Annotated in this window: 87 protein-coding genes and 3 pseudogenes (1 of these 90 only partly in view); 31 read left to right on the top strand and 59 right to left on the bottom strand. The window is 64.5% G+C overall.

Annotated elements, in window-relative coordinates:
• Positions 1-735, bottom strand: partial view of a restriction endonuclease subunit S gene (locus WKW82_RS23570; RefSeq protein ID WP_340344768.1) — the 5' portion only. Its footprint begins 558 nt before the window's first position; only the first 735 of its 1293 coding nucleotides appear in the window; its start codon is at positions 733-735; the stop codon falls past the left edge of the window.
• A gap of 64 nt (positions 736-799) precedes the next feature.
• Entirely contained in the window at positions 800-2353 is a 1554-nt protein-coding gene (locus WKW82_RS23575; RefSeq protein ID WP_340344769.1) for a class I SAM-dependent DNA methyltransferase, read from the bottom strand.
• 354 nt (positions 2354-2707) lie between these two features.
• Between WKW82_RS23575 and WKW82_RS23580 the strand changes: the two genes are divergently transcribed.
• Entirely contained in the window at positions 2708-3781 is a 1074-nt protein-coding gene (locus WKW82_RS23580; RefSeq protein WP_340344770.1) for a J domain-containing protein, read from the top strand.
• A 139-nt stretch (positions 3782-3920) separates the two neighbouring features.
• Here WKW82_RS23580 and WKW82_RS23585 read toward each other — a convergent pair whose 3' ends face one another.
• Positions 3921-5228: an ADP-ribosylglycohydrolase family protein gene (locus WKW82_RS23585; protein ID WP_340344771.1), complete on the bottom strand. Its 1308-nt coding sequence runs from the start codon at positions 5226-5228 to the stop codon at positions 3921-3923.
• Between the two features lie 175 nt (positions 5229-5403).
• Between WKW82_RS23585 and WKW82_RS23590 the strand changes: the two genes are divergently transcribed.
• Both WKW82_RS23590 and WKW82_RS23595 read left to right on the top strand, forming a co-directional pair.
• Positions 5404-6414, top strand: a complete 1011-nt coding sequence (locus tag WKW82_RS23590) for a DGQHR domain-containing protein (protein WP_340344772.1) — start codon at positions 5404-5406, stop codon at positions 6412-6414.
• Positions 6415-6551: 137 nt separating this feature from the next.
• Complete coding sequence (locus tag WKW82_RS23595) at positions 6552-7352, top strand: hypothetical protein (RefSeq protein WP_340344773.1); 801 nt, start codon at positions 6552-6554, stop codon at positions 7350-7352.
• A gap of 15 nt (positions 7353-7367) precedes the next feature.
• Here the strand turns inward: WKW82_RS23595 and WKW82_RS23600 are convergent, their stop codons facing one another.
• Positions 7368-7859, bottom strand: a complete 492-nt coding sequence (locus WKW82_RS23600; RefSeq protein ID WP_340344774.1) for a hypothetical protein — start codon at positions 7857-7859, stop codon at positions 7368-7370.
• 219 nt (positions 7860-8078) lie between these two features.
• On the opposite strand from WKW82_RS23600, the gene WKW82_RS23605 reads away from it, so the two are divergent.
• Positions 8079-8861: a hypothetical protein gene (locus WKW82_RS23605; protein WP_340344775.1), complete on the top strand. Its 783-nt coding sequence runs from the start codon at positions 8079-8081 to the stop codon at positions 8859-8861.
• A gap of 106 nt (positions 8862-8967) precedes the next feature.
• Here WKW82_RS23605 and WKW82_RS23610 read toward each other — a convergent pair whose 3' ends face one another.
• The 3 genes from WKW82_RS23610 to WKW82_RS23620 all read right to left on the bottom strand — a co-directional run bounded on the left by WKW82_RS23610 (position 8968) and on the right by WKW82_RS23620 (position 14090).
• A complete protein-coding gene (locus tag WKW82_RS23610) occupies positions 8968-11697 on the bottom strand; it encodes a hypothetical protein (RefSeq protein WP_340344776.1) in 2730 nt (909 codons plus the stop codon).
• A gap of 353 nt (positions 11698-12050) precedes the next feature.
• The gene (locus WKW82_RS23615) at positions 12051-12470 is read right to left on the bottom strand and encodes a helix-turn-helix transcriptional regulator (RefSeq protein WP_340344777.1); all 420 of its coding nucleotides are present in this window, start codon (positions 12468-12470) and stop codon (positions 12051-12053) included.
• 216 nt (positions 12471-12686) lie between these two features.
• Positions 12687-14090: a site-specific integrase gene (locus tag WKW82_RS23620; RefSeq protein ID WP_340344778.1), complete on the bottom strand. Its 1404-nt coding sequence runs from the start codon at positions 14088-14090 to the stop codon at positions 12687-12689.
• Between the two features lie 495 nt (positions 14091-14585).
• Between WKW82_RS23620 and WKW82_RS23625 the strand changes: the two genes are divergently transcribed.
• The 3 genes from WKW82_RS23625 to WKW82_RS23635 all read left to right on the top strand — a co-directional run bounded on the left by WKW82_RS23625 (position 14586) and on the right by WKW82_RS23635 (position 17509).
• Positions 14586-14738, top strand: coding sequence for an HHHH-motif protein (locus WKW82_RS23625; RefSeq protein ID WP_340344779.1), 153 nt, complete (start codon positions 14586-14588; stop codon positions 14736-14738).
• 139 nt (positions 14739-14877) lie between these two features.
• Positions 14878-15846, top strand: coding sequence for a cation diffusion facilitator family transporter (locus tag WKW82_RS23630; protein ID WP_340344780.1), 969 nt, complete (start codon positions 14878-14880; stop codon positions 15844-15846).
• A 148-nt stretch (positions 15847-15994) separates the two neighbouring features.
• Positions 15995-17509, top strand: coding sequence for a wax ester/triacylglycerol synthase domain-containing protein (locus WKW82_RS23635; protein ID WP_340344781.1), 1515 nt, complete (start codon positions 15995-15997; stop codon positions 17507-17509).
• Positions 17510-17642: 133 nt separating this feature from the next.
• On the opposite strand, the gene WKW82_RS23640 is transcribed toward WKW82_RS23635, so the two are convergent.
• The 5 genes from WKW82_RS23640 to WKW82_RS23660 all read right to left on the bottom strand — a co-directional run bounded on the left by WKW82_RS23640 (position 17643) and on the right by WKW82_RS23660 (position 22784).
• A complete protein-coding gene (locus WKW82_RS23640) occupies positions 17643-18764 on the bottom strand; it encodes an NAD(P)/FAD-dependent oxidoreductase (protein ID WP_340344782.1) in 1122 nt (373 codons plus the stop codon).
• 4 nt (positions 18765-18768) lie between these two features.
• Positions 18769-19755: a Bug family tripartite tricarboxylate transporter substrate binding protein gene (locus tag WKW82_RS23645; RefSeq protein ID WP_340344783.1), complete on the bottom strand. Its 987-nt coding sequence runs from the start codon at positions 19753-19755 to the stop codon at positions 18769-18771.
• 133 nt (positions 19756-19888) lie between these two features.
• Positions 19889-20599: an RraA family protein gene (locus tag WKW82_RS23650; protein WP_340344784.1), complete on the bottom strand. Its 711-nt coding sequence runs from the start codon at positions 20597-20599 to the stop codon at positions 19889-19891.
• The gene (locus WKW82_RS23655; protein ID WP_340344785.1) at positions 20596-21603 is read right to left on the bottom strand and encodes a hydroxyacid dehydrogenase; all 1008 of its coding nucleotides are present in this window, start codon (positions 21601-21603) and stop codon (positions 20596-20598) included. Before WKW82_RS23655 ends, WKW82_RS23650 begins: the two co-directional genes overlap by 4 nt.
• Before the next feature lie 11 nt (positions 21604-21614).
• Positions 21615-22784: an SMP-30/gluconolactonase/LRE family protein gene (locus WKW82_RS23660; RefSeq protein WP_340344786.1), complete on the bottom strand. Its 1170-nt coding sequence runs from the start codon at positions 22782-22784 to the stop codon at positions 21615-21617.
• Positions 22785-22880: 96 nt separating this feature from the next.
• Here WKW82_RS23660 and WKW82_RS23665 point away from each other — a divergent pair, with 96 nt between their 5' ends.
• Positions 22881-23801, top strand: coding sequence for a LysR family transcriptional regulator (locus WKW82_RS23665; RefSeq protein ID WP_340344787.1), 921 nt, complete (start codon positions 22881-22883; stop codon positions 23799-23801).
• On the opposite strand, the gene WKW82_RS23670 is transcribed toward WKW82_RS23665, so the two are convergent.
• Positions 23795-27352 (bottom strand): patatin-like phospholipase family protein, encoded by a 3558-nt coding sequence (locus tag WKW82_RS23670; RefSeq protein ID WP_340344788.1) that lies wholly within the window; start codon positions 27350-27352, stop codon positions 23795-23797. The genes WKW82_RS23665 and WKW82_RS23670 overlap by 7 nt on opposite strands.
• 178 nt (positions 27353-27530) lie before the next feature.
• Between WKW82_RS23670 and WKW82_RS23675 the strand changes: the two genes are divergently transcribed.
• Positions 27531-30209, top strand: coding sequence for a glycoside hydrolase family 19 protein (locus WKW82_RS23675; RefSeq protein WP_340344789.1), 2679 nt, complete (start codon positions 27531-27533; stop codon positions 30207-30209).
• Positions 30210-30224: 15 nt separating this feature from the next.
• Here the strand turns inward: WKW82_RS23675 and WKW82_RS23680 are convergent, their stop codons facing one another.
• The 21 genes and pseudogenes from WKW82_RS23680 to WKW82_RS23775 form a co-directional block, all read right to left on the bottom strand.
• On the bottom strand, positions 30225-31007 hold the full coding sequence (locus tag WKW82_RS23680) for a hypothetical protein (RefSeq protein ID WP_340344790.1): 783 nt from the start codon (positions 31005-31007) through the stop codon (positions 30225-30227).
• A gap of 1 nt (position 31008) precedes the next feature.
• Positions 31009-31974 carry an alpha/beta hydrolase family protein gene (locus WKW82_RS23685; protein WP_340344791.1) on the bottom strand — a complete coding sequence of 322 codons (966 nt, stop codon included), beginning with the start codon at positions 31972-31974 and terminating at the stop codon, positions 31009-31011.
• Positions 31975-32321: 347 nt separating this feature from the next.
• Positions 32322-34694 carry a calcium-binding protein gene (locus WKW82_RS23690; protein WP_340344792.1) on the bottom strand — a complete coding sequence of 791 codons (2373 nt, stop codon included), beginning with the start codon at positions 34692-34694 and terminating at the stop codon, positions 32322-32324.
• Positions 34695-34884: 190 nt separating this feature from the next.
• Entirely contained in the window at positions 34885-35169 is a 285-nt protein-coding gene (locus WKW82_RS23695) for a cysteine peptidase family C39 domain-containing protein (RefSeq protein ID WP_340344793.1), read from the bottom strand.
• Positions 35170-35430: 261 nt separating this feature from the next.
• Positions 35431-47460: a calcium-binding protein gene (locus tag WKW82_RS23700; protein ID WP_340344794.1), complete on the bottom strand. Its 12030-nt coding sequence runs from the start codon at positions 47458-47460 to the stop codon at positions 35431-35433.
• 553 nt (positions 47461-48013) lie between these two features.
• Positions 48014-50365, bottom strand: coding sequence for a calcium-binding protein (locus tag WKW82_RS23705; RefSeq protein ID WP_422823561.1), 2352 nt, complete (start codon positions 50363-50365; stop codon positions 48014-48016).
• A 15-nt stretch (positions 50366-50380) separates the two neighbouring features.
• Positions 50381-50425: pseudogene (locus WKW82_RS40655) on the bottom strand (hypothetical protein); the annotation flags it as partial.
• 725 nt (positions 50426-51150) lie between these two features.
• Entirely contained in the window at positions 51151-52317 is a 1167-nt protein-coding gene (locus WKW82_RS23715; protein WP_340344796.1) for a hypothetical protein, read from the bottom strand.
• 9 nt (positions 52318-52326) lie between these two features.
• Positions 52327-52680: a hypothetical protein gene (locus WKW82_RS23720; protein WP_340344797.1), complete on the bottom strand. Its 354-nt coding sequence runs from the start codon at positions 52678-52680 to the stop codon at positions 52327-52329.
• Positions 52681-52767: 87 nt separating this feature from the next.
• Positions 52768-53190 (bottom strand): hypothetical protein, encoded by a 423-nt coding sequence (locus WKW82_RS23725; RefSeq protein WP_340344798.1) that lies wholly within the window; start codon positions 53188-53190, stop codon positions 52768-52770.
• Entirely contained in the window at positions 53190-53633 is a 444-nt protein-coding gene (locus WKW82_RS23730) for a hypothetical protein (RefSeq protein ID WP_340344799.1), read from the bottom strand. Before WKW82_RS23730 ends, WKW82_RS23725 begins: the two co-directional genes overlap by 1 nt.
• Before the next feature lie 148 nt (positions 53634-53781).
• The gene (locus tag WKW82_RS23735) at positions 53782-54456 is read right to left on the bottom strand and encodes a calcium-binding protein (protein ID WP_340344800.1); all 675 of its coding nucleotides are present in this window, start codon (positions 54454-54456) and stop codon (positions 53782-53784) included.
• 96 nt (positions 54457-54552) lie between these two features.
• Positions 54553-54612: pseudogene (locus WKW82_RS40660) on the bottom strand (hypothetical protein); the annotation flags it as partial.
• 35 nt (positions 54613-54647) lie between these two features.
• Positions 54648-57452: pseudogene (locus tag WKW82_RS23740) on the bottom strand (calcium-binding protein); the annotation flags it as partial.
• Between the two features lie 26 nt (positions 57453-57478).
• Entirely contained in the window at positions 57479-59323 is a 1845-nt protein-coding gene (locus WKW82_RS23745) for a hypothetical protein (RefSeq protein ID WP_340344802.1), read from the bottom strand.
• A gap of 143 nt (positions 59324-59466) precedes the next feature.
• Positions 59467-59904: a hypothetical protein gene (locus tag WKW82_RS23750; RefSeq protein WP_340344803.1), complete on the bottom strand. Its 438-nt coding sequence runs from the start codon at positions 59902-59904 to the stop codon at positions 59467-59469.
• A 304-nt stretch (positions 59905-60208) separates the two neighbouring features.
• The gene (locus WKW82_RS23755; RefSeq protein WP_340344804.1) at positions 60209-61075 is read right to left on the bottom strand and encodes a hypothetical protein; all 867 of its coding nucleotides are present in this window, start codon (positions 61073-61075) and stop codon (positions 60209-60211) included.
• A 93-nt stretch (positions 61076-61168) separates the two neighbouring features.
• Positions 61169-62692 carry an HlyD family type I secretion periplasmic adaptor subunit gene (locus WKW82_RS23760; protein ID WP_340344805.1) on the bottom strand — a complete coding sequence of 508 codons (1524 nt, stop codon included), beginning with the start codon at positions 62690-62692 and terminating at the stop codon, positions 61169-61171.
• Positions 62689-64941 carry a type I secretion system permease/ATPase gene (locus tag WKW82_RS23765; protein WP_422823563.1) on the bottom strand — a complete coding sequence of 751 codons (2253 nt, stop codon included), beginning with the start codon at positions 64939-64941 and terminating at the stop codon, positions 62689-62691. The genes WKW82_RS23760 and WKW82_RS23765 overlap by 4 nt, the downstream gene beginning before the upstream one ends.
• 215 nt (positions 64942-65156) lie before the next feature.
• On the bottom strand, positions 65157-66713 hold the full coding sequence (locus WKW82_RS23770) for an AMP-binding protein (RefSeq protein WP_340344806.1): 1557 nt from the start codon (positions 66711-66713) through the stop codon (positions 65157-65159).
• A 93-nt stretch (positions 66714-66806) separates the two neighbouring features.
• The gene (locus WKW82_RS23775; protein ID WP_340344807.1) at positions 66807-67235 is read right to left on the bottom strand and encodes a DUF2541 family protein; all 429 of its coding nucleotides are present in this window, start codon (positions 67233-67235) and stop codon (positions 66807-66809) included.
• A 133-nt stretch (positions 67236-67368) separates the two neighbouring features.
• Here WKW82_RS23775 and WKW82_RS23780 point away from each other — a divergent pair, with 133 nt between their 5' ends.
• Positions 67369-68181 carry a transporter gene (locus tag WKW82_RS23780; protein ID WP_340344808.1) on the top strand — a complete coding sequence of 271 codons (813 nt, stop codon included), beginning with the start codon at positions 67369-67371 and terminating at the stop codon, positions 68179-68181.
• Positions 68182-68243: 62 nt separating this feature from the next.
• Here WKW82_RS23780 and WKW82_RS23785 read toward each other — a convergent pair whose 3' ends face one another.
• From WKW82_RS23785 to WKW82_RS23800, 4 genes are all read right to left on the bottom strand, one after another.
• A complete protein-coding gene (locus WKW82_RS23785) occupies positions 68244-69641 on the bottom strand; it encodes a class II fumarate hydratase (protein WP_340344809.1) in 1398 nt (465 codons plus the stop codon).
• Between the two features lie 186 nt (positions 69642-69827).
• Complete coding sequence (locus WKW82_RS23790; protein WP_340344810.1) at positions 69828-70802, bottom strand: tripartite tricarboxylate transporter substrate binding protein BugD; 975 nt, start codon at positions 70800-70802, stop codon at positions 69828-69830.
• Positions 70803-70848: 46 nt separating this feature from the next.
• Positions 70849-72264 carry a cation:dicarboxylate symporter family transporter gene (locus tag WKW82_RS23795; RefSeq protein ID WP_340344811.1) on the bottom strand — a complete coding sequence of 472 codons (1416 nt, stop codon included), beginning with the start codon at positions 72262-72264 and terminating at the stop codon, positions 70849-70851.
• A gap of 21 nt (positions 72265-72285) precedes the next feature.
• On the bottom strand, positions 72286-73665 hold the full coding sequence (locus tag WKW82_RS23800; RefSeq protein ID WP_340344812.1) for a class-II fumarase/aspartase family protein: 1380 nt from the start codon (positions 73663-73665) through the stop codon (positions 72286-72288).
• Positions 73666-73770: 105 nt separating this feature from the next.
• On the opposite strand from WKW82_RS23800, the gene WKW82_RS23805 reads away from it, so the two are divergent.
• Both WKW82_RS23805 and WKW82_RS23810 read left to right on the top strand, forming a co-directional pair.
• Positions 73771-74529: a GntR family transcriptional regulator gene (locus WKW82_RS23805; RefSeq protein WP_340344813.1), complete on the top strand. Its 759-nt coding sequence runs from the start codon at positions 73771-73773 to the stop codon at positions 74527-74529.
• A gap of 192 nt (positions 74530-74721) precedes the next feature.
• Complete coding sequence (locus WKW82_RS23810) at positions 74722-75516, top strand: transporter (RefSeq protein WP_340344814.1); 795 nt, start codon at positions 74722-74724, stop codon at positions 75514-75516.
• 66 nt (positions 75517-75582) lie between these two features.
• Here the strand turns inward: WKW82_RS23810 and WKW82_RS23815 are convergent, their stop codons facing one another.
• Positions 75583-77607 carry an acyltransferase family protein gene (locus WKW82_RS23815; RefSeq protein WP_340344815.1) on the bottom strand — a complete coding sequence of 675 codons (2025 nt, stop codon included), beginning with the start codon at positions 77605-77607 and terminating at the stop codon, positions 75583-75585.
• Positions 77608-78138: 531 nt separating this feature from the next.
• On the opposite strand from WKW82_RS23815, the gene WKW82_RS23820 reads away from it, so the two are divergent.
• Positions 78139-79215 (top strand): MBL fold metallo-hydrolase, encoded by a 1077-nt coding sequence (locus tag WKW82_RS23820; RefSeq protein ID WP_340344816.1) that lies wholly within the window; start codon positions 78139-78141, stop codon positions 79213-79215.
• Positions 79216-79439: 224 nt separating this feature from the next.
• On the opposite strand, the gene WKW82_RS23825 is transcribed toward WKW82_RS23820, so the two are convergent.
• The 5 genes from WKW82_RS23825 to WKW82_RS23845 form a co-directional block, all read right to left on the bottom strand.
• Positions 79440-79619: a hypothetical protein gene (locus WKW82_RS23825; RefSeq protein ID WP_340344817.1), complete on the bottom strand. Its 180-nt coding sequence runs from the start codon at positions 79617-79619 to the stop codon at positions 79440-79442.
• 38 nt (positions 79620-79657) lie between these two features.
• Positions 79658-82051: a DNA topoisomerase IV subunit A gene (gene parC / locus WKW82_RS23830; protein ID WP_340344818.1), complete on the bottom strand. Its 2394-nt coding sequence runs from the start codon at positions 82049-82051 to the stop codon at positions 79658-79660.
• 52 nt (positions 82052-82103) lie between these two features.
• Complete coding sequence (locus WKW82_RS23835) at positions 82104-83210, bottom strand: Kelch repeat-containing protein (protein ID WP_340344819.1); 1107 nt, start codon at positions 83208-83210, stop codon at positions 82104-82106.
• 200 nt (positions 83211-83410) lie between these two features.
• Positions 83411-84289, bottom strand: coding sequence for a lytic transglycosylase domain-containing protein (locus tag WKW82_RS23840; RefSeq protein ID WP_340344820.1), 879 nt, complete (start codon positions 84287-84289; stop codon positions 83411-83413).
• A gap of 54 nt (positions 84290-84343) precedes the next feature.
• The gene (locus tag WKW82_RS23845; protein WP_340344821.1) at positions 84344-86329 is read right to left on the bottom strand and encodes a DNA topoisomerase IV subunit B; all 1986 of its coding nucleotides are present in this window, start codon (positions 86327-86329) and stop codon (positions 84344-84346) included.
• A gap of 344 nt (positions 86330-86673) precedes the next feature.
• Between WKW82_RS23845 and WKW82_RS23850 the strand changes: the two genes are divergently transcribed.
• The 6 genes from WKW82_RS23850 (at position 86674) to WKW82_RS23875 (ending at position 91725) form a co-directional block, all read left to right on the top strand.
• Positions 86674-87891 carry an MFS transporter gene (locus WKW82_RS23850; protein WP_340344822.1) on the top strand — a complete coding sequence of 406 codons (1218 nt, stop codon included), beginning with the start codon at positions 86674-86676 and terminating at the stop codon, positions 87889-87891.
• A gap of 4 nt (positions 87892-87895) precedes the next feature.
• Positions 87896-88036, top strand: a complete 141-nt coding sequence (locus WKW82_RS23855) for a hypothetical protein (protein WP_340344823.1) — start codon at positions 87896-87898, stop codon at positions 88034-88036.
• A 5-nt stretch (positions 88037-88041) separates the two neighbouring features.
• A complete protein-coding gene (locus WKW82_RS23860) occupies positions 88042-88590 on the top strand; it encodes a class I SAM-dependent methyltransferase (protein ID WP_340344861.1) in 549 nt (182 codons plus the stop codon).
• Between the two features lie 142 nt (positions 88591-88732).
• The gene (dapA, locus tag WKW82_RS23865; protein WP_422823564.1) at positions 88733-89620 is read left to right on the top strand and encodes a 4-hydroxy-tetrahydrodipicolinate synthase; all 888 of its coding nucleotides are present in this window, start codon (positions 88733-88735) and stop codon (positions 89618-89620) included.
• A gap of 109 nt (positions 89621-89729) precedes the next feature.
• The gene (bamC, locus tag WKW82_RS23870; protein ID WP_340344824.1) at positions 89730-90812 is read left to right on the top strand and encodes an outer membrane protein assembly factor BamC; all 1083 of its coding nucleotides are present in this window, start codon (positions 89730-89732) and stop codon (positions 90810-90812) included.
• Between the two features lie 136 nt (positions 90813-90948).
• Positions 90949-91725 carry an MBL fold metallo-hydrolase gene (locus WKW82_RS23875; RefSeq protein ID WP_340344825.1) on the top strand — a complete coding sequence of 259 codons (777 nt, stop codon included), beginning with the start codon at positions 90949-90951 and terminating at the stop codon, positions 91723-91725.
• A 70-nt stretch (positions 91726-91795) separates the two neighbouring features.
• Here WKW82_RS23875 and WKW82_RS23880 read toward each other — a convergent pair whose 3' ends face one another.
• From WKW82_RS23880 to WKW82_RS23890, 3 genes are all read right to left on the bottom strand, one after another.
• Entirely contained in the window at positions 91796-92089 is a 294-nt protein-coding gene (locus tag WKW82_RS23880; RefSeq protein ID WP_340344826.1) for a hypothetical protein, read from the bottom strand.
• A 132-nt stretch (positions 92090-92221) separates the two neighbouring features.
• A complete protein-coding gene (locus WKW82_RS23885) occupies positions 92222-92734 on the bottom strand; it encodes a hypothetical protein (protein WP_340344827.1) in 513 nt (170 codons plus the stop codon).
• Between the two features lie 67 nt (positions 92735-92801).
• Positions 92802-93947: a JmjC domain-containing protein gene (locus WKW82_RS23890; RefSeq protein ID WP_340344828.1), complete on the bottom strand. Its 1146-nt coding sequence runs from the start codon at positions 93945-93947 to the stop codon at positions 92802-92804.
• Between the two features lie 15 nt (positions 93948-93962).
• Between WKW82_RS23890 and WKW82_RS23895 the strand changes: the two genes are divergently transcribed.
• The gene (locus WKW82_RS23895) at positions 93963-94487 is read left to right on the top strand and encodes an FKBP-type peptidyl-prolyl cis-trans isomerase (RefSeq protein WP_340344829.1); all 525 of its coding nucleotides are present in this window, start codon (positions 93963-93965) and stop codon (positions 94485-94487) included.
• 17 nt (positions 94488-94504) lie between these two features.
• Here WKW82_RS23895 and WKW82_RS23900 read toward each other — a convergent pair whose 3' ends face one another.
• From WKW82_RS23900 to coaBC, 4 genes are all read right to left on the bottom strand, one after another.
• Entirely contained in the window at positions 94505-94999 is a 495-nt protein-coding gene (locus tag WKW82_RS23900) for a hypothetical protein (RefSeq protein WP_340344830.1), read from the bottom strand.
• 188 nt (positions 95000-95187) lie between these two features.
• Positions 95188-95634, bottom strand: coding sequence for a dUTP diphosphatase (dut, locus tag WKW82_RS23905; protein ID WP_340344831.1), 447 nt, complete (start codon positions 95632-95634; stop codon positions 95188-95190).
• Positions 95631-96071: a hypothetical protein gene (locus WKW82_RS23910; RefSeq protein ID WP_340344832.1), complete on the bottom strand. Its 441-nt coding sequence runs from the start codon at positions 96069-96071 to the stop codon at positions 95631-95633. The genes dut and WKW82_RS23910 overlap by 4 nt, the downstream gene beginning before the upstream one ends.
• Positions 96068-97294: a bifunctional phosphopantothenoylcysteine decarboxylase/phosphopantothenate--cysteine ligase CoaBC gene (gene coaBC, locus WKW82_RS23915; protein ID WP_340344833.1), complete on the bottom strand. Its 1227-nt coding sequence runs from the start codon at positions 97292-97294 to the stop codon at positions 96068-96070. Before coaBC ends, WKW82_RS23910 begins: the two co-directional genes overlap by 4 nt.
• Before the next feature lie 219 nt (positions 97295-97513).
• Here coaBC and WKW82_RS23920 point away from each other — a divergent pair, with 219 nt between their 5' ends.
• From WKW82_RS23920 to WKW82_RS23945, 6 genes are read left to right on the top strand one after another with little or no spacing between them, the layout of a single operon-like run.
• On the top strand, positions 97514-99196 hold the full coding sequence (locus WKW82_RS23920) for a CTP synthase (RefSeq protein ID WP_340344834.1): 1683 nt from the start codon (positions 97514-97516) through the stop codon (positions 99194-99196).
• 40 nt (positions 99197-99236) lie between these two features.
• A complete protein-coding gene (kdsA, locus tag WKW82_RS23925; protein ID WP_340344835.1) occupies positions 99237-100094 on the top strand; it encodes a 3-deoxy-8-phosphooctulonate synthase in 858 nt (285 codons plus the stop codon).
• 13 nt (positions 100095-100107) lie between these two features.
• On the top strand, positions 100108-100398 hold the full coding sequence (locus WKW82_RS23930; protein WP_340344836.1) for a DUF1330 domain-containing protein: 291 nt from the start codon (positions 100108-100110) through the stop codon (positions 100396-100398).
• A gap of 29 nt (positions 100399-100427) precedes the next feature.
• Positions 100428-101711, top strand: coding sequence for a phosphopyruvate hydratase (eno, locus tag WKW82_RS23935; RefSeq protein WP_340344837.1), 1284 nt, complete (start codon positions 100428-100430; stop codon positions 101709-101711).
• A 9-nt stretch (positions 101712-101720) separates the two neighbouring features.
• Complete coding sequence (gene ftsB, locus WKW82_RS23940; RefSeq protein ID WP_340344838.1) at positions 101721-101999, top strand: cell division protein FtsB; 279 nt, start codon at positions 101721-101723, stop codon at positions 101997-101999.
• A gap of 1 nt (position 102000) precedes the next feature.
• On the top strand, positions 102001-102672 hold the full coding sequence (locus tag WKW82_RS23945; protein ID WP_340344839.1) for an AAA family ATPase: 672 nt from the start codon (positions 102001-102003) through the stop codon (positions 102670-102672).
• A 78-nt stretch (positions 102673-102750) separates the two neighbouring features.
• Here WKW82_RS23945 and hslO read toward each other — a convergent pair whose 3' ends face one another.
• A complete protein-coding gene (gene hslO / locus WKW82_RS23950) occupies positions 102751-103740 on the bottom strand; it encodes an Hsp33 family molecular chaperone HslO (protein ID WP_340344840.1) in 990 nt (329 codons plus the stop codon).
• 24 nt (positions 103741-103764) lie between these two features.
• Positions 103765-104289 carry a gamma carbonic anhydrase family protein gene (locus tag WKW82_RS23955; RefSeq protein ID WP_340344863.1) on the bottom strand — a complete coding sequence of 175 codons (525 nt, stop codon included), beginning with the start codon at positions 104287-104289 and terminating at the stop codon, positions 103765-103767.
• Positions 104290-104328: 39 nt separating this feature from the next.
• Here WKW82_RS23955 and WKW82_RS23960 point away from each other — a divergent pair, with 39 nt between their 5' ends.
• Positions 104329-105135 carry a ferritin-like domain-containing protein gene (locus WKW82_RS23960; protein ID WP_340344841.1) on the top strand — a complete coding sequence of 269 codons (807 nt, stop codon included), beginning with the start codon at positions 104329-104331 and terminating at the stop codon, positions 105133-105135.
• A 177-nt stretch (positions 105136-105312) separates the two neighbouring features.
• On the opposite strand, the gene WKW82_RS23965 is transcribed toward WKW82_RS23960, so the two are convergent.
• From WKW82_RS23965 to WKW82_RS23980, 4 genes are all read right to left on the bottom strand, one after another.
• Positions 105313-105783 carry a MaoC family dehydratase gene (locus WKW82_RS23965; protein WP_340344842.1) on the bottom strand — a complete coding sequence of 157 codons (471 nt, stop codon included), beginning with the start codon at positions 105781-105783 and terminating at the stop codon, positions 105313-105315.
• A 42-nt stretch (positions 105784-105825) separates the two neighbouring features.
• Positions 105826-106806, bottom strand: a complete 981-nt coding sequence (locus WKW82_RS23970) for a Bug family tripartite tricarboxylate transporter substrate binding protein (RefSeq protein WP_340344864.1) — start codon at positions 106804-106806, stop codon at positions 105826-105828.
• Between the two features lie 325 nt (positions 106807-107131).
• Positions 107132-108064 carry a site-specific tyrosine recombinase XerD gene (xerD, locus tag WKW82_RS23975; protein ID WP_340344843.1) on the bottom strand — a complete coding sequence of 311 codons (933 nt, stop codon included), beginning with the start codon at positions 108062-108064 and terminating at the stop codon, positions 107132-107134.
• Positions 108065-108128: 64 nt separating this feature from the next.
• The gene (locus WKW82_RS23980; RefSeq protein WP_422823569.1) at positions 108129-109097 is read right to left on the bottom strand and encodes a tripartite tricarboxylate transporter substrate binding protein BugE; all 969 of its coding nucleotides are present in this window, start codon (positions 109095-109097) and stop codon (positions 108129-108131) included.
• Positions 109098-109196: 99 nt separating this feature from the next.
• Here WKW82_RS23980 and WKW82_RS23985 point away from each other — a divergent pair, with 99 nt between their 5' ends.
• Positions 109197-110153 carry an AEC family transporter gene (locus WKW82_RS23985; RefSeq protein WP_340344865.1) on the top strand — a complete coding sequence of 319 codons (957 nt, stop codon included), beginning with the start codon at positions 109197-109199 and terminating at the stop codon, positions 110151-110153.
• On the opposite strand, the gene queG is transcribed toward WKW82_RS23985, so the two are convergent.
• The gene (gene queG, locus WKW82_RS23990) at positions 110063-111223 is read right to left on the bottom strand and encodes a tRNA epoxyqueuosine(34) reductase QueG (RefSeq protein ID WP_340344845.1); all 1161 of its coding nucleotides are present in this window, start codon (positions 111221-111223) and stop codon (positions 110063-110065) included. The two genes, WKW82_RS23985 and queG, sit on opposite strands and share 91 nt — an antisense overlap.
• Between queG and tsaE the strand changes: the two genes are divergently transcribed.
• The 3 genes from tsaE (at position 111209) to WKW82_RS24005 (ending at position 113829) form a co-directional block, all read left to right on the top strand.
• The gene (gene tsaE, locus WKW82_RS23995; protein ID WP_340344846.1) at positions 111209-111709 is read left to right on the top strand and encodes a tRNA (adenosine(37)-N6)-threonylcarbamoyltransferase complex ATPase subunit type 1 TsaE; all 501 of its coding nucleotides are present in this window, start codon (positions 111209-111211) and stop codon (positions 111707-111709) included. The genes queG and tsaE overlap by 15 nt on opposite strands.
• A gap of 207 nt (positions 111710-111916) precedes the next feature.
• Complete coding sequence (locus tag WKW82_RS24000; protein ID WP_340344847.1) at positions 111917-113404, top strand: N-acetylmuramoyl-L-alanine amidase; 1488 nt, start codon at positions 111917-111919, stop codon at positions 113402-113404.
• A 146-nt stretch (positions 113405-113550) separates the two neighbouring features.
• A complete protein-coding gene (locus tag WKW82_RS24005; protein WP_340344848.1) occupies positions 113551-113829 on the top strand; it encodes a glycine zipper domain-containing protein in 279 nt (92 codons plus the stop codon).
• A gap of 407 nt (positions 113830-114236) precedes the next feature.
• On the opposite strand, the gene WKW82_RS24010 is transcribed toward WKW82_RS24005, so the two are convergent.
• Positions 114237-114899, bottom strand: coding sequence for a DedA family protein (locus WKW82_RS24010; RefSeq protein ID WP_340344849.1), 663 nt, complete (start codon positions 114897-114899; stop codon positions 114237-114239).
• Positions 114900-115343: the final 444 nt, after the last annotated feature.

The following is a 115343-nucleotide window of genomic DNA, read 5'->3' on the forward strand; positions in this document are numbered from 1 at the left end:
AGCCCAGCCCTTAGGCACCATTCCCAACTCCGATTGCTCAAAGTCATCAGGAAACAGCGCCGCAGTGACCTCGTCCATGCCGGTAGGAGCGATGCCTTGCTGCTTCGCGCGGACTGGATCAAAATCGACGAACCACGATTTGAACATCGCCTGCGCGATGGCTTCTAAAGTGGAATTGGATTCGTGAAGCAGCGCGATGCGGTCGTCGAGTGCTTGCAGTGCATCCGAGATGGCGAACTGTTGCTTGACCTCTGGAATGCAGACGTGAAAAGCTTTGGCTTCGGGAAAGTAGATAGTCTGGTGAGTGGTCCCGCTGGCGAACCGCAGCATGCTTTTGTGCTCGCTCAACAAGATGTACTTGAGGAACCTGTGATCCAGCGCGGGGGTACAAACCCAATTCACAAAATCTTGACTTGTCGCCATTGGCCGCCCCATCACAACAACGTAGCCAACCGATGCTGTTCGAGACAGGCATACCGTGTGGGCTGGAAGCACCCGGGCTGATGAGTTCGCTATGCCAAGTTCATTGGTGTGCTGTTCGGTGTCAAGAAGCGTCGCGCCATGATTTCGCGTTGCATCGCGAATTCCGATCCACGGGATATCACCACCCCACCACTCGGGGTGCCGCCGACTTGGTGTATGGCCACTTTCTAATCGGGCGACCTTTGAAAGTGAAACCCAGCGCCATCCCTGCGGCGGTATCGATGTCGGCATGCCGACGGACAGGGAAAACATGCCGCGTATGACGCCCTTCGATGCGGGCCGCCCCCCAGTTCGGGTCTGTAACTCGTCAGTGAGCTCAGAACTCATACCCGAGTGCTCCCAGCTTCTGCCTTATGAGTTGATCAAGCTCAGCGCCACGGGCCATCTGCTCCCCTAACTTCTCGGTGAGCTTCTGCATTTTGTCGGCGAACTCCTCGTCGTTGTCCTCTACTTCTTCGGCGCCGACATACCGGCCCGGCGTCAACACATGCCCGTGCTCGCTAATTTCGGCCAGCGGCACCGTGCGACAGTAGCCGGCCACATCCTGATACGCACCCGCTCCTGTCTCACCACGCCATGCTGCCACCGTGGCGCCGATGCGCTCGACAACCTCGTTTGTTAGCTCGCATTGCACTCGGCTGATCATGGTTGCGATCTTGCGGGCGTCGATAAAAAGCACTTCACCTTGGCGTGCGCGCTTCTCCTTGACCAGGAACCACAGGCAAGCCGGTATCTGGGTGTTGAAAAAGAGCTGGCCGGGCAGTGCGACCATGACCTCAACTACATCGGCCTCTACCATCGCCCGGCGGATTTCGCCCTCACCGTTCTGCGGTGAACTCATTGAGCCATTGGCAAGCACGATGCCCGCACGGCCCGTTGGCTTGAGGTGGTGCAGCATGTGCTGGAGCCACGCATAGTTGGCATTGCCCTGCGGCGGATCGCCGTAGTGCCAGCGCGCATCGCCCATCAAGCTCGCGTGCCACCAGTCGCTGATGTTGAATGGCGGGTTGGCGAGAATGAAATCAGCTCGCAGATCGGGATGCTGGTCGCGCACGAAGGTGTCCGCGGGTTCGCGGCCAAGGTTGAACTCGATGCCTCGAATCGCGAGGTTCATGGCAGCCAAGCGCCACGTGGTCGGGTTGGCCTCCTGCCCGTAAATCGATACATCGCCGAGCTTGCCCCCATGCGCTTCGATGAACTCCTCGCTCTGCACGAACATGCCTCCGGACCCGCAGCAAGGGTCGTAGACCTTGCCGTGGTGCGGCGCAAGCACAGCGACCAGCGTCTTGACAATGCTGCGGGGCGTGTAGAACTGGCCGCCGCGCTTGCCCTCGGCGCTGGCGAACATGCCGAGGAAGTATTCGTACACCTCGCCGAGCACGTCGCGGGCCTGCGCGGCGTCTTGGCCAAAGCCGATGGTGGACACCAGATCGACCAGTTCGCCGAGCTTGCCGTCCGGCAGTTGCGCACGTGCAAACCGCTTGTCCAGGATGCCCTTGAGTTTGGGGTTCTCGACCTCGACCAACGATAGCGCCTCGTCGATGCGCTTGCCGATTTCGGGCTGTTTGGCGGCAGCGCGGATGCTTTCCCAGCGCGCCGCCTCCGGCACCCAGAAGACGTTGACCTCCTTGTAGTAGTCGCGGTCTTCGAGTTCGGACTCGATCAAATCATCGGTGGCGTCGGACAGGTGGTAGGGGTCGGTGCTGTCCCCAAAGCGGCGCATGAGTTCGGCACGGCGTGCGGCGAAGGTATCCGAGGTGTACTTGACGAAGATCAGGCCGAGCACGAGGTGCTTGTACTCCGCGGCATCCATGTTGGCGCGCAGCTTGTCGGCGGTGGCCCAGAGGGTCTTTTTGGTTGTTTCGAGCATGTGAGGAGAGGCTTCAGTGCAACCGATCTTAGCTTTGGCCAGTGAAACAGCAGGTTCCCAAAGGAGGTGCCGCTGGGCTCAGGACCGAGGGACGAGGACTGGGTGGAACTAGTTCACGCATGCATTCCATATCCTCCGGTCTCCTCTCGTGGACGAGACCCGCGCAACTAAAATTGTGCTGAGCCGCAGCGCCTCGCTGCGCACGCCCGATCCACACCTCAGCTTGAGGTGGGCTCGTATCGGCCCGAGCTTCACGCAGCTCCTCGCGCCGACACTCTTCCTGTCTGAGCTGCGTTCTTCGAGCGCATTCTGTCCAGCGAATGATGGAACCGTGCGCTTCCACGCTCGCGAAAATTGATTCTCAAAGTTCATACCCACTATGACAACCTGAAAGTGGCGCGGAACGCGCCCGCGGAAGTCATTCGCGCCGCCTACCGCGCGCTGAGCCAAAAGCACCACCCCGACAAGAATCCGGGCAGCGCCGAAGCGGCCCGCGTGATGGCCATCTTCAATGCCGCCTACGCTGAGCTATCTGATCCGAACAAACGGGCAGCACATGACGCTTGGATTACTTCACAGGAAAAATTGACTGGTCAAGCATCTGAGCAGGTGCTTGCCGCGAACGCCGCACGCGCTGCGCGTGGAACCCCGCATTCCAGCGACTTCAATCCCTCTCCTTCACACGCCGCCGGGAAATCAAGCCTCAAACCGTCGCAACCCAATGACCTCACCGCCCTCTACATGCTCGGCGGCTTGGCGTCGTTCATTTTTGTCATGGTGTTGCTGGCGTCGTCATTCCCTACGCAGCCCGAGCAGCACGTAGTGCGTGCGGTCGTAGCAACGCAAGAGCCCGCCACCCCAGTGACACGTCAGTCACCCCAGACGCCACGAGAGGCGTCCCTATCCGCAAGTCCGAAGGTCGCGACCCAGACATTGCCCGTCTCGACACGCTCGCGAGATCGTGGGCTCGGTGACGGTGAGATTTTCTCAGCCACCGCCAAAGCGGCAGGCGATCCTCGAACGCCGAATGGTCAACGTTGGCCGACATCGGCGGGGTACTTGCCTGGCTTCAGGCAGTTGAACAACAACGGGCTTTCAACGCTGACGATTGACAACAGCCAGATGAACTCGAACGCATATGTCAAGGTTGTCGATTTGCGCGCGGACAGCAGGAGCAAAGGCAGTGGGAGAGTGCGTCATATCTTTATCCCGGCCCACGGAAAATTCACCGCGCGCAGCGTCTCTGCCGGCAACTACGACGTTCGCTACCAAGACTTGAGTACGGGGTCAATCTCCAAAACCGAGCCGTTCGTGCTGAAGCAATTTGCCGACGATCGCGGCACTACATCAAGCAGCGTGACCCTGACCCTCTACAAGGTGCAATTCGGCAACATGACCTCGCAGTCCATACCCGAGAGCGAGTTCTGAGCAGCGTGGGCCGGGCGGATGCGAAGTGCATCTTGCAGCTGGCGTTGCGCTACATGAAGTGATGCGAAGCATCGAAATCCCGCGCCGAGCGAAATTTGCCGTCTACACCAGCCCGACCATCGCCCAAGCTGCCACGTCTTCAGGGCCGCACCTGGCCCTTGAGTCGTCGGGGCCATGCAGTGACCACGTCGGCGGGGACCAGTAGCTCCCAAACTGGCATGCCATCTTCCACGACGAAGTATTCGCGCAAATTCACTTCGCGAGGGACTTCGATCTCGATGATCGCGTCCCCTTCCACTTCATGTAGTATGCCCACGGCCTCCAGCGCGAGCGAGACACCCCGCCCGACGGCCTCCTCGACGCCCGAGAGCCTGCCGTTGCGGAAGCCTTCCGCCAGGATCGACTGCGCACGCTCGCGAGTGGTCGTATGGAAAAGCATCACGCGCCCTGCGTCGTTGTACTCGGCACGCTTCAGGGCATCGTCGCATGCGTCGCCCACGTCCAATGCGATTGCAGCCAGCGCCGCGTCTACCAGGCCACGGCCACGCAGCGCCTGCCGCCACCGCTCGGGGATGCCCTGCGGGCCGTACAGCGCGCCGGCCAGGCCACCGGCAATGCAAGCCGTGGTGTCAGTGTCATGGCCCAAGGCAATGGCGCTGCGCACGGCGTCTTCAAACGAACTGGTTGCCGCGAGGCAATCGAACGCCGACCACAGCGAGTCGAGAACGAAACCGCTGCCGCGACCTGGCGTGCGGCCTGCGAGCAGCGTGCTGAAGACCTGAGCCTCATCAGGCTTGAGGAACGCGGGCAACGCCGCGCACGCCCGCTCATACGCGGCATCGAAGGGCTGCCCGGCGAGCAACTCGCGCGCGACGAGCACATACAGCGCGCAGGCGAGCTGCGACCACAGGTGCCCATGGGTGGGTAGCCCCTGCAAGCGCGCGAGGCGCACAGCCTCGGCATCCGAGGTCGCCATGAACGCCACGGGCAGCACGCGCATCAACGCGCCGCTGCCGTTGTCGCGCTCACCCACCGGGCCGGCCTGAGCTGCCGGCGTGCCCTTCGCGATGCGCTGGAGCGCGGTACTCGTCTGGATGCCGACATCGAACACGACGCCGTCCGGCGTGTACTTGCCATCGCGGCGCCAGGCCAACATGCGCTGGGCGAAGTCGTCCACCGTGAACGGCGTGACGGTCGTGAGGCTGTCGAGGAGCGCGAGCATCAGCGCACCGTCGTCGCTCCAGGTGCCGGGCGGCACGCCGGCATGCGCACGACGAAAGCCCTTGGGCGGGGTCATGTCGATCAGGTGCTTGGGCGGCAGTTCCTCGGGCGCGTGGAATTCGTAGGGCACGCCCAAGGCGTCGCCGATGAGGACGCCGAACACAGCGCCGCGAACATGGTGCGCATAGAACGGAAGGGAAGCTTCAACGGTCAGGGAAGCGGACAAGGTAAACGTGGGCAAGCAATTCATATTCGGGCAGGCAAAGGGGGCGACTCTGCACCGGGAGGCACCCGCTGCACTCAACAGCAAGGCAGCACTCTCAGCGCCGAAACAAACCGAATTGTCCGGGCTGGCCTGCCTTCAGTGTCCCTTAACATCAGAAAAAACTTGAAAGGTCGCAGTGGCTTCGAAACTCCTCAAGACCAACCCCGACGCCCCCGTGACAGTTGGCGCTCGTGTGCGCTACTCTGCCTCGCTTATCCAGCAGGGCGCGAAACAGTTCTTCAGCTTGACGATGCCGACGAATGTTCTAGCGAAATGCTGCTTCGTGACATCTAGGCACGAAGACCCTCAAGCTGGATTTCAACGGGTCTTGGACGCAAAGCGCGCAAAGGACATCGCCGACTACATCGACTCTGGAGCTGGGACCATTCCGGGATCGATCATTCTTTCAGCACAGCCTGATGCGAACTTTGCCGTTGTCGGTGGAGGAAAAACCGCTGAATTCACCTTCACCCCGAAGTCATTCTTGGTGCTCGACGGCCAGCATCGCGTGTACGGTTTTTCCTTGGCCTCCTCTGCATTTCGGGTTCCGGTCGTCGTGTATTCGGGTCTTTCACACACTGAAGAGGCGCGCCTGTTTATTGACATCAATACCAAGCAACGAGCAGTGCCGAACGAGTTGCTCTTGGACATCAAGCAACTTGCGCAGCGTGAAAACGATCGCGATGTCTTACTACGTGAGACTTTTGATCTGTTCGCTGCTCAAAGCACCAGTACGTTGCTCGGACTCATGAGCCCCTCTTCACGCCAGTCTAACAAGATATCGCGCGTCACTTTCGGGCACGCATTCAGGTCGGCGCTCTCCGTTTTCAGCTCGCCCACGCCTGAGTCGGTCTTCGAAATCACCAATGCGTACCTTGCAGCGTTCGCAGATGTGCTCGAACAACTTGGTCTGCACAATCGCATAACTTCGCCTGCGGTCTTCCGGGCCATCATGAACACGTTCCCTGAAGTGGCCCGAATCTCCGCGGCCCAGCATGGCAAGAGTTTCAACAAGGCTAAATTTGCTGCCGTCATCAACCCCATTGCGGACCAACTCACTGCTAGCAAGTTTGACAAGGCCGCAATTAGCGTTAAGACTCTTTCGGAACTCTTGGCGGGACTCATAAAAAAGGACTTTAGCATTTAGGCGGCGGTATTACAGCCGCCATGGCTATCGCAAATTCAATGCGCCTCCTTTGGCTGGGAGGGCTGACAGATTGCACGGGTGCACGATCGTGTAATACCGATAGATTTTTCGCGTCACGCAATTTGACGGTCTCTGCCATGGACGGCAAAGAAACAACCCTCTACATTGGCAACCGTCATGGTGCGGTTCAATACTTCGCGCATGAGGCAGATCGCTTCGCCTCTGCAGCTTTCGAATCCATATTGGTTGGCGTGAAGAATCCGACTTTCCCCCGGTCAACTGGTTGGCTCCTGATACGGGCCTACTATGCAGCTTTTTTCGCCATGCATTCGCTAATGCGACTGCATGGCTGGGCGTGCGTTCGTCTTTCATCGGCTAACTTGAAAGCAATCAATAAGGATGTCGCGCTGTTTTTTTCAGGCAGCGGATCGCTTAACGCAGGTCTCTATTTCGTTAAAAGTAACGACGGGGCGAGGGAATTGATTTGCAGTCCGCTCGATACGTCCGCAACACATGACGCGCTGTGGTCCGTGGCGCGCGACTTCTTTAATGAAATCGGGAGCGTGGTGCTTCAAGGCAATAATGCTGAGGGTCAGGCGCTAGTTGCGCTCCTAGACAAATTGCAGCGTTTGGCTGAGCCTTTCGGGGGCACGAAGTGGTTCTCAACGCTCCGCAACCGAATCAACTATGCCCACGAATATGGCACGTGGTTTCCCTACCTCACCTCCACCAGCGACTACGATCGAGTCGATGCGGCCTTGGGCGTTTGGAAGGGAATGCCAGAAGACGCCTTCGCGCATCAAAGTGACGACGAATTGATTGGGTTCGCCACCGCTTGCGGCTTTATTGTTTCGTTGTGCTGCACTACTGTGCGCGACCTAACGTTCCGATCGAGATCCAATTCGCCATTCAGGGGCTCTTCAGGGCGACTGGTTTGAGGCGCTCGCACGAACTTAGCTCTCAAGCGCGGCATCGATGACTACCAATGCCTGCTGAGATGCATCAGCCACCCCTTCCGCCAGGATGGCGCGGGCTTTGGCCAAGGCTTGCCGGTAGTGGGGCCCATTGGCCATGACATGCACTGTGGCCTCGAAGCTGCCCATCGTCTCAACCTGCTGCGCGAGTTGTCGCCGCTCGTCGTCCGTCTCGGTATCGCGGACAGCCCAGTGTCGATTGAGCTCGGCCACCGTGCCCGCAGGGCATTCGATGATGGCCTCGGTATGAAACGGCGACATGAGATAGCTCCACGGTCCGGGTGCGGCATCTCGGGCCAATTCATTGGCGCTGAAACAACCACCGAATTCTTGATCGTGGACCACAGCACTCTCGCGCGGTTCGGGGCCGTCCGTGGAAACAAGGTGCAGCAGTCCATCGAATGCGGTGACGCGCCAACGTTTCCCGCAGAACCAGATGGTGCTGCCGGGAATAAAGTCCGATGGGCTCATCGCGGTAGGCGTCCGGCGCGGAAGCAGAGTGTGCGGAGAGAGACGCCGGAAAAGGTGGATTCAGGAAAGAAAGTGTTGCTGTAGCGGGTCATTGGGGGCAGGCGGCGCGCTGATTGAAGCATGTTAGTGCAACGTGGTGCATCTTTAGGAATCCATCTCCATGCTGCTTGCGGATGCCTGGTGAAGTGCGCGAATATATTGCGTCTCTCAGGAGCCTATATGCCCAGCCCGGATTTCGGCGATCCTCAAATCCGTCAACTCTATGACGCCGCGCGGCGCGCCGCCCAGGCCGAGGCTTTCGTCAACCGCGTGCGATGTGGGGCGACGACCAGGCGTGGCGTTCAGTGCGGGCATGCGGTGACTCCGGGGCGGGCGTTTTGCTGGTGCCATGGCGGACGGCGACTGAGCGACTACATCAACCCCAAGGATCGTTCTGGACGACGCAAGCAGCAGCCCCTCGCGCAGCGGGCCGAACGGCAGCACGCGGCGCGCATGAAAGTCCTCTGGAAGCGCGATCCCTTCGTGCAAGGGTTCACCGTGCTGCTCGATACCGACGGCGTCCGCCGACGGGACGAATGGCTGCGCGCCAACGGCGTTGAGCCGACCTACATGGCGCCCGCCACATTGGACAAGGCGAGTTGGAAAGCCTACCTGCTGGCGCGGTCGGGCATCGACATGCTGGCAGATGTGCGAGCCCAGGTGGTCGCGGACCGGCTGCGGCAGGAGGATGAGGCGCTGATCGAACCTGCGGGCCACCATGTCGATATGGCCTGCGCGTCGGAGCAAGCAGCGTGGTGCAAGACACTGCGGCCCGCGCCACCGGGTGCGAAGTGGCACTCTCCATTGGGCCGCAAGCCGGTGCGGGTGTGGGCCGCACAGGAGCAGCAGCGTGCCCGCGATCGAGCGCTGCTTGCCAGTTCGCCGCAGACGCGGGCTGAAGCTCTGAAGCGTGAGCTGGCGCGAAACCGCTTGCTGGCGAGTGCCAATTTGCGCAGGGGGTGAACAGGGTGTTTTTAGGGGGGAGGTGTAGGTTCTCTTTCTCTCTTCGTTCACACCGCTTATATGAACGTGCAGGGGTAGCAAAAAATCACCCTTTTCACCCTTGTCTTCACGGCGGCTTCGCCCCCAGCTCGGTGGTGGGTAGCGGCGCGGGAACACGTTCAAGGTCGAAAAACGGCGTTTCGTGGGCAACGAGCTGAATGCCGGCAAACCAGACTGCGTGGTTGCGTTCGATCCTGGCAATACCGAGCGCCCCACCTAGTTCCATCAAGTTGTCGTAGAACGTCGTGCGCTTGAACGACTGCGTACCAGTTTCTTTGGCGTACACGCAGTACCTGCTGTAGAGAAGTTCCCCCGATATTTCCGCCGACGACACGAGCGAGCACCAAGACGGATCGACAGCAAAGGCTGCGGCTGAATTGTTCGCGTAGCGCCATCTCCTGACTTCTTCTTCGTGCGCAGCGGTCGTGGGCAGCGTGCCTTGTGGCAGTACAGCAGCACCTTCCAGCAGCCACCCCGCCACTTGAGCCAACTCGGTGGCGATGATCTTGTCGGCCAGACTGACAATGACTTCGCCGCTCGCGCGAGCCTTCTCGAACACCACAACGCGCCACCGGACGAAGAAGGCATTGCTGCGGTCGGTGGTCGGCGGCAACTGGTTGCCGTTGAAGATGTGGGCGCAGAGGCAAACGAAATGGAAGGGTCGATGTGTCGGGTGACGCCCCTCGATGACGTCCCCACCTGTCACCGTCTTGAATGCTCCCCCGGGAATCGGCGCTTGGCTGTCCAGTTCTCCAACGATGTTCAATCGCCGCCCCGCCAGCGCCGCCACGAAGTATTCTTTGTCCCACTTTGCTGGGTTGGTGGCGCCCACCATGTCCTTTGGAAACAGGCTCCTGAACACGGCTAGGACAACGGACTTGCCCGCGGTGGTCGGTCCTTTCAGACACAGCGCGACCCGATATTTCCAGAGCGTGCCCACCAGCGCGGCGCCCAGACACAGCCGCAGAAGGTGAACTTGTTCATTTCCACGCGCGTGCGCACCCATGCTGTCGGTCAGCACCTTGATGAACATGGGCGGCGGGCTGCCGAATTCCGGTTCGGTCGGGAGGCGCATCCGCTGGCGGTGGTCGGGTGTCAGCAACTCGCTCACGACCTTGCCCCCGTCTACGCGCCAGAATTTATCCGGTCCCGCCACCCCGGCTGGTGCCGCGTCGAAGAAGTCGGCGTCTTCCACTGCATTGGCTGCTAGGGTGGCGATGGCTTTGAAGTCGCCCGACTTCATTACGTTCTTGCGCCCACCGAAATGTCGTCCAACGTGAACCGCAGCTTGGTCCAGCGCAAGTGGCTCCCAGAGGTTGTCGTTCACGGTCCAGAAACTGCCACGCGAGTAGACGGGCCGGTGCCCCGTTTCCATCTCGATGCGGTCGATGAACGCCATTGCTACTCCATAGTGATCGCCCTTGCCCTGCACCTGTGCGGCGCCAAGGCCCTGCGCCGCAGCTTTGCGCGCTTGCTTGAGTTGGTACTTGACCAACCATTGGGCAGCCGACTGCCGACTGTGCGCGCGTCGGCGCAGCACGACTTCGGCCAGCGCGTTCTCCGAATCGGTCAGCACCGAGATCATCTCCACATCGGTGAACCCCGCGCGGGCCATCTCGATGCAGGCTGCATAAACGCCTAGGCTGCCATCGCTGTTGTAGTGCTTGTCCAGACCAGCCTGATGGCGGATTAGGTCAACTGCGTCCTGCGGCAGGCCACGCCCCTCAAGAATGACGTTGGCAATGAATTGCACTGAGCCAGGGCTGGTTGTCGGTTCCTGCGCCCGTGCGCCATGCGGCGGTGTGGCCCGGTTGCTTGGTGCATGGGTGTCCCACAAGGCGTGCCACTTTGCCAGCATGGCCGAGTCAGATTGGCGAATCGCATCGAAACCAGGCAACACCTGACCAGTGATCGTCAGGTACCGGCCAGCTTTGGACGAGTCGTAGGCTTCGCGGCCCAGCTTGTTGTTCGTATAGTGCGCGCCAGGTAGCTTGCCCTTGCCGATGATGTGCACGCCGTCACCCGAAGGAGACAGCTCGGCATACGTGCTCAGTTCGCGGACGGCCTCCTGCGCATCGGCGGAAAGCCTGCGCGCGGCATTGGCATCGGGCGCGATGCAATTATCCAAGTCGAAACCGAACGTCTGCATCGGATCGTCAGGGCAAAACACGCGCCCCATTCCATCGAAAAATGGCGATCCATTCGGCCTGCGCAGCGCGAGAGCTGCGCGGGCTTCATCGAAGCTGCACCAGGTCGCGGAGTTGGTTGTTGACGCCAAGGAGCCGTCGCGTTGCATGGGCGGCTTGGTCCATTTGAGTTTGCCCTGCTTGTCCTTCTTGGGTACGAAGCGCCACATGACGAAAAACTGACCTGCCTGCAACTCGTGCGGGATCGCGTCGAAGTTGATGGCCGGCGCTTTGGGCTTCGGCGGCGCCTTGGCGGATGAGGGCGCTAACGCCGTTGCTGACAGAGCTTTTGGTAGAGCTGGTGGCGGCGATGGTGCTGCTGGTGGCGATGGTGGTGGTGATGACGGCGGTACACACGGCGGCGCCATCGGTACCGCTCGCACCAGCAACTCCGGCGCAACCTGCTCCAGGTAGGCGACACAGGCGGGTACATGCTCGGGCATCACATCGGCCAGCTCGCGCGCATCGCGCTCCTGCGGAGCGAGGACGAACCTCTGTCCGAGGCACTGCTGCACGTCGCGCTGCGACGCGCCGTGCGTGCGCAGCAGCCGGGCCATGGTTCCGATAGTGAAGCCTTGGGGCAGGATGAAGACGGGCGGATTCGAGGTCACTTCCGGCCACCTTTCCCTTTGGTCGCCGACTTGCGCTCCGCTCGCTCCGCACGACCGCGCGCGCGTCGCTCTGCGCGGTTCAACGGGACATCGGAAAAGGAAATGCGGGAGCCTGTTGCGCCCGCCTGCTTAGTTTGGGTCAGCTCTCGTGCTCTTGCGGCTTGGCCGCGATAGCGAGCGCCCTTCAGGGCTATTGACATCTTGGTCTCCAATGTGAAAACCAGCGAGCCCGCGAGCGGTTGCGTCCGCATCTGGCGACTGCCAAAATTCGCAGCACCTTGTCCAAGTGCGCTTCGGGTCAGCCGACGTGTAAACGCAGCCCTCGTCCGGTCGTCGCCGGCGGGGGTTTTGCCTTACGGGGTCGCGGTCGAAACCGATGTCTTGCGCGAACGCTTCGCCGCCGCGGCCTTCGCCACGGCGAGCGCGCGCAACTCGGGGTTTTCTGGGCTTGACGAAGGACCTCGCTTCTTAAGCCGAGTGGCGCGGCGTTTCTCCTTCGCGCACTCGTGGGCCGCTGCACTCACAGCCTTCGCCACGCGCGCAGTGTTTGGCTTGGCCGGTGTGCTCAGTTTGGCAATCAGATAGGCATCCACCGCCGACTCCAGCCACAGGCGGCAGCCGCGTGCGGCGAGCTGTCCGGGCTTGGGAAAGGTGGGGTCGCTCTTTTCAAGGCGGCATAGCGTGGACTTGCTGATCCGCGCCTTCTTGAGGAATTCGGCTGTGTCGATGATGCGGAACGACTGAGCAGTCGTTTCGGGCAATGAAGTGTCCATGATGAGTCGCGTGAAAGCATCGAGTTCCACATGCTGATCGCAGCTTGCGGTGCGCTTTCCTCATCTCGGTGACAGTGCTCTTTTACGTCCTGATCGGCGTGGACGCCGCCGCATACCGCAGGCGGATCCGGGTGCACCCGGCGTTCAAGAATTTTCAGTTGGGAGTCGGGGTCGGCATCCGATGCTGCTTCCCCGACTGTGAGGCCCGGTATGAATCTACGCCGCTTTGCGTGCGTCAGCAAGGGTCACGACATTTCCTGAAGCGTCAGGCGTCACCAACGCGGCCAATTTGGCGCCGTAGGCGTCCATCAGCTCGCTCATCGCCTCCTGATAGTCGTGGAAGTCGTAGTGCAGCGCGCCGATGCCCTTCATGGCGTGATCTTGAATGCGCTCGCGCACCTCGTAGTCCAGGCGCCACTTGCCGCCGAGGGTATGCCATGTACGTCGCAGGTCGCGCGGTGTGAAGGGGGCCACCTCATGGCGTTCGCACCAGCGCGACACGAAGCGCGACAACGACCGATGGTCGCGGGCTTCCAGCAGTTCCTTGCCGTCACGGTCGGTTGCAGGAAACAGCCAGGGGTTGACCGTGCTAGTGCGTGCCGCAAAAACCTGTCGCCACAGGTCCAGTGCGAGCGGATGCAGTGGGACCACATGCGGCAGCTTATCCTGCGGTCGGCTCGACTTGCGCAGCTTGCGCCTGATCTTGCGGTGTGCAACCGGGATGCTCCAGGTCTTGGCGTCGAAGTCGATGTCCTGCGCGCGCGTCATCAGGGTCTGCTCGACGCGCTGCCCGCAGGCCAGCCCCAGCAGCAGCGCTAAACGGGTGCGGTCTTCCGCCTTCACTTCCATTTGGGCGCCCTGCCCGCCTGTCACGATGGTGGTCTCGTGCAGGCCCCGCCACAGGCGCTGCACTTCGCTCTCACTGAGGGCGCGCACGCTGCGCCCGGATTCGTCTTCCTCCGCGGTCGTGTCGGCCCTTTCGGAGACGGCCAAGCCGGCGAAAGGGTTGCGCTCGATCCCGAAGGCTGCGCGCTCGGTGGCGTCCTTGAGCACGACGTTGTAGGCGGCGCGCATATGCGTGAGCGCATGCTGGGCCAGCGACAGGCCGCGTGCCTCGTACTTGCGGATCAGCGCCTGGGCGGCGCGGTCGTCAATGTCGGCCACAGGTTTGCCGAGCATCGCCAGCACGGGCTTGAGCTGCACTCGCGAGACGCCTTTGCTCGTCAACGTCTCCGCGCTGGGTTCGCTGTAGAAGGCGTCCAGCAGCACCACGCTGGGTCTGCGCAGGCGCTTTTGCTTGGCCAAGTACACGTCCAGCAGTTCGCGCACCGTGCGCCGGGCGGCCTTGCGTGCCGCGGCAGTCTCTTTGGCTTTGCGCTTGTTGGCCTGCCGCTGCGCCTTAGGGTCGTCGCCGTCGCCGGCAGCCTCGTGCAGTTTGCGCGCCTGCTCGATGGCCGTCTCAATCAGCATGGTCTTGGCATCCCCAACCCGCAGCCGGGGGCGCTCGCCGGTTGCTGGGTTGGTGACGCGCACCGACCAGGACATGCTGCCACCAGGCGACACAACCAGGTGCAAGCCGGCCACGTCGCCGCTGTGCGCCTTGTCGATGTAGCGGCGCACGGTGGTTGCCACAGGTTGGAGGTCCGTGAGGCTCAGGCCGGTTTCATGCGCCAGGCGGCGCATCAGGGCGGGTCGCTCGATGCTCATAGGGGATCTTGCGGATTGCGTGGACCACTGCCATTCCAGTGGTCCAAAAAATGGTCCAAATAGTGTGGACCATTATGCAACGTCATGCAACGTTATGAGTGGTCATAGGCAAGATCTCTCTTATGCAGTGCAGGTCTGCGGGGTGCATCTGCAATGTCCTGAAATGTCTTGGCGAACCCTGAAGTTACCCTTCTAAGCAGGTTGTCGGGGGTTCGATCCCCTCCGGACAGGCCAGATCACACAGCATGATGGCCGGCATGTGCCATTCACGCATTTGCCGGGCACGCTGCGCAGAGGTACAAATGGGGACGAATCCTGCTGTCCCCTCCTCGCAAGCTCCGCCCTCTGGTGTTCATCGTCCCTGCAACAGTGCGAGGGCATGCAGGGGCGCCATCCTCAAGGCATTTTGTGAAACACATCAAGCAACTGATCCTCGCCGGCGTCTTCGCCCTTGTCGGAGTTGCCATGCTGGCGCCCGCCACGGCGTCGGCCGCCAAGTCGAAGAAATGTCATTGGGACAAGAAGACGGGCACCATGGTCTGTCAGCGACCGGCCCGCTGATGGCCGCCTGACGCCGAGATAGCCGGGCCCGGGTGGGCCGCCTTGCGGCCAAAGGTCGAACGCCCGTGCATCCTTCCAGCTCTCGTGGCGGCAACTTGTCCCGCACGCCGCCAGCGCAGTGACGGATAGGATTGATGCAATGAGGGCCTTCCACCGATTTCACCGCCAACTTGGCGTCGACAACGACGGGCGCGATGTCAGGAGGGTCGTGTACCTGGCGCTGGGCGCGGGCGTGCTGCTGGCGGTGATCAAGACGGTGGCCGCCGTGATGACCGACTCGGCATCGATGCTGGCCGAAGCGGTGCACTCCTGGGTGGGGACCGTCACCGACGGCTTCCTGGTCGCTGCGTATCTCGCGGCCCGGCGGCCTCCGGATGCAACCCATGTGCTGGGCTACGGGCGCGAGTCCTATGTGTGGTCGCTGTTCGGGTCGGTGGCCATGCTCACCGTGGGCGCGGAAGTCGGCGTCTGGCGTGGCTTGCATCAACTCGGCACGGCGGACATGACGACCGACTACGCCATCGGCTATGTCGTGCTGGCAGGCTCGTTCGTGTTGCAGACCTGGTCGTTCGCGCAGGCGGTGGCCTTCGTGCGCAAGCGGGCGGCCGAGCTGGAGCACGGCGTCTTCGCGCATGTGTTCAAGACCTCCGACGCGCAGTTGCGCACCGTCGTCATCGGGGACTTCATCGCGCTGGTCGGCATCGTCGTGGCCGCGGCAGGGATGGCGCTGCACCAGTGGACGGGCAAGGTGGCCTGGGACGCGGCGGGCTCGTTCATCGTCGGGCTGCTGATGGGCGTGGGCGGCCTGTACCTGATCCTCACGAATCGCCGCTTCCTGGCGGGCGCGCCGCTGTCGCCGGCGCAACGCCTGGGCGCCTTGCGCGCGCTGGCGGCCATGCACGAAGTGAAAAGGGTCACCTGGCTTTACGGGGAATTCATCGGGCCCGAACGCGTTGTCGTCGTGGCACGTGTCGAGCTAAAAGGCGAGCATTCGCAAGCCGAACTCGCACGCACGCTCCGGCGCCTGGAGTTGTCGATCATGACGAACCGGTACATCGGCCGGGTCACGCTGAGCCTGTCCGCACCGGAGGAGCCGGACGCGCACTGACGCACCAGCCCAAAATTCTTGTCGGATCGCCAAAGGCGGCGCAACATCGCCGTCCTGATGGCGTAGGCCACGCTTCAGGGAGCAGGAGGCGATGCGCGCGGGGGCACCGGGCCCGCCGATTGGACTTCGGTCCGCAGGAGGCGAATCCATGCCCGCTCTTTCCGTGATCGACCTGGCGATGTTCCTGCTGGAGACGCCGGAGCGTCCCTTCAACATCGGACCGCTCGTCGTGCTCGATCCGCCCGCGCGCGGCCGCGCCGACTTTGCCGACCGCCTCATGGCCCGCATGCTGGAGCGGCCTGCGGGCGCACCGTTCAACTACAGGCTGCGCACGCCGCCCCTGGCCATGCCATCGCTGGAACCCGACGCCGAAGCGGATGTGTCGAAGCAGGTGCACCGGATCACGCTGGAAGCGCCCGGCAGCCTGGAAGACCTTTGCGCGGAAGTCTGCAGGCTGCATGAATCGCGCCTCGACCTGACGCGGCTGCTGTGGGAGATGTACATCATCGACGGCCTCGAAGGCGGGAAGGTGGCGCTCTACGGCAAGACGCATCACGGCATCATCGACGGTCGCGGCTTCGTGCAGGCCATCTCGCACTGGCTGGCCGTCTCGCCCGATGACCTCGAGGTGCGTGCGATGTGGGACGCCCTGCCCCGGCGCGCCCAGCCCGACCCCGTTCGCGCATCGGTCGTGAACCGCCTGACCGACCTGCTGCGCAAGGTGGGCGGCACCGCCGCGACCGCCGCGGATCTCTACGCCATGCTGGCGCAGCAGGGCCTGAAGGCGCTCGGCGTTTCGGGGGCGAAAGGCTTGTCGCTGCCTTACGCCGGCGTTCCGGGTGCGCTGCGCGGGCGTGCCTCGGCAAAGCGCTCGCTGGCTTTCTCGACGCTGCCCATCGGCGAGATGAAGGCCATCGGCAAGGCGACCGGCTCGACCGTCAACGATGTGCTGCTCGCCGCCCTGGACATGGCGCTGGCGCGTTACCTGAACGAGCGAGGCGAGCGCGCGAACCGGCCGCTGGTGACGGCCATGCCGATTGCGCTGGCGAATGCGGCAGGCGGCAACCAGATCGCCGTGCTTCAGTTCCCGCTCGGCGCGCCGGGGCTGGGTCCGGCAGAACGCCTCGCGGCGATTCGCGCGGAGACTGCAACGGTCAAGGACGTGATCGAAAAATCCAGCAACGAGACGGTGATGCTCTACACGACGCTCGTGCACGGCGTGCCCGCGTTGGTCGAAAAGATCGGCTTGAAAACGGGCTTGCCTGTGGCCAACCTGATGGTGTCCAACCCCTTCGGCTTCACGGAGAAGCGCTACCTGATGGGCGCCCCGGTATCGTGGGCGCTGCCCGTGTCCGTGGTGCCCGCGGGTCAATTGCTGAACGTGACGACAGTGACGCTCGACGAGCGCCTGCAGATCGGTTTCCTGGCGATGCCCGAGGCCGTGCCGAACGTGGAGAAACTCGCGGGCTATGCCGCCGAAGCCTTCGAGGAACTCAAGAAGGCGGTGCTGGGGGAAGCTGCGTTGGCGGTGGATGTGGCAAAGACCGCGACCGCACGCAAGCGGGCTGCGAAGACGGCTGCACTTGCCCCGGTCAAGACACCGGCAAAAGCGACCCGCGGCGCCGCGAAGAAGCCTCGCCGCAAGGTCGGTTCCGGGGCCTGACGATTTCTCGCCACGTCGCGGGCGACCCCGCCGCCCCCCGGGTATCGGGCACAAGCCAAGCGGGTGTCGGCGGTGATCGAGATCGCGGCAGCGCTGCTGTCCCTGCCCTGGTTCCAGCGGACCGCGTGATGCCTCACGCCGTCGCCATCATCCGCTCCACCACGTAGTCACCAATCGCCAGCGACGAAGTCAGGCCGGGCGACTCCATCCCGAACAGGTTCACCAGCCCTTGGATGCCGTGCTGCGTTGAATCCTGGATGACGAAGTCCGTCGCGGTGTTGTGCAGCGACGAGCCCGGGCCGGCCAGGCGGGGGCGAATGCCGGTGTAGCCGGGCTGCAGGTCGCCGTCCTGCAAGCCAGGGTAATAGCGGCGGATGGCATCGTAGAAGGCCGCCTCGCGCGAGGCGTCGAAGCGATAGTCCACGCCGTCGCGCCAGCTCAGGTCCGGGCCGAACTTGCATTGCCCGCCCAGGTCCAGCGTGACATGCGCGCGCAACGCGCCGTCGCGGCCGGTCGGGTACACGAGGTGGTTGAACGGCGACTTGCGCGCCAGGCTGAAGTAGTGGCCGATGGCGTAGTAGAGCGTCGGCACCTGCTCGGCCGGCATGCCCGCGATCGCCTTGGCCACGCGCTGCGCCCCCAGTCCCGCCGCGTTGACGACGGTTCGGCAATGGATCCGCATGGACTCGGGACCGCCCACTTCCAGCGCCACGCCATCGTCATCCGCCGCGCCGCCCGTCACCGGGCTTTGCAACGCCAGCGTGGCGCCATGGCGCTCCGCATCGCCGAGGTAGCTGAGCATCAGCGCATGGCTGTCGACGATGCCGGTCGAGGGCGAATGCAGCGCGCCGACGCACAGCACCTCGGGCTCCATCGCGCGCGCCTCGTTGGCGCCCAGCAGGCGCAGGTCGTTGACGCCATGCGCCGCGCCGAGTTCGATGTACTTGTGCAGATCCGCCAGTTCCGATTCCTGCGTGGCGACGATCAGCTTGCCGATGCGCCGGTGCCCGATGCCGAGCTCCGTGCAGTAGTCATAGAGCGCAGCCTTGCCCGCCACGCACAGCCGGCCCTTGAGCGCTCCGGGCGCATAGGTGATGCCGGCGTGGATCACCTCGGAATTGCGCGCACTGGTCTGCGTGCCGATCGCGTTCTCGCTCTCCAGGATCACGACCTCGCGACCCGCCATCGCCAGGGCACGCGCAATCGCGAGCCCGACCACACCCGCGCCGATGACGGCGCAATCGATCTTTTCCATGGCCTCAGTCCAGCTTGATGCTGGCCTCGCGGATCAGGCCGCCCCACTTGGCATGCTCGGCCTTGATCAGCGCGGCGAACTGCGCCGGCGTGCCGGTCACGGGAATGCTCCCTTCACTCGAGAGGCGCTCCTGCACATCCTTGCGGCCGAGGATCGACACCACCTCCTTGTTGAGCAGCGTGACGGCGTCCGCAGGCATCTTCGCCGGGCCGACGAGGCCGAGCCAGGTCACGGCTTCGAAGCCGGCAAAGCCCTGTTCCGCCACGGTCGGCACCTTGGGCAGGGCCGGTAGCCGCTGCGCCGAAGTCACGGCCAGCGCACGCACCTTGCCCGCCTGCACCTGCGTCATCACCGAGACGCTGTTGCCGAAGTAGGCCGGGATCTGCCCGCCGAGCAGGTCGGTCATGGCCGGGCCGGCGCCCTTGTACGGCACCTGCAGGACCTGGATGCCGGCGCGGCGCGAAAGCAGCTCGCCCGCCAGGTGACCCACGGTGCCGCTGCCGGCCTGCCCGATGCTCATCGTCCCGGGCTTGTCCTTCGCAGCCTTGACCAGATCCGCCAGCGTCTTGTAGGGCGAGTCGTCGCGCACCACCAGCACGACCGGCTGCACGGCGATCTCGACGATCGGCGTGAAGTCCTTCAGCGGGTCGAACGGCATCTTCGAATACAACGCCGGGTTGATGGCCAGGTTCGCGGCCTGGCCCATGCCGATGGTGTAGCCGTCCGCCGCAGACTTGGCGACCGCGTCCAGGCCGATGTTGCCGGCCGCGCCCGGCCGGTTGTCGACCACCACGATCCACTTGTGCAGCGCGGTGAACTTCTCGGCGACGAGGCGCGAGGTGGTGTCGGTGCCGCCGCCGGGCGGGAAGGGCACGATGAGCTTGATCGGCTTGCTGGGGTACGCCCCCTCGGCGGCCCAAGTCGCGGCAGGCGCGACGGCGGCGGCTGCGAGCGCCAGTGAAGTCGACAGGATGAGATTGCGTCTGTTCATGGAAATGCCTCTTGGGTTCTTGAAAGAGTGACGGTTCATACGGCTTTGCAATCGAGCGCAGGACAAGGCGGAGCGCCGCAGGCAGTGCTGTATGGCGTTCCAGCGCAGTTGCGCGTTTGATTGCGAAGTCGCTTCAGATCGGCAGGCCCTTGGCCCGCAAGGTCGCGTCGAAGCGCTCGGGGTCGGACTTGCCGGCCGCGTTGTCGGCGCGGATCCTGGCTTCCTTGACCAGGTGGGCGCGGGATCGCGAGAGCACGTCTGCGGCTTCAGCGGCGGGAATGGCGATCACGCCATCGGCATCGCCGACGATCAGGTCGCCGGGCAACACGGCCAGGCCGGCGCAGGCGATCGGCACGTTGATCTCGCCCGGGCCGTCCTTGCTCGGCCCGCGATGCGTATGGCTACGCGCGAAGATCGGCATGCCCTCCTCCGCCCATTCGCACAGGTCGCGCACGGCGCCGTCGATGACCAGGCCGCCCAGCTTCTTCGCGACGCAGGTGGTGCGGATCAGGCCGCCGACCAGCGCCTGCGACACGTCACCGCCGCCGTCGATGACGAGCACGTCGCCGGGCTGCACCATCATCAGCGCCTTGTGGATCATGAGGTTGTCGCCAGGGCGCACGCGCACCGTGACGGCGGGGCCGCACAGCACGGTGTCGAGGCGGCCGTGGTACTGGCGCAGGCCGACGGTGCCGATGTTGCGGCTCATGGCGTCGCCGATGGCGGCCACCGGGATCTCGCGGAACGCGGCGACGATATCGGCCGCGGGGCCTTCGGCGCGGGGGTTGATGCGGTAGCCCGCGGGCCATTGCACGGGCGCGGAGGTTATGGGGTTGGTGGTCATGCTGCGACTTCTGAAGTAGTGGATGTGTGGGTACGAAGCACCTGCGGATTGACGCAGGCGGACGGGTCGGCCGGGCTGCCCTGCAGCCAGCCAAGGACGTTGCGTGCGGCACCGCTTGCCATGCCGGCCAATGCGGCTGGCGTGGAGCCGCCGACGTGCGGCGTGAGCACCACGTTGGGCAGCGCGGCGAGCGGGCTGCCCGCGGGCAAGGGCTCCTGCGCCATGGTGTCGAGCCCGGCGGCATGAAGCTGGCCGCTTTGCAGCGCGTCGATCAGCGCGGACTCATCGACGACCTCACCACGCGCCGTGTTCACGAGGATCGCGCCGCGCGGCATAGCCGCGAACTGCGCCGCGCCCAGCATGTTGCGCGTGTGCTTGTTGAGCGGGACGTGCAGGCTCAGCACATCGGACAGCGGCAGCAGCGCATCAAGCGATGGCAGCATGCTGACGCCAGCCACGGGACTTGCGCCGGCCTTCAACGCAGGGTCGAAGGCCACGACTTCCATGCCCAGCGCCAGGCACACCATGGCCACGCGCTGGCCGATCTGCCCGAAGCCGACCAGGCCCAGCGTCTTGCCTTGCAGCTCGACGCCATCCTGTGTGCGAGACCAGCGACCCTCGTGCAACTCACGGTCCATCCAGCCGATGCGACGTGCCGCGGCAAACATCAGGCCGAGCGTCATCTCCGCCACCGACTGCGCATTCGCGCCCGGCGTCACGTACACCGGAATGCCGCGCGCGGTGGCTGCATCGACATCGATGTTGCTCACGCCGACGCCATGCTTGGAAATCACCTTGAGCGTCGGGCAGGCGGCAATCGCCTTGGCCGACAGGGTCACGGTGCGCGAGATCACCGCATCGATCGGCTCGGTGGCCATCAGGTGCTCGACCTCTTCGGCGCTGTCGGCATTCTTGAGGTAGATCACCCGCGCCCCGGCCTGGGTGAGCAGGTCTACGCCTGCCTTCGCCAGCTTGGGTGCGGTGACCAGAACAGTCAAAGTCATGACGTCCTCTTTCACTTGTGGTCGTTGGCGGCCGGCTTGGCGCCGACGGCGATGCGGTACAGCCGCACCGGGTACTCGATCTGCGCCGGCGCGCCGGCCAGGTTGGCGGAGGTGCGGTCCAGCTGGGCGGCGGGCATGTACAGGTTGCCTTCGCGCGTCACCCACATCGCATCAATCCACGTGAGGCGCGGGTCTGACACCAGGGTCGTCACCTTGCCATCGGGTGCGATGCGCATCACGCTGCGGTTCGTCACCTTCGACATGTAGATGTTGCCCTTCGCATCGATGGCGGTGCCGGCGGCCATCCAGGTGTCGATGACCTTTTCGACGGCTGCGTCGACGCGCTCCTTCGGCGCATTCGGGTCGTCCAGCAGGCGGGTCGGCACGCGCGACAGCGCACCGCCGATGGGCTGGAAGTAGAACCACTTGCCGTCCGGGCTGACTTCGAGCTGGTCGACGTTCACGAACTTGTCCTTGGTCGGCTTGCCGCTGTTGTCGGGGATCGGGTCCTTCAGCACGATGCGGCGACCGCCGTCCGCATACATCTCGTGCGTGGCGACCGTGGCGGGGTGCGTGTCGAGCACGCGGCGCATCTTGCCGCTGGCCAGGTCGAGCACCACGATGCCGGGGTTGATGGCGCCGGCATCGGTGATGTAGGCCACCTTGCCGTTGAAGCGCATGTCGTTGAAGTAGGTGTACTCGCGCACCACGGACGGATCGGCCTGGTAGATGCGCTTGATCTTGTTGGTCTTCAGGTCGATGCGCACGATCTTGGCCGCGCCCGGCACGGCCTTGCCGCCGACGCGCGGCGCGCCGGCATCCACCACCCACAGGTCGCCGTCGGGTCCGACGCGCACCGTGTTGACGTGCATCAGCGTGTTCCTGGGGTCGGCGTCTGCCTTCCAGAGGCTCCATTCGAGATTCGGGAAAGGCAGGAACTTGCCGTCCTTCAGTTCCGCGACCTGCGGGCCCGGGCCTTCGACACCGGGCATCGACACAAAGAAGCGGCCGCTGGTGGTGATGGCGATCGAGTTGATGACGCGGTCGGACTGCGCGACCTCCACCACGCGTGGGTCCTGCTTGTCCGGCATCACGTCATCGGCGGGCGCGGCCGCGTGGGCGGCAGCGAGTGGCAAGGCGAGCAGCGCGGTCAGGCCGGCGTGGAGTGCAATGTGGCGCATGAATCGGTCTCCGTGTGTTGATGGGCTCGATTCTGGGAATGCGCATTCATTCCGTCTATTCGATAATGTTCATCTTTCGATTCCTGCGGCTTATCAATGGACATCAACCTCCGTGACCTGAAGTACTTCGAGACGGTGGCCGAGCTGGGTCACCTGGGCCAGGCCGCCGACAAGCTGGGCCGCACGCAGCCCGCGCTGACCAAGTGCGTGCAGCGCCTGGAGGAAGCCTTTGGCAGCGCGCTGTTCGAGCGCAAGGGGCGCGGCATCCAGCTCACGCCCGTAGGCGAGGTCCTGTTGGCGCGTGCACGGCTGTTGCGCAGCGCAACGGAAGAGGCACTGCGCGAGGTCGGCGACTTCGCCCGCGGGAACGCCGGCCATGTGCGCATCGGCAGCGGACCCATCGCCGCCGACCATGTCCTGCCGGAGATCTGCAACCTGCTGCTGGCCGAGGCGCCGGGCACCACCATCGACATCACGATCGCGCCGAGCATGGCCCTGCGCGAGCGCCTGCGCGAAGGCACCATCGATCTGCTGATTGGGCTGATGCCGGAGCATGACGATGCCTTCGTCACGCACTCGATCGTCGAGGATGTGGTGGTCGTCGCGACCAGCCCGAAGCACCCCGTGTTCGACCTGCCCAAGGTGAGCATGAAGGCACTGCTGCAATGGAACTGGGTGCTGCCAGTGGAGTCGATTCCCAGCCGGCAATGGCTGGACGCAGTGTTCCAGTCGCACGGCCTCGCCAAGCCGACCGTGCAGATCAACGCCAACTCGATTCCCCTGCTGCCGCGCCTGATTGCGCGCACCGACCTGCTGAGCTTCCTTTCACGCCATTCGCTGGGCAGCGGCAGCCGGCGCAATGCCCTGCGCGAGGTACCGCTGAAGGAAACCACACTGCGCAGGAAGCTGGGCGTGACCTATCGCAAGGAGGGCTACCTGTCGCCAGCGGCGCAGCGACTGGTGACGCTGCTGCGCTCGCGAGGGGAGCGGCTGTTTACGTCAGCGCTGGCTCAGTAAGCCGTGTCCTTGCTCCGCGGCAACCACACCTCGATCGCCCCCGGCGTGCTCTTCAGCGAAGGCGGCAGCTTGATCACTTTCCAGGCCTGCCCGTCCGGCAACGGCGCAGCCAGTTGCAGCACATTGGTGCAGGCCAGCGCGCTGTCGTCCTGCACGGTCATGGTCGGCACCGGATGCCCCCGCGGCGGCGAACGCCCCTGCCTTTGCGAGGTGCTGATCAAGTCCTCGGTCGGCGGCACCGAGGCCCCGAGTTCGCGCCAGCGCCGTCGCCAATCGCGGACCTGCTCGCGCATGGCGGGGCCGTAGATCAGCACATAGACCACGGTTCCTGCGCAAGCCGCGCTGGAGATTGCGGGCGGCACGGGTGTTGCGGAGGGCACCTGCAGGTCGGGCGGCTTGCCGGTGTCTGATGGGGGCGGTGGCACGGGCACTGGGAACGGTTGCGGCGGATGCCCCGGCGCGCCGCGTTGCGTCGCGGGTCGCGTGGCGATGGCGACCCTCGCCGGCTCGCCGGTCAGCATGTCGTGCAGCCACACCACCATCGGCCATGGCGTGGGCAAGGTGCCGCTGCAGTTCTGCGAGGGCGGCGTCAAGCCGGTGTAGTCGCGTGCCCAGTAGCGCGGCGCGCAGGCGGGTGCCTGTGCGGGTTGCAGGCAGTCGATGCCGTTGGCCGGGTCCAGCAGCCGCACGCAGGCCGGCGTGCGCTGCTCCACCGGCTCGCGCGTGCAGGCCGCCTTGGCGTCGTCGACGATGCGCACGGACAGGCGAAACTTGGCCATGAAGTTGTCGCCGCCATCGCGGCACAGCAGGTCGCCGGTGCGCAGCAACTCTGCCGCGAGCAACGCAGGCGCATCGCCGCTGCTGACGCCACCGCTTTTCAAACGTGCCCACAGTTGCGACAAATCCTTGAAGGCCGCGTTCTCGGATTTCTCCGCGTCGGCGCGCTGGGCACGCCAACTGTCGATGCCCTGCCACGCCGCCACGCCAATGGTCGCGGCCGTGCCCAGGCCCACGGTGGCCGTGACCGCACCCGCACGGATCACACGCGCCTGCAGCCGGCTCACCGTCGCCACCACCGTGCTGGCGGTGGCGGCAGGCGTCGCACTGCCCGGCTCAACACGCGGGCCCGTCGCGGCCTGCGCAGCCTGGCCATCGTCGGGCATGAACAGGCCCGGCGCACCATCGGCCACCATGTCGAGCAGCTCGCCGTCCAGTCGCGTCCCGATCTGGGCGCCCAGGCGGAAGTAGCTCTCCCATTGCGCCTCGTCGAAGAACTGGTCGGTGGTCGGCTGCTGCGGGAACAGCGGGTTGGCCGCCTTGAAGTTGACCAGGTCCACTGGCAGCGCGGCCGACACATTCGGCTTGACCAGGATGATCTGCCCCGTCGCGCCGCTGGCGTAGCGCACCTGCGCTAGCGCCAGGCAGGCCTGGCTGGTCGGTGACGCCAGGTCGTTCAGCGAGCCGAAGGCATCCAACTGCGGCAGGTGGGCGCCGGGCCGCGGCTTCATGAAGGTGATCTCGGCATTGAGGTCGATGCGGGCGCGGCGGATCAGGATCTCCAGGTCGCAGAAGCGGTAGTCCGGATCGGCCCCGCAGTCGGCGATCACGATCAGCGCGGCCTCCTGCCGCAGCAGCGCGTACGCGCCGGTGTTCTCGAAATGCCCGCCATCGCTCAGGTACCAGTTGGCCGAGCTGCTGCCCGGAAAGGCGCCGAAGCATTCGAGCAGCAGGAAGCGCGTCTTGGTCAGCAGCCGCGTGCCGTGCACCGCGGCGCCGCGTTGCAGGATGCCGGCGTCGGCGCTGTTCCACCAGTAGCCCAGGCGCAACCCCGCGAACACGGAGAGCGCAGCAATCCCGCGCTTGGTCAGGCGGCCGAAGCCTGGCGCGACGGCCGCCCCCGAGATGGCGGTCCACGCGCCCAGCGTCATCGCGCCATCGCCATGGGCCTTGGCCCACTCCGATCCGCCGGCCTGTATCCAGCCGAGCGGGCCGATGGTCATCGGCAGGCTCTTGCGATCGCGGTTGAACAGCTTCTGCTTGGGGTCATGCGTCTGGTTGATGCAGACGTTGGCCAGGTGCACCGGCCCGCCATGCCGGTGCGGCGCGTATTGCAGTTGCGAGATGTCGTCCAGCCCGTCCACCTCGCCCACCGGCACTTGCGGCGGCATCAGGCCCGACACCTGGTCGGTCGGGCTGGCACCCAGGCGCCGCGCGTTGGCCGCGCCGAGGTAGCCACGCACGATGCGCGCCTTGTAGAACATGTGCAGCGACGAGATGTTGAGGAACGCGAAGTTGGAGCCCGTCAGCGACGCATAGGCGCCCAGCACGATGAACATCGCCAGCAGCCAGGCCCAGCCGCGCCAGAACTCCAGGCCTTCCGGCTGGAACACCTGCAGCAAGGTCGCCGCATACACCACGCCGATCCACCACGCCGCCAGGCAGAAGGCCAGCACCAGGCCGACCACGCTGGCCAGCGCCGCCACCATGCTCTTCTCCAGCCCGGGTGTCTGCTGCTTCTGCGACAGCAGCACCGGCAACACTGCGCGCAGGATCGCGGCCACCACCAGCAGCGTCGCGCCGTACGAGGCGCGCATCTGCTGGTTCTCCGCGGCCAGCCACCAGGCCGATCGGTCGAGCAGCCCCAGCACGCCGATCAGCAAGGTGGTGTTGAGCACTGCGGCCAGCGCATCGGTCAGCTCGTTGCGCTGTTGTGCGGCGGTGCGGCGTCGGCTGCGGTACATCACCCAGGTCAGCGCGATGACCCAGCACAGTGCAAAGGCCACGAAGGCCGCCGACAGCCAGTTCGGCCCGCCGGCATAGGTCACGAGCATGGGGCCGAGCGTGCTGGCGCCGATGCTCAGCACGCACCACATGCCCACCTGCACCAGCAGGAACTTGACCGAAGGCTTGTCACGCACCGACCAGTACGCGCACGACAGCACGATCGACGCGATGAACGGCCCCGCTGCCGCGAACCACAGCGTGGGCAACTGCGTGGCCGCCTTCACCAGCAGCCCGATGGCGGCCTGCGCGGTGGTGGGCTGCGTGTTGTTGAGGTCGACCGCGCGGAACACGGCATCCCACATCAGCAGGTTGCTCGCGGCCAGCGCCATGCCGACCAGGCAGGCGGCAATCGCGATCTCGATGTGGGTGCCCAGCAGGTTGCGCAGGTACAGCGCCGCGGCGAACAGCGTGTCGCGCATACCGCCCGGTATGAGATAGCGGCCATTGGCGCGCAGCCACCAGCCGAAGCGTGCACGGTCCACGTCGCCGAAGGCGCGTTCGATGTCGCGCACCTCGTCGGCGGACTTGGCATCGGTGCAGAGGCGGCCCAGCGTCGCGCCGATGTAGCCGCCGCCGGAGACGGTCGACACCATGTCGAACTTGAGCAACTGCCGTTGTGCGGCCAGGGACTTGATCAGGCCCAGGCAAAAAGTAGCGCTGCGGATGCCACCACCCGACAGCGCCAAACCCCAGGCACGGCGATCATCGTCCGTGCCATGCAATGCTTCGCGCCGTGTTTTTACCAACTCCCGCAGCGTCTCATCCATCCGGTTACCTCGGTGTGGAAGCTTGACTATTCCACCGTCGAACGGACGCGGCAATTTGACGGACGGCCTATGGCGCCGTCAATGAAGCCTCGCAGACATAGTGCTTAGGTGCGCTTCGCCTGGACCTGCGTGAGTTGCAAGATCGGCCACGAGGCAGATTCACAAAAGGAGGCTCCCCGTGCTGACTGACACCCAACTCGCGCAGATCATGGTTCACGCTTCGCAGAAGAAGCGCCTGCTGTACCTGGGCCCGCTGAACGCGGCGATGGCCGAGTTCGAGATCAACACGCTGCGACGATCGGCCGCCTTCATCGCGCAACTGGCGCACGAGTCCGGCGAGTTCAACTTCATGGAAGAGATCTGGGGCCCGACCTCGGCGCAGAAGCGCTACGAGCCGCCCAGCGACCTGGCGAAGACCCTGGGCAACACGCAGCCCGGCGATGGCAAGCGCTTCAAGGGCCGCGGCCCGATCCAGTTGACCGGCCGGGCCAACTACCAGAAGTTCGGCGGCCTGTTGGGCCTCGACCTGGTCGGCAAGCCGGAGCTTGCTGCTGCGCCCGAGGTCGGCTTCAGGACAGCCGGCCTGTTCTGGAAGCGCAAGGGCCTCAACGAACTCGCCGACGCGGACAACTTCACCGAGATCACGCGCCGCATCAACGGCGGCCAGAACGGCGCCGCCGAGCGCGTGCGCTTCTACGAGCGGGCCAAGCTGGTGCTGGCGCCTGCCTTCCCGGCCGGCAGCGCCAAGCCTTCCAGGACAAAGGTCGCCGCCAAGCTCGCGGAGCCAAAGGACGCATTGCTGCGCGGCGCCGAGGCGATCCAGAAGGAGCCACCGCCTCCGCCCTTCGTGCCCCCACCTTCCGACACGCTCGCGGTGCGTCCTGACACGCTGGACTTCCGCGACCTCATGTACACGCCCTCGCTCATCGAGGTGCCGACGCACATCCCGCTGGGCGACTACCTCGACCACGCGGTGCCGATCCTCGACCAGGGCACCGAGGGCGCATGCACCGGCTTCGGCCTGGCAACCGTTGCCAACTACCTGCTGATTCGCAGGCGGGTCATCCCCGACAAGGTCCCCGTGAGCCCGCGCATGCTGTACGACCTGGCGCGCCGCTATGACGAATGGCCCGACGAGGACTACAGCGGTTCCAGCGCACGCGGCGCGATGAAGGGCTGGCACAAGCACGGCATCTGCGCCGAGGAGTTGTACCCCTTCAAGGCCGGCAAGACAGACCGCAAGGGCATGACCAAGGCACGCGTCGCCGACAGCGTGCGCCGGCCGCTGGGCGCCTACTTCCGCGTCAACCACAAGGACCTGGTCGCCATGCATGCGGCCATCGCCGAGGTCGGCGTGCTGTACGCCACGGCCACGGTCCACCAAGGCTGGAACGACGTGGGCAGCGATGGCTTCATCGAACAGTCGGAGCAGATCACCGGTGGCCATGCCTTCGCCATCGTCGCGTATGACGACGAAGGCTTCTGGCTGCAGAACTCATGGGGCACGGGATGGGGCCTGCGCGGCTTCGGGCGCGTGAGCTACGACGACTGGCTCGCCAACGGCACCGACGTGTGGGTCGCCCGGCTCGGTGCGCCGGTGACGTTGCGCGCCAAGCAATCGGCCGCCACTGCGCACGCGGCCACTGCCAAGCAGAGCGTGGCCTATTCCTTCGCGGACCTGCGTCCGCACATCGTGAGCGTGGGCAACAACGGCGCGCTGAAGGCCGGCGGCGACTATGGCTCCAACCCCGATGAGTTGGCCCACGTCTTCGAACAGGACATCCCGGCCGCGACCGCTGGCTGGAAGAAGCTGCGCGTGCTGCTGTACGCACACGGCGGCCTCGTCAACGAGCAATCCGCCGTGCAACGCCTCGCGGAATACCGGCCCGAGCCGCTCAAGGCCGAGGTCTATCCGCTGGCCTTCATCTGGCGCACCGACTACTGGACCACCTTCTCCAACATCCTCAAGGACGCGGTGAGCCGCCGCCGCCCCGAGGGCGCGCTGGACGCCACCAAGGACTTCATGCTCGACCGCCTCGACGATGCGCTGGAGCCGCTGGCCCGTGCCCTCAGTGGCAAGGCTGCATGGAGCGAGATGAAGCAGAACGCGCTGCTCGCCGCGAACGCCGGCTGCGCCTCGGTCCTGGTCGCCGATCACTTGAGGAAGCTGGCGAAGACGGCCGAGAAGAATGGCCAGGCCTTCGAGATTCACCTGGTGGGCCACAGCGCCGGCTCGATCGTGCATGCGCCCATCGTGAAGCTGCTGGCCGCCCGCAGCCTGCCGATCGAAACCTGCACCCTCTGGGCGCCCGCCTGCACCGTCGACCTGTTCAAGCAGTACTACGTGCCGGCGATGGAATCGAAGATGCTGCGCAAGCTCGCGGTGTATGCGCTCAACGACAAGACCGAGCGCGACGACGACTGCGCCAAGATCTACAACAAGTCCCTGCTTTACCTCGTCTCCAACGCCTTCGAGGACAAGGTCCGCATCCCGCTGTTCCGCGATGGCGTTCCGATCCTCGGCATGGAGAAGGCCTTCGACACGGAACTGCGCAAGATCTTCAACACCCACGGCGCCGAACTCGTGCTCACGCCCAACACGGAGCCCGATGGTTCATTGAACGCATCGGAGGCGATGCACCATGGCGACTTCGATGACGACCGCAAGACCGTCATGCCGACCTTCAGGCGCATTGCGGCCGGAGCGGGCAAGGCGCAGGCCAAGGCCGCGGAGAAGCTGCCCGCGACGGCGACGCCGATCCACACCACCGCGGCCAAGCCGATGTTCCCGCATACCGAGTCTTCGCTGCGGGATCGGCGGCAGCAGATTGATGAGAGGACGCGGGTGCGGGGGTAGGAGGCTGGTGCCGAGCTACTTTTTGACTGTCTTGCCTTCGGACTCGAGTTCTTCGCCGACATAAAGCGAAAGCACGCAGTCATTGCCAGTCGGAGTAGGAGGATAGGGCTCGACCATTCTTGAGCGCCCATTCACCAGCCGGCGATAGAAAACTCTGTACCAATAGTGCGTGCCTTTGTTCGGTTCGATCCGTTGCCAACCGGATTGACCCAATGCCCTGTAGAGATCACCAACAAGAACGCAAGTCTTGATTGATCGCTCGTCCGCGCGTCGATCCGATGTGTCAGGGCTGTAGCCCACCATGGAAAGATTGAAGGAACGCCATTCCCCATCCCCTGGATCATCCCGGTACTCCGAGAGTGAATCCCCCAATGGATAGCGCCCACGAGCAACGCCTCGATAAGCAGGCGATTGACCATTCGGCAGTTGGACGAATCGAATACCGAACTCCCGCTCGATGCCTGCGCGCGAAATCCGGGGACCGTTGGCGATAGCAACGAACCGCTGGAGCAATTTCGGCGCGTCGTAGCGCTTGGCGGGATAGTCTTCGGGCAAGACAGGTGCTGCAGCGTCGTAGCGCTGGTAGTCGAGATCAACGTCGCGGAATGTTGGCAGTCTCGCTTGTAATCCAGCCGAGGGCTCGGGCATCCTGACAGCGGTGACGGTGCTCGCTTGTCCGGAGGATGACGCCGCAGCCGTCGACCCGGCCTGCGTCCCGCCCGAATGCTGCGCGCACGAACTGACCATGCAAGCACCAACGACCACGACCAGGCTCCGCCTCCACGAAGACTGCAACATGTCATTGCTCCTTGTCTTCGTCAACGCTTCTTGCACCGCTCGCGGCCGGCCCCGGCGACGGTCTTTCAGGCGCCCTCCTCGCCGGTCTGGCCATGCCGATGCCGTCCAGAAACTCCCGCACGCGCGGCTGCCACACCTCCGGAAACTTCGTGAACAACATGTGCCCGTCCTCACCCTGCGGCCCGAACTGCACGAACTCCCCCGTGCCCCCTGCAGCCTTGTAGGCGTCGAACCACTCCCGCGGATAGGTCGGGCCCATCCACTGGTCGTTCTCCGTGTAGATCCACAACGTGGGGATGCGCGCGGTCTTGCCGTACTGGCCGAACATCTGTTCGAGCTTCTGTGGCCCGCAGGGTCGCTGAGGCTGAGTCTTCTGATTGCCACCACCTCCGCCGGCAAAGTTGATCGTGGCCACGACTCCCTGGGGGTTGAGCGCCGCCACGGTGATCGCGGTAGTGCCACCAAAGGACTGTCCTGCCACGATGGATCGCGTTCGATCCGCACCGGGCAAGGCACGCACCGCGTCGAGCACGCTCAAGGTCTGCACGGCCGCAGCTTCATAGGCCGGCTCGTATCGCTTCGCGCTGCATGTCCCGGAGTCCTCGACGTCCTCCCCGCCCGACACCCCATAGCCCACGCGCGTCGGCACGGCCACGATGAAGCCCTGGGCAACGAAGTAGCGAGCGGCAACCGAGAACCGCGCGCGTCCCAGATTGGCTCGGTCCTGTGCCTCGGCTCCTCGTCCGTGGTTGAGTACGAGTACAGGCGCGGGGGCCGGGTTGGCATCGTCCCGCCAGACCGTCACCTTGATGGACTGCTCGACGGACTTGCCATAGGCGTTGCTGACCTTGACCGGGACGTCCATCTGCTCTTCCAGCAGCTTTGCCTGGGAGGGTCCACCGGCCACCAGTGCACCCAGGATGGCCAGGCCTGCGCACCAGTGGCCCGGCAGCGTGTTCAATTTCATTTCTCGACTCCTCTTGGGTTGATATGGCTTTGCCATCTCGACTCGATGCCCCGTGGGGGGCGGGTTGGGCGCAGCCCGGCCCTGGGGGCTCTCGAGTCGATGTGGCATTGCCATCTCGACTCGATCACCCTTGGGGGGCGGGCTGGGCGCAGCCCGGCCCTGGGGGCTCTCGAGTCGATGTGGCTTTGCCATCTCGACTCGATCACCCTTGGGGGGCGGGCTGGGCGCAGCCCGGCCCTGGGGGCTCGTGACCCCGACATCGCTCCGTTCCCCGCACCAACTCTCTGAACATCTTCAAAGCTGGCAACGGAAGCGACGCACGAGCGCATCGCTTCCTTCGCCGGCCCTCAATGCCAGTTGGCGGCGATCACCGGATTCAAGCTGGGCTGGTAGCTCGCCGGCAGCGTGGTCTGTCCCGCGGCGGGCGGAGAGAAGCCCGCCATGGCCTGGACCAGGTTCTGGACCTGGCTGTCGAGCAGCACCTTGCCATCACTCGTCTTGAACTCTTCCACGTGGTACCGATTCCCCACGTACCAGTTCTTGATCGTGAACTTGTCGTTCGTGCCGATGACGCTGACAAGCAGGTCATTGCTGCCTGTGCCCTTGGAGAACCAGAGTTGATCCATTGCAATGCCGGGGCCGAACAACGCGACATCGACGTTGCCGGCGGTGCCGTCGTCTTCCACCAACACGTCGGACCCATGCCCTCGAGCGAGCACGTAGGTGTCGTTCCCGGTTCCGCCGAAGACCAGATCCGCGCCCGCGCCGCCTTCCAGCCTGTCGTTGCCCGCACCACCGCCCAGTTGGTTATTGGCGCTGTTGCCCGTCAGCGCGTTGCCCAGTTCATTGCCGGTGCCGTTGATGGCTGCGGTTCCCGTGAGTGTCAGGTTCTCGATGTTGGGGTCAAGGGCAAAGGAAACTCCGGACCGAACGAGGTCCACGCCCTGGTTCAGGTACTCGATGACGGTATCCCCCGCGCTGTCGACGACATAGGTGTCGTTGCCATTGCTGCCGTACATCGCGTCGTTGCCCAGGCCGCCGTCCAGCACGTTGTCGCCGGTGTTTCCCGTTATGACGTTGTTCAAGGCGTTACCGGTGCCGTTGATGGCAGCGGTGCCCGCAAGGTGCAGATTCTCCAGGTTGGCGCCCAGTCCATGACTGACACGGATCTGGACCGCGTCGACACCTTCGCCAGCCAGCTCGGTCACGCGGTCGTTGGCGTTATCGACAACGTAGAAGTCATTGCCCGTGCCGCCCGACATGGCGTCCGCCCCTTCGCCACCGTCGATCCTGTCATCGCCGGCGCCACCGTCCAGCGTGTCGTTGCCTGCACCGCCGTCCAGCTGGTTGTTGCCCGTGTTGCCCTTCAGCACGTTGTCCAGCGCATTGCCGGTGCCGTTGATGGCAGCACTTCCCGTGAGGGTCAGGTTTTCCACGTTGGCGCCGAGCGCGAACGCGACATTGGACAGCACGAGGTCGGTTCCATTGTTGGCGTACTCGATGACGGTGTCCCCCGCGCAGTCAATGATGAACGTGTCGTTGCCCGAGCCGCCGTACATCGTGTCGTTGCCCGCAGCCCCGTCCAGCACGTTGTCGCCGGTGTTGCCCGTGATCACGTTGTTCAAGGAATTGCCCGTCCCGTTGATGGCAGCGGTGCCCGCGAGGTGCAGGTTTTCCAGGTTTTCAATCAATGTGTAGGAGACACGGATCTGCACCGCATCCACGCCTTCGCCGGCCCTCTCGTTCACCCGATCGTGGATGTTGTCGACGTAGTAGATGTCGTTCCCCGTGCCGCCCCACATCTCATCAGCGCCCTCGCCACCGTCGATCTTGTCATCGCCCGCGCCGCCGTCCAAGGTATCTGCGCCTTCCTTGCCGTAGATCACATCGTTGCCGGCCAGGCCATTGATGAGATCGTCACCCGTCGTCCCTGTCAGGGTGTCAGGCGCTGGCGTGCCGTCGATCAGCACGACCGGGGGTGGCGGAGGGAGCGACACCAGATCCTTGAACCGGGAAGCAGTCCACACCGTGGCCGGTGCATCCGCAAAGCGAATCTCCTTGACCTGCCCATACATGTACTGAGTCTTGAAGTAGTTCGGCATTCGGACCTGATCGTCCGTGCCGGCAATCTTCAGGATCAGCGTGTCACCCTCGCGGCTGGCCCTGATGTCGGCCACTGCCACGCCGGCCTTGAACAGGAGCGTGTCCATGTCCCACGGATGCATGAAGCTGTCCAGGAGCGTGTCCTGGCCATCGCCACGGCCGAACAGGATGGTGTCGCTGCCATAGTCTCCGGACACCACGTCGTTGCCCGCGGCGCCGTCCAATGTGTCGTCGCCTCCGGCACCGATCAGGATGTTGTCGCCGCCGTTGCCCTTCATGACATTGGCCAGCGCATTGCCGTAGCCGGAGATGCCCCCGGTACCCGTCAGTGTCAGGTTGCCAACGTCAGAACCGAGGATGCACGTGACACTGGACAGGATGAGGTCCGGTAAGAAATTGGCTCCCCCACCAACGACAACATCCCCTTCGCTGTCGACAATGAAGGTGTCGCTGTTCGGGCCGCCGTTCATCTTGTCGTTGCCCGGCCCCCCATCGATCATGTCTTCGCCATTCAGGCCGTAGAGGACGTCGTCACCCTCCAGGCCGTAGATGACATCGTCACCCGCCGATCCGACCATGCTGTCGGCCCCTGTGGTGCCGTATACGTAGTAAGCCATTTCATCGCTCCTTTTCTGGTTAAAAATTTCGTCCGAGTGAAAGCGCGTCGAAGGTGCATTGCGTGCATGACGACACGACTTCCCGACTCGATTCCGGTCGTGCGGACCGTCCTGCGGCTCTACCAATCCGGGTGGTTGGGAGCGGCATGCCCTTCGAGGTCACGAGGCCGGCAACGTTGGGGTGCCCGGCTCACCTGGCGCATGGCGGCGTTGCAGAAGTGCCAGAGAGCTTGACCTCGAGAACGGCCTCCTTGGCCGCGCGCAGCAGAACGGAAGTGGCGACTGTGTCGCTTGGCGTCAGGCCGAATTGAATCGCCATGGCCGCCGGATCAGCAGCGATGGGATGCAGGCGCGCAAAGTTGCAGCGCGCTGAGAACGGCGCGTTGGCCGAGACAGATTTCGCCTCTGGCGCCGTCGATGCGTTCAATAACGCGACGCCTGGCGCTTGCATGCCAGAGGATTCGCAACCCGTCATTTCACTCCCTTCGTCACACCACACACGTGATGTAGACGAAAGTTACATCAAGTCACGGGGATGCGCCGCCTGAAAATCAGCGCGCCCTCACCTCAATGGCGAAGCGAAAAATCATTAGTTCGAGAGAACGTGAAAATAGTCCACCCGAATGCGCGCAGAAGGCACGATTCGAACGGACGGCAATGCAACGCCTGGGGAACCTGGCGGGTCGACGAGCGGACGTGGATGCCCTTGCAGGACACACCAGCCCGCTCGTCGGGCTCAATGCCAGTTGGCGGCGATCACCGGATTCAAGGCAGGCTGGTAGCTCGCCGGCAGCGTGGTCTGGCCCGCGGCAGGCGGAGAGAAGCCGGCCATGGCCTGGACCAGGTTCTGGACCTGGCTGTCGAGCAGCACCTTGCCGTCACTCGTCCTGAACTGCTCCACGTGGTATTGGTTGCCGGCGTACCAGTTCCTGATGGTGAACTTGTCCTCCGTGCCGATGACACTGACGACCAGGTCGTTGCCGGTGCCCCTGCTGAACCAGCGCTGGTCCATGGCAATGCCCTCGCCGAACAGGGCGACGTCCACGTTGCCGGCGGTCGCGTCGTCCTCCATCACCACGTCGGAACCATGGCCCCGGGCGAGCACGTAGGTGTCATTGCCGGTTCCGCCCTCCAGCACGTCCGCGCCCGTGCTGCCGTCCAGCATGTCGTTGCCTGCACCACCGTCCAGAAGGTTGTCGGCGCTGCTGCCCCACAGCTTGTTGTTCAGCGCATTGCCCGTGCCCGTGACGGCCTCGGCAAAGTAGAGGCGGAGGTTCTCCACGTTCGCGCCCAGCGCATACGAGATGGTGGACCAGACTTCGTCCGTTCCATCGTTGGCGTACTCGACCACGACATCACCGGCGCTGTCGACGGCGAAGAGGTCGTCCCCTGAGTTGCCATACATCCAGTCATTGCCCTCACCGCCGCCCAGCACGTTGTTGCCGGTGTTGCCCGTCAACACGTTATTCAAGGCGTTGCCGTAGCCGCTGATGGAATCGGTGCCAGCGAGATGCAGGTTTTCCACGTTGGCGTACAGCGAATAGGTGACACGAGTCTCGATCGCGTCTACCCCTTCGCCGGCCAGTTCAGTCACCCGGTCGTAGGGGTCGTCGGCGAAGTAGAAGTCGTTGCCCGTGCCGCCGACCATCGTGTCTGCACCGGTTCCACCGTCGATCCTGTCATCGCCTGCGCCGCCGTCCAGGATATCGATGCCTTCCTTGCCCTGGAGCACATCGTTGCCGGCCAGGCCATAGATGGCATCGTCGCCTGGCGTTCCGGCCAAGGTGTCGGGTCCTGCCGTTCCGTAGACCGGCACCACGATGGGCGGTGTGACGCCTGCGACGAGGTCCTTGACCTGCGCAAGCCTCCACACGGTGGCTGGCGCATCGGTGAAGCGGATTTCCTCGATCTGTCCGCTCTGTCCGCTGTTGGGATCGGTAATGAAGTAGTCGCGCACCCGCATCTGGTCGGTCGTGCCAGCGATCTGCAAGATGAGCGCGTTGCCCTCACGGCTGGCCTTGACGTCGGCCGCTGCAACGCCGGCCTTGAACACGAGCGTGTCCACCTCGCCTGGCGGGAAGTAGTTGTCATCGATGATGTCCTGGCCATCGCCGCGCCCGAACAGGAAGGTGTCGCGGCCATAGCCTCCGATCAGCCTGTCGTTGCCTGCCCCACCGTCCAGCGTGTCGTCGCCATCCCAGCCACCCAGCAAGTTGTCGCCGGCATTGCCGGTCAGCACGTTGCCCAGCGCATTGCCGACGCCGTCGATGTTGCCGGTTCCGATGAGGGTCAGGTTCTCCACGTTGGCGCCGAGATTGAACGCGACGCCGGACCGGACGAGGTCCGTTCCGTTGTCGGCGTTCTCGGCGACAACATCGCCCGTGCTGTCGACGATGAATGTGTCGTTGCCCGTATTGCCGAACATCCAGTCGTTGCCCGCACCGCCGTCCAGCACGTTGTCGCCGTAGTTGCCGGTCACCACGTTGTTCAGGGCATTGCCGGTGCCGTTGATGGCAGCGTTGCCCGAGAGGTGCAGGTTTTCCAGGTTGGCGCCCAGTGCATAGGAAACCTCGGTCACCACGGCATCCACGCCTTCATTGGCCAGTTCGGTCAGGCGGTCGTTGGTGTTGTCGACAAAGTAGGTGTCGTTCCCCACGCCGCCTGTCATCGTGTCGGCACCGGCTGCTCCCTGCAGCAGATCGTCGCCGGCGCCACCTGTCAGCATGTCGTCGCCTGCGCCGCCGTCGAGCATGTCACTGCCGGCGCCGCCGTCCAGCGCATCCACACCTTCCTTGCCGTAGAGCGAATCGTCGCCGGCCAGGCCGTAGATCACGTCGTCTCCCGCCGTTCCGGACAGGATGTCGGCACCCGGCGTACCGTAGATCGGCACGACCTCCGTGGGCACCGAGGAGCCAGCCACCAGGGCTTTCACCTTGGCGACGTTCCACACCGTGGCCGGCGCATCGGTGAAGCGGATCTCCTCGATCTGCCAGCCGTTGGTGGCATCGTTGCCGAAGTAGTTCAACACCCGCACCTGGTCGGTGGTCCCGGCGATCTTGAGGATCAGCGCGTCGCCCTCGCGGCTGGCCGCGACGTCGGCCACGGCCACGCCGGCCCTGAACACGAGCTTGTCGAGGTTGCCCGCGGTGAGGTCGTTGTCGCTGAGGGTGTCCTGGCCATCGCCACGGCCGAACAGGTAGGTGTCGTTGCCCTTGCCGCCATCGATCAGGTTGTTGCCGGTGTTGCCCTTCAGCACGTTGTCCAGCGCATTGCCGGTGCCGTTGATGGCGGCGGTGCCCGTGAGGGTCAGGTTCTCGACGTTGGCGCCGAGCGTGAACGAGACGCTGGACAGGACGAGGTCCGTTCCCTGATTGGCGAACTCGACGACCGCATCCCCGGTGCTGTCCACCATGAAGGTGTCGTTGCCCGCGCTGCCGTACATCGTGTCGTTGCCCGCGCCGCCGTCCAGCACGTTGTCGCCGGTGTTGCCCGTCACCACGTTGTTCAACGCATTGCCGGTGCCGTTGATGGCAGCGGTGCCCGCGAGGTGCAGGTTCTCCAGGTTGGCGCCCAGGGCGTAAGTGACGCGGATCTCCACGGCATCCACGCCTTCGCCGGGCAGTTCGGTCACCAGGTCATCGGCGTTGTCGACGAAGTAGAAGTCGTTGCCGGTGCCGCCTGCCATCACGTCGGCACCGCTTCCACCTTCGAGCTTGTCGTCGCCGGTGCCGCCGATCAGCGAGTCGTCGCCCGCGCCGCCGTCGAGCAGGTCATTGCCGGTGCCACCGTCCAGGGTGTCGGCGCCTTCCTTGCCGTAGATCAGGTCGTCACCGGCCAGGCCGTAGAGGAGGTCGTTGCCCGCCGTTCCGGTCAGGGTGTCGGCACCGGCGGTGCCGTAGATGCCCGCAGGCGCAGGCGGCGCCTTGTCCACGGTCAACGCAAACACGTCGCTGGTGGAAAGACCTTGCGGATCGGTCACAGTAACCCGGATCTGCAGCGTGCCCAGCGCCGCACTGCCCGGCGTGCCGGTAAACCGCCGGTTGACCGCATCGAAGCCCAGCCACGAGGGCAAGGCGCCGCCGTCCGCCAGCCGCGCCGCATAGCTGAGGGCGGTGCCGGAGTCGGCGTCCCTGAAAGCGTTGGCCGGAAGGGTCCAGTTGAAGGTGGCCTGTTCGACGACCTTCTGGTCAGCGATCGGCGTCGCCACGGTGGGCGACAGGGCGCCAGTGACAAGGGCCTTCACCTGGGGAATCTTCCAGACGGTGGTCGGCGCGTCGGTGAAGCGAATCTCTTCGATCTGATAGCCATCGGTGGCGTCGTTGCCGAAGTAGCTGGACACGCGGACCTGGTCACCGCTGCTCTCGAGCTTCAGGACCAGCGCATCGCCCTCCCGGGTGGCCGTCACATCGGCCACGGCGACACCGGCCTTGAACACGAGCTTGTCGAGATTGCCTGCCGAGGTGTCGAAGTCGCTGAGGGTGTCGCGGCCATCGCCACGCCCGAACAGGTAGGTATCGTTGCCTGACGTATCACCGTAGCCGCTGTAGGTGCCGCCCCAGCTACCGCCGAACAACGCGTCGTCGCCGGCGCCGCCGTCCAGCGTGTCATCGCCCGCATCGCCGACCAGCCTGTCGTCACCATCACCGCCGCCCAGGACATCGTCGCCTGCCTCGCCGGACAGGACATCGTCACCGAGGTCGCCTGCCAGCACGTCATTGCCGGCCCGGCCCCACAGCGTGTCGTTGCCGTCACCGCCGCGGAGCGTGTCGTTGGTGGCATAGCCTTGCAGGGTGTCGTCGAGTGGCGTGCCGGTCAGCACCATGGCCTTGACGCTGGCCACCGTCCACACCGTGGCCGGCGCGTCGGTGAAGCGGATCTCCTCGATCTGCCAGCCACTGGTGGCGTCGTTGCCGAAGTAGTTGTAGATCCGGACCTGGTCGCCCGAGTCGGCGATCTTCAGGACCAGCGCTTCCTCATCCCGGCTGGCCAGCACGTCGGCCACGGCCACGCCGGCCTTGAACACCAGCGTGTCCACGTTGCCGGCCGTGGTGTCGCCGTCGATGAGCATGTCCTGGCCATCGCCACGCCCGAACAGGTAGGTGTCGTTCCCCGAGCCATCGAGGTCTCCGGGGAAGCCGTAGGGGCTGGAAATGCCGCCGCTCAGTTGGTCGTTGCCCGCACCACCGTCCAGCGTGTCATTGCCGGCCCCGCCTTGCAGCGTGTCGTTGCCTTCCCCGCCGGTCAACACATCCTGGCCCGCTTCGCCGTACAAGGCATCGTCTCCGGCATCACCTGCAAGGGTGTCGTTGCCGATGCCGCCGTACAGGGTGTCGACGCCGTCGCGGCCACGCAGCGTGTCATTGGTGGCAAAGCCGCGCAGGGTGTCCTTGCCATCCGTGCCGATCAGCGCCATGGCTGCGACGGTGGCCACCGTCCAGATCGTGGCCGGCGCGTCGGTGAAGCGAATCTCATTGATCGGCCAGGTGCTGTCGGCCTCGCTGTTGAAGCAGTTCTCGACCCGGACCTGATCGCCAGTACCGGCAATCTTGAGTATCAGCACGTCGTCTTGCCGGCTGACCACCACGTCGGCCACCGCCACGCCGGCCTTGAACACCAGCGTGTCCATGTTGCCTGACGCGGTGCTGTTGTCGCTGATCGTGTCCTGCCCATCGCCACGCCCGAACAGGTAGGTGTCATTGCCTGTCACATAGGTCCCGAACGCGTGATAGAGGCCGCCGCTCAGGATGTCGTTGCCCGCACCGCCGTCCAGCGTGTCGTCGCCTTCCCCGCCCTGCAAGGTGTCATTGCCATCGCCGCCGGTCAGGGCATCCTGGCCAGCCTCGCCGAACAAGGCGTCGTCTCCTGCGTCGCCTGCGAGGGTGTCGTTGCCGTCCCCGCCATACAAGGTGTCGCTGGCCTCGCGGCCGCGGAGCGTGTCGTTGGTGGCATCGCCGCGCAGGGTGTCTTTCCCGGCCGTGCCGGTCAGCGTCATCGCCTGGATGCTGGCCGCGGTCCACACCGTGGCCGGCGCGTCGGTGAAGCGGATCTCCTCGATCTGATGGTACGGGTCGCGGAAGTGGTTTTCCACACGGACCTGGTCGCCGTTGCCCGCGATGCTCAGGATCAGCGCGTCGTCCTTCCGGCTGGCCACCACGTCGGCCACCGCCACCCCGGCCTTGAAGACCAGCTTGTCCAGGTTGCCGACCGTTGTGTCGGTGTCGACGATCGTGTCCTGGCCATCGCCGCGCCCGAACAGATAGGTGTCGTTGCCCTCGGCATTGCCGTATCCATGGCTCGGGTCATACCATCCGCCGCTCAACAGGTCGTTGCCCACGCCACCATCCAGCGTGTCCTCGCCCTCCCCGCCTTGCAGCTCGTCGTTGCCCTCGCCGCCGGTCAACAGGTCCTTGCCCACTTCACCGAACAATTTGTCGTCGCCAGCATCGCCGGCAAGCGTGTCGTTGCCGTAGCCGCCTTTCAGCGTGTCGTCGCCCTTGCCGCCACGCAGCGTCTCGTCGGCGGCATAGCCTTGCACGGTGTCGTCCAGCAGCGTGGTGACCAGCATCATGGCCTTGACGCTGGCCACCGTCCACACCGTCGCCGGTGCATCGGTGAAGCGGATCTCCTCGATCTGATAACCGTTGGTGGCATCGCCGCCGAAGTAGTCCTCCACCCGGACCTGGTCGCCGGTGCCCGCGATCTTCAGGACCAGCGCGTCGCCATCCCGGCTGGCCGCCACGTCGGCCACGGCCACGCCGGCCTTGAACAGCAGCTTGTCCAGGTTGCCGGCCGTGGTGTCGAAGTCGCCGATCGTGTCCTGGCCATCGCCGCGACCGAAGAGGTAGGTGTCGTTGCCTGGCGTTTCGTCAAATCCATGAAAGATGGCAAGCGTGCCGCCGGTCAGCAAGTCGTTGCCCCCACCGCCGTCCAGCGTGTCGTCGCCCTCCCCGCCCTGCATCCTGTCGTCGCCGTCGCGGCCGATGAGCGTGTCGTTGCTGGCGTAGCCTTGCAGGTCATCGTCGGCGCCCGTGCCGGTCAGCACCAGGGCCTTGACGGCTGCGACCGTCCAGACCGTGGCGGGCGCGTCGGTGAAGCGGATCTCCTCGATCTGCCAGCCATTGGTGGCATTGCTGCCGAAGTAGTTCTCCACCCGGACCTGGTCGGCGGTGCCCGCGATCTTCAGGATCAGGGCGTCGTCGCCTGCACGGCTGGCCAGCACGTCGGCCACCGCCACGCCGGCCTTGAACACCAGCTTGTCCAGGTTGCCTGGCGTGGTGTCGTTGTCGCCGATCGTGTCCTGGCCGTCGCCGCGTCCGAACAGGTAGCTATCGTTGCCCGCACCATCGACGAAGAATGGATAGGTGTCGGTGTCGTGGGCGCCTCCGCTCAACAGGTCGTTGCCCGCACCGCCCTCCAGCGAGTCATCGCCAGCGCCGCCTTGCAGCGTGTCGTTGCCATCGCCGCCGCGAAGGACATCCCGGCCGGCCTCGCCGAACAGCTTGTCGTTGCCTGCTCCGCCGCTCAATGTGTCGTCGCCCGCGCGGCCATACAGGGTGTCGTTGCCGTTGCCTCCGCCGAGCGTGTCCGCGCCGGCAGTACCGATGAGGGTGTTGCCAATGACCTCGACGCTTGTCACTGGAAGCAGCTTGCGCTGGATCGCAGCGCTGTCCCACACGGTGCCGTCAGCGAACTGGATCTGCTGCACGCTGTTGTGGGGCGTGCCCGGCTCGTCCCTGTAGAGGAATCCGTTGACGGTGATCTTGTCGAAGGTGCCGTTGATGGAGATTTCCAGGGCGCTGTTGCCGGTCTGGAACTGGCTGTCATAGACCTGCCTGAGCACGATTTCGGAGGGTGACACGCCCGCCCTCAACTGCACGGTGCTGAGCATGCCCAGCGCGCTGTCGTAGCCGGCCTGGATGACGTCCTGGCCATCACCCTTGCCAAACACATAGGTGTCGTTGCCCGCGCCACCGATCAGGACGTCATTGCCCGCGCAGCCCCTCAGGATGTCGTTGCCTGCCTCTCCCGACAGCAGGTCATTTCCGGTGCCGCCATCGAGCGTGTCATTGCCACTGGCACCGATCAGGGTGTCATCTCCCGCGCCACCCGTGATCGTGTCGTTGTCGAGCGTGCCGCGCAGGGTGTCATTGCCCGTCGTGCCTGCGAACAGCTTGCTCTGGATGGCAGCGATGTCCCATACGGTGCCATCAGCGAACCGGATCTGCTGCAAGCCGTTGGAGAAAGACTTCGGGTCATCCGACTGGAAGAAGCTCCTGGCCGTGACCGTGTCGGGCGTGCCGACGATTGAAATCTCCAGCGCTGCGTAGTTGCCCACGTAGTCGTTGCCATCGACCTGCCTGAGCGCAATCTCCGAGGGCGACACGCCCGCCTTCAACTGCAAGGTGTTGATCTCGCCCACCTCCCTGTCGAGCCTGCCGTTGATCACATCGTGGCCATCGCCCCTGCCGAACAGATAGACGTTGTTGCCCGTATCCCCGATCAGGAAGTCGTTGCCGGCACCACCGTCCAGCGTGTCGTTGCCCTCGTTGCCGATCAGGGTGTCGTTGCCCACGCCACCGAGGAGGGTGTCATTGCCCGCCCCGCCTGCGAGCGTGTCATCGCCGATGCCTCCGTCGAGCGTGTCATCGCCTGCCGCGCCATTCAGGTCGTCGTCTCCCGTCCCGCCCGTGAGGGTGTCGTTGCCAGCGGTGCCGCGCAGCGTGTCGCTGCCAGCGGTGCCGGCGAACAGCTTGCTCCGGATCGTGGCGATGTCCCATACGGTGCCGTCCGCGAACCGGATCTGCATGCCGTTGTCGGGTCCGCTCGTCTCGCTGATGAAGCCGTTGACGGTGAGCTTGTCGGGGGTGCCGCTGATGGAAATCTGCAGGGCGCCAGTGTTGGGTCCGGCGTAGTTGTAGTGCGGATCGTCGTCGTCGCTGGCTTGCGTGAGCACGATCTCCGAGGGCAGGACGCCCGCCCTGAACTGCACGGTGCCCATCTCGCCCGACGTGCTGCCGTAGATGCCATGCACCACGTCCTGCCCATCGCCCTTGCCGAACACATAGGTGTTGCTGCCCGGGCCGCCGCTCAGGCTGTCGTTGCCCGCACCGCCGTCCAGCGTATCGTCGCCATCGCCTCCGCGCAGGGCGTCGTCGCCCGCGCCGCCGCGCAACGTGTCATTGCCCGCCTCGCCGTCGAGCGCGTCATTGCCAGCGCCGCCATCGAGCGTGTCATTGCCGCCGACGCCGTTGAGGCTGTCGTCACCGGCCCCGCCGGACATCGTGTCGTTGCCGAGGGTGCCGCGCAGGACATCGTTGCCGGACGAACCCGCATGGACCCGGCTCTGGATCGCCGCCACGTCCCACACCGTGCCGTCGGCGAACTGGATCCGCTGCACCCCATTCTTGAGATTGCCCGGATCATCTCCCCCGAAAAAGCCGTTGACCGTGATCTTGTCGACCGTGCCATTGATGGAAATCTCCAGTGCAGTGTTGCCTCCGAGTTCCGTGTCGAGGACCTGCCTGAGCACAACTTCGGAGGGCGACACGCCCGCCCTCAAGCGCACGGTGTTCAACTTGCCTGCCGCGTTGTCATAGGTCACGCGGATCACGTCCTGGCCATCGCCCTTGCCGAAGACATAGGTGTTGTTGCCGGTGCCGCCATGCAGGCTGTCGTAGCCCGCGCCGCCGTCGAGGGTGTCGTCGCCATCGCCGCCGCTCAGGATGTCGTCGCCCGCACCGCCGAGCAGGCTGTCGTTGCCTGCCTCGCCTGTCAGCGTGTCATAGCCGCTGCCGCCATCGAGCGTGTCGTTGCCTGCGGCGCCGTTCAGGTTGTCGTAGCCTGCCCCGCCGGTGAGGGTGTCGTTGCCCACGGTGCCGCGCAGCAGGTCGATGCCCGGCGTGCCGGCGAAGAGCCTGCCCAGGATCGCGGCCATGTCCCATGTCGTGCCATCGGCAAAGCGCAGTTGCTGCACGCCGTTGGTGGGGCCGCTCGGGTCATCGGCACGGAAGAAGTCGGAGACGGTGACCTTGTCGGAGGTGCCACGGATGGAAATCTCCAGCGCAGGATTGCCTCCGGCCTGGGAGACGTTGACCTGCCTGAACTCGATCTCCGAAGGCAGCACGCCAGCCCGAAACTGCAAGGTGCTCAGCTTGCATGCGATGCCGTCGGAATTCGCGCGGATCAAGTCCTGGCCGTCGCCCTTGCCGAACACATAGGTGTTGCTGCCGGCACCGCCGTCCAGGGTGTCGTTGCCTGCGCCCCCCAGCAAGGTGTCGTTGCCGGCCTCGCCCACCAGCGTGTCATTGCCGATGCCGCCATCGAGCGTGTCATTGCCAGCGGCGCCGTTCAGGATGTCATCGCCCTTGCCGCCTGTGATGGTGTCGTTGCCCACGCTGCCGCGCAGGGTGTCATTGCCCGGCGTGCCGGCGAGCAGCTTGCCCAGGATTGCGGCGGTGTCCCATACCGTGCCGTCCTCGAACTGGATCTGCCGGACGCTGTTGTAGCCAGAGCCCGGGTCGTCTCCAAAGAGGAAGCCGTTGACCGTGATCTTGTCGGAGGTCCCCCTGATGGAAATCTCCAGGGCGCGGTCGCCAGCAGTGCTGTACAGGTCGCTGTCGCCGGCTTGCTTGAGGACGAGATCCGAGGGCAGGATGCCCGCCCTCATCCGCACACTGCCGAGCGTGCCGACCACCCCGTCGAAGTTGGCGTGAATCACGTCCTGGCCACTGCCCCTGCCGAAGAAGTAGGTGTTGTTGCCCGCACCGCCGTACAGGTGGTCGTTGCCGACGCCGCCGTCCAGCATGTCGTCGCCATCGCCGCCACGGAGGTAGTCGTCACCCGCTTCGCCCAGCAGCAGGTCGTTCCCCGCCTGGCCTTCCAGCGTGTCGCTGCCGCCGCCCCCGGCGACGATGTCCTGGCCGTCACCGGCGAGGTAGTAGTTGCCGCTGCCGTCACCCAGGTAGATGTCGCTTCTCCAGGTGCCGAAGGTCGAGGTGCCGATGACGACGCCGAGGCTTGCCAGATCCGTCCGGATCGGCGAGTTCGCCGGCAGGCCCTCGACCCAGCCGCGGAGCTTTCCCACGCCTTCGAAGCCGACGGCTTCCAGCGTCGGCCACAGGTAGCGGTTGAGTTCGACCAGGTCGATAAGCGCCTGGCGTTCATTCGATGCCTTGTACGTGTCCAGCCTGGTCGTGAGGCCGGTCGTGTCGAAATGAATGCCACTGTCGTCCGTGCTGACCTCGATGGCATCGAGATACGGCGTCAGCCGCGTCTGCGTGGCCAATGCGCCGTAGACGCTGTCCCTGAGCGTCTGGTAGCTCTGCTGGAGCGACTTCAATTGCGAGTCCGACGGAATGATGTCGAAGACCGCATCGCTGGTCGTCGTTCCGTCGGGTGCCTTTGTTGCAGGCGTGAAATAGATGCCGTCGGGCTGCGGCGTGCTGCCACCGACGGGGGTATAGAAACGCTCTCCGTTGAACACGTCCAGCACGCCGATCAAGCTGCGGAACTGCTCGCCCGTCATCCCTGTGACGTTGAGCCTGACCTTCACGGGCTGGCCGCCGTTCAGGTAATCCTCCAGCGTGCTCAGGAAACCCGAACTCCTGGCCCATTCGGTGATGAGGCCGTCGATGAGGGCCAGTTGAGCGTCACGCGTGGTGGCAGCGCTGAAAGCCGCGAGTCGCGCGGCCAGTTGCGGGCTGCTGCTGACGGCTTCACCGAGGTCGCGAGCGCGGCCGCTGCCTTGCATCTGGGGCAAGGCCCTGGCCTGGTCCGAGAGCGGAATGTTCGTGGCGAACTCGCGGTCGAAATTGTTGGCCGCGAGGTCGACGGCACCCACGACACCGACCACCACGGTGCCACCCCGGGCAATGTTGGTGCCGTCGACCCGTGCGATGCGATTGCCATTGATGTTTGTGGTGCTGCTTGCATTCGGCGCGCTGCCAAGGGTGCCGATGAGCGAGATGCCGAGTTCGCCGAGTCCGAAAAGCTCGCCGGCCTGGGACGTGCCATCCTGGTTGAGGTCACGCCAGACCTTGACCTGGTTCCAGGCGCTGTCGGCGGCAGTGAACAAGTTGTCGCGGTTGCTGTCGAGGTCGTGCAATGCAACGAAGCCGTTGGCCGCCTTCTTGCCATCGAGGCCGACGGTGTCCACGCCGAAGAGTTCTGCGCCGGTGGTGATGGCGCCGTCACCATTCAGATCGCGCACGAGGATGCCGTCGTCCGCGCCGACCCAGCCGGTCCGGGTCCGGGTGCCGTCGCCGTTCTCGTCGAAGAAGACGGTGCCATCGACGCTCTTCAATTCCAGACCGTCGCCGTCGAGGTCCAGCGCCAGCATTCGCGGCTCCACCGGGTCGTAGCGGCCTCGTGCCTGCTCGTAGGCAACGTGTACACCCGGATCCACCTCCGGAATCTTGTACGTAAGTGGGAATTGCGCCTGCAAGGTTCTTTCCAGCGCGAGGCGATCTGCGTCGCTCATGCCGAGCAGTTTCTGCCTGTCGGCTTCCAGGATGCCCTGAAGATCGCCCTGCGCAAACTCACCCGGCTTGGACACCCATTGGCCGCCGTCCCAGTCGGTGCGCTGCCAGGTGCCGTCCGCCGATCGTTTGTAGATGCCGATCTGCTCCGGCGTGACGACCCACTTGGGCGCGTTCGCCGTCGCAAACACGGCATAGGCGGCCGGCAGGAACGGCGCGGGCATGCCGATCAACGCCTGCAGACCATGGACGGGACCACCCAGAAGCATCTCTTCCCAAAAACTGGACATATGCACTTTCAATCAGTTGAACAACAACACGGCACTGGCAAAGAAAAGGGTGGCTGCGGGAGCCCCCGGGCCAGCGGTCTGGACGTTGGTCTGCGGCACGTCGGACCATGGCGAGCGCGGGCAGTGGTCTCCGCGGCGAGCGGTCGAGTGCGGGGGGCGATTGCGTGGCCTCGAGGGGAGGCGATCAGAGGAGAGCGCGCGATGCTGCACCGCGCGGTGGGCGATGCGGTGGCCGTGACAGATTGCGCCCGAAGCGCCGGCCGTGCGAGCGCGTTCGCGCCCGCGGTTTGGTAAATCATTTCGCTCCCCTGACCCTCGTCTTTCTGGTCGGCCTGAAGATACTTCAAATCACAGAAAAGCTCTGTTGGAAAACTGGCGATTCCTCATCCGGAACGAGCAGTCCGGCAACGAATCTCAAGCGTCAGGAAGGTGGGCCAGGAAGGGCGTCCTTGCGCATGCGACAAGGGGCCCGACGGCTCGGTGAACGCAATCTCGCAGGCCACGCACCGCGGGCCTGCGATGCGGGAGGCGGGCACCGCCCACCCCCGCCAACTCAATGCCAATTGGAGGCGATCACGGGGTTCAGGTTGGGCTGGTAACTCGCCGGCAACGTGGTCTGTGCCGCGGCAGGCGGAGCGAACCCCGCCATGGCCTGGACCAGGTTCTGGACCTCGGTGTCGAGCAAGACCTTGCCGTCGCTGGTCCTGAACTGTTCCACGTGGTGCTGATTCCCTGCGTACCAGTTCTTGATGGTGAACTTGTCTTCCGTGCCGATGACGCTGACGACCAGGTCGTTGCCCGTGCCCTTGGCGAACCAGAGCTGGTCCATCGCGATGTCGTCGCCGAACAATGCGATGTCGACGTTGCCGGCGGTACCGTCTTCTTCCACCACCACGTCGGACCCGTGACCTCGGGCCAGCAAGTAGGTGTCGTTGCCTGCATTACCGTACAGCCAATCGTTGCCCGTGCCGCCATCCAGCACGTTGTCGCTGTTGTTGCCCGTCACCACGTTGTTCAGCGCGTTGCCGGTGCCGTTGATGGCAGCGGTGCCTGCGAGGTGCAGATTTTCCAGGTTGGCGCCCAACGTATAGGAGACACGGTTCTCCACCGCGTCCACGCCTTCGCCAGCCAGTTCGATCACCCGGTCGTTGGCGTTGTCGACGAAGTAGAAGTCGTTGCCCGTGCCGCCTGACATTGCGTCTGCGCCGCCGGCGCCGTCGATCCTGTCGTCGCCGGCCAAGCCGTTGATGACGTCGTCGCCGGGCGTTCCAGTCAGCGTGTCGGCCCCTGCTGTACCGTTGATTGGCACCACCTCGGCGGGCACGGACTCCGACGCCAAGGCTTTGACCCTGGCAACGTTCCACACCGTGGTCGGTGCGTCGGTGAAGCGAATCTCCTCGATCTGCCAGCCGTTGGTGGCATCGTTGCCGAAGTAGTTCTGCACCCGCACCTGGTCGGTGGTGCCGGCGATCTTCAGGATCAATGCATCACCTTCGCGGCTAACCGAGACGTCAGCCACCGCCACGCCGGCCTTGAAGACAATCTTGTCGACATTGCCCGCGGTGAGGTCGTTGTCGCCGATGGTGTCCTGGCCGTCACCACGACCGAACAGGTAGGTGTCGTTGCCCGCACCACCATCCAGCCAGTTGTTGCCGGCGTTGCCTGTCAGCACGTTGTCCAGCGCATTGCCGGTGCCGTTGATGGCGGCGGTGCCCGTGAGGGTCAGGTTCTCGACATTGGCGCCGAGTGCGTACGTGACGCTGGACTGCACGGTATCCGTTCCTTCGTTCTGGAATTCGACGACAGCATCACCGGTGCTGTCGACGATGAACGTGTCATTGCCTGCGTTGCCGTACAGCCAGTCGTTGCCCGCGCCGCCGTCCAGCACGTTGTCGCTGGTGTTGCCGGTCACCACGTTGTTAAAGGCGTTGCCGGTGCCGTTGATGGCAGCGGTGCCTGCGAGGTGCAAGTTCTCCAGATTGGCACCCAGGGCATAGGAGACTCGGTTCTCCACTGCGTCCACGCCTTCGCCAGCCAGTTCGATCACCCGGTCGTTGGCGTTGTCGACGAGGTAGAAGTCATTTCCTGTGCCGCCTGACATTGCGTCGGCACCGCCTGCGCCGTCGATCTTGTCATCGCCTGCCAAGCCGTTGATGACATCGTCGCCGGGCGTGCCAGTCAAGGTGTCGGCCCCTGTCGTACCGTTGATGGCCACCGGCGCCGCTACGGCAGCTTTGTCGACGGTCAACGCGAACACGTCGCTCGTGGAAAGCCCTTGCGGGTCGGTCACCGTGACCCTGATCTGCAGCGCCCCCAGTGCTTCACTGCCTGGCGTGCCCGTGAAGCGCCGGCTGGCTGCATCGAATCCGAGCCATGAAGGCAAAGCGCTACCGTCCGCCAAATGCGCCGTGTACGTCAGGGCGGTGCCGGAGTCGGCGTCCTTGAAAGCGTTGGGCGGAATGGTCCAGTCGAAAGCGGACTGTTCAACTGCCCTCTGGTCGGCAATTGGCGTTGCCACGGTGGGCGACAAGGCGCCTGCGACCAAGGCCTTTACTTGGGGGATCTTCCACAACGATCCATCCGCGAACTGGATTTCCTCGATCTGCCAGCCATTGGTGGCATCGCTGCCAAAGTAGTTGGTCACGGTGACTTGGTCCGTGGTGCCCGAGAGCTTGAGGAGCAGGTTGTCGCCTGAGCGGCTGATCAGCACATCGGCCGGCAGCACACCGGCCTTGAAGACGAGCTTGTCCAGGTTGCCTGCCGTGCCGTCGTTGTCGTGAATGCTGTCTTGGCCGTCGCCCCGGCCGAACAGGTAGGTGTCGTTGCCCGCTCCGTTGTAGTTGCCGTTCCAGGTGTCATACACGCTGCCGGCCAGGATGTCGTTGACGGTGCCGCCATCGAGCACGTCGTTACCGCCACCACCCTGGAGCGTGTCGTTACCGACTCCACCACTGAGCACATCGGTGCCCGCTGCGCCACTGAGAGAGTCGTTGCCATCCGCCCATCGATCACATCGTCACCGCCTCCACCGTTGAAACTATTGTTCCCGGCATCCCCCAAATAAACCTCGTGGTTATCCGTCCCCGTTGCCGTGCCCCGCAGGACATGCAGGCTGGTCAACTCCGCCAGCACCGGTGAATTGGCAGGCAGCGCCGCAATCTGCGCACGCAGCGTCGCGATGCCGTCAAATCCCACCTCGCGCAGTGTCGAATTGGCAAACAGGTTCAGCTCGATGAGGTCGGTGATGCCGTTGCGGCTGTCGGACGTGATCGCCGCGTCCACTTTGCTCGCCAGCGCTGTGGTGTCGAAGTGCACCCCGGCCTCATCCACCATCAAATCGATTGAATCCAGGTAGGGTTTGAGTCGGGTCTGCACCACCAGCGCCACGTACACGCTGTCCTTGAGCGCGTCGTATGCCTGGTTGATGAGTACCGCCTGCTCCGCGCTGTAGCTCACCACAAAGCTGCTGCCGCTGGAGCGCACCCACTTGTCCAGAATGGTTTGTCCGTTGAACTGCTCTAGCGCCGTCATCTGGGCGTACAGAGCGGGGTTGTTTTGCGCGAACTGTTCGATAGCCGTGATGGAGCCCGCCCCAGCCGCCGGATTGGCCAGTGTGCGATTGGCCTGGAGGCTGGTGGGCATCGCGCTGGTGGCGCCCCAGCTTTGGATCAGGGCATCCAGGCTGGCTTGTTACTGCGCCTTGGTGGTGCCGGCGGCGAACTGCGCCAGTTGGGCCTGCAACGCCAGTGCCTGTGCGGTGCCCAGGCTCATGGCCGGCCGCAGATCCCGCACCGCGCCGCTGCCGGTCATCTGCGGCAGGGCCGCGGCCTCGGTGCTGACGGCCGGGTCGTCGGTGAATTCGCGGTAGAAGTTGTTGTTGGCCAGAAGCAGGCTGCCCGCCATGTGGGCCGTGCCGCTACTGCCGACCGTGCCATCGGCCTTGGTGAAGCTGCCGCTGAAGGTCTGGGTGTTGCCGCCGCCCAGGTTCACGTTGCTGCCGGTGCCCGCCACATTGATGCTGGCCACGCCCAGGTCCGCAAAGCTGAGCAGCTCATTGGCTTGGCTGACACCGTCCTGGTTCAGGTCTTTCCAGAGCTTGACGCTGGAGAAGGCGACGTCATGGCCATCGAACTTGCCGTCGGCCACGCCGTTGGCGTCGGCATCCAGGTCGGCCAGGGCTTCAAAGCCGTTGGCGGCGGTCTGCCCTGCGCGGGCACCGTGGGTGAGGATGGTGTTGTCGCCGAACAGTTCACGGCCGGAGTCGATGGTTCCATTGCCATTGAGGTCGCGCACCACGATGGCTTCGCCGGAGGCGATCCAGCCGGTGGCGGTCTTGGTGCCGTCGCCGTCCTGGTCGAAGAGGATGGGGGCATTGGGGTTGATGCCGCTGGTGGTGATGCCGTTGCCGTCCAGGTCCAGGACCAAGGGGTCGCGGCGGGGGGCTACCCAGTTCAGGGCGTTGGTGACAAGTGTGTTAATGCTACTTAACAGCGTGGGCACCATTCTGAGCGCCTCATAAGCGCCATAGACAGCCAAGAAACCACCTACAGCAGCACCGAGTGGCAGGCCGACAATTGCCCCGATGGCTACGGCGGCGAGTTCGATCCCGCCGAAAATCAGGGCGCCCTCGGCGAGGTCTTTCAGTCCATTGGCCACGATCGCATGTGCCTTATCGGGGTCGCCCTCTTGCTCCGCTGCAACGGCATTGGTCGCAATCAGCATCACCGCCATGACCATCCCCACGGCATTGGCACGGCTGAGTCCTTTGTTTGCCATTTCCAAAGCAATGGGATCACCGCCCAATCGGGCACGTTCGACAGCTTCTTTTTGATAGCCGACAACATGCTCATTGGCCAACGCCGCATTTTACAAGGCAACTTCGTTGGCTGCCGTTTGAGGAATCTGCAAAGTGGAGACGTAATTACCCGCAAGCTCTGGCGGCAAGGTCTTGCCCAACTCTTGCAGCCCCAGTTTGTCAAAATATTCCGAGCTGCCAACATCCCTCACAGTTCCGTTAACGTCCATTGCAACTTTGAGGTTGCCGGTTTGTTGTACCGAAACGCTGGTGATGTAGTCGAGTACTACCTTGTCTGCGGCGGCTACATCCGCCACCGTGCCGCTGGCAACCAAATCGACCTTGAGACGATTCAAATCCTCGACTGAAACCCCGACAACACGCGCGTCTGGATTCTTCAATAGCGCTGGAATTTCACTTTGCACCAGGACGCCGCGCTCAAATGTCCCCTCGGGCGCAAGAATGCCAAAAATGCCCTTGGCTTCTCCTGCATATTTTGCCGAGCCAACGTCCTACATGGATGTTGAGTTGATCCGCTCGCCTGTAGGGGTTTGACCGTAAAGAACCTCGTTATATCGCGCATCCATCTCTACAGCCAACGCCGGTGTTACGGTGGTCGCACCTGCTTTGGCAAGTATTTCGTTGCGCACTGCAAATTGGAGTTCCCTGCGACACTGGTCGTATTGCAACAATCGCCCCACTTCGCTATCGGCAACGGTAAATACTTTACCTTGGCTGGTCTCAGCTATTTTGATCGCTGCTTCGCCGGCCTTGGTGGTCGCATTTATATTGCCGGTGTAGAGCAGCTGCACACTCTCAGAGGTAGCGCCTATTACTGCGCCAGACATACCTTTGACGAGATTAATTAAAGAGTCGACGGTTTTATAGTCTGCAGTACCAACTAGCCCGTAGGCAGTAGAATAAACCATAGCCATTACAGATCTCCCTCTTGGAATTCCGGAGTAATGGCATTCAACAAATCATTGCCTGGATTTCCATCATTAGGGCCCAAGCCCTGACGACCAAACACTGCAAACGCAGCTGTTAATTCCTCCTTAAATTCAATCGAGGGGATGGTGGTAGGTGATGGGCCTCCAGGAAAAATCACCAAATTTCCATGAAAATGGCTCTGTAGATTAAACTCTTGAAGCACGCCTTTGAAATAGAACAAAAAACCTGGTCCAACTTCCTGCCATGGTTTGACGGGTGCACCAAGCAAATACATGTTGCGTGATCGGTCTATCGCCCAGTTTAAGTCTTGGTTATTTTTAAAATACTGCTCATTGAGAAGCGACAATGAAATAGGTCTGTTGGGCTCCGCGTCACGTAGAATTTTTTCAGCATCAATAGGCTGTATCTTTTCAAGTACGTATGTCATGGTTATGTTTCTCTTTGAATTCTTGAAACTAGTGAATCAGCAAACGGTCTGATGAATATTTGTCGCAATTGGCTTGGTCGTCCAAAAGAGTACTCGGGCCTTTGCTGTCACTGACAGGTCGTCCGAGAACTCGCGGTGGACGTGGCTGTTACTGCCAGTTCGCCGCCAAGCTCGACGCGTAGTTCGCAGGCAGGGTGGTCTGCCCGGCCGCAGGCGGCGCAAAGCCCGCCATAGCGCTGACCAGGTTCTGCACCTGGCTGTCGAGCAAGGTATGCCCGTCGCTGGTCTTGAACTGCTCCACGTGGTATTGGCTGCCCAGATACCAGTTGCTGAGGGTCAGTTTGTCGTCGGTCCCGATGAGGCTCACTTCCAGGTTGTTGCCGACCTGACGGAACCACAGCTGGTCGGTGGCAATATCCGCGCCGAACTGCGCCACGTCGGTGTTGCCTGTCGTGGCGTCGTTTTCGGTCACGGTGTCGACCCCGTAGCCGCGACTGAACAAGTAGGTGTCGTTGCCGGCCTTGCCGTACAGGTAGTCGTTGCCCCCCAGCCCGTTGATGGTCTCGGCGTTGAGCGTGCCGATGAGAGTGTCCGCCGCCTCCGAGCCTGCGTAGAGCTTGGCCTGGATCGCGGCCAGGTCCCAGGTCGTGCCGTCGGCAGAGCGGATCTGCTGCAGCGGGTTGTACGCATTGGCCACGTTGTCCTGGTACAGGACGTTGGCGAACGTAATCTGATCGGTGGTGCCGTTGATCTTGATAATCACTGCAGCGCCCGAGGTGCCCAACGTCACGTCGCTGACCGCCACCCCCGCCTTGAACTGCAAGACGTTGGCCTTGCCGGCGGCGGTATCGCTGATGGCGGAGACAAAGTCCTGCCCGTCTCCACGCCCGAACAGGTAGGTGTTGTTGCCCAGGCCACCATAGAGGGTGTCGTTGCCCGTGCCACCGTCCAGTGTGTCGTTACCGTTCTCACCCCGGATGCTGTCGTCGCCCGCCCGCCGTCGATCACATCATCACCACTGCGGCCATAGATATCGTCGTTGCCACCACCTCCGGAGAGGGTGTCGTTGGTGGCGTAACCTTGCAGGTTGTCGTTGCCAGCCGTGCCGGTCAGCACCATGGTTTTCATGGCTGCCACCGTCCACACCGTGTCTGCTGCATCGGTGAAGCGGATCTCCTCGACCAGCGAGCTGTTGACGGCATCGTTGGCAAAGTAGTTGCTCACCCGCACCTGGTCGGTGGTGCCGGCGATCTTCAGCACCAGCGTGTCACCATCCCGACTGGTCACCACGTCGGCCACCGCCACACCGGCCTTGAAGACCAGCCGGTCCACATTGCCAGCCGTGCTGTCGGTGTCGATCACGGTGTCCTGGTCATCGCCCCGGCCGAACAAGTAGGTGTCGTTGCCGCCATCGCCGTAGGCCGTGTCGTTGCCCGCGCCACCGTCGAAGGTGTCGTTGCCGGTCAATCCGGAGAGGGCATCATTGCCGGCGCCGCCGAGCAGCGTGTCGTTACCGCTCTCACCCCGGATGTTGTCGTCGCCTGCACCGCCATCGATCACGTCATCGCCCTCTCGGCCATAGATGTCGTCGTTGCCGCCGAAGCCATTGATTACGTCAGCGGCAGCTGTACCACTCAAGGTGTCATTTCCCGCAGTACCAGACAACACCAAGGATTTCACGTCGGCGACGCTCCATACGGTATTGGGTGCATCGGTGAAGCGGATTGCTTCGATCTGCGAACCGTTGGTGGCATCGTCGCGAAAGTAGTTGGACACCTGGGTCTGGTCGCTTGTGCCGCTGATCTTCAGCACCAGGGTGTCACCATTGCGGCTGACCTGGACATCGGACACCGCAACACCTGCCTTGAAGATGATCTGGTCGACGTTGCCGATGGTCGTGTCGGTGTCGACGATGGTGTCTTGGCCATCGCCCTTGCCGAACAGGAAGACGTCATTGCCGCCGTCACCGTACATGATGTCGTTGCCCGCACCACCGTCGAACGTGTCGTTGCCGGTCAATCCGGAGAGGGCATCGTTGCCGGTGCCACCGAGCAGCGTGTCGTTGCCCGCGCCACCGTCGATCACGTCATCACCGTCCCGTCCATAAATGTCGTCATTGCCGTCCAGGCCGTTCATGACATCCGCGCTGGCAAAGCCCGTCAGATTGTCGTTGCTTGCGGTACCGGTCAAGATCAAGGTTTTTATGTCAGCAACGGTCCACACAGTGTTCGGGGCATCGGTGAAGCGGATCTCTTCGATCTGCGAGCGGTTGGTCGCATCGTCGGTGAAATAGTTCTGTACCCGCGCTTGGTCAGTGGTACCGGCGATCTTCAGCACCAGCGTGTCACCGTCCCGACTGGCCACCACGTCGGCCACCGCCACGCCGGCCTTGAAAACCAGCCGGTCCACATTGCCGGCCGTGCTGTCGGTGTCGATCATGGTGTCCTGGCCGTCGCCCCGGCCGAACAGATAGGTGTCGTTACCGCCGTCGCCGTAGGCCGTGTCGTTGCCCGCACCGCCATCGAAGGTGTCGTTGCCGGTTAGCCCGGAGAGGGCATCGTTGCCGGCGCCGCCGAGCAGCGTGTCGTTGCCGCTCTCGCCCCGGATGTTGTCGTCGCCCGTGCCGCCGTCGATCACATCGTCGCCGTCCCGGCCAAAGATGTCGTCGTTGCCACCCCACCCGTTGATCACGTCCGCACTGGCAAAGCCAGTCATGTAGTCGTTGCCCGCGCCACCAGTCAACACCAAGGCCTTCACGTCAGCGACGGTCCAGACCGTATCCGGTGCATCGGTGAAACGGATCTCCTCCACCTGCGAGCCATTGGTCGCATCTGTGTTGAAGTAGCTCTGCACCTGCAACTGGTCGGTGGTGCCGTTAATCTTGAAGACGAGTGCATCGCCGTTCCGGCTGACCTGCACATCCGATACGGCAACACCCGCCTTGAAGATGACCCGGTCGATGTTGCCGACGGTCGCGTCATAGTCGATCACGGTGTCCTGGCCATCACCCCGGCCGAACAGGTAGGTGTCGTTACCACCGTCGCCGTAGGCCGTGTCGTTGCCCGCGCCGCCATCGAAGGTGTCGTTGCCGGCCCCACCGGACAGGGCGTCATTGCCGGCGCCGCCGAGCAGCGTGTCGTTGCCGCTTTCGCCCCGGATGTTGTCGTCGCCCGCGCCGCCGTCAACAACGTCGTCGCCGTCCCGGGCAAAGATGTCGTTATTCCCCGCATTCCCCAAATAAATCTCTGCAAAGTCCGTCCCCGTCGCCGAGCCCTGCAAGACATGCAAGCTGGCCAACTCCGCCAGCACCGGTGCATTCACAGGCAGCGCCGCAATCTGCGCACGCAGCGTCGCGATGCCGTCGAAACCGACCTCGCGCAGTGTCGAATTGGCAAACAGGTTCAGCTCGATGAGGTCGGTGATGCCGTTGCGGCTGTCGGACGTGATCGCCGCGTCCACTTTGCTCGCCAGCGCTGTGGTGTCGAAGTGCACCCCGGCCTCATCCACCATCAACTCGATTGAATCCAGGTAGGGTTTGAGTCGGGTCTGCACCACCAGCGCCACGTACACGCTGTCCTTGAGCGCGTCGTATGCCTGGTTGATGAGTACCGCCTGCTCCGCGCTGTAGCTCACCACAAAGCTGCTGCCGCTGGAGCGCACCCACTTGTCCAGAATGGTTTGTCCGTTGAACTGCTCTAGCGCCGTCATCTGGGCGTACAGAGCGGGGTTGTTTTGCGCGAACTGTTCGATAGCCGTGATGGAGCCCGCCCCAGCCGCCGGATTGGCCAGTGTGCGATTGGCCTGGAGGCTGGTGGGCATCGCGCTGGTGGCTCCCCAGCTTTGGATCAGGGCATCCAGGCTGGCTTGTTGCTGCGCTTTGGTGGTGCCGGCGGCGAACTGCGCCAGTTGGGCCTGCAACGCCAGTGCCTGTGCGGTGCCCAGGACGGCCGCAGATCCCGCACCGCGCCGCTGCCGGTCATCTGCGGCAGGGCCGCGGCCTCGGTGCTGACGGCCGGGTCGTCGGTGAATTCGCGGTAGAAGTTGTTGTTGGCCAGAAGCAGGCTGCCCGCCATGTGGGCCGTGCCGCTACTGCCGACCGTGCCATCGGCCTTGGTGAAGCTGCCGCTGAAGGTCTGGGTGTTGCCGCCGCCCAGGTTCACGTTGCTGGCGGTGCCCGCCACATTGATGCTGGCCACGCCCAGGTCCGCAAAGCTGAGCAGCTCATTGGCCTGACTGACACCGTCCTGGTTCAGGTCTTTCCAGAGCTTGACGCTGGAGAAGGCGACGTCATGGCTATCGAACTTGCCGTCGGCCACGCCGTTGGCATTTGCATCCAGGTCGGCCAGGGCTTCAAAGCCATTGGCGGCTTTCTGGCCCGCGCGGGCGCCGTGGGTGAGGATGGTGTTGTCGCCAAAAAGATCACGGCCGGAGTCGATGGTTCCGTTGCCATCGAGATCGCGCACCACGATGGCTTCGCCGGAGGCGATCCAGCCGGTGGCGGTCTTGGTGCCGTCGCCGTCCTGGTCGAAGAGGATGGGGGCATTCGGGTTGATACCGCTGGTGGTGATGCCGTTGCCGTTCAGGTCCAGGACCAAGGGGTCGCGGCGGGGAGGCACCCAGTTGAGCGCACCGCTGAACAATGAATTTACGGCGCTCGATATGGCTTCACCAAAACCTATGCCAGCTTGATGCCCCCAATAAGCGGCGAGTAGACTAGTGCCGAGTGCGCCAATAATTCCAGCGCCAATACCGATAGGGCCAAGGAGCGCGAGCGGTACCAAAAGCATCGCAGCGCCTTCAAATGCAAGTCCGCCCGCAGCCATAGCACCCACCGTGCCCAAACTCCAATCGCGGACGATGGTTTGGGCTGTAATGGGATCATCCATGTCATAGGCCTCTTTAGCGCGAATGGCGGCTTCAGCTGCGGTGAACCCTAAAGCAAATGCGCCCAACACACCTAAACCCGCCTCGGTTGCACCAATACCTCGCCAAAAGGTCTGGTTGTTGGAAACGGCATCCATTGCACTACTCAAGCTACTAAGTTCGCCGAGTTGCGACTTGGACAAGGCGCCCATCAAATCACCCAAGCTACCTATCGTGGCATCGGCCGGTATCGGCTTGGCGGCTGCCGGGTCTCCCAGCAGTTTGGCCGCGTCCACCCACGTAATATTTCCAGATGCATCTCGAGCGATGTCGATTCCACCGAGTTTTTCGCGCGAGATGAAGGTTGCCAGGTCGCGCGCTGCGGTCAGCGCATCGCCGGGCTCGATGCCAACCCGAGTCAATAAATCCCGAAAACCAATAAATGCTTCCCGTGAGACGCCCCACAAGTCGGTCGCCTTGGGGTCGTTCAGAAAAGTTTCAAACTCAGTTTGCGCCCACACGCGCGACGGGTCTGCAAATGGAGTGATGGAGCGCACGGAGCCTTCGGCTCCATCTACAAAGTTCTTGGAGCTGGTGGCCCACAAGCTGCTTTGTGGATCGCCGCCAACAAAGTCGTAGGCAGGAGTGCCGCGGATATCCGGATTGCTTCCAAAAACCGTGCTAACGTGTTGCTTAAAGATATCGCCATTTAGAAACTTTGCCAATTCAGTGTTGCCAATCAGTCTTGCATCAGGACTGTTCGCTTTAAGCCAGTTGACAACGTCTGAACTCCCAATTCCACCTGCAACAGAACCACTGTAGGTCACTGTTACTTTTCCTGAGGCATCAATAGAAAGCTGATTAACAAGATTGCGAAGAGCGCTGGCACTGGAACATTCTTCCGGGTTATAGAAAATAAGTTGATTTGCTTGCGCTTCGGTGCGGCGATAGACATTATTTTCTTTCCCAGTTAAAACCTGAATTCGATGGTGTAGTTTTTTTCTTGACCAAAGACTCCACGGGAACCACGGCAGACTCTTGCTTCCTTCAGCACATCAAGCACTTGTGCGCGCCCGGTAGAAAATCCATTCGGCAAAATTAACTTGGGCAACTCCAGAATCATGTGCGTACTGTTGCGATCAGATCGTGAGCCATCCACGGTTTCCAGATCAGCCTTGATCACGGCACCATCCCACCACAGCACATAGGTCTCTACGTGGCGATCCTCAAATTGACCATACGCCGTGACATAAAGCAGGAAGATGTTTTTTGACCTGTCTATAGTCCAACCCAAAATGTCTTCGATAGTAGTTGCAGGCGCATTGATGCCTTCTATATTTTTGATAATCCTCTCAATATCATATTTATTAAAATCTTCAGACGATATTCGTTCGTTCACAAAAGGCATTAACTTTACTCCTTGAGGTTTTTTTAATAGATTAGAGAAACTGATGACAAATTTTCAATTAAGATCAAGTTGCTGAACCGAAAGAGTTTTGCAAGCCTCGCTTCCAACGCCCATCAATGCTGTGCCTTTTAGGTACTAAGCGCAGATGCACCAGTGATCGTATCCCCGCACGCGACGCCCGCGTAGCGATAACCCTGATCGCTCAGCGCTTGTTAAATATCCAGAACACGCACTAAATTGAGCATGGATTTATGCGAATCGATTTGTTGTCGCGTCAAATTATTTGGCATATTTCCTCCTTCAATTAGTTATTTTTGAAATCAAGAATCACTCTTCTTATGGACGATTGAATCAGTCTCCAATTTTCCAGCTGCCCTCTGCGGTAGAGGGCGGAAACTTTAACCCTCAACGGTAGTCTCAAATAGAAATATTGCTGACAAAGAGCGCCATCGTGCTGGATGTTGCTGCATTCGATGTATGTTTCAACCTTACCCGTCTTCTTGTCCAGAAAGACAAACACGTCCTGATCTCGCATATCCTTGCCGTAAGATCCAGTCTTCGGATCCTTGAACCTTTTGGATGGATCCACCGATACTGGCGTGTAAGCATCAAGATCGAATTTCTTTCCCGGTAGTTTTTCATATTGGAAACCCGGATCATCATTCATTCGCTCAACACTGCGCTCCAAAAATTTTCCATCGCCAAAGTATGAGCCAGCGATAATGGAAACACTGATCCACGGGGTCGTATATCTTGAGTATTTTTTTCGATCTTCATTCGCCTGCTCGCGATCCATGACCAAGAATTCTGGAGATCGAACAAAAAACCCCAGACTGCGCAGTCCCATTTCTGCAGTTCTATTGGCGGCAGGAAGTTCTCGTTTTTCTCCAAAGCCCGGATCTCCGTCGTATTCGACACCGTCGACAAAGTTTCGAGGAAATTTCACCGGCAGCCCGCCCAAATTTCCAACAACCTCCTTCGAATCGGCTGATAAAGCAAATCCGGCAGGAAGAAGTGGGCGGCCCTGATATTGATCAGTCGCCCCTTCCTTCTTACTGAAAAAATAATATGAGACTACTGCGAGTGCGAGCAGTCCAACGACAATAGCGACTCGCACACCCCCGGCAAGATATTTCGAAGATTTGTCTTTTCTATCTCTTAAAATATTCACGATTGGTGCTTTTTATCCATTCGCCCTCCTAGCGCTCTCGATTTACCGTTTCAATTAAATTATCTATTAAAATTCTTCTTGACGATTTTTCATTCATCGCTCCCTTAAACTTTCGCTTGTAGCCCTCTGCACCGGACTCAACAAGAACTCAATAACCCGCCGCTGCCCCGTCTTGATCTCCGCCGTCAGGTTCATCCCCGGACTCAGCTTGATCCGCTTGCCATCCACGTCGATCGTGTTCCTCTCCAGGCTCAGCGTCACCGGAAAGATTGCCCCGCGCTTCTCGTCATTGACCGCATCAGCCGTGACCCGTGACACCTTGGCCTTTACCGTCCCGTAGCGCGTGTACGGGAAGGTCTCCAGCTTGATCTCCGCCTCCTGCCCTGCGACGACGAAGCCGATGTCCTTGTTCTCCAGCGTGACCTCCGCAGTGACGTTGGCGTCGTCGGGCACGATCACCATGAGGGGCTGTGCCTCGGTCACCACGCCGCCTTCGGTGTGCGCGGCCAGTTGCTGCACGGTGCCCTTGACTGGCGCTGTGAGCGTGGTGAGCTTTTCGCGTTGCGTGGCCTTGGCGTATTCCTGCGTGCCCTGGCTGCGTTTGAGGTCGGCATTGGCCTCGCGCTCGCTCAGGCCGCGTTGGGTTTCGGCGAGGTAGGCCGACCGGGTGTTCTCGCTTTCGCGGAGCGTCGCCTGGGTTTCCACGAGGTGGGCGCGCTGGGTGGCCAGGTCTTGCTCCAATTCGATGCGCTCGCGCGTGCGGTCCTGGTTGGCGTGGCTGGACATGAAGCCCTGGTCGGCCAGTTGCTTGAAGTCCTTCTCGCGCTGGCGGGCGATGGGCACGGTCGCTTCGAGCTTGGCGACCATGGCGCGCACGGTGGCGATCTCGGCCTGGCGGCGGGCGATCTCGGAACTGGACTTGGCGAGCTTGGCCGTGATGTCGCTCCACTCGGCGGAGAGCTGGGCCTTGGCGGCGCGCAGGTCTTCCGGGGTCCAGCCGGAGGGGATCGCTTGCGGAGGCAGCTCGGGCGCGCCGCGTTGCGGGCCTGCCAAGGCGATGCGCAAGGCGCGCGTGCGAAGGGCTTCGGACTGGGCCGACTTGAGCTGCTCGTCGACATTGGCCTTGTCGGCGCTGGCGCTGGTGGGATCGAGTTCGACGAGTGGCTGACCCGCCTCGACGCGGTCGCCATCCTTCACCAGCACGCGCTTGACGACGCTGCGCTCCAGCGGCTGGATGAGCTTGGTGCGCTCGCTGACCTGGATGCGGCCGGGCGCGACCGCGACGATGTCGACGTGGCCGAAGATGGCCCATGCCAGGGCGAAGAGGAACAGCGCGATGAGCGCAAAAGCCAGGCGCCTTGGCGCGGGGTGCAGCGGGGTGTCTTGCAGGCTCAGGGCGGCGGGGAGGAAGGCGGCTTCGTCGGCAAGGCGGCTGGGGCCTGCGAGCTCTTGGCGGTGGCGCCAGGCGGCTCGGAAGATGGCGGTGTAGCGGGCCAGGAGTTCGCGTCGAGGGCTTGCGCGTGTGGCTGGCGCTGATGGGATGGAAGCGCTGCTGCCCTCACCCCCGCCCTCTCCCGGAGGGAGAGGGAGTGGATGCGAATGCGGGGTCGTGCTCATGGTGTGGCTCCCTGGGCATCCGTCGTGGGGCGCATGCCGGACTGCATGGACCACAGGTGGGCGTAGATGCCCTTGGGCTTGCTCAGCAGCGCGTCGTGCGTTCCCCCTTCGACGATGCGGCCCCTGTCCATCACGATGATGCGGTTCGCGTGGCGCACGGCGCTCAGGCGGTGGGCGATGATGAAGACGGTGCGGCCCTTGCAGATGTGGGCCATGTTGCGCTGGACGATCGCTTCGCTCTCGTAGTCGAGCGCGCTGGTGGCCTCGTCGAAGATCAGGATGCGGGGCTGGGTGAACAAGGCCCGTGCGATGGCGATGCGTTGCCGCTGTCCGCCGGAGAGACTGGCCCCCTGCTCACCAACCATGGTGTCGTAGCCCTCGGGCAGTTCGCTGATGAACTCGTGCGCGCCGGCCAGTTGCGCGGCGCGCATCACGGCTTCCAGCGGCGCGGCCGGGTCGACGATGGCGATGTTCTCGCGCACGCTGCGGTTGAACAGCAGGTTCTCCTGCAGCACCACGCCGACCTGCCGACGCAGTTGCGCCGCGTCGATCAGGCTGATGTCGATGCCGTCGACCAGCAGGCGGCCTTGCTCGGGCGTGTACAGCCGCTGGATCAGCTTGGTCAGCGTGCTCTTGCCGGAGCCCGAGCGCCCGACGATGCCGATGACTTCACCGGGCCGCACATCCAGGCTCACGCCCTGCAGCACCGGGTTGGCTTCAGGCCGGTAGCGGAAGCTCAGGTTGTCCAGCGTGACGCGGCCCTTGAGCGCGGGCAGTTGCGCTGCGGTGCTGGGCGGGACTTCGGTGCGGGTGTTGAGGATGTCACCCAGCCTGGCCATGCTGATGCCCGTCTGCTGGAAGTCGGTCCACAGCTGCGCCATGCGCATGATCGGCCCGCTCACGCGCTGGGCGAACATGTTGAAGGCGACGAACTGGCCGACCGAGAGTTCGTTGTTCATGACCAGATGCGCGCCATACCAGAGCGTGGCGGCGTTGACGAGCTTGCCGATGAGGCTAACGCCCTCGTGCGCCCAGCTCGCGAGGTTCTGGGTCTTGAAGCTGGCCGAGACGTACGCCGCCAGCTGGTTGTCCCAGCGGCGCGCAAAGGCGGGTTCCAGCGCGGTGGCCTTGACGGTCTGTATGCCGGTGACGGCCTCGACCAGCATCGCCTGGTTCTCCGCGCCGCGTGCGAACTTGACGTCCAGTCGCTTGCGCAGGATGGGCACGACCGCCAGGCTCAGCCCGAAGTAGAGCGGCAGGCTGACCAGCACGATCAGGGTCAGCGGCACGCTGTAGAACAGCATCACGGCGATGAAGACGATCGAGAACACGACGTCGAGCAGCACGGTGAGCGCATTGCCGGTGATGAAGCTGCGGATGTTCTCCAGCTCGCGCATGCGCGCCACCGAGTCGCCGACGCGGCGGGCCTGGAAGTAGGCGAGCGGCAGTTGCACCAGGTGGCGGAACAGCCGCGCGCCCAGTTCCACGTCGATGCGATTGGTGGTGTGGCTGAAGACGTAGCTGCGCAGGCCGCTGAGCAGGCTTTCGAAGGTGACGACGACCACCAGGCCGATGACCAGCACGTCGAGCGTGGTGATGCCGCGGTGCACCAGTACCTTGTCCATCACGACCTGGAAGAACAGCGGACTGACGAGTGCGAACAGTTGCAGGATGAAACTGATGAACAGCACTTCGCCCAGCAGCTTGCGGTGCTTGACCAGGCTGGGGATGAACCAGGAGAAATCGAATTTGGCGAGCTCGCCGGTGAGGCTGGCGCGACTGGTGAAGAGGATGAGCTCGCCAGTCCAGCGGGCGGCGAAGGTGTCCATCGGCTCGACGACCGGGCGGGCCGAGCCGGTGGACGGGTCTTGCAGCAGCACGCGTTGGGCGTCGCATTGGGCGAGCAGGACGATGCGGTCGGCACCGGCTTCGGAGCGGACCACGGCGAGCGCGGGCAGCGGCGTGAGCGGCAGGCGATCCATCGAGGTGCGCGAGAGCTTGGCCTTGAGGCCGAGTTCCTTTGCGGCGCGCAGCAGCGTGGTGGTGTCAACCGCATCGCTGGGGGTCAGGCCGAGTTGATGCGCGAGGGTCGCCGGGTCGGCCGCGATCTGATGGAAGCGGGCGATGGTGCAGAGCGCGGCTAGCGACGCGTTGACCGTGACAGATGGCGCCTCAGGCGCCGGCCTTGGGGACGCATTCGCGCCCAACATGACAACGGGCGCTTGCGCGCCCGTGGATTCGTGACTCATTCCACTCCCTTGACCACTCTGGATTGGCCGGGACGATACATCAAGTCACAGGAAATCGCCGCCGGAAAACCCGCGATTTCTCACCCCGATGGGCGAGTCAGTCGAGCGAATTGCAATTCGTTTGAAGGAATGTCAAATAAGTCTTTCCAAGCGCGAATCGACAGGCCCACCCGTCACGCGCGCAGGGTGCGCGGAGCAGCATCGGCGGCGACGCCTCAAGCCACGTTCCGCTCCCTCAGTTCCCGCCGCAAGATCTTCCCGGAGGGCGACTTCGGAATCGCATCGACGAACTCCACCGCGCGCACCTTGGCATACGGCTCCACATGCCCGGCCACATGCGCCATCAGCGCCTCGTCGCTGACATCGCCCCGCTTCACCACGAAGGCCTTCGGCGCCTCGCCCGTCTCCTCATCCGGAATGCCGATCACCGCCGCATCCGCCACCGCCGGATGCGTCAACAGCACCGACTCCAGATGCGCCGGCGCGACCTGGTGCGCGTTGACCTTGATCAGCTCCTTGAGCCGGTCGACGATGAACAACTCGCCGTCGTCGTCGATGACCACCACATCGCCCGTGTGCAGCCAGCCGTCGGCATCGATGGTGGCATCGGTGGCCTGCACGTTGCCGAAGTAGCCGCGCATGACGGTCGGCCCGCGCACGACCAGTTCGCCGCGCTGGTTCGGGCCCAGCTCCTCGCCGGTGGCCGTGTCGAGCACGCGCGCCTCCATGTTCGGCAGCAGGCGGCCGACCGCGCCTGGCTTGGCGGGATCGCCATCGCGCCGGCGTCCGCTCACGGCCAGCGTGCATTCCGACATGCCATAGCCCTGCCGCACCTCGACGCCCATGCGCGCGCTGGCCTCGTTCTGCAGCGCCTCGCCCAGCGGCGCCGCGCCGCTGTTGATGAACTCCACCGACGACAGGTCGTATTTCGCCACCAGCGGATGCTTGGCCAGCGCCAGCACGATCGGCGGCACCACCATCAGCGAGGTCACCCGGTGGCGCTCGATGAGTTGCAGGAACTGCTCGAAGTCGAAGCGCGGCATCGTCACGCACGCGCTGCCGCGCATCACCGTCATGCAGACGAAGGCCAGCAGGCCGTAGCAATGGAAGAAGGGCAGCACCGCCAGCGACTTGTCGTCCCTGCGCTCGCCGAACAGGGTTTCCAGCTGCGCCAGCATCGCGACCATGTTCCGGTGCGTCAGCATCACACCCTTGGCGCGGCCGGTAGTGCCGCTGGAGTACGGCAAGGCGATCAGGTCGCGGGCCGGGTCGATCTCGACCTTGAACGTGTCCGCCTCCTCGGCCACCAGCGCAGAGAAGGGCGTCGCGCCACCGGCCTCGCCGAACACGAACACCTCCTCGACGCCCGCCGCCTTGGCCGCCTCTAACGCGACACCGATGAAGGGCGGGATGGTCAGCAGATAGCGTGCGCGGCTGTCGCCGAGTTGCTCGGCCAGCGTCTCCGCGGTGCACAGCGGGCTGGCCGTGGTGACCACACCACCGGCCATCGCGACACCATGGAAAGCCACGACGTATTCCGGCAGGTTGGGGCAGAAGATGCCGAAGACATCGCCCTTGCGCAGGCCACGCTTCAGCAGTGCGCCGGCCACGCGCCGGGCCATGCCGAACACCTGGCCGTGGGTCAGCGTGCGGCCTGTGGGGCCATCGATGAAGGCGGTCTTGCTTGCATGGGCCGCCAGATCCCTGAAGACGTGGTCGCCGACGGAGCGGTCGGGAATGTCGATGTCGGGCCAGGGACTGCGAAAGATCATGTCGGCCTCCTCGGCGCGGGGGCGCTGGGGAGGGACTTTACTGCCGACGGTGCCGCCGCCTGGAACTTTTTACTACCTCATGCAAGGGATGAATCAGGCCATCCCGAACACCGTCACATCCGCCCTGCCGTTCAGCAACTCCTTGGTGTCGTACCAGAAGTCGATCCGGCGGACGCTGCGCTTGCCCGCGCCGCGCAGGTCGATCACCCTGCTCTCCCCGCCGCGCGGGATGTTCTGCCGCACTTCGATCTTGTCGGGCGCTCCGTTGTCGTAGGTAACGACCAGGCGGTAGAGGTTCAGCGAGGCGTCCGTGACCTTGAACTTGATGCGGCGGAAGTTGTCGAAGGGCCCGGCCACCACGATGCCGTCATGGTCGATGGTGTGGTTGGCATGCGTGGTGCCGATCAGGCGCCATTGACCGGGCGCTCCCGCGTGCGGGTGCGCGACTTTCTGCGCCAGGGCCGGCGTGGCAACAGTTGCCAGGGTCAGTCCACCTGCAATCATCACGTTGCGTCGCTGCATGGTGTTCTCCGCTTGTGGGGACAGCACACTAGCACTCGCAGCCCGCAGGCGCCACCCTTGCCGACTGCCCCAGAGTGCCATTGACACGCCATCGGGCTTGGGCTGTCATGCCTTGCACTTGAAGGACCTGCGAATGAACTTCCGACCCGGTTCCGTGGCCTCCACGGCATCTCTCGCCCTGGCCGCCCTGCTCGCCGCGCCGGCCGCCAACGCACAGGACGCCGAGGAACTGGCGAAGAAGCTGTCCAACCCCGTCGCCGCGATGATCAGCGTGCCGTTCCAGTACAACTACGACCACCGCTACGGCTCGGACGACTCGGGCCACAAGAACGTGTTGAACGTGCAGCCCGTGGTGCCGATCGAACTCAACGCGGAATGGAACGTGATCAGCCGCACCATCGTGCCGATTGTGAGCCAGACCAACATCCAGCCGGGCACGAGCCAGTGGGGGCTGGGGGACATCACGCAGAGCCTGTTCTTCTCGCCCAAGGCGCCCGGCCCGGGTGGCCTGATCTGGGGCGTTGGGCCAGCGTTCTACCTGCCCACCGGCACCGAATCCGCACTGAGCGCGCGCAAGTGGGGCGCCGGCCCGACGATCGTGCTGCTGAAGCAGGACGGCCCCTGGACCTACGGCATGCTGGCCAACCACATCTGGGCCGGGGGCGGCGACTCCAACCGGCCCAACATCAGCAACACCTTCATCCAGCCCTTCCTGTCGTACACGACAAAGGACGCCTGGACCTACGGCGTCAATACCGAGTCGACCTACGACTGGAAGAACAAGCAGTGGTCAGTGCCGCTCAACCTCACCGTGGGCAAGCTGATCAAGGTGGGCAAACAGCCCATCAGCCTGACCGGAGGACTGCGTTACTGGGCCGAAAGCCCCGACACGGGGCCGAAGGACCTGGGCTTTCGGTTCGTGGTGACCTTCCTGTTCCCGAAGTGATTTGGGGACCGCACGCGACCCAGGCCTGATGAATGCCCGGGGCGTGAGGCCCGGAAGCGAATCTATCCACCGGCCATCTTGCGAGCGTCGACGACGCGGTCATAGGTCTCGCCATCGATGAGCCCCATCGACAACGCGGCCTCCCGCGGCGTGATGCCTTTGGCCACGGCCTCCGCGGTGATCGACGCCACCTTGTCGTAGCCCAGCAGCGGATTCAGCGCGGTCGCCAGCAGAAGACTGTTGGACACATTGGCGGCCAGCCGCGCTTCATCGACTTCGATGCCCCGGATCAGCCCCGTCGCAAAGACGCGCGACGCGTCTGCCAGCACACGAATCGACTGCAGCAGATTCGCGATCAGCACCGGCTTGGCCACGTTCAACTCGAAGTTGCCCGAGGCATTGGCCATCGTGATGACGGCATGGTTTCCCACCACCTGCATGCAGGCCTGCGCCAGCACCTCGGCGATGGTCGGGTTGCGCTTGCCGGGCATGATCGAACTCGTCAGCCCGTCGTCCGGGATCTTCAGTTCGCCCAAACCGGCGCGCGGGCCGGAACCGAGCCAGCGCAGATCGTTGGCGATCTTGATCAGCGAGGTCGCGATCACGTTCAATGCGCCCGATGCTTCCACCAAGGCGTCGTGCGCCGCCATGCCTTCGAACTTGGACGGGTTGGGCGTAAAGGCATGGCCCGTCAGCGCGCGCAGTTCCTCGCAGAATCGCGCATCGAAATCCGCTGGCGCGTTCAACCCGGTGCCGGCCGCCGTGCCGCCCTGCGGCAGGGACAGCAGGCGCGGCATCGCGGCGTCGATCCTGTCCATGCCATGGCCGACCTGGCGGGCAAAGGTGTCGAACACCTGGCCCATCGTCATCGGCACCGCGTCCATGAGGTGGGTGCGGGCGATCTTCAGCACGTCATGGAACGCGCTGGCCTTCTCCTGCAAGCTGTCGCGCAACAAGGCAAGCGAAGGCTTCAGACGTTGCGCCAGTTCGAGCACGGTCACGATGTGCATCACCGTCGGAAAGCTGTCGTTGGACGACTGCGACGCGTTCACGTGGTCGTTCGGATGCACCGGCGACTTCGTGCCCAAAGGCTGGCCCAGCAGTTCGTTGGCCCGGTTCGCGATGACCTCGTTGGCATTCATGTTGGTCTGCGTGCCCGAGCCGGTCTGCCAGATCGTGAGCGGGAAGTGGGCATCGAAGCGCCCGTCGCGCAATTCACTCGCAGCCGAAACGATCGCCTCCGCCAGCACCGCATCCAGCGCGCCGCAACGCGCATTGGCACGTGCGGCCGCCATCTTCTGCAGTCCGAAGGCATGGAGGAGACACGCCGGAAAGCGCTCCTCCCCGATGTCGAACACGCCAAGCGCGCGTTGCGTCTGCGCGCCCCAGTAGCGGTCGGCGGGTATCTCCACCGGACCGAAGGCATCGCGCTCGATGCGAGTCGCAGCAACGGCGGTCATGGTGTCAGAAGGTGTGAAGATTTCGTAGCGAGGGCACCGAGCTCGGGTCGCGGAGCGGAGCCGCACTCTCGTGCGGTGGCAACGAAGTTGCGGCAGAGGCTCACAACTGCGCAAAGCGCTTGTGATGCCGGAGCCAACACCACAGGCCCGAGATCGGTGGCCGCAGTAGAAAGATTCATACCTTCTTCAGTCCAGCGTGATGTTGGCCTTGGCCGCCACCGCTTTCCAGCGTGCTACTTCGCTCTCGGTGTGCTTGCCCAACGCTGCACCGGTGTATTGATCGGCCGGCAGCAACTGGATCGCCTGCTCCTGCATCTTGTCGGTGAAGGCCTTGTCGGTCATCACCTTCAGGTAGGCGGCCTGCACCTTGTCGAGCACGGGTTGCGGCGTGCCCTTGGGCGAATAGATGCCGTACCAGGTCGCGGCCTCGAAGCCGGGCAGCACCGTCTCGGCCAATGTCGGCACATCCTTCAGCTGCGGCAGTCGCACCTTCGAGGTCACGGCCAGCGGACGCACCTTGCCCTCCTTGATTTGTGGCAGCGCGGTGTTGGTCTGGTCGAACATGCCGTCGACCTGGCCGCCGATCACGTCGATCAGCGCCGGGCCGGCGCCCTTGTACGGCACCTGCGAGACCTTGATGCCGGCCGACGCTGCGAACAGCGCGGCGATCAGGTGCGATGTGGAACCGACGCCGGCGTTGCTGATGAAGAGCTTGTCCGGATTCGCCTTGCCGAAGTCGACCAGCGCCTTCACGTCCTTGGCCGGATGTTCCTTGCGCACCATCAGCACCAGCGGCGTGTCGGGGAAGCGGAACACCGGGGCGAAGTCCTTCACCGGGTCGTAGTTGAGCTTCTTGTAGAGCGCCGGGGCCGCGCCCATGTAGCCCATGTGGCCGACCAGCATGGTGTAGCCGTCCGGGTTGGCGCGCGCCGCCTTGGCCGCACCGACCGTGCCGCCCGCACCCGGCGTGTTGTCGATGATGATCGGCTGGCCGATTTCGCGCGAGACGCGCTCGGCGATGCTGCGCGCCATCGCATCGGTCGGGCCGCCGGCCGCGAAGGGGACGATCCACATGACCGGCTTCGTGGGCCAGGCCTGGGCCAGCGCATTGCCGGCTGCGAGTGTCAGGGCGAGTGCGGCGAGTTTCAGTTTCGAGGTCATGATGAATTCCTTGGGACGTTGGATGGGGTTCAAGAGCGGATGGGGTTCAGCGGGCGGGAGCCGGGGAGCGCATGTCGATGCCGGTCGGATGCGGGTTGCTGTCGCGCATGTCTTCCGGCAGCAGGTTGCCGTCGTCGAGTTGCGCATCGGCGGCGGCGATCTCCGGATAGCGCTCGGGGTAGAGATGGCGCTCCGCAACCTTCGGGTCGAAGGTGCCGGACCACTTGGCGACCACCACCACGGCCACGCTGTTGCCGATCGTGTTGCAGGTCGAGATGGCCATCGACAGGAAGCGGTAGACACCGAAGATCACTGCCAGGCCTTCCACCGGAAGGATGCCGGTCGAGGTCACCGTCGCAGCAAAGACGACGAACGATCCGCCCGACACCGTCGCCGCGCCCTTGGACGTCAGCAGCATCAGCAGCAGGATGCCTATCTGGTGGTCGACCGTCAGCGGCACGCCGTAGGCATGCGAGATGAACATCACACCCATCGCCATGAAGATCGAGGTGCCGTCGAGGTTGAAGGCATAGCCGGTAGGCAGCACAAGGCCGACGGTCTGCTTGGCCACCCCCAGGCGCTCCAGCTTGATCAACAGGCGCGGCAGTGCGCTTTCCGACGAGGCCGTGCCCAGCACGATCAGGATCTCGTCCTTGATGTAGCGCAGGAAGCGCCACAGGCTGAAGCCCGCGATCTTCGCGATGAGGCCGAGCACCACGAAGATGAACAGCGCAATGACCGCATAGAAGCTCAGCACCAGTTGCGCCAGTGCCACCAGCACCGCCGAGCCATTGCTGCCCACCGAATACGCCACCGCGCCGAAGGTGCCGATGGGCGCCAGCTTCATCACCAGGTTGATGAACGAGAACAGCACTTCGGAGATGTAGTCGAGGCCGCCGTTGATCTTCTCGCGACGCGCTTCCGGAATGGCCAGGATGCCGATGCCGACCATCACCGCCAGCACCACGACCTGCAGCAACTCGCCCTTGGCAAACGCGCCGACGAAGTTGTCCGGCACGATGTGCATCATGAATTCGAGAAAGCCCTGCGGCGCCGCGGCCTTCACGACCGGCGCTGCCGCACCGCCCGCCACCGTGGTCATGCCCTGGCCGATGCCCAGCAGGTTGCCAGCCAGCATGCCGACGCACAGCGCGATGGTCGAGATCACCTCGAAATAGACGATCGAGCGCCAGCCCACGCGCCCTGCACTCTTCACGTCACCGGCCGACGCGATGCCATGCACGATCGTCAGGAACACCAGCGGCGCGACGCCGGCCTTGATGAGCGACAGGAACATGTCGCCCAGCAGCTTGAGTTGCGAGGCGAACTTCGGGAACACGAAGCCGACGACGATGCCGAGCACCAGCGACACCAGCACCTGCATCCCGAGCTTGCGGTACCAGGGGAGCTTCTTCGCCGGAGGCGGCGCAATGGGCGCGGTGGGTGCGAGGGTGGGAGTCATGTTGTCTCTCTCCTGGTTGCGTCAGGCGCTGATTTGAGCCGACAGCGCGAGCGCGCGATCCACCATCTGCGGTGCGAGGCCGAGGTAGTTGGCGGGATCGGTGAGGCGATCAATGGTGGCGCGGTCGAAGTGCTTCGTGACTTCGGGCAAGGCCGCCAGCGCCTCAGCCAGCGTGCCGCCTTTTTCGTTCACGGCGCGGCAGGCGTCGTAGACCACGTCATGCGCCTGCTGGCGGCCGATGTGCGGCGCCATGCCCATCATCACGGCCTCGGCCACGATCAGGCCCTTGGTGATGCCGAGGTTGTGCGCCATGCGGGCCTCGTCGACGATCAGGCCGCCGAGCGCGAACTTGGCCTGGTGCAGCGCGCCGGAGGTGAGGATGAAGCTTTCCGGAATCGCGATCCACTCCGCATGCCACGGGCCGGTCGCACGCTCGAAGTCCTGCACCATCGCGTCGACCATCAGCCCCGCATGCTGGCGCACCGCCTTCGACGCAGCCAGCATCAGTTCGCTGGAGATCGGATTGCGCTTCTGCGGCATCGTGCTCGACGCACCGCGGCCCTTGACGAAGGGCTCGTAGACCTCGGCGAACTCGGTGGACGCCATGATCATGATGTCCAGCGCGATCTTGCCGAGCGAGCCGGTTACGAGCGCCAGCAGGTTCACCGCTTCGGCGAAACCATCGCGCGCCACATGCCAGGTCGTGGCCGGCACGCCGAGATTCAGTTCCTCGGCCATCGCCTTCTGCACCTCGAAGCCCTTGTCGCCCAGCGAAGCCAGCGTGCCCGCCGCACCCGCGAACTCGACCACCGCAACCCGAGGACGCAGTTCGGCGATGCGCTGCTGGTGCCGGTCGAACATCGCCAGCCAGATCGCGACCTTGTAGCCGAAGGTCACGGGAAGCGCCTGCTGCAGATGGGTACGACCGGCCATCGGCGTGTCGCGGTGCTTTTTGGCGAGCGAGGCCAGGATGGCGCGCAGTTCCCGGATGTCCGCGTCGATGCTGTCCAGCGCATCGCGCACCTGCAGCGCAACGGCCGTGTCCATGATGTCCTGCGTGGTCGCGCCCCAGTGCACATAGCGGCCCGACTCGCCGCACATCGCCACCATCTGATGCACCAGCGGCAGGATCGGGTAGCCGACGATGTCCGTCTCTTCGCGCATGTGGTCGAAGTCGATGCGCTCGATCTTCGATTCACGGGCGATGACCTCCGCCGCTTCCGCAGGGATCACACCGCAGCGCGCCTCGGCACGCGCCAGTGCCACCTCAGCATCGATGTAGCGCTGGATCAGCGCGCCGTCGGAGAAAATCTGGCGCATCTTCTGCGTGCCGAAAGCATCGCGGAACAGGATCGAATCAACGACCGTACTGGCCATGGGGAGCGAAGGATTCTTGGACATGGAGCCTCTTGAAGTTGGAGTGAGATGAGCGACAATATGTTCGGACATATGAGACTTTAATATGTCCGAACATATCTTCAATTTGGGGTTTACCCTTGCATTGCCATGAATGCCGCACTCGAACCCGCACCGCAGAAGGCCACCTTCGGCAACATCGCCCGCCACCTGACGGAAGCGATCACCTCCGGCCACTTCGCCGTGGGCGACCTGCTGCCGACCGAACTGGAGCTGTGCAAGCACTACGGCACCAGCCGCCACACCGTGCGCGCCGCGTTGGCGGAGCTTCAGCAAGTCGGCTTGGTGTCGCGGCGGAAGAACGTCGGCACGCGCGTGGTATCGGCCAAGCCGCGGGCCAGCTTCCGTCCCTCGCTGGCGTCGGTGGACGATCTGGTCCAGTTCGGCGCCGAACACTTGCGGGTGGTCCAATCTGTGGGCGATGAGACGGCGACCGGCGAACTGGCGAAGGAACTGGGCTGTGCGGACGGCACGCGCTGGATGCGCATCTCCAGCCTGCGCCTGATCGGCGACGAGGCGGCCGCCCCCGTCGGCTGGACCGACGTGTACATCGACCCAGCCCATGCCGAGATCGCCGAACTCGCGAAATCGTCGCCGGATGCCTTGATCAGTTCGTTGATCGAGGAGCGCTACGGCCGCCACATCGCAGAGATCCACCAGGACGTCCGCGCATTCACCCTGCAGGACCGCGCCATGGCCGCCGCGCTCCAACTCGAGCCCGGCGCCACTGCGCTGAAGATCGTGCGACGCTACTTCGACGACGACGGCGAAGTGTTCGAGGTATCGGTCACGGTGCATCCGGCCGAACGGTTTTCGGTGTCGATGCGGTTGCAGAGGTCGCCGAAGTAGGCCTCGCTTCCAAAACGCCCGAACTCACCGTTCGTACTCTGCAGTCCGTGCGCGGCTGCAGCGCGAACGCCGCAATAGCACCGACAACCAGTACTTTCGACTGCCTCGTCATGCACCAACCGATACCTTCGTCGCGTTGACGGCACCAGGGCGTGGCGATTTCATGGGTCCATCCACCGGAGAGATGAGCCAATGACCATTCGCCTTTCCTGCGCCTTCCTGACGAGCGCGTTGTCCCTTGTCGCGACGGGCGCGCAGGCGCAGGACGACCTCGCGAAGAAGCTCGTCAATCCGGTGGCCGAACTCATCAGCGTGCCCCTCGAATACAACTACGACCGCCAGTTCGGCACCGCGCGGGACGGCCACCGCAGCCTGATGAATGTGCAGCCTGTCACACCGTTCGGCCTGAACGATGAATGGAACATCATCAGCCGCACCATCGTGCCGATCATCAGCCAGACCGACGTCCGTCCAGGCACCAGCCCGGCGGGGATCGGCGACATCAAGCAGAGCCTGTTCTTCTCACCCAGGACGCTCGGCCCCAGCGGCGCGATCTGGGGCGTCGGCCCGGTGTTCTACCTGCCCACCGGAACGGACTCGCAGTTGAGTGCGCGCAAATGGGGCGGCGGCCCGACCGCCGTGGTGCTGATGCAGGACGGCCACTGGACCTACGGCGCGCTGGTCAATCACATCTGGGCAGCCGGCGGCAACGCGAACCGACGCAACATCAGCAGCACCTACCTCCAGCCCTTCGTCGCCTACACGACGAAGGAGGCCTGGACCTTCGCCGTCAACACCGAATCCAGCTACGACTGGAAGGCCAAACAATGGTCCGTGCCGATCAACGTCACTGTGGGCAAGCTGCTTTTCCTCGGCAAGCAACCGGTCAACCTGACGGCGGGACTGCGCTACTGGGCCGAGGGTCCGAACGCGGGTCCGCACAACCTCGGGTTTCGGCTGAGCGCGAACTTTCTGTTTCCGAAGTAAGGGGTCGACAATGCCTTGGGCGACTCCCTGGCAGCGGCCATGAGGCTCTCGCGTTCGACCAAGCCCTCAGCCCTGCGTCCTGAAAACTTCCGCAAACATCGGCACGAGAAACTTGTTCCCGTATTCACTCAGATGGTTGTCGTCGTAGTAGATCGGGCGCCCGCCTCGCATCGACTCGCACCGACCGTCAGGGCAAAGGTAAGGCAGCGGGTCGAGGATCTTCACGCCGCACTGGTCGTGCGCGGCGTCCTGTGCCGCCAGTACCATCGCGTGCCGCTTTCGATACTCATCGAGGGACACGGAGACGCCCTTGTCCCTGCCGAGTGCCATGGCGCGCGCCACCTGGCGCGGCACGTCGATCCCCATTTCCGGTATCGGGCGCATCAGGTACACCGGGTGGTCCTTCGCGAGCGCGCAGGCACTGTCTGTGAGGCGATGCGAAAAATCGCTGAGGAAGTCCTCGTCGGGGTGTTCATGGGGCCGGTCGAAGTAGACCAGCGGGATGTGAGCGTCGGGGCGCCACGATTCGTCGCGCCCCATGGCGTAGAAGCTGGTGCGGCTGACCAGCACCAGCGGCACATTCGACGGCACTTGCGCGAGCTTGTTCACCGCCCAGTGCATGAAGCCTTCGCAGTCTTCGGTGAGAGGCGCAAGGCCCGGCACCTTTTTGACGCCGAAGATGTTGGGGCATCCGCTATAGCTCCAGTCCATCACCCCGTCGCCATCGTGGGCAACGGCCGCGGCCACGGCCGTCGTCACTGCATCCGCGTGACTATCCCCGAGCACGATGGCGGTCAAGCGCTGGCCACCGAACATGCATGACGGCGACGAGACGCCCGACATCGTGAGGCAGCTGTACTGGTTCGGCTTGCGGTTGGTGCTTTGTTCCGCCACGTTGTCGATCCGTTCGCCGAGGCGCCCCGGCACGCCATCCCGAGTCCACACCCACCTGCTGGGAAGCGCCACCGCAGCGGTCGCGACCATCAAGAGTGCGAGACTGGCCGGCAGCGGCAGCTTTCGAAGGTGCCGGCGGGCAGGCGCTTCCACCACGCGGTACGCAACTGCGCCGAGCACGACGGTCGAAGCCAGGCCGAAACTGGTGGTCGCCGCCCCGCCCGGCCACTCCAGGTACAGCAGTCCCACGACGACCGGCCAGTGCCAGAGGTAGAGCGAATACGAACGCGTGCCGAGCCATTGCACAAGGACATTCCCGGTCCATGGCGACTGCGCGCGGGCCGCGACAAGGACCATGACCGTTCCGCAGACCGGCAGCAGGCCGCGCCAGCCCTGCGACGACGGGAGCGCGTTGAGGAACAGCGCCGCGGCAACGATCAAGCCAAGGCCTGCGAGCTCCATTGCCAACCCCAGGCGACCGCTGCCGGGGGTTGCCTGCGGAAACAGGAACACCAACCCGCCAGCGAGCATCTCCCAGGCGCGCGCCGGCAACAGGTAGAACGCGGCCCCCGGGTCTCGTGCCGCAAGGATCTGCGCCCAGCCCAGGGACGCGACCAGGCCAGCAGCCATCAAGAGCGTCAGGAGCGTGCGACCCGGGCGGATCTTCCACGCGCCCATCAGCGCCAGCGGCAGCAGCACATAGAACTGCCATTCGACAGCCAGGGACCAGGTGTGCAACAGCCATTTGTCGTGCGACGAAACATCGAAATAACCCGCCTCGCGCCAAAACTGATGGTTCGACAGGAACGTCAACGCGAACGCGACGTGCTTGCCCAGCAAGCGGTAATCGATGGTGCTCATCACGAACCAACCCACCAGCAGCAACGCGGTGCATAGCCCGACGAGTGCGGGCAGGATTCGCCGCCCCCGGGCCAGGTAGAACGCCACCAATGAAAAGCCGCGGGGGCTTTCCAGGCCGCGCACCACGATGCCGGTCATCAGAAAACCGGAAATCACGTAGAAGACATCGACGCCGATGAACCCACCACCCAAACCCGGCACATCGAAGTGGTAGAGCATCACGGCGATCACCGCCCATGCCCGCAGGCCGTTGACGTCGGCACGAAACCGCGAGGCCGGCGAAAGCGCCGACGCGGGCGCTGTCGTCAACGATTGCAATGCATCGGCCGCGGCCACATGAACCTCATGAGTTGGGTCACTTCGCACATGCGAAAGTATTAAGCGACGTAACACAATTGTGTCTTCCACAAGCATTCAATGCAAAACAAAGTGTCCAAAAAATCACGTTCTTGACGGCGCTCTCCGGTGCTCGCTGGAGCGCTCGATTTCACGGCGCTTGAATCCAGCCGCCAGGCCACTTGGCAGTCCGGGATTCACCGAGCCCCTCATCGTGCGTTGCACGCCACCTCGATCGGTGAAGGCGCGGCAGGCCCCGAGGCTCACGATGCCTTCGCCGCGCTTCAGCGTTGGGGCTCGAGCGAATCTCCTGGCAGCGCTTGGCGCTGGACGCCCTCAAGACCCGGTTGCGCAGCGTCCCATTGAACGTCGGCGACGCGCAACGGTGCAACAGCGCCGTCACGCGCGCATCCTGATCCTTCGAGGCCTGACCCACTTGCGGAGCGCGTACGGCGCAGGGCCTCCGCCAGGATGGGCCGCTGGAGCGAAAGAGTCGGTGGCCAGCGAGGCGCTTCAACTATCCTCGAGCGGATGATCGCTACCCGCCTGCTGCTCGCATCCGCCATCGCCCTCGTCACCGCCTGCGGAAGTTCCGGCGCCTGCGAATCGCCCTATTCCGCGTCGCCCCAGTTCAAGGACTGCGGCTTCGTCAACGCACCGAACCCCGACGCGAAACCCACGGCCAACGCGGCCCGGATCTGGTGGCGCTTCCTGGTCGGCACCAAGACCGATACCGTACCCGTCGACGCCATTCCCGTGCGACCGCTGACCACCGCGCAACTGGAAGCGCTCGACCCGCAAGCCAACCACGTCATCCGCATCGGCCACGCATCGACCTTGCTCAAGCTGCGCGGCAAGTTCTGGCTGACCGACCCGATGTTCAGCGAGCGCGCCTCGCCCTTCGGCTTCATGGGTCCGAAGCGCTTTCATGCGCCGCCCATCGCGTTGCAGCAGTTGCCGGCCATCGAGGGCGTGATCATCTCGCACGACCACTACGACCACCTCGACGCGCCCACCATCGAATACCTGGCGCAGCGCGCGCAACGCTTCTTCGTGCCGCTGGCCGTGGGCAAGCGTTTGCTGTCGATGGGCGTGCCGGCCGAGCGCATCACCGAACTTGACTGGTGGCAATCGGCCAAGCAGGGCGAGGTGCAGGTCACCGCCACGCCGTCGCAGCATTTCTCCGGCCGCACCCTCTCTGACCGCAGCGAGACGCTGTGGGCCTCCTGGGTGATCCAGAGCGGGCCGCAGCGCATCTTCTACAGCGGCGACACGGGCTACTTCGACGGCTTCAAGAAGATCGGCGAGCGCTTCGGCGGCTTCGACCTGGCGATGATCGAGAACGGCCAGTACGACGCGTGGTGGCCGTCGGTGCACATGACGCCGGAGGAAGATATCCAGGCCTTCGAGGACCTGCGCGCCAAGGTGCTGCTGCCCGTGCACAACAGCACCTTCGACCTCGCCTTCCACACCTGGCACACGCCGCTCGACCGCATCGCGGACCTGGCGGCGGAGAAGAGGATCGACATCGCGACGCCGGAGATCGGTGAAGTGGTCACCGTGGGCCAGCCGCGCACCAACGTGCGCTGGTGGGCTGGGCTCAAGTAGTCACCGAGCCCAGTAGATCGGGGCGGAAAAACCGCTGAGAGCGCGCCGCGATCGGCGTGCCAGGCAAGGGTGAGCGCTGCGGCTCCAATGGCCCTTGAGGGCCATTGGACAGCGCGAACGGACTCAGCCTCAGGCTGAGTCGCGCCCTGCAAGGGAGAGGACGCCGTGGGCTCCCGCCCACAAGGACGAGCAACGCCGCATGGCGCGGCGAGCGCGGTGCGATCTCAGCGGTTTTCGCGGCGTTCGCGTGCGCGGCGGACCTGCCGGCTCTCGTTCGATTTCGCCACGATCACCTCTTTCTGCACTTTCTTTTCCTTGCGGTTGCGCGAAAGCTTGCGGGCGATGAAAAAGCACGCGGTGCCGCTGACGACGGCGAGTCCGGTGGCGATGGCTCCGACTTCCATGATGAATCTGTCTCCGGGTTTTGTTGTGGGTTGCGCGACTATTGCACGCGCACGATGCTGGCTGGCTTGAATCCCAGGTCGGCGGCCTTGCCTTTGCGCGCCCGCGTGCCGCGTGCGTTGTTCAGGGTGCGGATCTCCAGCGTCTCGTCGCGCTCCTTGCCGCCGCGCCCGATGCCATCGATCCGCACGCTGCGCGTGTAGGCCGCGGCGCCCGCGAGCGTGTCCTTGGCGTCGAGGTCGATCAGCGTGAGCCCGCGCCCGCCCTTCGGCAACACCTTCAGCTCCGCGATGTCGAAGGTCAGGATGCGCCCGCCCGTCGACGCGCAGGCCACATGCGTCGCGGCCGGCATCGGCTCCGCGCCACTCGCGCCGCCCACCAGCGACGGACGGCACAGCTGCTCGCCCTCGCCCACGTCGACAAAGGCCTTGCCGCCGCGCTGCCGCGAGGTCATGTTCTCCACCGTCGCGATGAAGCCATAGCCGCCCGTGTTCGACAGCAGCAGGCTCGCGCCCAACGGCCCGGCGAAGTAATGCGCCACATGCGTGCCGCTTTCCAGGTCGAGCAAGGTCGTCACCGGTTGCCCGTCGCCGCGACCGCCCGGCAGCGAAGCCACCGGCACGGTGTAGACGCGCACCGTCTTGTCCTTGGCCGTGCCGAACACCAGTAGCGTGTCGACCGAGCGGCATTCGAAGGCGTCGTACAGCGCATCGCCGGACTTGAAGCTGTACTCCGCCGGCGCGCCGTTGCCGCCCGCCGCCTTCTCGCTGGCCCAGCCTTTCTGCGCACGCACCCAGCCCTTCTGCGAGACGATCACCGTCACCGGTTCGTCGACCACCTTCACCTCGGCCACGGCGCGCTTCTCCGCCTGGATCAGCGTGCGGCGCGGGTCCTCGAAAGTCTTCGCGTCCTGCTCGATTTCCTTCACCAGCAGCCGGCGCAAGGCGGCCGGACTGCCGAGGATGTCTTCCAGCTTCTTCTGCTCGTCGCGCAGGCCTTTGAGCTCCTGCTCGATCTTGATGGCCTCCAGCCGCGCCAGTTGACGCAGGCGGATTTCAAGGATGTCCTCGGCCTGCCGCTCGCTGAGATTGAAGCGCGCGATCAACGCCGCCTTCGGATCTTCCGCCGCGCGGATGATCGCGATCACCTCGTCGATGTTGAGCAGCACCAGCTGCCGCCCCTCGAGGATGTGGATGCGGTCCAGCACCTTGTCCAGCCGGTGCCGCGAACGCTTCTCGACCGTGATCTCGCGGAACGCGATCCACTCGTTGAGCATCTGCCGCAGCGACTTCTGCGTCGGCTTGCCGTCGATGCCGACCATCGTCAGGTTGATCGGCGACGAAGTCTCCAGCGAGGTCTGTGCCAGCAGCGTGGTGACGAACTCATCCTGGCTGATGCGCGAAGTCTTGGGCTCGAACACCAGCCGCACCGCCGCGTCCTTGCTCGACTCGTCGCGCACCACGTCCAGCACCGACAGCATCGCCGCCTTGAGCTGCGTCTGCTCCGTGCTGAGCGCCTTCTTGCCGGTCTTGATCTTCGGGTTGGTGATCTCCTCGATCTCTTCCAGCACCTTCTGCGTGCTCACGCCGGGCGGCAGTTCGTTGACCACCAACTGCCACTGGCCGCGCGCCAGATCCTCGATCTTCCAGCGCGCCCGCACCTTCAGCGAGCCGCGTCCCGTTCGATACGCGTCGGCAATGTCGGTCGCACTGCTGATGATCTGCGCGCCGCCCGGATAGTCCGGGCCGGGCACGATGGCGAACAATTCTTCTTCGCTGAGCTTGCCGTTGGTCTTGATCAGCGCCACGCAGGCATCGGCGATCTCGCGCAGGTTGTGGCTCGGGATTTCCGTCGCCAGGCCCACGGCGATGCCGCTCGCACCGTTGAGCAGCGTGAACGGCAGGCGCGCCGGCAACAAGCGCGGCTCCTCGGTCGAGCCGTCGTAGTTGGGCACGAAGTCCACCGTGCCTTCGTCGATCTCGTCCAGCAACAGGCTGGTGATACGCGCGAGCCGCGCTTCCGTGTAGCGCATCGCCGCTGCGCCGTCGCCATCGCGGCTGCCGAAGTTGCCTTGGCCATCGACCAGCGGATAGCGCTGCGAGAAGTCCTGCGCCATGCGCACCAGCGCGTCGTACGCGGCCTGGTCGCTGTGCGGATGGAAGCGGCCGAGCACGTCGCCGACCACGCGTGCGCTCTTCACCGGCTTGGCACCGACCGTGCCATTCGCACCGCCAAAGCCGAGCCCCATGCGCGACATCGAATAGAGGATGCGCCGTTGCACCGGTTTCTGGCCGTCGCACACGTCGGGCAGCGCGCGGCCCTTGACCACGCTCAGCGCGTATTCGAGGTAGGCCTGTTGCGCGTAGTCGGCCAGCGTGATGCCGGTGCCGTCGTCTTCGGGTGGCAAGAGGTCGAGCGTCGGTTCGGAGTCCATGAGCAGAAAGTTTCGAGAGAAAAATTGAAATGCAGGGATGCGCCGCGCGGCGTCACCCCAATGTGAAGGCCTCGTGCACGGCCGACTGCACCGATCCGCCGAGCACCGCGCCGCCGCCCGCGACGTAGATCCAGTCGCCGATCAGCGCCGCGCCCACCGCGTGTCGCGGCGTCGGCATTGGCGCATGCTGCTGCCAGGTGTCGGAGGCGGGATCGTAGCTCTCCATCTGGCCGAACACCTTGGCCTGCCTCGGAATGCCGCCGGGCAGCAGCACACCGCCCTCGCCGCCCATCGCGTAGAAGCGGCCACGGTAGACGACCAGGCCATGGCCCGATCGCGCCGTGGGCAGCGGTGAACGCAGCTCCCACGTGTCGCGCGCCGGCAGGTAGACGTGGTGCAGGTCGGTGTTGTATTCGAAGGTGTTGAAGCGCCCGCCGATCACATGGATCTGGCCGTTGTGCGCGACGCAGCCCACATGGTCGCGCGCACCGGGCAGCGCCTTGCGCGTCGTCCACTTGTCAGCCCTCGGGTCGTAGACCTCGTGCCAGCCGACGCTCGCGCGTTCGGCCGCCGGCTCCGACGCACCGCCGATCAGGTGCAGCGATCCATCGAGCACCACGGCCGCCGCGGCGCCGCGCGGACGCGGCAACGGCGCGATCGTGCTCCACCGATTGGCCGCGATGTCGTAGACATAGGCGTTGGTGTCGGAGCGCCGGTTCTGCTCGACGAAGCCGCCCAGCGCATAGACCCTGCCGCCATCGGCCGCCACCGCGACATGGTTGGCCCCACGAGGCAGCGGTGCGCCATCGAGCCAGCGATCCGCCGCCGGGTCGTAGATGTGGTGATAGTCGCGATTCACCGCGCCTTCGCCATAGCCGCCCACCACATGCATGCGCCCTTGCGCCGCCGTGGCCCAGGCCATCTCGCTGCGCGGAATCGGCAAGGCCGCACGCGTCACCCAACGGCCCGCGGGCCCCTTGGGGGCGGGGCTGTCGATGACGCGCTGCGACTCCTGCTCCGGCGTCATGTGATGCGGCACGCCGCCCTGCAACTTCGCGAAGGGCTCGGTGGCCGACGGCGCCGCGGGCAGCGACTGCGCGCGCGCCGCACCGGTCCACGCACAGGTCGTGGCGGCGAGCAGCAGGGATCGACGTTGCATGACGGGTTCCTCGGGTGGCGACAAGGCGGCGCGTGCGTTCAGAAGGTGTGAATCGATCCGGCGTGGTCGAGCGGGCCGTCAAAACGCGTCCGATCAAGGCGCAAAGCAAAGCCATGGCTTGGGCCAAGCCGAGCATTTGCACCGCCGAGCGGGCGTTGTTTGACGGATCGAGCGGGCATGGCGGGTTCGTTCACACCGTCTCAGGACGCAGGCGCTTCGAGCGGTCGGGCGGGCGCTGCGGTCGGCTCGGGCAAGTGCGGCATCGCAGGCATGTTGCGCGAGTCCGGCGGCATGTTGCCACGGCCCACCGCCCCGCCCTTCGGCACTACCATCTCCATGCGCACGCGCCCCGGCGTCTTGCCCCCGCGCCCAGTGCCGGCACCCGCGCCAGGCTTCAGGTAGGCGTAGAGCTGCAACACCGTCTGCACATAGTCCTGCGTCTCGCGGTAGTTCGGGATCTTGTTGCCCGCGCGCTGCACCGCGCCTTCGCCAGCGTTGTAGGCCGCGAGCGCCAGTTCGATCTGTCCTGGGAACATCGCGATCAGGTCGCGGAAGTAGCGCGAGCCGGTCGCGATGTTGATGCGCGGGTCGTACAGCTTCTCTTCGATGGTCCCGCGCTTGTCGCCCTGCACGCCGTAGCGCTCGGCCGTCGCCGGCATCACCTGCATCAAGCCCATCGCGCCCTTGGGTGACAGCGCCTGCGCATCGAAGCCCGATTCGGTCGCGACCAGCGCCTGCAGCAACTCATAGTCGATCGCATGGCGCTTCGACGCGTCCTGCAACGCGGTCTTGGCGACCTTGTAGTTCGGCGATTTCTCGAACATCGCGACCAGCGATTGCGACACCGCCGGTACCTTGCCACTGCCGCGCCGCCCCGGCGTGCCGATGCCCTCAGTCGTGTCGAAGCTCTGCCCGCCCTTGAAGAACAACTGGTAGCGCGCATCCAGCTTCTCCGATGCGAAATGCGCCATGCCCTTTTCGTCCATGTAGCCATAGATGTCGGCCGCGAACGCGCCGTGCTGCGCGATCAGCAACAGCACCAGCGCAATCCATCGACGGAAAAGGCCAGATTGATTCACTTCGTGATTCGCAAGCCGGACATCCTCCTCCCGAAGGACGAGGACGCACATCAACTAGACATCGATCTCCACATCATCGCCACGTAACTCCATCAGGTCGCGCCGCGCGGCGGCTTCACCCTTGCCCATGAGTTTGGTGATCTCTCCCTGAGTCTGCGTGAAATCCAAGCGGCCGAGTTGCACCTGCAACAGGCGGCGCGTGTCCGGATTCAGCGTGGTCTCCCACAACTGCTCCGCACTCATTTCACCCAGGCCCTTGAAGCGACTGATGCTCCACGCGCCTTCCTTCACGCCATCCTTGCGCAGCTTGTCCAGCGTGGCCGTGAGTTCGCCTTCGTCCAGCGCATACACCTTCGACGCCGGCTTCTTGCCCCGCGCCGGCGCATCGATGCGGAACAGCGGCGGCTTGGCCACATACACGTTACCCGCATCGATGAGCTTCGGAAAGTGCCGGAAGAACAGCGTCAGCAGCAGCACCTGGATGTGCGAGCCGTCCACGTCCGCATCGCTCAGGATGCAGATCTTGCCGTAGCGCAGGCCGCTCATGTCGGGCGTGTCGGTCGGCCCGTGCGGGTCTACGCCGATGGCCACCGAAATGTCGTGGATTTCGTTGTTGGCAAACAGCCTGTCGCGCTCGACTTCCCAGGTGTTCAGCACCTTGCCGCGCAAGGGCAGGATCGCCTGCGACTCCTTGTCGCGGCCCATCTTCGCGCTGCCGCCGGCCGAGTCGCCCTCGACCAGGAAGACTTCGTTGTGCGCCGTGTCCTTGCTCTCGCAATCGGTCAGCTTGCCAGGCAGCACGGCCACGCCGGAGCCCTTGCGTTTCTCGACCTTCTGGCCCGCCTTCTGCCTGGACTGCGCCGCCTTGATCGCCAGTTCGGCCAGCTTCTTGCCGTAGTCGACGTGCTGGTTCAGCCACAGCTCCAGCGCAGGACGCACGAAGCTGGACACCAGCCGCACCGCATCGCGCGAGTTCAGTCGTTCCTTGATCTGCCCCTGGAACTGCGGGTCCAGCACCTTGGCGCTCAACACATAGGAAGCGCGGGCGAACACGTCTTCCGGCAGCAGCTTCACGCCCTTGGGCAGTAGCGAATGCAGTTCCACGAAGCCCTTGACGGCGTTGAACAGCCCATCACGCAAGCCGCTTTCATGCGTGCCGCCAGCACTGGTTGGAATCAGGTTGACGTAGCTCTCACGCACCGGCTGACCTTCCTCGGTGAAGGCCACGCACCAGTCGGCGCCTTCGCCCTCGGCAAAGTTGTCGGCGTTCTTGTCCGCATGGCCCGCGCCTTCGAACAGCGGGATCACCGGCTCGCCATTGAGCGTCTGCATCAGGTAGTCGCGCAGGCCGCCCTTGTAGAGCCAGGTCTGCGTGTCTTTCGTCTTCTCGACCACGAGCGTGACCGTCACGCCCGGCATCAGCACGGCCTTGCTGCGCAGCAGGTGCGTCAGTTCGTTCACCGGCAAGGTGGCCGTCTCGAAATACTTGGCGTCAGGCCAGGCGCGCACCGTCGTGCCCTGCTTGCGGTCGCCGTTGCCGCTGACCTGCGCGCGGATCTGCAGCGGCTCGATCACGTCGCCGGCCGAGAAGGCCAATTGCGCGACCGAGCCTTCGCGATACGACACCACTTCCAGCCGCGTCGACAGCGCGTTGGTCACCGAGACGCCCACGCCATGCAAGCCGCCCGAGAAGCTGTAGGCCCCGCCCGACCCCTTGTCGAACTTGCCGCCCGCATGCAGCCGCGTGAACACCAGTTCGACCACCGGCGCCTGTTCCTCCGGATGCAGCCCGAACGGAATGCCGCGGCCATCGTCCTCGACGCTCACCGAGCCGTCGAGGTGCATCGTGACCTTGATCTTCTTGCCGTAGCCCGCGAGCGCCTCGTCGGCCGCGTTGTCGAGCACTTCCTGGATGATGTGCAGCGGGTTGTCGGTGCGGGTGTACATGCCCGGCCGCTGCTTGACGGGCTCGAGCCCCTTGAGAACGCGGATCGAGCCTTCGGAATACGCCTGGGGAATTGTCTTGCTGGGGGTTGCCATGGGGGCGGATTGTAGTGAGCCAGCCCGCCAAAAACTGGATGTCCATACAGACAACTTCCGTGCCTGATGCGCGAGGCCACCACTTCGCGATCCAGCTCGCGCAGCCAGCCACACACGCGAACCCGCGCGGCAAATGGCGCGAGATGCCAACGCCCCCGGGCTGCCGCCCCCCGCCTATCCCTCCTTCACATCCAAGCACCGCTTGCAACCCCGTTGGCGGCCGCCGCAAGCGTCGCTCCCCTGGCGGGACATGCGCCAATCGCATCAATGGCCGGGCAATATTTCAACAATCCCGAATAGGCGCGCGCAAGAACGGTCACTGGCTTTTGGGTACATTGACCGGCATGCGCCCCTCCTCCCCCCAGCCCCTCAGCCTGAAGCAGGTGCTCCTGTGCGGCGCCATGATCGTCACCCTCTCGATGGGCATCCGCCACGGCTTCGGCCTCTGGCTGCAACCGATCACGCAGGCCCAGGACTGGTCGCGCCAGACCTTCTCCTTCGCCATCGCGATCCAGAACCTCTCATGGGGCGTGATGGGTGTCTTCGCGGGCATGCTGGCCGACAAGCTGGGCGCCTTCCGCGTGCTGCTGATCGGCACCGCCTGCTATGCGCTCGGCCTGGTCGGCATGGCGCTCTCGCCCACGCCCACCCTGTTCGCATTGACCGCCGGCGTGCTCATCGGCGCCGCGCAGGCCGGCACCACCTACGCGGTGATCTATGGCGTGATCGGCCGCCAGATCCCGGCCGAGCGGCGCTCATGGGCCATGGGCGTGGCCGCCGCGGCCGGTTCGTTCGGGCAATTCCTCATGGTGCCGATCGAGGGCCATCTGATCGCCAGCCTGGGCTGGCAGACCGCCCTGCTCGCATTGGCGGCAGTGGTGCTGCTGGTGGTGCCGCTGGCCTTCGGCCTGCGCGAGCCGGCTTCCACGACGGGTGGCAGCAGGCGTGAACAGACCATCGTCCAGGCCTTGGCCGAAGCCTTCAAGACGCCGAGCTTCAGCCTGCTGATGGCCGGCTATTTCGTCTGCGGCTTCCAGGTGGTGTTCATCGGCGTGCACATGCCGAGCTACCTGCGCGACAAGGGACTGTCCCCCGAAGTGGCCAGCTATGCGCTGGCGCTGATCGGCCTGTTCAACGTGTTCGGCACCTACGCCTCCGGCTCGCTGGGGCAGAAATTCGCCAAGCGCAAGATCCTCGCGGCGATCTACTTCGGCCGCGCCATCGCCATTGCCTTGTTCCTGATCGTGCCGATCTCGCCGCTGTCGGTGTACGTCTTCGCGGCCGTCATCGGCTTCCTGTGGCTCTCGACCGTGCCGGCGACCAATGCGCTGGTCGCGCAGATCTTCGGCGTGGCGCACCTGTCAATGCTCAGCGGCTTCATCTTCCTGGGTCACCAGGTCGGCTCCTTCCTCGGCGTGTGGCTGGGCGGCGCGCTGTACGACCGCACCGGCAGCTATGACATCGTCTGGTACATCTCGATCGCGCTCGGCGTGTTCGCCGCGCTCATCAACCTGCCGGTGAAGGAAAGCGCCATCGTGCGCGCCGTGCCGCAGCCTGCCTGAAATCATGACGAGCCAGACCCGCCATCGCATCCGTCGTGTCGCGACGTGGCTGGCCATCTGCATGGTGCTGGCACTCGTGTTCGCGCTCTACACCCGGCCCGGCTTCATGGTGACCCTCATCGACCAACTCTGGGCCTGCTTTTGAGCTCCCTGCATGGATCGGGCGCGCCGTCGCCATGGGTGGTGCGCTGGTCGCACCTTGTGCCGGAGGGCGGGAGCGTGCTCGACGTGGCCTGCGGTGCCGGTAGGCACATGCGCTGGTTTGCCGGGAGCGGCCATGTCGTCACCGGTGTGGACCGGTCGCCGGAAGCGATCGCTGCAGCCTCGTCCTTCGGCCGCGTCCTGCAAGCGGATATCGAAGACGGGCCATGGCCCTTCGGCGGCGATCAATTCGATGCCGTCGTCGTCACCAACTACCTCTGGCGCCCGCTCCTGCACCATATCGTGGCCGCCGTCGCGCCCGGCGGCGTGCTGCTTTACGAAACTTTTGCAGCCGGTAACGAAACCGTCGGCAAGCCATCGCGCCCGGATTTCCTGCTGCAGCCCGGCGAACTCCTTTCCGCCAGCGCAGGATTGCGCGTGATCGCCTACGAAGACGGGTTCCTGGACAGTCCCGCGCGATTCGTCCAGCGCATCGCGGCCGTGCGGCCGGCGGGCGCGTTGCCGCGCCACGCGCTTGAAAGCCCACCCGCGAATTAGTTGCCCCTTCGTGAGCACCCGCGGAACCTGCTTCGCCGCGCCGCTGGGTGCGCCCGTTGAGGGGGTGCACCGAAGCCTCTGCGGGGGTGGGACGTCTGATCAGTAGAATGGCTGCTTTTCGGCCCGAACAAAGAGAACCCCCTTGGATCCACTGACTGGCAGCATCGTCGCGCTCGTCACGCCGATGCATGACGACGGCAGCGTCGACTATCCCGCATTGCGCCGCCTGATCGACTGGCACATCGCCGAAGGCACGGACTGCCTTGGCGTCGTCGGCACCACCGGCGAATCGCCGACGGTCGATGTCGAAGAGCATTGCGAAATCATCCGCGTTTCCGTCGAGCAAGCCAAGGGCCGCGTGCCCGTCATGGCCGGCTGTGGCGCGAATTCCACGAAGGAAGCGATCGAGCTTGCCAAGTTCGCCAAGGGCGTGGGCGCGGACTCGCAACTCCAGGTCGTGCCCTACTACAACAAGCCGACGCAAGAAGGCCAGTACCAGCACTTCAAGGCCATCGCCGAAGCCGTGGGCGACCTGCCCACCGTGCTCTACAACGTGCCGGGCCGCAGCGTCGCCGATATGGCGCACGACACCGTGCTTCGCCTCGCACAAGTGCCCGGCATCATCGGCATCAAGGAAGCCACCGGCAACATCGAGCGGGCCCAATGGCTCATTCGCGACCTGCCGAAGGACTTCGCCGTCTACTCGGGCGACGACCCGACCGCCGTCGCCCTCATGCTGTGCGGCGGCCAGGGCAACATCAGCGTCACGGCCAACGTGGCGCCGCGCAAGATGCACGAGCTGTGCGTGGCCGCTCTGGCCGGCGACGTGGCCACCGCCATGCGCATCCAGTTCGAACTGATGCCGCTGCACCGCAACCTCTTCATCGAGCCCAACCCCATTCCCGTGAAGTGGGCCATGGCGCGCATGGGCCTGTGCGGAGACGCGCTGCGCCTGCCCCTGACCGGTCTCAGCGAAGCAGCCCAACCCGTCGTGCTGGCCGCCCTCAAGGCCACCGGCCTGCTCCACTGACGCCTGCCCGATGCGCATTCGCGCATGCAACCTTTTTGCCGACTTGCCACTCACAACCTGCGGCGCCGCATGCGTCCATTGAATTGCGATATCCAGAAGGAAGACGACGTTGAACCACATTTCGCGACTTGCATTGCTCGGACTCGTCACGAGCCTTGCGGCCTGCTCGGTCCTCGAGCCTGACAAGATTGACTACAAGAGCGCCGGCAAGGCCCCGACCCTCGAAGTCCCACCCGACCTGACCCAGCTCTCGCGCGACAACCGCTACGCCCTCCCCGGCGCACCGGTCTCGGCCAATTCGTACCAGGCTGGGATCGCCAATGCGCCGAGCCTGCCAACCGCAGTGTCGAATATCGGCGACGTGCGCCTGGAGCGCGCCGGCAACGAACGTTGGATCGTCGTGAGCCGACCCGCCGACCAGCTGTGGGAACCTGTTCGCGACTTCTGGCAGGAAAGCGGCTTCCTGTTGACCACCGAGCAGCGCAACCTCGGCATCATGGAAACCGACTGGGCCGAGAACCGCGCCAAACTGCCGCAGGACATCATCCGCGGCACCATCGGCAAGCTGATGGACTCGGTGTACTCCACCGGCGAACTCGACCGCTTCCGCACGCGCATGGAACGCACGCCCAACGGCACCGAGATCTACATCACCCACCGCGGCATGGAAGAGGTGTACAGCACCGCCCGCAAGGACTCGACCATCTGGCAGCCGCGCAAGCCTGATCCGGACCTGGAAGCCGAATTCCTGCGCCGCCTGATGGTCAAGCTCGGCGTGTCGCAAGAACAGTCGAAGGCCCTGGTGGCTGCCGGTCCGGTGGTGCAGACCTCCAAGGTCAGCACCGTCGACGGCCAACCCGTTGTGCAGATCAACGAAGGCTTCGAACGCGCATGGCGCCGTGTCGGCCTGGCGCTGGACCGCACCGGCTTCACCGTGGAAGACCGCGACCGCGCGGCCGGCACGTACTTCGTGCGCTACGTGCCGCCGAATGCGAACAAGGACCCCGGCTTCATCGCCCGCATGCTCACGCTCGGCCAGGCCGGCAAATCCGATCCGCCGATCAAGTACCGCATCCAGGTCAAGAGCCAGGGTGAAGCCACCACCGTCGCGGTGCTCAACGACAAGGGCGCGCCCGAGACCTCGGCGAATGCGCAGCGCATCGTGAAGGTCATCGCTGACGACCTCAAGTGATGTGAAGTGAAGAGCACCCCCGAATGCGCCAGCGGCGCCAACCTGCAAGGGGGCGAACCCGCCGGCCCGGCAAAGCCGGTTCCGCAGGTGCCGACGAATGGGCATCGCTGCCTCTGGTCAGCGGCGGTCGCGCTCGATGCTCCGCTTCCGCAGCCTCGGTAGCGGCAGCACCGGCAACGCCACGTTGGTGGAAGCGACCAGCGCGGGCCGCACCACCCGACTGCTGGTGGATTGCGGCTTCGGGCTCAAGCAGCTGGAGAAGCGCTTGGCCACCGCCGGGCGGACCATCGGCCAACTCGATGCAGTCTTCGTCACACACGAGCATGGCGACCACATCGGCTGCGCGCACATGCTGGCGCGCCGCCATCGAATCCCGGTGTGGATGAGCGAGGGCACGTGGCTCGCCACCGGCGGGCGCGACTTCGAAGGCATGCTGCATCTGGCCCGCGACGGCGCTGACATCACCATCGGCGACCTCTCGCTGCACCCCTTCACCGTCCCACACGACGCGCGCGAGCCGCTCCAGTTGGTCTGCACCGATGGTGCGCGCCGCTTCGGCGTGCTGACCGACCTGGGCCACGTCACGCCCTACGTACTGGCCCAACTGGCCGGGCTCGACGCACTGCTGCTCGAATGCAACCATGACAGCGACCTGCTCGCGCAGTCGAGCTATCCCGCCTTCCTGAAGCATCGCGTGGGCGGCAACTATGGACACCTCTCGAACACTGCTGCCGCGGACATCGCAAGCAACGTGTTGCATGCCGGGCTACGGCATGTTGTGGCGGCTCACCTCAGCGAACAGAACAACCGCCCCGACATCGTGCGACAGGTACTCGCCCAGGCCCTGGGCGCGGCCGAGCAGGACATGCTCACGGCCGACGCTGCAACCGGTTCGCCCTGGCTCGACGTGTAGGCCACCGTTCGTTCACCCCACAAAAAAGCCACCCTCGCGGATGGCTTGTTCAGATCGGGGCTGGAGGGGCTTACTTCGGGGCGTCCTTGGGCTTGTTCGGATCCTCGGCGGCTGCAGGCGCGGGCGCTGGGGCCTCCGCGGCTGGCGCTGCCGCAGGAGGCGCGGCTGCCGGTGCATCGGCCGCAGGCGCGGCGGGAGCCGGAGCCGGCGCTTCCGCAGCAGGGGCTGGTGCGGGCGGCGGGGCAGGCGGTGTCACGACCACAGGTGGCGGCGTCACGACAGCCGGCGCCGGTTCCTCCTTCTTGCCGCACGCACTCAGTGCTGTCACAGCGGCCAATGAGGCGAGCAAGACGGTCTTTTTCATGAAGACTCCTTTGGATGGGATAGGACAAAAATTGTAGTACTCCATCCTGACGGGATGCTGCGGCCCGGAGCAATTCGCGGCATTGACTGACACCGCGCGGCAGGCGAATGAAAACCAAAGCATTCATTCACGTCAAAGACCCAATGCAAATGCCGGGAACGCCGGTCGCCCATGTCGCAGGCTTTCATCGATGGCTTCCCGCACCGCACGGCGCCGCTCCGGCTGCGCCGTGCATATCCCCCGGGCATGGTCGATGTCGATACGGTGCAGGCACCAGGAGGGCGTCCAGATCGCGCTGGGGACCGTCGGCAGCCCCGGCCCCCCGCAGGCCCGGCAATCGGTGATGTGGCTCCACATCTGGCGCCAGCGAACAAAACGGGCATGCTCGCGTTCGAAGACCTTGAAGTGTTCCGCCACCATCACCAGGCTGCGCCCTGCCGCGGCCCAGGCCTGCAAGGATTCGATGCTGGCACGCTCGCCCAGCGGCCAATCTTCGAAGTCGATGTCGCTGAAGACGATCTCGCGCCAGTTCTGTCGGGCGGCTTCTGCCATCGCCATCTTGAGAAGCGAGCGAAAAGCCTCGCGGCCCTCGAACGGACCGATGGGCAGCACAGCCATCGCGTTGTGCTCGGGTCGCCGTGGCATTGCCGTCTCGACGCGATCCCCTGCCGCAGCAGCGGACGGCCCGGGGACAGCCCGGCCTTGGGGGCTCTCAGTTGGCGGCATGCAGCCATCCTGCTTCGCGCCAATCCTCCAGCAAGGCCAGGGCGTCGTCGCTCGCTCGCGTCAGGTCCGCGGGTTCGAGCGCGCGGCGATCGGCCAGGCGCCGCATCAAGCTCGCGTCACGGCCCGCGGCCCGAAAGCTTTCTCCGTTGATGTAGAGATGGCGCGCGTCATAAAGCATCCGGCTGCGGCGGTCGAGCGCAACGCCGCGCGTCACGTCGTTGGCCTCGCTGGCTTCGAACCAGACCTTGGCCTTCGGCTCGGTCATCGATTCGCCCAACGCGCGATCGATCGCATCGGGATCTCGCCGCAGGCCGGCCAGCACCGCCTCCAATGCGAACGCCTGCAACGCGGACGGCATCTCGGCGGGCCGCTCGACCGCGGGCTGCTGCGGGTCGCGGTAGCGCGGCGGCGCCCTTCGATCCGGGTCTTCGAGTTCATCCGCCTGGGCTTCGGCAATGCGCACCAGCAGGTCCGCGGCCAGTTCGTCGGCAGCAGGCGTGCGCAGGCCGATCGAACATGTCATGCAGTCGCCACCGACCGCCACGCCGTCGTGCGCATAGCGCGGGGGCAGGTACAACATGTCGCCGGGATCCAGCACGAAAGTCTGCTCCGGCTCGAAGCGCTCGAGGATCTTGAGCGGCACGTTCTTCTGCAACACCAGGTCGCGCTGCCGGCCGATCGACCAGCGGCGCTGGCCCGAGGCTTGCAAGAGGAACACGTCGTAGCTGTCGAAATGCGGCCCGACGCCGCCCTGGTCGCTGGCGTAGCTGATCATCAGGTCGTCAAGCCGCGCATCGGGGAGAAAGCGGAACTGCCGCAGCAGTGCATGGACCCCGTCATGGTGCGTGTCGACACCCTGCACCAGCAGCGTCCATGCGGCCTGCGTCGCTGCCGGAATGGCCCGGCGCGCGAAGGGTCCGTGGCGCAGGGTCCAGACCTTGTCCGCATGGCGGATGAGTCGCGATTCGACATCGTCGCGCGCGGCCAGTTCGAACAACGCGGCACGGGAGATCGGCGGCACCATGCCCGGTACCGCCTGCCGCACCAACAGCGGCTTCTTTTGCCAATGCCGTCGCATGAACTGCGCGGCGCTCAGTCCGCCCAGCAGGGCGAGGGGTATGTTGATCTCCATGGGAGAATTATCGCGATGGAAATCTCTGAACAATGCGTGGTCGGCCTGACGTGGACGCTGAAAGACACACTCGGCGAAGTCTTGGACGTCCTCGACGAGCCGGTCGAATTTCTCGTCGGTGGCGACGACCTGTTCGCCGCGATCGAGGCCGCGCTGCAGGGCCATGAACCCGGCGCCAGGGTGCAATTGCAGCTTGAACCCGAGCAAGGTTTCGGCGACTTCAACGACCAGCTTCTGTTCCTGGAGCCGCGCACGCTGTTCCCGGAAGGCACCGAGGAAGGCATGACCTTCGACGGCGCCGCGCTACCGGCAGGCGTGAACCCGGACATGCCGCGCGACGTGCTCTACACGGTGAGCGAGGTCTACCCCGAGCACTTGGTGCTGGATGGCAACCATCCACTGGCGGGCATCGCGATCCGGCTCGACATCACGGTGCGTTCCGTGCGCGAAGCCACCGAGGAAGAGATTGGCCGCGGCACTGCGGGCACCGGCTTCTTCAAGGTGCCATCGATGGCACCGGGCAACGACTTGCTGCACTGAGCTTCAGGCGGTCTGACTCAGAAGCGGGAGATCCGTCCGCTGTCGATGCGCACGCGATCACCGATGCGCAGATCGCCAGGATTGGGCACATCGAACGCGCGATAACCGCCGTTCTCTGTCTGGATCGAAACGCGATAGCTCTCATACACGCGCGGTCCGTTGTTCTGCGCCTCGATGCTGTTGCCCAGCAACGCGCCACCGATCAGGCCCAGGGCGGTCGCCGCGGCCCGGCCGCTCCCGTGGCCGAACTGGTTGCCGACCGCGCCTCCGATCAGGCCTCCTGCCACAGCGCCGCCGCCCCCCGTACCGGTGCCGGGGCGCTCAGTGCGCAGCACCTCGATGTTGGCGATGCGGCCGTATTCGGTGTACGGCGCCGGTTGCGCCGGATAAGCCACCTGCGGCTGGTAGCGGTAGCGGTTGGTCGTGTAGGGCGCGGGCGCCACACAGGCCGAGAGCGTGGCAACCGCCAGCACCGATGCGGCAAGGGAAACCATACGCGGAAGCTTTTTCATGATCGACTATTCCAAGAGACCGAGACTCGACTGGCACTGAGATACACGGACATCCAACGCACCCCTGCGCGTTCGGATGACGAGTATTCGTAGGAGCGCACCGTTATTCCACGGTTCCGCGCTTTACGCACCAGATGCAATTCGAATTCGAACGCGTGGTTGAGTGCGGTCCACGGCCAATTCCAGGTTCAGTGCTTCCCGGTCGACCCGTAGCCACCCTCGCCGCGGTCCGATCGCTCGAACTCGCTCACCACGTTGAATTGCGCCTGCACCACCGGCACGATCATGAGTTGCGCCAACCGCTCCATCGGTTGCAATACGAAAGAGGTATTGCTGCGGTTCCAGGCGCTCACCTTGAGCTCGCCCTGGTAGTCGCTGTCGATCAGGCCGACCAGGTTGCCCAGCACGATGCCGTGCTTGTGGCCCAAGCCCGACCGCGGCAGGATCAGCGCCGCATAGCCCGGATCGGCCAGGTGGATCGAGATGCCGGTGCCGATCAGCTGCCAGCCGTTGGGCTCCAGCGTGACCGGTGCATCGAGGCATGCGCGCAGGTCCAGCCCGGCGCTGCCGGGGGTTGCGTAGGCGGGGAGTTGATCCGCCATGCGCGCATCGAGAATTCGTACGTCCACTTTCACTTGCTGCGTCTTTCCGTTTGTTGTCTTGCAACTTGTTCGAGCCATTCGCGCCAGTTGGCCACGCCCGGAGGCAGGAACCGGCGACGCAGGCTGTGCGCCGCCCAGAGCCCGCCGACGAACACCAGGGTCAGCACCGGCACCGGAGCGCCCACGGCCATCAGCGCGAGCAGTAGTACCAGCCAGGCGATGGCCAGTCCCTTGGCCACCGTCAACCTGATCTGGTCTGCCGTGGGCGACGGAACCGCGCCCGGCGACGGAATGGTGGCCGGCAGCCGATGGGAGGCGCCGGCTCGCGGCGCATCCGACGGCGTCATGCCGACATCGAGCACATGCTCGTTCTCGGCCGGGGGTCGCTTGGGCTTGGCTGCCTCAGCTGCCAACCGTTCGACCAGGCGCGCGAAATCACCGTTGGGTGGCGTGTTCCATTGCGGGTTCATGGCGGTCTCCGTTCAGGCAGGCGCGCGGCGATTTCAGCCACCAGTTGACGCGCCAGCGCCAGCTTGGTGGCCCGCGGCAGCTCGCGCACGCCGTTCGCATCGACCAGCAACAGGCTGTTGTGGTCCTGCCCGAAAGTCAGCGGGCCGATATTGCCCACCAGCAGCGGAATGCCCTTGCGCTCGCGCTTGGCACTGGCATGGGCCACGAGGTTCTCGCTCTCGGCCGCAAAGCCGACGCAGAACAGCGCGCCACCCTGTGCGCGCGGACTCTTGGACACGGTGGCCAGGATGTCCGGGTTCTCGACGAAGTGCAGCACCGGCGGCAGGCCGCTGCCGTCCTTCTTGATCTTCTGGTCGCTGTGCGAGGCCGGGCGCCAGTCGGCGACGGCGGCCGTGGCGATGAAGATCGTCGCGTCCTGCGCGTTGCTGACCGTGCTCTCGAGCATGTCTTGCGCGGACAGCACGTCGACGCGCCGCACGCCGCGCGGTGTCTGCTGGTTGACCGGTCCGGCGATCAGCGTGACCTCGGCGCCGGCCTCTCGCGCCGCCCGCGCGATGGCAAAGCCCATCTTGCCGGACGAATGGTTGGTAATGCCGCGGATGGGATCGAGCGCCTCGAAGGTCGGCCCCGCCGTGACCAGCACGCGTTGACCGGCCAGCACCTTCGGCTGGAAGAAGGCGATGACGTCCTCGAGCAACTGGATCGGCTCCAGCATGCGGCCGTCGCCGGTCTCGCCACAGGCTTGGTCGCCCGTTCCCACGCCGAGCGCGATCGCGCCATCGGCCTGCACCTGCGCCAGGTTGCGCTGCGTGGCGGGGTGCGACCACATTTCCCGATTCATCGCCGGCGCCAGAAGCAGCGGCACACTGTCACGCGGGCGCGCCAGGCACAGCAGGCTCAGCAATTCATCGGCCCGCCCCTGCACCAGGCGCGCGATGAAATCGGCGCTGCAAGGGGCCAGCAGGATCGCGTCGGCCTCGCGGCTCAAGTTGATGTGCGGCATGTTGTTGGGCTCGCGCGTGTCCCATTGCGAGCCATAGACCGGGCGACCGGAGAGCGCCTGCATCGTGACCGGCGTGATGAACTGTTCCGCCGCCTCGGTCATCACCACCTGCACGGTTGCGCCTGACTTGATCAGCAATCGGCATAGCTCCGCCGACTTGTAGCAGGCAATGCCGCCAGTGAGGCCCAGGACGATGTGTTTGCCAGCGAGATCTTGCATATGCGCGGAAGTGTAATGACGTGTGCGCTGCGACGCGCCTCGCAGGCTGTGCCGCGGAAGGCGCCATTGCAGAAACACCGCGGAACCGCCTTTGCCGGGCCGCTGGTGTTGCCCCCAGCAGGGGGTTTGGGGCAGCGATTCGAAGAGACGCGGAGCCTGGGGGCGAGTCAATTACAATCTCAATTTCCCACTGCCCGGACCTTCGCGTCCGGTAATGGCATGACCAAATTTGTCTTCGTCACCGGCGGTGTGGTGTCTTCCCTCGGCAAGGGAATCGCCTCCGCCTCGCTCGCCGCGCTCCTCGAATCGCGCGGCCTCCAAGTCACCCTCATCAAGCTTGATCCGTACATCAATGTCGATCCCGGCACGATGTCGCCGTTCCAGCACGGCGAGGTGTTCGTCACCGATGACGGCGCCGAGACCGACCTCGACCTCGGCCACTACGAGCGCTTCATCAACACGCGCATGCGGCGCGCCAACAACTTCACCACCGGCCAGATCTACAAGACCGTGCTCGAGAAGGAGCGCCGCGGCGACTACCTCGGCAAGACGGTGCAGGTGATCCCGCACATCACCAACGAGATCCAGGAATACGTCAAGCGCGGCGCCGGCATCGGCACCTCGCACGAGGTCGACGTGGCCATCGTGGAAATCGGCGGCACGGTCGGTGACATCGAGTCGCTGCCCTTCCTCGAAGCGGTGCGCCAGATGAGCCTGCGCATGGGGCCGAACAACTCGGCCTTCGTCCATCTTTCGTATGTGCCGTGGATCGCCGCGGCCGGCGAACTCAAGACCAAGCCGACGCAGCACACCGCCAAGGAACTGCGCGCCATCGGCATCCAGGCTGATGCCCTGCTCTGCCGCGCCGACCGCCCGATCCCGGACGACGAGCGCAGCAAGATCTCGCTGTTCTCGAACGTGCCCGAATGGGGCGTGATCTCGATGTGGGACGTGGACACGATCTACAAGGTGCCGCGCATGCTGCACGAGCAGGGACTGGACGGCCTGATCTGCGACAAGCTGCGCATCAACACGCCGCCGGCCAAGCTCAAGCGCTGGGACGACCTGGTCTACGAGGTCGAGCATCCGCAGAACGAAGTCACCATCGCGATGGTCGGCAAGTACGTCGAACTGTCGGACAGCTACAAGTCGCTGAACGAAGCGCTGCGCCACGCCGGCATGAAGAACCATGCCAAGGTGAAGATCGAGTACATCGACTCGGAAACCATCACGCCGCAGGACGTGTCGCGCCTCGGAAAATACGACGCGGTGCTGGTTCCGGGCGGCTTCGGCCAGCGCGGCGTGGAGGGCAAGATCTCGGCGGCCAGGTTCGCACGTGAATCCGGCGTGCCTTACCTTGGCATCTGCCTCGGCATGCAGGTCGCGACCATCGAATACGCGCGCAACGTCGCAGGCCTCAAGAATGCCAACAGCACCGAATTCGATCCCCACACACCCTGCCCCGTGATCGCGCTGATCACCGAGTGGAAGGACAACGACGGCACCGTCAAGACCCGCACCGAGAAGTCCGACCTCGGCGGCACCATGCGCCTGGGCGCCCAAAGCTCCGACGTGGCGCCGGGCACCCTGGCCCACAGCATCTACGGCGACGTGGTCACCGAGCGCCATCGCCATCGCTACGAAGCCAACGTCAACTACCTGGACCAGCTGCGCGATGCCGGCCTGGTGATCTCTGCGCTGACGCAACGCGAGCACCTGACCGAGATCGTCGAACTGCCGAAGGAAACCCACCCCTGGTACATGGGCGTGCAGTTCCACCCCGAGTTCAAGTCGACGCCGTGGGGCGGCCACCCGCTGTTCAACGCGTTCATCAAGGCCGCGCTCGCGCACCAGGCGCAAGGCGAAGGCAGCAAGCCGATCATGAAGGTGGTGGCAGCATGAGCGGCGCGGGATCGCGCCAAGTGGCTAGCGTGGGGGTCGCATGAAGCTTTGTGGATTCGATATCGGCTTGGACAGGCCCTTCTTCCTGATTGCAGGTCCCTGCGTGATCGAATCCGATCAGCTGCAGATGGACACCGCCGGCACGCTGAAGGAGATCACGTCCAGCCTCGGCATCCCGTTCATCTTCAAGAGCAGTTTCGACAAGGCGAACCGCTCGTCGGGCACGACCTTTCGGGGCCCGGGCCGCGAGAAGGGGCTGGAGATCCTGGCCAAGGTGAAGCGTGAACTGGGCGTGCCGGTCCTGACCGACGTGCACACGGAAGAAGACATCACCGAGGCCGCCAAGGTGGTCGACGTGCTGCAGACGCCCGCCTTCCTGTGCCGCCAGACCGACTTCATCCGCGCCGTGGCGCAGTCGGGCAAGCCGGTCAACATCAAGAAGGGCCAGTTCCTCGCGCCGCACGACATGAAGAACGTGATCGACAAGGCGCGTGCGGCTGCCAAGGAAAAGGGGTTGGAAGAAGACAACTTCCTGGCCTGCGAACGCGGCGCGAGCTTCGGCTACAACAACCTGGTCTCGGACATGCGCTCGCTCTCGATCATGCGTGAGACCGGTGCACCGGTAGTGTTCGATGCGACGCACTCGGTGCAGCTTCCGGGCGGCCAGGGCACGAGTTCCGGCGGCCAGCGCGAGATGGTGCCGGTGCTGGCGCGGGCGGCACTCGCCGTGGGCGTGGCAGGTGTGTTCATGGAAACGCACCCCGACCCGGCCAAGGCCATGAGCGACGGCCCCAACGCCGTGCCGCTCAAGCACATGAAGGCACTGCTCGAGACGCTCCTCGCGCTCGATGCGATCACCAAGAAGAATGGCTACCTGGAAGACAGGTTCCAAGCCTGAACCCGGAGACAGCATGAGTTCTGGTTACGTCATCGCCTACGTCGAAGTCACCAACCCGACGCAGTACGAGGAATACAAGAAGTGGTCGACCATCGCCATGCAGGCGCATGGCGTCGAGGTCTGCGTGCGTGGCGGCGAGGTCCACAAGCTCGAAGGCGACTGGTCGCCCACGCGCGTGATCGTGCTGAAGTTTCCGAGCTTCGAGCAAGCCAAGGCCTTTCACGACTCACCTGAATACCGCAAGGCGCGCGAGGCGCGTGCCGGCGCAGCGATCATGAACATGATTGCCGTCGAAGGTCTGTAAGAATCAAGTTCTCAAACAAAGGGTAAACAATGAGTGCAATCGTTGACATCGTTGGCCGCGAGATTCTCGACAGCCGAGGCAACCCCACCGTCGAATGCGACGTGCTGCTGGAAAGCGGCACCATGGGCCGCGCAGCAGTGCCGTCCGGCGCATCGACCGGTTCGCGCGAAGCGATCGAGCTGCGCGACGGCGACAAGAGCCGCTACCTCGGCAAGGGCGTGCTGAAGGCCGTCGAGAACATCAACACCGAAATTTCCGAAGCCGTGCTCGGCCTCGACGCCAGCGAGCAGGCCTTCCTGGACCGCACGCTGAACGATCTGGACGGCACCGATAACAAGGCCCGCCTGGGCGCGAACGCCACGCTGGCCGTGTCGATGGCCGTGGCGCGTGCCGCGGCCGAGGAGTCGGGCCTGCCGCTGTATCGCTACTTCGGCGGCATGGGCGGCATGGAATTGCCCGTGCCGATGATGAACGTCATCAACGGCGGCGCGCATGCCAACAACAGCCTGGACCTGCAGGAATTCATGATCATCCCCGTGGGCGCAAAGAGCTTCCGCGAGGCCGTGCGCTATGGCGCTGAGACATTCCATGCGCTGAAGAAGATCCTGCACGACCGCGGCATCAGCACGGCGGTGGGCGACGAAGGCGGATTCGCGCCCAGCGTCGAGAGCCATGAAGCAGCGATCCAGCTGATCCTGGAAGCGATCGACAAGGCCGGCTATGTGGCCGGCGAACAGATTGCGCTGGGCCTGGACTGCGCCGCCAGCGAGTTCTACAAGGACGGCAAGTACGTGCTGTCGGGCGAGAACCTCACGCTGACGGCCGAAGGCTGGACCGACATGCTTGCGACCTGGGTCGACAAGTACCCGATCATCAGCATCGAGGACGGCATGCATGAAGGCGACTGGGACGGCTGGAAGCACCTGACCGAACGCCTGGGCAAGCGCGTGCAATTGGTGGGCGACGACCTGTTCGTGACCAACACGAAGATCCTCCGCGAAGGCATCGACAAGGGCATCGCCAACTCGATCCTCATCAAGATCAACCAGATCGGCACGCTGACCGAAACCTTCGCCGCCATCGAGATGGCCAAGCGCGCGGGCTACACCGCCGTGATCTCGCACCGCTCTGGCGAAACCGAGGACTCGACCATCGCCGACATCGCGGTGGGCACCAACGCCGGCCAGATCAAGACCGGCTCGCTGTCGCGCTCGGACCGCATCGCCAAGTACAACCAGTTGCTGCGGATTGAAGAAGACCTCGGCGACGTCGCCACCTACCCTGGCCGTTCGGCGTTCTACAACCTTCGCTGAAACCGCCCCATGCGCTCCCGCGTCGTCGTTCCCATCGTGCTTGTGCTGCTGCTGGTGTTCCTGCAATGGCAGTTATGGAACGGCCGCGGCAGCGTGCGCAGCGTGGCCCAGCTCGAGGACAAGCTGGCGACCCAGAAGGCGGCCAACGCCAAGGCGGTCGTCATCAACGACCGGCTCACGGCCGAGGTGCGCGACCTGCGCGAAGGGCTCGAGATGGTCGAGGAGCGCGCACGGCAGGAGCTCGGCATGGTGAAGCCGAACGAAGTCTTCGTCCAGATCACGCGCTGACATGACCCCCTCGCTTCCGGCCGGCAGCGTGATCGCGCTGGTGGGCGCGGAGAGCACCGGCAAGACCGAACTCGCGCAGGCGCTTGCATTGCGGCTGCAGCAGCGCGGTGTTGCGAGCACATGGGTTCCGGAATACTTGCGTGAATGGTGCGTGCGGGAAGGCCGCGCACCTCGGCGTGAAGAACAGCAGGCCATTGCGGACGAACAGACGCGCCGCATCAACGAGGCCGCACGCAACGGTGTGGCAGTGGCCGATACCACCGCGCTGTCGGTGGCCGTCTACAGCGACACAGTGTTCGCCGACACCTCGCTCTACCCCGGCGCAGTAGCCGTGCAATGCCGCTACACGATCACGCTGCTGACCGCGCTCGACCTGCCCTGGATCGACGATGGCTTGCAGCGCGAAGGGCCGCACGTACGCGAGCCTTTCGATGGGCGACTACGCAGCGCATTGGCCGGTGCTGGCATTGGCTACGCGGTCGTGCACGGCACCGGCGCGCAACGACTGACCAGTGCGTGGAACGCGATCAATGCGGTGGCTTCACGCGAGCGCCCTACCGGAGCCCCGGTGCGACGCGGCGCCGCATCCGGGTGGCAATGGCCTTGCGATAAATGCTCCGATCCTTCCTGCGAGCACCGGCTGTTCAGTGACCTCGTTGCAGGACGGTCATAGCGGACCGCTGAGCTTGTCCGCGGTGAAGGAACGTGCCCGAGGACGCGGCAGTCTGCGCAGGAGGGGCTCAGCGCCGCCCTACTGAACGACCGCCGTCCCCGGCGGCTGGTCGCCCCGCGACTTGAAGATCTGCGCCGCATCAACCGCATCGAAGCGGTATTGCTTGCCGCAGAAGTCGCAGCCCACCTCGATGTCGCCGCGCTCGGCCAGGATCTCTTCCGCCTCCACGATGCCCAGCCCGCGGATCATCCCGGCCACGCGATCGCGGCTGCAGGTGCATGCGAAGTGCGGCCCGAGCAAGCCGGCCTGCGGCTCGAAGCGCAGCACCTTCTCTTCCCAGAACAGCCGATGCAGGATCGTGTCGACGTCGAGCGTCAGCAGTTCGTCGCGCGTCAGGCTCGAGGCCAGGATCGAGATGCGGTTGTAGTCCTCGTTGAGGCCGATTTGGTCCTGGTGCGCTTCGGCGATGCCGCTGCGCAGCAGGTTGGCCTCGCCCTTCACCGGCAGGCGCTGGATCAGCAAGCCGGCTGCCACATTCTCATCGGCTGCCAGCACCAGCGTGGTGTCGAGCTGCTCGCTCTTGAGCATGTAGTGCTGGAGCACGTCGCTGAGCTTGTCGAACTTGTTGTTGTGGTCGTCCACCAGCGGCACCACGCCCTGGTAAGGCTGCTGCCCGGGCACCTTGTCCTTGGGGTCCAGCGTGATCGCGCAACGGCCCTTGCCGTGCACGTTGACCATCTCCGACAGGTGCGCATTGTCCGAAATGTCGCCCATCACCTTGGCGGTGGAGCGCAGGCTCAGGTCGGCCTGCACCTCGGCCACGGCGATCTTCACCGGGCCGTCGCCAAAGACCTGCAGGATCAGCGCGCCGTTGAACTTGATGTTGGCCTGGATCAGCGTGGCCGCGGCCGTCATCTCGCCAAGTAACTCCACGACCGGAGGCGGATAGGCGCCAGTGGCGGTATTCGATGCGCGCCGCGCCAGGATTTCGGTCCAGGGCTGCGTGAGGCGCACGATCATCCCGCGCACGGGCATTCCGTCAAACAAGAACTTGTGGAGCTCGCTCAAAAACATTCCCTTCGATCGCCTTGGTCAGGCGATTTTCTTGAGGCCCTTCGCGAAGCGATGGCCGTTGTGGACATAGTGCTCGGCGCTTTGCCGGAGCTTGGCGGCGGCCGCATCGTCGAGCGTGCGGACCGCCTTGGCAGGCGAGCCGATGATCAGCGAGTTGTCCGGGAATTCCTTGCCCTCGGTCACCACGCTGCCGGCGCCGACGATGCAATTGCGGCCGATCTTCGCGTTATTCAAGATGACCGACTGGATGCCGATCAGCGAGTTGTCGCCGATCGTGCAGCCATGCAGCATCACCTGGTGGCCGACGGTGACGTTCTCGCCGATGTTCAGCGGACAACCGAGGTCGGCATGCAGCACCGACAGGTCCTGCACATTCGAGTTGCGGCCGATGGACAGTGTCGCGGTGTCGCCGCGAACCACGGCGCCGAACCAGACGCTGGCGTTGTCCGCGAGCTTGACGTCGCCGATCACCTGCGCGGAATCGGCGACCCATGCGCCCTCGCCAAGTTGCGGCGCCACGCCATCGAGTTCATAAATCGCCATCGTCAGGGTCTCCAGGGGGCAAAAACTAGAATTGTAGGGATGCACCATCGCCTGAGCGCCCTCGCCGCGCTGCGCATCGAGGATCCCGAACAAAAAGTGGCTGCGGCGCGCGCGGCGGCGGCGCTGGCGGCTGTGCATCCGATCGCGTCCGATGAACTGCGCGGCGTGGTCGACGAGAGCGGCGTGCCAGGGCGGCCGGCGCGTCCGGTCCGGGTGACGGCCACCGCCGTGCCGCAACGCTCGCCTTTCACGGATGAGGGCCGCGCGGCACTGATCCACTCCATCTGCCACATCGAGTTCAACGCCATCAACCTCGCGCTCGATGCGGTCTGGCGCTTCGGCGGCATGCCCGAGGCGTACTACCGCGACTGGTGGCGCGTCGCCGACGAAGAGGCGCAGCACTTCACGCTGCTACACGTGCACCTGCGCGGCATGGGATGGCAGTACGGCGACTTCCCTGCGCACGACGGCCTGTGGACCATGTGCGAGAAAACGAAGGACGACGTGACGGCGCGCATGGCGCTGGTGCCTCGCACACTGGAGGCACGCGGCCTCGACGCGACGCCACTGATCCAGGCCAAGCTGGCGCGCATCGGCACGCCCGATGCCGTGGCGGCCAGCGCCATCCTCGACATCATCCTGCGTGACGAGATCGGCCACGTGGCCATCGGCAACCGCTGGTATCGCTGGCTGTGCGAGCGCGACGGGCTGGACCCGATCGCGCACTACCGCGTGCTGTATCGCCGCCATGAAGCGCCGCGGCTGCGACCGCCCTTCAACCTCGATGCCCGCTCGCGCGCCGGGTTCACCGACGAGGAACTGGGCGCGCTGTCGAGAGCCGACTGAGCCAGTTCAAGTCGCCGGGAATACGGGAGCGGACAGCCGGACGCAGAGGACGCAAAGGTTCCGCGAAGGACGCAAAAGAAGACAAGGAAAAAGCAGAAGACTTCTTTGGTTTTCTCTTGCGACTTTTGCGAAACTTTCGCGACTTCTGCGTTCGGCCGCCCGATCCCGATCACGCCTTCAATCGACCCGAGCGCCACCCTGGGGCCGACGCATCACCACCAGCTTCGGCAGGAAGTGCTGCAGCACCTCGCCCCGCTGGTTGCGCGTCTCGCAACGCATCGTCACCATGCCGCGGTCGGGCCTGGAGCGCGATGGCACGATCTCCATCACCTCCGTTTCGACACGTAGCACATCGCCTGGCCGCGTGGGATGGGGCCAGCTGAGTTGACCGCCCGCGCCGATGATGCCGTCGGCCAGCGGCAGGCCGCTGGTCACGAGCAGGCGCATGGTGATCGCGGCGGTGTGCCATCCGCTGGCCGCCAGGCCGCCGAAGAAGCTGTTCTTCGCGGCCTCTTCGTCGGTGTGGAAAAGCTGCGGGTCGAACAGCTTGGCAAAGGCCTTGATCTGCTCCGCGTCGATCTCATGCCCTTCGCTCGCGAAACGATCGCCGACCTTCAGATCGTCGAGGTACAGCGTCTTGTCGGCCATTGGCTTGCTCCGGTGGGATGGTTGGAGCGCCCATGATGCCGCCTATTCCGCCTTGATGTTCGACGCCTTGATGATGCGGCCGTTGCTTTCGTACTCGGACGCGATGGCCTTCGCGAAGTCGCCCGCGCTGCGGGTCGTCGGCACGTTGTCCGTCGCCAGAAGCTTGCTGCGCAACTCGGGGCTTTCCAGCGCCTTGTTGATCTCGGCGTTGTAGCGATCGACCAGCACGCTCGGCGTACGGGCTGGCGCGAACACGCCGAACAGCGACGAGAGGTTCGCTGTCTCGAATCCGAGTTCACCCAGTGTCGGCACGGCGGGCAAGCTCTCGAGCCGGGCCGGCGCGCCCACGGCGAGCGGCCGCATCTTGCCACTCTGGATGTGCGCCGTGAGCGTCGGACCGGCATTGGTCGACAGGATCTCGAACTGCCCGCTCAATGCGTCGGTCATTTGCTGGCCACCACCCTTGTACGGAATGTGCGTGACGTCGATGCCTGCGTTCGCACGCAACTGCGCCAGCACGATGTGGCCCAGCGATCCCAGGCCGGAGGTGGCCCAGCGAATGGCGCCGGGCCTGGCTTTCGCCTCGGCGAGGAGTGCCTTGAAGTCGCTGGCCGATTCCGCAGGCGTGGCCAGCAGCAGCACCGGCGAATACATCACGCTCGCCACCGGCACGATGTCCTTCAGCGGATCGAAGGGCGATTTCGCAAGGTGCGGATTCAACACCAGGGGACTCACTGCGGCAAAGCACAACGTGGCGCCGTTGGGTGCCGACCTGGCCACCGCATCCATGCCGATGCTGCCGCTGGCGCCGGACTTGTTCTCGATGACCACCGTCGTGCCAAGCTGCGCCGCGAGCTTCTCGCCCAGCGCGCGCGCCACGTTGTCGCTGACACCGCCCGCCGGATAGGCCACGACGATGCGAAGGAGCTTGGGAGTGGCCTGGGCACGGGCACGCGCACTCCAGAGCGCTGACGCCGCCAGCGATGTTGCCGCGAAGTCACGGCGGGACAATTTCAGGTCCATCATGAAAGCCCCTCCCGCAGCAGTTCCCCGCTGAGTTGCAACTACCCGCGAATCAAACCCTGCAAGCATAGCGAAGCCTGTTCGGAGCGCCTTCGAAACCGGCTTTGCTTGGCCGCTGGGTGTAACCCCCTTGAGGCACTGAGGACTGCAGTTTCGAGCACGCCGTGCAGGCTTGGACGCCCCGCAAGAGCGATCGCCGCGACTCGCCGTCTCGTACGAAGTCACGGACTGGAATCTGTACTCACCTGTCACCAGCCCGCGGGTCGCCCAACGGTTGGCTCCGGCAACGGCCCGGCGCCGCAGGCGCTACGGGGATGGGCTTGACTCAGCCGCGCGGATGGTGCTGCGCGTGCAACTGCTTCAAGCGCTCGCGCGCGACGTGGGTGTAGATCGTCGTCGTCGAGATGTCGGCATGGCCCAGCAACAGTTGCACCGCGCGCAGGTCGGCGCCATGGTTGAGCAGGTGCGTGGCGAATGCGTGGCGCAAGGTGTGCGGCGACAGCGGCACGTGGATGCCGGCACGCAGCGCGTGCTTCTTCACGATGATCCAGAACATCACGCGCGTCATGCCCGAGCCACGCGCGGTGACGAACAGATCGTCGGTTTGCTGGCCATCGAGAATGTCGGGGCGCGCCTCCTTGAGATAGCGCTCGATCCATCGCCGCGCCTCGCCGCCGAAGGGCACAAGCCGCTCCTTGCTGCCCTTGCCGACGACGCGCAGCACGCCATCGTTGAGGCTCATGTTCAGCACCTTGAGCGTGACCAGTTCGCTCACGCGCAGCCCACTCGCGTACATCAGTTCGAGCATCGCGCGATCGCGCAGCCCGAGCGGCGTGTCAACCTCCGGCGCGGCGAGCAGGTCTTCCACGTGTTGCTCGGTCAGTGTCTTGGGCACCCGCAGCGACTGCCGCGCGGGGCTCAGGCGCAGGGTCGGATCGGCGGTGATGCGACGCTCCCGCAATGCCCATCGGAAGTAGCGCTTGAACACGGTGAGCCTCCGATTGGCAGAGGACGCCTTGCCCGTTTCCTTGTCCTTTCCCTTGCCCTTCTCGGCAAGCTTGGCTCCCATGTAGGCCTGGATGTCATGCTCCTGCGTCGCATCCAGCGCAACGTTGCGCTCCGCCAGCCAGCGCTCGAACAGTTCGAGGTCGCGGCGGTAGGCCTCCAGCGTGTTGTTCGCCAGGCCGTGCTCCAGCCACAGCGCATCGACGAAATCCGTGATGGCGGAGCTTTGGGAAGGGGTCGCGACGGCGGTCATGGGCGCAACCATACCCAAATTGAAAAAGCCGCCCGCAGGCGGCTTCCGGCAGACAGCGCCGTGCTCAGTCCAAGGTGAGCTTCTGCTTCTTCACCACGTCCTTGTAGACCGCGAATTCCGCCTTGATCTGCGCCGCGAACTGCTCAGGCGTGTTGGCCACGATCAGCGAACCGGTGTCCTCGATGCGCTTCCTGACCGCTGGATCTTCCACCGACTTCTTCACGCCGTCGGCGATCTTGTCGACGATTTCCTTGGGCAGGTTCTTCGGTCCGAGGATGCCGTAGTAGGCCATGCGATTGACCGGCTCCAGCCCGACTTCCTTGAAGGTCGGCACGTTGGGCAATTCCTTCAGCCGCTGCGGCGCGGACACCACGATAGGCACCAGCCGGCCCGACTTGATGAAGGGCATCGCCGAAGGGATGTTGTCGAACATGATCATCACCTGGCCGGCCACCACGTCGTTCAGCGCCGGGCCTGCGCCGCGGTAGGGAATGTGCGTGACGAAGGTGCCGGTCAGGCTCTTGTAAAGCTCCATCAGCAGGTGGCCGATGCCGCCGGTGCCGGACGAGGCATACGAATACTTGCCGGGGCTCTTCTTCAGCACTTCGACGAACTCGGCGTAGTTCTTCGCCGGGAAGCTCGGGTTCACCGCGATGATGTTGGGCGTGGCGGCGATGTTGGTGATGGGCGTGAAATCGGTGATCGGGTCATAGGGCGTCTTCGGATTGATGGCCGGGTTGGCCGCCGTGCTCGACACCGTGGCCACGCCGAGCTTGTAGCCATCCGGCGCGGCCCGCGCGGTCTCCGCTGCCCCGACGATGCCGCCGCCGCCCGGCCGATTGATCACGATCACCGGCTGCCCCAGCGCCTTGGCCAGGGGCTCGGAGATGACCCGGGCCACGATGTCGGTGGTGCCACCGGGCGCGAAGGGCACGCTCAATTCGATCGGCTTGTTGGGATAGCCCTGGGCCCACGCCTGGCCTGTGAAAGCAACAAGTGCGGCGGCGCCTGCGCCCCATTGACGACGATTCAACATATCAAACCTCTCCAGTGCAAATTTGAAAGCATGCGCCGCATGCTAGCGGCATGCCTGTCAGGAAGCGACCTGAAATACCCCGAGCAACCGCCGCTTATGCTCGGCCGTGCGCCATTAGACGCGCTGCAATCCTGCGAGACAGCCCCCGTGAACCATGCGCAACTGCTCTTCCCCGACTTCTCGCTGATCGCCTGCGGCTGGCTCTTGTGCCGCTTCACCGCACTCGACCGCCGCGTGTGGGACCAGGTCGAAAGCCTCGTCTACTACTTCCTGTTTCCGGTGCTGCTGTTCCATTCGATCGTGCGAAGCCCGTTCGACTTCGCGGCGACGTCGAGCATGCTCGGGGCCGGCGTAGCGATGAGTCTGTGCGGCGTGGGGTTGTCGTATGCCCTGCCCTACCTTCCCTGGCTGGGCCGCTACATCGATCGCGCCGACCACGCGGCCAGCGCGCAGGTTTCGTTCCGCTTCAATTCCTTCATCTGCCTCGCACTGGCCGATCGACTCGCGGGGCCACAAGGTCTTTTGCTCATCGCGGTGTTGATCGGCGTGTGCGTTCCGTTGTTGAACGTGGCCGCGGTGTGGCCGATGGCCCGTCATGCGCAAACGGGCTTCTTGCGTCAGTTGATACGCAACCCGCTGATCATCGCGACCGCGACCGGCCTGCTGGCCAACGTGCTCGGCTTCAGGGTCCCGCCATGGCTGGAGCCCACGCTCTCGCGCATCGGCGCCGCCTCGCTCGCACTGGGCCTGATGGCCGCGGGTGCGGGCATGCAGTTCGCCACGCTGGCCCGCGCCAAGGTGCTGGCGACGTGCGTGCTTTCGATCCGGCACCTGATCCTGCCGCTGATGGCTTTCGGCCTGTCGCGCCTGCTGCACCTGGAGCCGACCCAAACCAGCGTGCTGATGGCCTTCTCCGCCGTGCCCACGGCCTCCAGTGCCTACGTGCTCGCGGCACGCATGGGCTACAACGGGCCGTTCGTGGCGGGACTGGTGACGCTGTCGACGACGCTGGGCGTATTGAGCCTGCCGTTCGCGCTGGGCGTGCTGAGGTAGGCAGACTGTTCGAGCGCCCATTCGACATGCTCGCGCACCAGCGCAGACGGATGCGCAAGCCGCGCCCTCAGCGCGTCAACCAATCGCCCGTCCGACGGCGTTATGCGTAGAGCGTTGCCGAGCCCCACGGCCAGGTTGCGCAACCATCGCTCATGCCCGATGCGACGAATCGGGCTGCCCTCCGTCATTCGAAGGAACTCGTCCTCGGTCCACGCACTCAACTCCGCCAGATGCCGCCCCGTCAAACCCTCCCTCGGATCGAAGTCCGGCAACGCGCTGCGGCGTGCGAACTTGTTCCAGGGGCAGATCAACTGGCAGTCATCGCAGCCGTAGATGCGGTTGCCGATCAAGGGCCTCAGTTCGATCGGGATCGATCCGGCATGCTCGATGGTGAGGTAGGAGATGCAGCGCCGCGCATCGAGCCGATGTGCGCTCAGGATCGCCTGCGTCGGGCAGATGTCGATGCAGGCCGTGCAGCTTCCGCAATGCGGCGTCACGGGTTCGCTCGCAGGCAGCGCCATGTCGACATAGATCTCGCCCAGAAAGAACATCGAGCCCGCCTCGCGGTCCAGCACCAGCGTGTGCTTGCCACGCCAACCCTGGCCGCTGCGCGCAGCCAGTTCGGCCTCCAGCACTGGCGCCGAATCGGTGAAGACGCGGTGCCCGAACGGCCCGACTTCCAGTGCGATTTGATCGGCCAGCTTTTGCAGGCGCGAACGCAGCACCTTGTGATAGTCGCGCCCTCGTGCGTAGAGCGACACGATGGCCTCGCCCGGCCGCGTGAGCCGATCGAACTCGATGGCCTGCCAATCATCGGGCGTGTCGCGCGGGAGGTAGTTCATGCGCGCGGTGATCACGCTCACCGTGCCCGGCACCAACTCGGCCGGTCGCGCGCGACGCGCACCGTGGGCCGCCATGTAGTGCATGTCGCCGTGGAAGCCTTCGGCCAGCCAGGCCATCAGACCGGGCTCGGCGCTGGACAAGTCGATGCCCGCCACGCCGATTTGGGAGAATCCGAGTTCCCGGGCCAGCGCCTGAATACGAATCACGAGTGGATGGCTGCCGATCACCTGCCGATTGTAGAAACGCGAGACGCCGTGCGCGTCTGGCACACCGAAGAGGACACCGCGGCCTTTGCACAGACCTTGGCGCACAAGCCGGCGCTACGCGATGCGTTTGTCGAGTTGCATGGCGACCTCGGCGCCGGCAAGACCACTTTCGTGCGGCATCTCCTTCGCGCGCTCGGCATCACCGGTCGCATCAAGAGCCCCACCTACGCCGTGGTCGAACCGCACGAGGCGCCCGACGGCCTTGCGATCTTTCACTTCGACTTCTACCGTTTCAGTGACCCCCAGGAATGGGAAGACGCCGGCTTCCGCGACATTTTCGCGGGGCCGGGCCTCAAACTCGCCGAATGGCCAGAAAACGCCGCAGGCCGCATTCCGCTTGCAGACCTTGCTATTAAAATCGAAGCAATGACCGACCAATCCCGTAGCGTGCACCTTCGCGCGAACACCGCCCGCGGCCGGCAATTGCTGGCCGGCTTTGTTGAATGAGCTCAGCGCAGGGCGGTCCCAATCGAGCTCGCGCCCCCTTGGGGGGCAGCGAGGATACGAAGTGCCGAGCGTGGGGGCTCCTGGATTCAGCGCAGGGCCGCCCCAAGCAAGCTCGCACCCCTTTGGGGGCGAGGACACGAAGTGCCGAGTGCGGGGGCAGCGATGAGCGCTGAGCAAGGCCGGTCCAGGCAACACGCGACGAGCGCCATGCACGCGAGTCGCCGCAACCTCTTGAAGGCCGGCAGCCTGGTGTTGTTGCTCGGTGTCCAAGAAATCGCGCACGGCGCAACCATCGTCGCCGTGCGCGTCTGGCCTGCGGCGGACTACACCCGCGTCACCATCGAATCCGACGGGCGCCTGCAAACACAGCAACTCGTGGTCGGCAACCCGCCGCGCCTGGCGCTCGACATCGAAGGTATCGAACTGAACCCCGCGCTGCGCGAACTGGTCGGCAAGATCAAGCCAGGTGATCCGTACATCAACGGCTTGCGCGTCGGCCAGAACTCGCCGAACGTGGTGCGCATCGTGTTCGACCTGAAGCAGCCGGTGATTCCGCAAGTGTTCTCGCTCGCACCGGTGGCCGCCTACCAGAACCGGATGGTGCTCGACCTGTATCCGCAGCAGGCCGTCGATCCGATGGAGGCGCTCATCGCCGAGCGTCTGCGCGATGCGCCTGCCTCCACCGCCAAGGGCAATGCAGACACCACGGTGGCCGGCATTTCCCCGCGCGAGTTGCCGCGCGCTGGCGAGCCACAGAACCCCACCCGCGCCGCACAACCCACTGGCGACGCCCTGGGCGACCTGATGGCCCAGCAATCGATGCGGCCGGCGCCAGCGCAAGACGCAGGTCGCAGTGGCTCGCCGTCGCTCGTGGCACCGCCGACTTTGCCCGCGGTCGTGGGCGTCGCCCCGGTCAAGCCGCCGCCCGCCGCCGCACCGGCCAGTCCCAGTGTCGCCACCGCCAGCCGCACCGATCGGCTCATCATCGTCGCGCTCGACCCTGGCCATGGCGGCGAAGACCCTGGTGCCACCGGACCGGCCGGCACCCGCGAGAAAGACATCGTGCTGCAGGTCGCCTTCAAGCTGCGCGACCGCATCAATGCGGGCAGCGTGAACGGCAATCCGATGCGCGCCTTCCTGACGCGCGACGCCGACTTCTTCGTGCCACTGGGCGTGCGCGTGCAGAAGGCGCGCCGGGTGCAGGCCGACCTGTTCGTGAGCATCCATGCCGATGCCTTCACCACGCCCGCCGCACGCGGTGCGAGCGTGTTTGCGCTGAGCCAGGGCGGCGCTTCGAGCAGCGCGGCACGCTGGCTGGCCAACAAGGAGAACGAGGCTGACAAGGTCGGCGGCATCAATGTCGGCGGCCACGAGGCGCAGGTTCAACGCGCCCTGCTCGACATGAGCACGACGGCCCAGATCAACGACAGCCTGAAGCTTGGCGGTGCCATGCTCGGCGAGATCCGGAACGTGGGCCGCCTGCACAAGGGCCAGGTGGAACAGGCGAGCTTTGCGGTGTTGAAGGCGCCTGACATTCCGAGCGTGCTGGTCGAGACCGCGTTCATCAGCAATCCTGAAGAAGAAGCCAATCTGCGCCGCGTGAGCTACCAGGAGAACCTGGCGGATGCGTTGATGCGCGGCATCCAGCGCTACTTTGCGCAGAATCCCCCGGTGGCTCGCAGCCGTCAGTTGTAGAGCCAACGAACGCCGGCATATGGGTGGGCTTTGTGCGCGCAAAAGGCCCGCGCAGTGTCGCGCAGGCAGCCGGGACTGACTCCTACACCGCGTTCGCAGCGCCTTCCCACAATGGTTCCATCATTCAAGATGAAAAGGTGGACATCATGAAAGCACGTCTCTGGATCGTGGCCGCTGCAGCCACATCAGCAATGACCTTGGTTGGCTGCGCGGGGACTGGCCCCAACCAGCAACTCGGCGTGGCAGGTGGCGCGGTGGGTGGCGCGTTGATTGGCCAAGCCATCGGCCACAACACCGCGGCAACGGTCGGCGGCGCGGCGATTGGCGGCCTGATCGGCAACGAGGTGGGCCGCAATGCGGACCAGCGCAATTACAACGAGCGGTCCCGCAACAACTATTACCCCTACAACGGTCCGAGCAATTGAGCGAGTGGGACGACCTGGCCGGCTTCAGCATCTGCCGGCCAAACAAGAATGGCGTGTCTTCGGCACGCCGTTTTCATGTTGGGGTCGGCAACTGAAGTTCAGGGTGGCCGCCGCGCCGACGCAGCCGCCATCGCAAGGTAGGCCCGCGTCATGGCCATGGCTTGGATCGCCCACGGATGATGGGCCAAGTCGTGTTCTTCGCGGACTAGAACAGGTAAACGGACCGCGGAGCCAATATTTTCCAGGAGTTCTGCGTACTCGGAGCTGTCGGTTTGCGGCGGTTGCATCGATTGGATGCTAAGCGGTGGCGGTGGAGGTGCAACTGGCCGCGAGGTGTAGGAATTCACAATAGAAGTACAAAGTCACCTATTGTTTCCTAAATTAAGGGCAACGCGTTTTTCGAGCCCTTATTTCTGCAGCGCCGCGCGCTGACGTTCGGCGCGTCCTGCGCGCCATGCGCCAAGAATCGCCATCACGCCGGGTATGAAGATCAGCGCCCAGATGATCTTGTCGAGGTGTTGACGCACGAACGGCAGGTTGCCGAAGAAATAGCCAGCCGTCACGATCCCGAGCACCCAGACCAAGGCGCCCACGACGTTGAACATCGTGAACTTGGCGCGATTCATCGCGGCCACGCCGGCCACGAACGGTGCGAAAGTACGAATGAAAGGCATGAAGCGCGCCAGGATCACCGTCACGCCGCCGTAGCGCTCATAGAAGGCGTGCGCCTGGTCGAAGGCCTTGCGATTGAACAGCTTGGAGTCCTCCCACTGGAAGACCTTCGGCCCGAAGAACTTTCCGATCGCGAAGTTGGACTGGTCCCCCAGGATGGCCGCGGCAATCAGCACCGTGCAGGCCAGCGGATAGCTCATGTGGCCCACGCCGCACAGTGCGCCAACGATGAAGAGGAGCGAATCACCGGGGAGGAACGGCATCACCACGACGCCGGTCTCGACAAAGACGATCAGGAAAAGCAGCGCGTAGACCCAAGGGCCATAGGCGATGACGAATGCTTCGAGGTGTTTGTCGACGTGAAGGATAAAGTCGATGAGAAAACTGAGTATGTCCATGGTGGGAGATTATCCGGGGGGCTTCGGAGGCCGCCCGCACAGGTGCCGAACGGGACGGGCATCCGCCACGGAATTCGCCTCGATTCCACCGCCGCCAGCGACCGACCTTCATTCATGTCCTCATTTCTCGTGCTGCATTGGCGCATGGGCTCAATTGCTGCGGCAGCCCTTTTCGCCTTCCTTGTCTCTGCGTTGGCTTGGCGGGCGAACTCCCTGAGCCGGCCGGTTCGGCGGGCCATCGGACGCGTGCCCCGTGGCCTTGCGGCCGGAGTCGTGGATATCGCCTGTGCCAATGGTCATCGTCTCGCGGGCTGGCGCTTTGGGGGGCATGGAAGGCGCGGGCGTTGTCGACCTGCATGCGTTTGCACCGGCGGCCTAAGAGGCGAGGATCGGGGCATTCCTCGCCCTCCAAATGCCCGGCCCCATCGCCCCCCGCGACCAGGC

The sequence above is a fragment of the Variovorax rhizosphaerae genome (assembly GCF_037889975.1).
In the GTDB taxonomy this organism is placed as follows: Bacteria; Pseudomonadota; Gammaproteobacteria; order Burkholderiales; family Burkholderiaceae_C; genus Variovorax; species Variovorax rhizosphaerae.

What these genes read in the sequence shown, in the direction of transcription:
- WKW82_RS23775 (WP_340344807.1), bottom strand. Translation starts at nt 67,235, where the DNA reads ATGCAGCGACGCAACGTGATGATTGCAGGTGGACTGACCCTGGCAACT.
- tsaE (WP_340344846.1), top strand. Translation starts at nt 111,209, where the DNA reads ATGGCTGCCGATCACCTGCCGATTGTAGAAACGCGAGACGCCGTGCGC.
- WKW82_RS23790 (WP_340344810.1), bottom strand. Translation starts at nt 70,802, where the DNA reads ATGACCTCGAAACTGAAACTCGCCGCACTCGCCCTGACACTCGCAGCC.
- WKW82_RS23945 (WP_340344839.1), top strand. Translation starts at nt 102,001, where the DNA reads ATGACCCCCTCGCTTCCGGCCGGCAGCGTGATCGCGCTGGTGGGCGCG.
- WKW82_RS23770 (WP_340344806.1), bottom strand. Translation starts at nt 66,713, where the DNA reads ATGATCTTTCGCAGTCCCTGGCCCGACATCGACATTCCCGACCGCTCC.
- WKW82_RS23825 (WP_340344817.1), bottom strand. Translation starts at nt 79,619, where the DNA reads ATGGAAGTCGGAGCCATCGCCACCGGACTCGCCGTCGTCAGCGGCACC.
- WKW82_RS23885 (WP_340344827.1), bottom strand. Translation starts at nt 92,734, where the DNA reads ATGCCACGGCGACCCGAGCACAACGCGATGGCTGTGCTGCCCATCGGT.
- WKW82_RS23600 (WP_340344774.1), bottom strand. Translation starts at nt 7,859, where the DNA reads ATGAGCCCATCGGACTTTATTCCCGGCAGCACCATCTGGTTCTGCGGG.
- WKW82_RS23765 (WP_422823563.1), bottom strand. Translation starts at nt 64,941, where the DNA reads ATGAGTCACGAATCCACGGGCGCGCAAGCGCCCGTTGTCATGTTGGGC.
- WKW82_RS23795 (WP_340344811.1), bottom strand. Translation starts at nt 72,264, where the DNA reads ATGACTCCCACCCTCGCACCCACCGCGCCCATTGCGCCGCCTCCGGCG.
- WKW82_RS23760 (WP_340344805.1), bottom strand. Translation starts at nt 62,692, where the DNA reads ATGAGCACGACCCCGCATTCGCATCCACTCCCTCTCCCTCCGGGAGAG.
- WKW82_RS23895 (WP_340344829.1), top strand. Translation starts at nt 93,963, where the DNA reads ATGGAAATCTCTGAACAATGCGTGGTCGGCCTGACGTGGACGCTGAAA.
- WKW82_RS23805 (WP_340344813.1), top strand. Translation starts at nt 73,771, where the DNA reads ATGAATGCCGCACTCGAACCCGCACCGCAGAAGGCCACCTTCGGCAAC.
- ftsB (WP_340344838.1), top strand. Translation starts at nt 101,721, where the DNA reads ATGCGCTCCCGCGTCGTCGTTCCCATCGTGCTTGTGCTGCTGCTGGTG.
- WKW82_RS23880 (WP_340344826.1), bottom strand. Translation starts at nt 92,089, where the DNA reads ATGAAAAAGACCGTCTTGCTCGCCTCATTGGCCGCTGTGACAGCACTG.
- WKW82_RS23605 (WP_340344775.1), top strand. Translation starts at nt 8,079, where the DNA reads ATGCCCAGCCCGGATTTCGGCGATCCTCAAATCCGTCAACTCTATGAC.
- WKW82_RS23660 (WP_340344786.1), bottom strand. Translation starts at nt 22,784, where the DNA reads ATGCGCCACATTGCACTCCACGCCGGCCTGACCGCGCTGCTCGCCTTG.
- WKW82_RS24000 (WP_340344847.1), top strand. Translation starts at nt 111,917, where the DNA reads ATGCACGCGAGTCGCCGCAACCTCTTGAAGGCCGGCAGCCTGGTGTTG.
- WKW82_RS23750 (WP_340344803.1), bottom strand. Translation starts at nt 59,904, where the DNA reads ATGCCTTTTGTGAACGAACGAATATCGTCTGAAGATTTTAATAAATAT.
- WKW82_RS23780 (WP_340344808.1), top strand. Translation starts at nt 67,369, where the DNA reads ATGAACTTCCGACCCGGTTCCGTGGCCTCCACGGCATCTCTCGCCCTG.
- WKW82_RS23665 (WP_340344787.1), top strand. Translation starts at nt 22,881, where the DNA reads ATGGACATCAACCTCCGTGACCTGAAGTACTTCGAGACGGTGGCCGAG.
- WKW82_RS23785 (WP_340344809.1), bottom strand. Translation starts at nt 69,641, where the DNA reads ATGACCGCCGTTGCTGCGACTCGCATCGAGCGCGATGCCTTCGGTCCG.
- WKW82_RS23725 (WP_340344798.1), bottom strand. Translation starts at nt 53,190, where the DNA reads ATGGCTATGGTTTATTCTACTGCCTACGGGCTAGTTGGTACTGCAGAC.
- WKW82_RS23910 (WP_340344832.1), bottom strand. Translation starts at nt 96,071, where the DNA reads ATGAACCCGCAATGGAACACGCCACCCAACGGTGATTTCGCGCGCCTG.
- WKW82_RS23670 (WP_340344788.1), bottom strand. Translation starts at nt 27,352, where the DNA reads ATGGATGAGACGCTGCGGGAGTTGGTAAAAACACGGCGCGAAGCATTG.
- WKW82_RS23700 (WP_340344794.1), bottom strand. Translation starts at nt 47,460, where the DNA reads ATGTCCAGTTTTTGGGAAGAGATGCTTCTGGGTGGTCCCGTCCATGGT.
- WKW82_RS24005 (WP_340344848.1), top strand. Translation starts at nt 113,551, where the DNA reads ATGAAAGCACGTCTCTGGATCGTGGCCGCTGCAGCCACATCAGCAATG.
- coaBC (WP_340344833.1), bottom strand. Translation starts at nt 97,294, where the DNA reads ATGCAAGATCTCGCTGGCAAACACATCGTCCTGGGCCTCACTGGCGGC.
- WKW82_RS23890 (WP_340344828.1), bottom strand. Translation starts at nt 93,947, where the DNA reads ATGGAGATCAACATACCCCTCGCCCTGCTGGGCGGACTGAGCGCCGCG.
- WKW82_RS23615 (WP_340344777.1), bottom strand. Translation starts at nt 12,470, where the DNA reads ATGGACACTTCATTGCCCGAAACGACTGCTCAGTCGTTCCGCATCATC.
- kdsA (WP_340344835.1), top strand. Translation starts at nt 99,237, where the DNA reads ATGAAGCTTTGTGGATTCGATATCGGCTTGGACAGGCCCTTCTTCCTG.
- WKW82_RS23595 (WP_340344773.1), top strand. Translation starts at nt 6,552, where the DNA reads ATGGACGGCAAAGAAACAACCCTCTACATTGGCAACCGTCATGGTGCG.
- WKW82_RS23920 (WP_340344834.1), top strand. Translation starts at nt 97,514, where the DNA reads ATGACCAAATTTGTCTTCGTCACCGGCGGTGTGGTGTCTTCCCTCGGC.
- WKW82_RS23820 (WP_340344816.1), top strand. Translation starts at nt 78,139, where the DNA reads ATGATCGCTACCCGCCTGCTGCTCGCATCCGCCATCGCCCTCGTCACC.
- WKW82_RS23845 (WP_340344821.1), bottom strand. Translation starts at nt 86,329, where the DNA reads ATGGCAACCCCCAGCAAGACAATTCCCCAGGCGTATTCCGAAGGCTCG.
- WKW82_RS23960 (WP_340344841.1), top strand. Translation starts at nt 104,329, where the DNA reads ATGCACCATCGCCTGAGCGCCCTCGCCGCGCTGCGCATCGAGGATCCC.
- WKW82_RS23695 (WP_340344793.1), bottom strand. Translation starts at nt 35,169, where the DNA reads ATGACGGGTTGCGAATCCTCTGGCATGCAAGCGCCAGGCGTCGCGTTA.
- WKW82_RS23850 (WP_340344822.1), top strand. Translation starts at nt 86,674, where the DNA reads ATGCGCCCCTCCTCCCCCCAGCCCCTCAGCCTGAAGCAGGTGCTCCTG.
- parC (WP_340344818.1), bottom strand. Translation starts at nt 82,051, where the DNA reads ATGGACTCCGAACCGACGCTCGACCTCTTGCCACCCGAAGACGACGGC.
- WKW82_RS23575 (WP_340344769.1), bottom strand. Translation starts at nt 2,353, where the DNA reads ATGCTCGAAACAACCAAAAAGACCCTCTGGGCCACCGCCGACAAGCTG.
- WKW82_RS23985 (WP_340344865.1), top strand. Translation starts at nt 109,197, where the DNA reads ATGCTCGGCCGTGCGCCATTAGACGCGCTGCAATCCTGCGAGACAGCC.
- WKW82_RS23645 (WP_340344783.1), bottom strand. Translation starts at nt 19,755, where the DNA reads ATGAACAGACGCAATCTCATCCTGTCGACTTCACTGGCGCTCGCAGCC.
- WKW82_RS23690 (WP_340344792.1), bottom strand. Translation starts at nt 34,694, where the DNA reads ATGGCTTACTACGTATACGGCACCACAGGGGCCGACAGCATGGTCGGA.
- WKW82_RS23650 (WP_340344784.1), bottom strand. Translation starts at nt 20,599, where the DNA reads ATGACCACCAACCCCATAACCTCCGCGCCCGTGCAATGGCCCGCGGGC.
- WKW82_RS23635 (WP_340344781.1), top strand. Translation starts at nt 15,995, where the DNA reads ATGCCCGCTCTTTCCGTGATCGACCTGGCGATGTTCCTGCTGGAGACG.
- WKW82_RS23855 (WP_340344823.1), top strand. Translation starts at nt 87,896, where the DNA reads ATGACGAGCCAGACCCGCCATCGCATCCGTCGTGTCGCGACGTGGCTG.
- WKW82_RS24010 (WP_340344849.1), bottom strand. Translation starts at nt 114,899, where the DNA reads ATGGACATACTCAGTTTTCTCATCGACTTTATCCTTCACGTCGACAAA.
- WKW82_RS23930 (WP_340344836.1), top strand. Translation starts at nt 100,108, where the DNA reads ATGAGTTCTGGTTACGTCATCGCCTACGTCGAAGTCACCAACCCGACG.
- WKW82_RS23630 (WP_340344780.1), top strand. Translation starts at nt 14,878, where the DNA reads ATGAGGGCCTTCCACCGATTTCACCGCCAACTTGGCGTCGACAACGAC.
- WKW82_RS23955 (WP_340344863.1), bottom strand. Translation starts at nt 104,289, where the DNA reads ATGGCGATTTATGAACTCGATGGCGTGGCGCCGCAACTTGGCGAGGGC.
- WKW82_RS23835 (WP_340344819.1), bottom strand. Translation starts at nt 83,210, where the DNA reads ATGCAACGTCGATCCCTGCTGCTCGCCGCCACGACCTGTGCGTGGACC.
- xerD (WP_340344843.1), bottom strand. Translation starts at nt 108,064, where the DNA reads ATGACCGCCGTCGCGACCCCTTCCCAAAGCTCCGCCATCACGGATTTC.
- WKW82_RS23730 (WP_340344799.1), bottom strand. Translation starts at nt 53,633, where the DNA reads ATGACATACGTACTTGAAAAGATACAGCCTATTGATGCTGAAAAAATT.
- WKW82_RS23640 (WP_340344782.1), bottom strand. Translation starts at nt 18,764, where the DNA reads ATGGAAAAGATCGATTGCGCCGTCATCGGCGCGGGTGTGGTCGGGCTC.
- WKW82_RS23655 (WP_340344785.1), bottom strand. Translation starts at nt 21,603, where the DNA reads ATGACTTTGACTGTTCTGGTCACCGCACCCAAGCTGGCGAAGGCAGGC.
- WKW82_RS23810 (WP_340344814.1), top strand. Translation starts at nt 74,722, where the DNA reads ATGACCATTCGCCTTTCCTGCGCCTTCCTGACGAGCGCGTTGTCCCTT.
- WKW82_RS23685 (WP_340344791.1), bottom strand. Translation starts at nt 31,974, where the DNA reads ATGAAATTGAACACGCTGCCGGGCCACTGGTGCGCAGGCCTGGCCATC.
- WKW82_RS23970 (WP_340344864.1), bottom strand. Translation starts at nt 106,806, where the DNA reads ATGGACCTGAAATTGTCCCGCCGTGACTTCGCGGCAACATCGCTGGCG.
- WKW82_RS23800 (WP_340344812.1), bottom strand. Translation starts at nt 73,665, where the DNA reads ATGTCCAAGAATCCTTCGCTCCCCATGGCCAGTACGGTCGTTGATTCG.
- WKW82_RS23900 (WP_340344830.1), bottom strand. Translation starts at nt 94,999, where the DNA reads ATGAAAAAGCTTCCGCGTATGGTTTCCCTTGCCGCATCGGTGCTGGCG.
- WKW82_RS23875 (WP_340344825.1), top strand. Translation starts at nt 90,949, where the DNA reads ATGCTCCGCTTCCGCAGCCTCGGTAGCGGCAGCACCGGCAACGCCACG.
- WKW82_RS23680 (WP_340344790.1), bottom strand. Translation starts at nt 31,007, where the DNA reads ATGTTGCAGTCTTCGTGGAGGCGGAGCCTGGTCGTGGTCGTTGGTGCT.
- eno (WP_340344837.1), top strand. Translation starts at nt 100,428, where the DNA reads ATGAGTGCAATCGTTGACATCGTTGGCCGCGAGATTCTCGACAGCCGA.
- WKW82_RS23965 (WP_340344842.1), bottom strand. Translation starts at nt 105,783, where the DNA reads ATGGCCGACAAGACGCTGTACCTCGACGATCTGAAGGTCGGCGATCGT.